This window comes from Cellulosimicrobium protaetiae (assembly GCF_009708005.2).
In the GTDB taxonomy this organism is placed as follows: Bacteria; Actinomycetota; Actinomycetes; order Actinomycetales; family Cellulomonadaceae; genus Cellulosimicrobium; species Cellulosimicrobium protaetiae.
On sequence record NZ_CP052757.1, the window covers coordinates 1,089,553 to 1,202,841 of the forward strand.

A 113,289-nucleotide genomic window follows, 5' to 3' on the forward strand; every position below is an offset into this window, starting at 1 on the left:
CCGCTTCTCGGACTGCTCGTCGACCCACGTGCGCACGCGGCGCGCGTCCCACGGGTCCTCGCCGTACTCGACTCCACCGATCGGCGGGTCGGTGCTCATGCGGGTGAACAGCACGGCCACCTGGTCGTGCCAGACGTCGGGGACCTCGTCGGTCCAGGTGTGCACCCGGTAGTCGACCCCGGCGTGCTCGCGGGCGTCGTCGCGGTGCGCGCCGAGGGTCTCGGGAGCCACCGGGAGGTCGAGCACCGAGTGGCGCTCGACCTGCTCCAGGGCGTACCCGCGCGCGCCGAGGAAGCGCGGGCCGGGGGCATCGGCGGGGACGCGGCCGGCGCCGGTGGTGGCGACGAGAGCGCCCGGGCCCGGCGGAGGCTCCTCGCCGTGCGACGTGGAGGAGAGGGCCACGGTGCGCCCGGCCTCCGCGCCGAGACGCTCGGCGAGCGCGAGCAGCGCGGTCCCGATGCCGCGCCCGCGCTCGGACGGGCGGACGAGCACGAACGACTCGCCGAGGCGCTCGTTGCTCGTGGTGGGGTGGAGCACGAACAGGTGCGCGACGACGTCGGGCACCGAGGGCGGGCCACCCTCGGCGATCAGGGTGCGGGCAGCCGCGGACCGCACCACGACGAACCGGCGCTTGGTCGCGTACTCCTGGTGGTCCATGCCCGAGAGCACGTCTCGGGCACGGAGCGCGAGGTCGTCGTAGCCGTGGACCTCGAGCTCGTGCTCGCGCTCGAGGTCCGCGACGGCGTGGTACGCCCACGCGCCGGGGTCGTCGAGCGACGCGGGGTGCGGGGCCTCGACGAGCGTGTACCCCAGCGGGAGGGGCACCTCGAGGGCGGCGTGGGCGGCGGTGCTCATGCGTCCAGCGTGATCGCGGTGCGTCCGCGGTGTCCACGCCTTTTGGCCGGGCGGGCGCGGGCGATCGTCCGGCGGCGGACGACGACGGCCCGGACCCCGCAGGGTCCGGGCCGGGTGCGCCGTCGGTGCGGGACGGCGTCCGCTGCCTACTTCTTCGCCGAGCGTCCCGCGATCGCGCCCCAGACGAGCAGCACGAGCAGGGAGCCGACGAAGGCCCAGAACCAGGTGGTGAGCGAGAAGAACTCGTCGTTGGCGTTCGCCCCGAACAGCGCGCCTCCGATCCAGCCGCCGAGGAGAGCTCCCAGCACACCCACGATCAGCGTGACGACCCAGCCTCCCGCTGCCTTGCCCGGCAGGACGGCGCGCGCGATCGCGCCCATGATGAGGCCGATGAGGATCCACCCGATGAAGCCCATGCCTGTCTCCGATCCGTAGGGGACGACAGAGGCGATACGCGGCCAAGTGCCCCGTATGCCTCTTCTTCACGGTGGCACGGGTGCGAGGCGCTCGCACCCCGGGCCGGCGTCGACGCTCGTTAGGCTCGGGGGGTGGCGACGACCGAGGCGACGAGCGCGCGCGTGGACAGCTGGCTGTGGGCCGTCCGCGTGTTCAAGAGCCGCTCCCAGGCGACGGCCGCGGTCAAGGCCGGGCACGTGCGCGTGAACGGCGAGCGCGCGAAGCCCGCGACGAACGTCAAGGTCGGAGACCGGGTCGTCGTGCGCGGCGGGCCGGCCGAACGGATCCTCGTCGTCGAGAAGGTCATCGTGAAGCGGGTCTCGGCGACCCTCGCCGCGCAGGCCGTCGTCGACCAGAGCCCGCCCCCGCCGCCCCGGGAACTCACGGTGCGCGTCGCGGTCCGTGACCGTGGCGCCGGTCGGCCGACCAAGCGCGAGCGCCGCGACCTCGACCGTCTCCGGGGTCGCGGCTGACCCTGGCCCGGCGCGCCCGTGCCTGCCTCTCGTGCGACGCGCGAACGGCCGGGAGGCACCCGCAGGTGCGCTCCCGGCCGTACGGACAGGGTCGGTCGTGGTCAGGTCAGCAGTTTCCGAGGTCCTTCCAGACGCCCCACTGACCGCTCTGCGACGGGTTCTCGCCCGTCGTCCACCACTTGGCCTCGTACGTCTTGCCGCCCTGGGAGACGCGCGCGCCGCCCGTGTAGACGCCGCTCGCGGACCAGGCCGGTGCGGTGCAGACGCCAGGGTCCGGGTCCGGGTCCGGGTTGCCCGGGTCGGTCCCGCCGTTGCCGATCGTCAGGTCGACGCAGTTGTAGAACGCCATGGGCGTGTTCGACACGTTCCAGCGCGCGAGGATCGTGTGGTTGCCCTGGGGCAGGCCCGTCAGCGTGTGGGAGATGTTGCTCGGCGGCTGCGCGCCGTTCTGGTTGAACGTCTTGAACAGCACGCCGTCGACGAAGTACTCCCACGTGCTCGTGTTGTGCGCTGCGGTGAGCTTCCACTGGAACGTGACCGAGGTGCCGGTCTGCGTCCGCGGCCACGGCTTGCTCGAGTCGTCGAGGATGCTGAACCCGCTGCCGCCCGAACACTGCATCGAGCCCTTGGGCGCCTCGACGGACTGCGGCTCGTACTTGATCGAGCCGCAGTCGAAGGACGTGGTGCCCTTCGCGCAGTGGTCCTGCCGGCTCGGTGGTGACGTGATCCAGCCGTGGGCGCTCGCGCTGGGCGCGACCGCCACGGGGGCGATGATCGCGACCGCCCCGACGACGGCCGCCAGGAGTACCGCTCTCAGTCTTCGCATGAGATGTCTCGCTCTCCATCCGGTGGTGCTGGGTCCTGCGGCGCGCGTCGTCGCGGGCCGCTCTTCGGATCGGGCACTTTCGACGCTACGAAACGTGAGGAGTGCGGACAATTGGGCAAAGCCCGTACGTGCTTCCGCGTACCCGCTCCGCGCTCCCACCGGAGCGCCTACGCGAACGCACGACGGCGGGTGGCCGCGCCCGTCCGGACGCGACCACCCGCCGTCGCGGGGTTCAGCAGGTCAGCAGGCGCCGATCAGCTTCCAGGGGCCCCACTGCTCGGCGCCGGGGACGTTGTTCTGCGTCCACCACTTCGCCTCGAAGATGTTCCCGTTGTGCGAGACCTTCGCGCCACCCGTGTAGGTCGCGGTCGAGGACCACGCCGCGTCGGTGCACTCGCCCGGCGTGCCGCCGCCGTTGTCGCCGCCGCCGTTGTCGCCGCCACCGTTGTCGCCGCCACCCGGGTTGGTGCCGTCCGCGGTGACCGTGAGGTCGACGCAGTTGTAGAACGCGTTCACCGTGTCCGCGACGCTCCAGCGCGCGAGGATCGTGTGGTTGCCGAGCGGCAGGCCCTTCAGGGTGTGCGAGATGTCCTTGGGGGGCTGCACGCCGCCGCCGTCGAACGACGCGAAGAGCTGGCCGTCGACGAAGTACTCCCACACGCTCGTGGCGTGGTTCGCGGTGAGCTTCCACTGGAAGGTCACGTCACGACCGGTGGTCGTGCGGGGCCACGGCTTCGACTCGTCGTCGAGGATCGTGTAACCGCTGCCGCCGGAGCACTGCATCGAGCCCTTGACGGCCTCGACGGACTGCGGCTCGTACTTGAGCCCGCCGCAGTCGAAGGACGTGGCGCCCGTGGCGCACTGGTCCTGCCGGCTCGGGGGGGACGTGATCCAGCCGTGCGCCGAGGCGCTGGGGGCGATCGCGATCGGGGCGATGATCGCGGTCGCGCCCACGACGGCGGCGAGGAGCGCCGCGCGAAGTCGCTTCATGGGGGACTCGCTTCCTGTGTCGGGGAGGGCCGACGCCGTGCGGAGCCCGCACCGTCGGCCGTGACGGGGTGGACCGTAGGCAGCCGGGCGACGTCCGCTCAACGACTACGCACGGGCGCCGAGAGGTACGGGATCTCCCGTACCCGGCCGTGTCGATTCGCCGGGATCATGCGAGTTCTCCGGTGTCCCGAACAGCCCCGACGGGCCTGGGAAGGGCGAGGCGAGCGGGTGAAACGTGTGGGGATCACGTAGGTGCGCGCGGCGGGCCGGGCCGCGAGGCTCGGAGCGACGCAGGACTGCGTGCGGCTGCCGGGTCAGGCGGCCGCGTCCTCCTCGCGCAGCCGCGGCTCGGTGCGCAGCTCCGGGCGGACGCCGGACTTGTCGGCGTAGAACGCGCGCACGACGTCCATGTCGGCGCGGACGTCGCCCGTGAGCTCGATCGTCGGGCCGAGGCCCGCCGCCATGGTCGTGCGGTCGACGTAGCCGAGCGTCACGGGCAGGTGGGCCTCGCGCGCGATGCGGTAGAAGCCCGACTTCCAGTACGACCCCGCGCCGCGCGTGCCCTCGGGTGTCACGACGAGCGAGAACACCTCGCCGGCCTGGATGCGCGCGACGACGTCGGCCACGACCCGGCCGGGGTCGCGACGGTCGACGGGGATGCCTCCGAGCGCCCGCATGAGCGGCCCGGCGGGCCCGGCGAACAGTGTGTGCTTGCCGAGCCAGCGCACGTGGATGCCCGTGCTCCACGCGATCGCGAGCATGAGCACGAAGTCCCAGTTCGACGTGTGCGGGGCGCCGACGAGGAGCGTCGGGCGGCGCGTGTCGTACGGCTCGGAGCGCAGCGACCACCGGCTGGTCGCCCAGTAGGCGCGGGCGAGGGCTCGGCGGATCACGACGCCACGGTACAGGCCGTCCACGGGGAGACCGGTTGCCGTCGACAACCACAGGGACCCCGGATAGTCTCCGAGCGGGTAGGGAACTTCCCGCCCTACCCGCACCGCCCGGACTTTTCTGCTCGACCCACCCACTGTTCGACGGAGACCAGATGGACACCACTCCCGCCGGTACGCCCGCCCTCCTGCGCACGCTCAACGCCCGAGCCGTGCTCGACGTGCTCGGCACGGGTGCCCAGGTCGCACGACCCGACGTGGTCGCTGCGACCGGGCTCTCCAAGACGACGGTCGCGCAGACGCTGCGCGCGCTCGAGGCGACGGGCGTCGTCACGGAGGCGGGTCTCGACCGCGACCGCCGGGGACCGGCCGCGACGCTGTACCGCGTCGACCCGGACTACGCGTTCGGGCTCGGCCTCGACGTCGCGCGGGACCGGGTGCGTGTCGCGCTCGTCGACGTCACGGGCGCGATCCGGGCCCGGGCGGAGCGTCGTGACGTCAAGCCGACGACGACGGCGCGCGCCCGGGTCGCCGCCGACCTCGCCCGCGCGTGCGTGAGCGACGTCCTGGCGCGACGCCCGGAGGGGTCGACGATCGAGGTGACGCGCGCCGTCGCGGCGGTCCCGCTGATCGTCGGCTCGGACCTGCGGACCATCCGCCGCGTCCCGGGCTTCGAGAAGGGCGGGACCGACCTGACGGAGGCGCTCGAGGACGCCCTCGGGTGCTCGGTGACGCTGGAGAACGACCTCAACCTCGCGGCGCTCGCCGAGCAGCGCGACGGTGTCGCCGCCGGGGTGCGCTCGTTCGTCGTGCTCGGGCTCGGCGACGGGTTCGGGGCCGGGCTGGTGCTCGACGGGAAGCTCCACCGCGGCTTCGCGGGCGGTGCGGGCGAGGTCTCGTTCCTGCCGCACCCGGGACGCGCGCTGGGGTCCGAGGCGCTGGGCGCGTCCTCGCTCTCGGCCCTCGCGAAGGAGCACGGGCTGCCCGACGACGTGACCGTCAAGGACGTCGTGGACCGGGCCGAGCACGGCGACGGTGCCTCGAACGACGTGCTCGACGAGGTCGCCGAGCGCATCGGGGTCGTCGCGGCGTCGGTCGCTCTCGTGGTCGAGCCGGAGCTCTTCGTCCTCACCAACCAGGCGGCGCGCGCGCCGATCGCCGACCGCGTGACGCGCTTCCTGGCGGAGAAGATCGCGGTGCTCCCCGTCCGGGTCGTCTCCTCCGACCTCACGTGCGACGCCGTCGTCGTCGGCGCCGCGCGCTCGGCGAGCGACGCCCTGCGCGACGAGGTGTTCCGCTCCGCCGCCGCCCACCCCGCACCGGGTGACGGCGACGCCGCGGACGAGCGTGAGGAGGCGGCGTCGTGACCGCAGCCGCGCCCGGCGCGGGAGCTCCGCCGTCGGACCTGGTGTCCCGGCTGGGCCTCGCCGCCGACGCGCGCGCGATCATCCTCAACGCCGACGACTTCGGGATGTGCCGGGCCGCGAACCGCGCGATCACCGACCTGCTCCTCGCGGGTCACCTCGACTCCGCGACCGTCATGGTCCCGTGCGGGTGGGCGCCGGACGGGCTCGCGTTCGCGGCCACGCACCCCGTCGACGTCGGCGTGCACCTCGTCCTGACGAGCGAGTGGACGCGCTACCGGTGGCGCCCGCTCACGGGGACGGGCACGTCCCTGGTCGACGACGCGGGCTACTTCCCGCGCGACGTCCTCACGGTCGAGCGGCAGGCCCGCGTCGAGGACGTCGCCGCCGAGCTCGCGGCCCAGCTCGACGCGGCGCTCGCCGCCGGGGTCGACGTCTCGCACCTCGATAACCACATGGGCTCGGTCTACGGGCTCGAGACGGGGCGCTCGTTCCTCCCGCAGGTCTTCGAGCTCGCCGCCCGGCACCGCCTGCCCTTCCGGCTGCCGCGGACCACGGACGGGATGGACCTGCCCCCGGGCGACTTCCAGCCCCTCCTCGACGAGGCGACCGCCGCCGCGGACGCGCTCGGCGTCGTCCTGGTCGACCGGCTCTGGACCCACCCCTTCGAGCTCGACGGTGCCGGCACGGTCGAGGAGGACGGCTACGAGGACGTCCGCGCGGACTTCCTCGACCTGCTGCGTCGCGTCCCCGCCGGGGTGACCGAGATCTACCTGCACCCCATGCTCGACGACGACGAGCTCGGCGACGTCGCCGACTACGGCGTCCCCAAGCGCGGGTTCGAGCACCGCCTGCTCGCCGACCCCGCCGTGGCCGCCGTGATCGCCGAGGAAGGTCTCGTCCGCGTCGGCTGGCGCGACCTGCGCGCGGTGCAGCGGGGCGAGCGGTGAGCGCCGGGCACCCGGCGCCGTCGGGCAGCGGGCCGACGGCGGGCGGCGGGCTGCTCGCCCGCGTCCGGGACCGGCGGCTCGTCGGCACGCCCTCGCGCGCACGGACGATCGCCTACGGCGCGTCCGCGTTCCCCTCGAACCTGCTGATGCAGACGTTCTCCGCGTTCGTCGTCTACTTCTACGTCGACCACCTCGGGGTCCGCGCCGGCTGGGTCGCCGGCGCGATGGTCGCGCACGGCATCCTCAACGCCCTGCTCAACCCGCTCGTCGGCGCGGCCTCCGACCGTCGCCGGACTCGCTGGGGCCGGCGCGTCCCCTGGATCGTGCTCGGGATCGTCCCGCTCGTCGTCGCGTTCGCGCTCGTGTGGATGCCGCCCGCCGTCGGCCCGACCGGGCTCGTCGTGTGGTTCCTCGTCGTCGTCGCGCTGTTCGACGTCGCGTACGTCGTGGTCGCGCTCAACGTCTCGGCGCTCTTCCCCGAGATCTTCCGCACGACGGCCGAGCGCGCTCGCGGCAACACGCCGCGCCAGATCTTCGGCCTCGTCGGGATGATCCTCGGCACCGCGGGCGCGCCGCTGCTGTACGGCACGCTCGGCTGGACCTGGATGGCGCTGCTGCTCGCGGTCGTGAGCCTCGCGTTCTTCGTGTGGTCGCTCGCCGGGATGGTCGAGCGCCCCGTCGACGTCGAGGCGGTGCGCTCGCGCGAGGCCGCCGTCGGGCTGGGAGACCAGCTCCGCTACACCTTCGCCAACCGCGCGTTCGTCACCTACGTGCTCGGGTCGCTGCTGCTGCAGAGCACGACGGCGATCGTGCTCGCCGCCATCCCGTTCTACGTGCGGTACACCGTCGGAGGGGCGGAGGCCGACGCGACGTTCCTCCTCGCGCCGATCTTCGTCGCCGCGATCCCGTCGATCGTCGGGTGGTCGTGGGTCGTGCGGAAGATCGGCCCGCGCTCCGCGATGCTGTGGGTCGTCACGGTGTACGGGCTCGCGACGTGTCTCTACCTGATCCCGTCCACCGTGCTCGGCGCCGCGCTCGCGGGCCTCGCCGTGGGCGTGGGTGTCGCCGGCCTCATGCAGGTGCTCGAGGTCGCGCTCGCGCAGGTCATCGACGACGACGAGCGTCGCACCGGCCTGCGCCGCGAGGGCATGTACTTCGGCGCCAACGGGTTCGTCGTGCGCGGGTCCGTCATCGTGCAGGCCGTGCTCGTCGCGGGCGTGCTGTCGGCGAGCGGGTACGTCGAGGGCGCGGGCGACGTCGCGCAGCCGGACACCGTCGCGACCGGCGTGCGCCTCCTCCTCGGCGGCGTCCCCGTGGTCCTCGCCGCGCTCGCGTTCGTCTGCTTCTGGTTCTACCCCCTCCGCGGTCGCGACCCCGACGACACCGACGCCGCCCTCGCCGAGGCCGACGCCTCCCCGACGGCGGCAGACCCCCTCCCGAGGTAGAACCCCGGTCGCGCGAGAGAGAACCCTGGTAGCCCGAGGTAGAACCGTGGTCGCGCGATATAGAACCGTGGTCGGCCGAGTGAGAACCGTGGTCGGTCGAAGTAGAACCCTGGTCTTTGAGCCCGACGGCGTGTGGCTGGGTTGGGTGGTCGGGGTGGGTGGTGGTGCCGCGTCTACCATCCGCCGCTCGTTCCTCGCGGCTCCCGCCGGGCCCGCCACGACGCGGCACCACCACCCATCCCGCCCGGCTTCGCCCCGCCCTGGTCTGTGCGCACCCGGACCACCTGCCCGCGCGGTTCCGTCTCGTACGCGCCGCGCCGTCGCGCCGCGTCTTCGTGTCGAGCAGGTGGTCCGGGCGCGTCCTGGTCGCCTGACGCGCCCGGATCTCCTGCTCGGCCAACCAGGATCGCCTGCTCGACCTGCCGGGTCACGTGATCGGCCGAGAACCGGCGATGGCGGCAGCCCCGAGCACCGAGACCACCCCTACCGCGGACCCGACCCCGCGGGCCTGAGACCTGACCACGGTTCTACCTCGCGCGACCACGGTTCTACCTCGACCGACCGCGGTTCTACCTCGGCGGAGTGGGGTTCACTCTCGGCGAGGTGGTGTCCCGGAGGGCGTGCTCGACGACGGTGCAGGGGTCGGTGGTGGCGTCGACGTCGCGGAGGTCGCACGCGACACGGCGCATGAGCGTGCGGAAGGCGCTGCGCTCGTCGGGCGAGAGCATGGCGAGGAGCTGCTCCTCGGCGTCGTGCACGGCCGTGGCCCACCCGGCGAGCCGACGGCGGCCCTCGGGCGTCGCGACGACGCGGCGTGCGCGGCGGTCGGCGGGGTTCTGCTGCCGCTCCCCGAGGCCCGCGGCGACGAGGTCGTCGACGAGGTACGTCATGACGGTCCGGTCGATGCCGTGGTGCTCGGCGAGGGCGAGCTGGGTGGGGTGGTCGCCCTGCGCGACGGTGACGAGGACCTGGTAGCCACGGGTGCCGTGCGGGACGTCGTCGAGCGCCTGCTCGACCGTCGCACGGTAGGCGCGCAGCAGCACGCCGAGGTGCCAGCCGAGGTCCTCGAGGCGGCCGGGGAGCTCGGCGGGGCCGGTCGTGGGAGCGGTCGTCGTGCTCGTGCTCATCCGCCCACCCTACCGCCGGGAATGTGGTTGCACCACCTTTCTGTTGAAGATATGTTCTGTACAGCAACGTATCTTGAGATCGCGAGGAGCCATGCCCGACTACGGCCACGACCTGCGCTTCGGGTCCTTCGTCACACCCACCGCCGCGGCACCGCAGCAGGCGGTCGCGCTCGCGCAGCTCTCGGAGGAGGTGGGCCTCGACCTCGTGACGTTCCAGGACCATCCGTACCAGGCGGCCTTCCTCGACACGTGGACGCTGATGTCCTGGGTCGCCGCGCGCACCGAGCGCATCCGGATCGCGGGCAACGTGCTCAACCTGCCGCTGCGCCCACCGGCCGTGCTCGCGCGCGCCGTGGCGAGCCTCGACCGGCTCTCGGGCGGTCGCGTCGAGCTGGGGCTCGGCGCGGGCGGGTTCTGGGACCCGATCGTCGCGATGGGCGGCGAGCGACTGACGCCGGGGGAGTCGGTCGACGCGCTCTCCGAGGGCATCGACGTCGTCCGCGGGCTGTGGGACACGTCGACCCGTGACCGCCTCGTCGCGGGCGGGGCGCACCACCACGTCGACGGTGCCAAGCGCGGGCCCGCACCCGCGCACGACGTCGAGATCTGGGTCGGCGCGCTCAAGCCCCGCATGCTGCGCCTCGTCGGGGCGAAGGCCGACGGCTGGCTCCCGTCGCTCGCGTACCTCCAGAGCTTCGAGGCGCTCGCGAAGGGCAACGCGACGATCGACGCCGCCGCCGAGGACGCGGGCCGCGACCCGCGCGCCGTCCGGCGCCTGCTCAACGTCGGTGGCCGGTTCACGGCGGACGGTGGCGCCGGGTTCCTCCAGGGCTCGCCCAGCCAGTGGGCCGAGCAGGTCGCGGAGGTGACGCTCGAGCACGGCGTCTCCACGTGGATCGTCGCGGGCGACGACCCGACGACCCTGGCCGTCGTCGGGCAGGAGGTCGCCCCCGCCGCGCGCGAGCTCGTCACGGCGGAGCGCGGCACGGCCGACGTCCAAGCGACGGGAGCCGTCACGGACGGCGAGGCCCGCGCATGACCGACTACGGCCACCCGCTCCGGTTCGGCACGTTCGTCACGCCGTCGGCGCAGGACCCCGAGACGACGGTCGGGCTCGCCCGCCTCGCCGAGGACCTCGGCTACGACCTCGTGACGTTCCAGGACCACCCGTACCAGCCGCGCTTCCTCGACACGTGGACGCTGCTGTCGTACGTCGCGTCCGCGACGGAGCGCATCCACGTCGCGCCCGACGTCGTCAACGTCCCCATGCGCCAGCCCGCCGTGCTCGCGCGCGCGGCGGCGAGCCTCGACCTGCTGTCCGACGGGCGCGTCGACCTCGCGCTCGGCGCCGGCGCGTTCTGGGACGCCATGGTCTCGATGGGCGTCGAGCGCCTCACCCCGGGCGAGTCCGTCGACGCGCTCGCCGAGGCGGTCGACGTGATCCGGGCGATCTGGGGCGAGGACGGCGACGGCGAGCTGTTCGTCCCCGGCCGCCACCACCGGCTCGACGGCGCGACCGCCGGACCGGCGACCACGCGCCGCATCCCGCTGTGGCTGGGCGCGCTCGGCCCGCGCATGCTGCGTCTCGTCGGCGAGAAGGCCGACGGCTGGCTCCCGTCCCTGGGCCGCGTCGGCCTGGACGGGCTGCGCGCGGGGAACGCGCGCATCGACGAGGCCGCGACCGCCGTCGGGCGCGACGCGCGCGAGGTCACGCGCCTGCTCAACGTGTCGGGTACGTTCGATGCCGCCCCCGCGGCGTCCGGCCTCGGGGGCGCCCCGGATCTCGTCGGCCCGCCCGAGGCCTGGGTCGAGCGGCTCCTGCCGCTCGTCCTGGAGGAGGGCGTCTCGACGCTCATCCTCGCGACAGACGACGAGCGCACCACCCGCCGGTTCGCGGAGGACGTCGCGCCCGCGCTGCGGGACGCCGTCGCCGCGGGACGTGCGGCGAGCGGGACGGACACGTCCCGCGTCGTGCCCCTCGCGGTCCGGGCCGCGCGCCGCGACGGCATCGCCTACGGCGACGTCCCCGCCTCCCTCGCGGAGCGAGCGGTCGAGCCGGGCGACGCCGCGTACGGGGGCGTGCGCTCGAACTACCTGCGCGGCGGCTCGCCGGGGCTCGTGCTCCGCCCGCGCGACACCGCGGAGGTCGTCGAGGCGCTCGCGTTCGCGCGCGCCCAGCCGATCACGCGGACCGTGCCGCTGTCCGTCCGCTCGGGCGGCCACGGCATCAGCGGGCGCTCGACGAACGACGGCGGGATCGTCCTCGACCTGGGCGCGCTCGACGCGATCGAGGTGCTCGACGACGACGCGCGCCTCGTGCGCGTCGGCCCGGGTGCGCGCTGGGGCGGGGTCGCGGCGGCGCTCGCTCCCCGGGGCTGGGCGATCACGTCGGGCGACTCCGGCGGCGTCGGGGTGGGCGGTCTCGCGACGGCGGGCGGCATCGGCTTCCTCGGCCGGGCGCACGGTCTGACGATCGACCACGTGCACGCGGTCGAGGTCGTCCTCGCGGACGGCTCGGTCGTGCGCGCGAGCGCGGACGAGAACCCGGACCTGTTCTGGGCGGTGCGCGGCGCGGGGTCGCAGGTCGGCATCGTGACGTCGTTCGAGCTCGTCGCGGACGAGGTGTCGGCGGTCGGGTTCGCGCAGATGGTGCATGATGCGTCCGACCTCGCCGGGTTCCTCGAGCGCTGGGGCGCGACCGTCGAGACGTCGCCGCGAGACACGACGAGCTTCCTCATCGTGGGTCGCCCGCGGCCGGGCCAGCCGGTCGTCGCGCAGTCCATGACGATGGTCGACTCCGCCGACCCGGACACCGTCCTTGCGCGGCTCCAGCCGTTCGCGGCGATCTCGCCGCTGCTCGCGCAGGCGACGGCGCAGATCGTGCCGTACGACGCCGTCGTCTCCGCCCCCGCCCCGGGCCCGCACGGAGGCCAGGGCGAGCCCGTCTCGCGGTCCGGCCTGCTGGAGCACCTCACGCCCGAGGCGTCCGCCCGGCTCGCGGGGCTCGTCGCGAGCGGCGACACGTACTTCTTCCAGATCCGCTCGACGGGGGGAGCGGCGTCGGACGTCCCGGTCGAGGCCACGGCGTACGCGCACCGCTCGGCGAACTTCTCCGTCGTGGCGATGGGGGCGAGCCGCTCACGGCTCGACGCGCGCTGGGACGCGCTGGCGGACGTGTTCGAGGGCATGTACCTGAGCTTCGACACGGACCGCCGCCCCGAGCGCGTGTCGGACGCGTTCCCGCCCGCGACCTTGGAGCGGCTGCGGGAGGTCAAGCGCCGGGTCGACCCGACGAACGTCTTCCGTGACAACCTGCCGATCCTCGGGCCGGACCCGGTGGACGAGCCCGTGGAGGCCGTCCCCGCGAGGTAGAGCCCTGCCGAGGTAGACCCCTGGTAGCGCGAGGTAGAACCCTGGTCAGGACCACGGTTCTACCTCGCGCTACCGGACCTCTACCTCGCGGGGCGGGGTGCCCGTCGGCGTCCCGGTCTCGCTCGCCGGGTCGGGTGCCCGACGGCGCACGGTGAGGACCGCGTGGACGGTCAGCCCGGCGAGGATCGCCCAGAACGCGGCGGCGATGCCGGCCACGACGACGCCGCTCGCGGCGACGAGGAACGTCACGACGGCTGCCTCGCGCCCGCGCGGCTCGGCGACCGCACCGGCGACGGCGGCGCCGAGCGTGCCGACGAGCGCGAGCCCGGCGGCCGCCTCGACGAGGCCCGCGGGCGCGGCGGCGACGAGCGCGGCGAGCCCGGCCGACCCGACGGCGAGCACGAGGTATGCCCACCCGGCGGTGTGCGCGGCGAGCCAGCGGCGCCGGGCGTCGGGGTGGGCCTCGGGCCCCGCGGCGAGCGCGGCGGAGATCGCCGCGAGGTTGATCGCGTGGCCGCCCGCGGTCGCGCCGGCGAGCGTCGCGAGCCCGGTGACGGTCATGGTCTCGCGCCATGGCACGCGGTACCCGAACGACGCCATGACGGCGACGCCGGGCACGTTCTGCGACGCCATCGTCACGACGTAGAGCGGGACGGCGAGCCCGACCACGGCCTGCCACGAGAGCGTGGGGGCGGTGAGGTCGAGGCGGGGGACGGCGTCGGACCACGCGAGCGTGCCGCCGTGCACGGCCTCGTACCCGACGATCGCGAGCGTCACCGCGAGCGCCGCGGGCGCCGCCCAGCGCGGCGCGACGCGCAGGAGCACGAGCCACACGAGAACCACCGGCGCGACGAGCAGCGGCGTCGCGACGACCGCGCGCACCGGTGCGAGGCACAGCGTGAGGAGCACGCCGGCGAGCATCGCCTGCGCGATCGGGGTCGGGATCGCGGCGACGAGGTCGCCGAGTCGCGGCCAGAGCGCGGTGAGCAGCACGAGGCCGCCGACGACGCAGAACGCCCCGACCGCCGCGGGCCACCCGCCCGCGACGGCGCCCGTGCTCACGAGCAGCGCGGCGCCGGGCGTGGACCACGCGAGCGTGAGCGGGGTGCGGTGGCGGGTGGTGAGCCAGAAGATGCCGACGGCCTGCGTGACGCAGAGCGCGAGGAGCCCGGACGCGGCCTGGTCGGGCGTGGCGCCGACGGCGCGCAGCCCGGCGAGCACGACGGCGAACGAGCTCGTGAAGCCGACGAGGGCGGTCACGAGCCCGGCGAGGACGGGGCGCAGGCGGTCCGAGGCGGGGTCCATGCTGCTCCTGGCGAGCTATGAGGGGAGAGCGTTCTGTTTGTGGAACGCTACCAGAGGCTCCGCAGCAGCCGCGCCGGTAGGCTGCGGCGCGTGAGCGACGGGGCAGGGCGCGCGAGGACTCGACCGGACGACGAGCCCGGGGGAGCGCCCGGACGCCCGTCGGGACGAGCAGAGGACGGGACGCTCGCGGCGGTCGCCGCGCAGCTCCGGGCGCTGCGCGCCGACCGTGGGCTCTCCCTGTCGGCCCTCGCCGCCGCGGCGGGCATCGGCAAGGGTTCGCTCTCCGAGATCGAGCACGGCGCGCGCAACCCCACGCTCGCGACCCTCTACGCCCTGGCCGGCGCCCTCGGCGTCCCGCTCGCGACGCTGCTCGCCGAGCGGGCGGGGACGGAGGTCTCGTCCGAGGGTGTCACCGCGCGGCTGCTCGATGCGCACCACCTGCCCGGCGGCACGGCCGTCGAGGTCTACCACCTGCACCTCGAGCCCCACGCGGACCGGACGTCACCGCCGCACGGACCGGGCGTCGTCGAGCACCTGCTCATCACGCGCGGCCGCCTGCGGGCCGGACGCCACGGGGCGGAGGCCGTCGTGACCGTGGGGGACGAGCTGCGGTGGGTGTCCGACGCCGACCACTCCTATCGCGCGCTCGACGGCGCCCCGGTCGACGCCGTGCTCGTCATCCGGACGCCGCCCCGGGGCGGACTCGGACAGGTGACCGGCTAGGGGGTGTCTCCTATATGCGGGTCCAGACGATGCAGGCGGACAGGATCACCGCTGAGCGGTAGGTGATGGCGAGCTTGTCATAGCGGGTCGCCAGGCCTCGCCACTGCTTGGTCAGTGAGAAGGAGCGTTCGACGACGTTGCGCTTCTTGTAGAGCTCGGTGTCCAGGGCGGGTGGTCTGCCGCCGGTCGAGCCCTTGCGTTTGCGCGCTGCGGCGGAGTCCTTCTTCTCGGGGATGACGGTCTTGATCCCCCGGCCGCGCAGGAGCGTGCGTGCCGGCCCGGTGGAGTACGCCCGGTCCGCCAGGACCGCGTCCGGGGTGGTGCGTGGGCGGCCCGGACCGAGCCGTGGTACGCGGATGTCGGCGAGGACCTCGGCCAGCATCGCCCCGTCGTTGCGCTGCCCGCCGGTGATGACCGCGGCCAGCGGCCGACCGTTGCCGTCCACGGCGTGGTGGATCTTGGTGCTCAGCCCGCCCCGTGAGCGCCCGATGCCGTGGCCTGCGGGTTCACGCTCTCCGCCGAGCGGGCTGTGGACGAACCCGTCAGGCAGCTTCGTGTGATTCGCCCGTGCCCCCTGTGTCCTGCTCGGGTCGCGTGGTGTTCGTACCGTGCTGGTGAGCACGGTTGATCGTGGCGTCCACCGACACGGTCCACTCGATCTTGCCCCGTGCGTCCGCGTACGCGAGCAACCCGGCCAGCACCTTGTCCCACGTGCCGTCCTCGGCGTATCGGCGATGGCGTTTCCACACCGTCTTCCACGACCCGTACACGTCCCTGGGCAGATCTCGTCACGCGATCCCGGTTCGATACCGGTAGATGATCCCCTCGACCACCCTGCGGTCGTCCCAGAACGGATGACCACGCTTGCCCACGTTCGACGGCAGAAACGGAGCGATCTGCCCCCACTGGGCATCAGACAACGACTGGAACCGGGACGACGTCACCCGCAGATCATGCCGCGCACCCGCCCACGGTAGGAGACACTCCCTAGGCGCAATGCCCGCATGGGACGAGCGCACGCAGAAGGACACGGTCGTCTTCGCGGACAGTGTCGGGTCGTGTCGTGCGTTCTGCGCGTCGATGTGTCGTATGTGCGACCGTAGGCTTGGGTCCAACCCTCGCGGCGGTGCCAGGGTCGAGACCCGTCACGCCCACGGCACGGGCGGGGAGCGGACTCTCGCCGGCCGTGGACGAACGGGCGAGGAAGGTGCTCATGGCCGGCACGACGACGACGCCTGGTGACGGGCCCCGCGCCGCGGCAGAGGCGAGCGCATGCGTCGCCTAGGACGCCGCCCGACCCACCGCATGCTGCGTGCCCGGCGCAGGCTCAGAGCGGGCCTTGCGCAGCTGATCTGTGCGGCAGCCGGGGCGGCGGCTGGTCTCCTGCTGCCACGGGTCGACGCCGGTCCGACGGTGGACGGCAGCAGGTTGGTGGAACCGATGTTCACGCTCGGCGTCGGCGTCATCGGGGTCGTCAGCATCGTCTTCTCGCTGCTCTTCGGTGTGGTCCAGTGGTCGGCGAGCAGCTTCACACCCCGGCTGGGACTGTTCCGCGCGGACCCGCTCGTCTGGCGCACCTTCGCGTTCGCGATCGGTGTGTTCGTGTACTGCGCGGTCGCGGCGCTGGCCAGCGCGGACCATCTGAGGGTGTCGGTCGTCGTCCCCGGCGCAGCGATTGTGGGCGTGCTCGCGGCGGTCGTCCTCTTGCGACGCCTGCAGACCAAGGCCTTCTTGTCGCTTCAGCTCGCCCACGTCCTGGAGGCGATCGTCGCCCGTGGCCGCGAGGTCGTCGCCGACCTGTACCCGCCGCTCGACTCGGCTCTGGAGCAACCGCGCGACGCTCAGCACGCGCAGCTGCCACCACGACGTCGATCGGTCGCCTGGACGGGTCGCTCGGGTGTGGTGCAACAGCTCGAGCTGCGGCGGCTCGTCAGCGCCGCCACCGACTCCGACGTGGTGGTGGTGTTCCGGATCGGAGTCGGCGACACCCTCCACGAGGGTGCGACTCTCGCTGACCTGCACGGCGGTGACCTGCAGGACGACGTCGTGCGGCGCGCCGTCGTGCGCGGCTCGGAGCGCTCCTTCGACCAGGACCCGCTGCTCGCGTTCCGGCTGCTCGCCGACATCGGGCTGCGGGCCCTGTCGCCCGCGATCAACGACCCGGCCACTGCGGTGGACACGATCGACGCCGTTGAAGGACTGCTCCTCGCCGTCGCGCGCCGTGACGTAGAGGTCGGGGACGTCCGCGACGAGGCCGGAGCGCTCAGGGCTCGGCTCGTGCTGCCGAGCTGGGAGGACTACCTGGAGACGAGCGTGAGCGACCTGGTGCCGGCGGCGAGCCCTTTCACGATGGTGCTCTCCCGGCTCCTGCGCCTGCTTGATGAACTGCTCCGGGTGGTGGCACCCGACCAGCGTCCGGCGCTCGAAAGGTTGGCCGCGGACGTGCGCGCGAGGCTCGCCGCCGGCCGCTAGAGGTGAGCGAGCCGGGTGCGTTGTCGAGGGCCGAGGAACGGCGACCACGAGTCCTCAGGTCCCTGACGTCCGCTGGAATCGTGCAGTCACCCATTCTGGGTGATGCGATGCTGACGGGTGGGCGCCAGCCTCGAGAGAGGATGCGGCGTGTCACGTCGTAGGCGCACCGAGGGTGGGGTCGTGATGGCGGAGACGGGACCGAACGTCTTGATCATCTTGGCCGATGATGTCGGGTGGTCCGACGCTAGCTGCTACCACGACGGGTTGATGGGGACCACGACGCCGAACATCGACCGGATCGCTGACGAAGGCGCCCGTCTGACGGACTGCTACGCCCAGGCCAGCTGCACCGCGGGACGCGCCGCGCTGATCACCGGTCAGCTTCCCATGCGCACGGGCTTGACGACGGTCGGCCTGCCCGGAGCGGAGCAGGGCCTGCAGCCCGAGGACCCGACCCTGGCCGAGCTCGTCAAGCCGCTGGGTTACGCGACCGCACAGATCGGGAAGAACCATCTCGGGGACCGCAACGAGTTCTTGCCGACCGTCCACGGCTTCGACGAGTTCTACGGCAACCTGTACCACCTCAACGCCGAGGAGGAGCCGGAGCAGCCGGACTACCCGAGGGACCACCCCGCGTTCCAGCGGTTCTTCGCTCCTCGGGGCGTCCTGGACTGCCGGGCGAGCGAGGTCGACGACGACTCGGTCGACGAGCGCTTCGGCCGGGTCGGCAAGCAGACCATCCACGACAGCGGACCGCTGACCCGGGAACGGATGGAGACCATCGAGGACGACCTCCTGAACCACTCGATCGACTTCATCCGCCGTTCTCACGAGGCCGGAGAGCCATTCCTGGTGTGGCACAACACCACCCGCATGCATGTTTGGACCCGTTTGTCGGAACGGTGGCGGGACAAGACAGGATTCGGCGTCTACGCCGACGGCATGCAGGAGCTGGACTGGGTCGTGGGCGAGCTCCTCGGCACACTCGACGAGCTCGGCATCGCCGACGACACGATCGTGATCTTCACCTCGGACAACGGCGCCGAGAAGTTCACCTGGCCCGACGGCGGGACCTCCCCGTTCCGCGGGGAGAAGGGTCTGGGCTGGGAAGGAGGCTTCCGCGCACCGTTCCTGATCCGCTGGCCAGGACACATCCCGGCAGCACAGGTGCTCAACGGGATCTTCTCGCTCGAGGACGTCGTCCCCACCATCCTGGCCGCGGCCGGGGTCGGCGACATCAAGGAACGACTGCTCGCGGGCCACCAGGCAGGCGACAAGCACTTCCGCGTCCACCTGGACGGGTACAACCAGCTGCCCTACCTGACAGGACAGAGCCCCGAGTCCGCCCGCGACGAGTTCTTCTACTACGGCGAGCACGACCTGTTCGCCATCCGCTACCGCAACTGGAAGATCCACTTCCAGACCAAGGACGACTGGTTCGGAGGGCAGCTCGAGCGCCCGACCGTGCCGCTGCCCGTCAATCTGCGGGCCGACCCCTTCGAGCAGCACATGAGCGCACCGTCGTACCCGATCTACGTCGGCGAGAAGCTCTGGACCGTCATGCCGGCGGGATACATCCTGCAACAGCACGCCCAGACGTTCGCACAGTTCCCGCCCCGGCAGGCCCCACCGGACTTCAACCCCAGCCAGATGCTCGCCGCAGTGCTCAGCACGGTCGCGAACGGGCTGGAATGACACACCCGACAGGACCCGCCGAGACACACCGCCTCCAGCGCGAGGAACGACACACGAGCACCGCGCCGTCCTCGCCAACAGCACCCGCGGGAATGGTCTGGATCCCGGGCGGGGAGTTCGCCATGGGATCCGAGGAGTTCTACCCCGAAGAGCGCCCCGTCCGACGGGTCGCGGTCGACGGGTTCTGGATGGACGAGCACCCCGTGACCGTCCAGGAGTTCTCACGGTTCGTCCGAGCCACCGGGTACGTCACGGTCGCCGAACGCCCGCTCGACCCCACCCAGTACCCCGGCGCGGACCCCGACCTGCTCGCCCCCGGCTCGCTCGTGTTCCGCAAGACGACCGGCCCGGTCGACCTGCGCGACAACCGGCTGTGGTGGCAGTACGTCCTCGGAGCGTCCTGGCGGCACCCCGAAGGCACCGACGCCGACGCACTGCAGCGCGCCGACCATCCCGTCGTGCACGTGGCGTGGGAGGACGTGAACGCCTACGCCCGCTGGGCCGGTAAGGAGATCGCGACCGAAGCCGAGTGGGAGTTCGCCGCGCGTGGCGGCCTGGACGGCGCGAGGTTCGCCTGGGGCGACGAGCACTTCCCGGCCGGGCGTGCGATGGCGAACACCTGGCAAGGGCAGTTCCCCTGGCAGAACCTCGTGCTCGACGGATACGAGGGGACCTCGCCCGTCGGTCGTTTCCCTCCCAACGGCTTCGGCCTCGCGGACGTCACCGGGAACGTCTGGGAATGGACCAGCGACTACTACAGGACCTCCCACGACGCCGTGGCTCATCACGCGTGCTGCGTGCCACGAAACCCACACGTACTCACACCCGAGCAGTCCTTCGGCGCACCCGACGAACCGGGCTCGCAGATCCCCCGCAGGGTCATCAAGGGCGGCTCCCACCTGTGCGCGCCGAACTACTGCCTGCGCTACCGACCAGCCGCTCGGCAAGCACAGATGATCGACACCGGAACGGCCCACCTCGGCTTCCGGTGCATCACACGACCGCACCCGCACCAGATCCCCTCGACAGCCTGACGCGACGAACCAGCCCAAGCCCTGCGCCCAACCTCGGCAACGCGGCGGACGACCGGGACACGACGAAGTTCCGCTCAGTCCGGAGAAGCCGTTGTCGCGGCGCCGGGCCGAATGGGACGATCCCGAGGCTCCCGACCGACCCACCGCCGAGCACAACGTCCGGCTGCGAGACCTCGCCCACCGTGCCGTCCACGAAGGCACCTCATCCGAGCCGAACGGCGCGCGGCCAGAATCGCAGCACTGCTCCGAAAGCCCGCACCCCGGAAGTACCAGGACGGCCCGGGGTGCCGGACCTGCTTCCAGCAGCCTCACGGCAGAGGCGGGAGACACGCCCTAGTACGCGCCCTGCCCGGGAGCCCACGCGTCGGACGTGAAGCCGGACGGCGCGCCCGGCGACCACGGTGCGGGCGGCGGCTGCGGCGTCCGGACGAGGAACGCCTGGCGTGCGGTCAGCATGAGCTGCAGCAGCGCGCGGCGCTGCCCCTCGACCCGCCACGCCTCGACCGCGCCTCGCGCGACGCGGTCGTGGAGCAGCGCGAGCTCGGTCGCCGCCTGCTGGTAGTCGCGCATCGCGTGCGCAGCGCCGGTGCCACCCGTGCGGCGGGCCCAGTCGCGCGCCTGGCGCCGGGCCTTGAGCGTCGAGAGCATCGTGAGGTCGGCGGGCGTGACCAGCCCCGTGGGGACGTACGGGACGAGCTGGCGCTGGATCGTCGCGACCGTGCGGCGACGGTCCCGGACGAGCAGCACGATCAGCGTGACGAGGACGCCGAGCCCCGCGAGGTACGCGACCCCGAGCGCGAGCGTGCCGAAGCCGGTCGAGGCGTTCCACAGCATGTGGAGCGCGATGGCGGCGGCGAGGCCGCCGAGGGGGGCGAGGACGCGCCGCGGTCCGGGCGGGCTCGTGGCCGCGCTCGCGACGCCCAGCCCCGTGAGCGCGGTGCACAGCGGGTGCAGCAGCGGCGTGACGAGCGCGCGCAGGACGAACGTCGGCCCGAGCGTGCCGTCCTGCGCCGCCATGATGAAGTACGTGACGTTCTCGACCGCCGCGAAACCGAGCGCGACCATCGCCGCGTAGATGACGCCGTCGGTCCAGCCGTCGATCTCGTGCCGGCGGAACCACAGCATGCCGAACAGCACCGCACCCTTGAGGATCTCCTCGACGAACGGCGCCCCGAACGACGCGACGACGTACCAGCCGACCTCCTCGCCGAACAGCGGCGCGGTGAGCAGCTCGAGCCCGAGCGTGTTGAGGATCCCCGCGACGAGCGTCGCGATCCCGGCCCCCCACAGGAACGCCACGACGAGCGCGCTCGGCGGCTCCGGCTCCAGCCGGTCGAGCGCGAGGACCACCGGCAGCCAGATGCCGAGCGGCACGAGCGCGAGGAGGAGTCCGACGGTGAACGTCCCGACGCCCGACAGCGCCGCGAGCACGAGACCCACGAGCAGGCACAGGCTCGCGACGGCGATGGTCACGATGACGCCGACGCGCGCCCGGCCCGGGGGGCGACCCTCCAGGACCGCGCGCGGGTCGAGCGGCACCGCGATGCCCGCAGGACCCTGCGGGTGCGGGGGCACCGGCGTCGGCTGCGGGTGCGGCGGAGGGACGGCAGGGCCGTGCGGCGGGTACGTCACGGGCGGTAAGGCTACGCACCCGGGCGCCGCGGGGGAAAGGTGTCCGCCGGTGGTGGCGCCGACCCCGGGGTTGCGGGCGAGGCGGTCGCCGAACCCGGGATGCCGCCGGGCTCGGCGCGAGACGTGCCGACGACCCCGGGGTCGTCGGCCGTGAGCGGGGTCTGAAGGCTGTGGTGGTTCCTAGGCGGCGACGTCGTAGCCGGACCGGACGCCGCCCCGGCGGCGCACGGTGGCGTCGTCGGGCACGATCTCGTCCGGCGGGACGACGGCGCCCGGCTCCACGAGGACGCGGCGCCCGACGCGCGCGCCGCTGCCCACGCGGGCGCGGTCGCCGACCCGGGTCTCGGGGGAGAGGCGCACGTTGTCGCCGACGCGGACGTCACGCCCGAGGACGACGTCCCGGTCGATCCAGCTCCCTTCGCCGAGCTCGCAGCCGTGCCCGATGACGGCCCCCTTCTCGACGTACGTGCCCGACCCGACGGGGACGGACTCGGGGACGCGCGCGTGCGGCGACACGAGGCCGCCGCCGGTGTGGCGCTCGTAGTGCATGATCTCGCCGTAGTCGTTCTCGACCTGGACACGGCGTGCGAGGCGGGCCATCTGACCTCCTCAGGGTCTGTCGGCGGTGTTCTGCTGACATAACGTCGGAGCGCTGCCCAGGATTCCACCGCGGTCGGGTGGTAGCGCAGAACCCGGTCCGCCGAGGTAGAACCTTGGTCTCAACCGGTCATCGCAACATCGGGTTGGTCAGGTTGGTGAGAGTAGCGCGGCGAGCTTCTCGGCGGGGGTGGCCCAGCCGAGGGTTTGGCGGGGTCGGGTGTTGAGGGCGTCTGCGACGTCTTCGAGGTCGGATGCGGGGTGCACGGACAGGTCGGTGCCTTTGGGGTAGTACTGGCGTAGGAGCCCGTTGGTGTTCTCGTTGCTGCCGCGCTGCCAGGGTGCGTGCGGGTCGCAGAAGAACAGGTCGATGGGATCGGTGAATCCGATGTCGATGCCGACGTTCGGTGTCATCTCTCGGCCCCGGTCCCAGGTGAGGGTGCGTCGTAGGTGCTCGGGCAGGGCCCGGATCTTGGTCCGCATCGCTTCTGCGACCTGCTCGGCGGCGTAGCCGTGCGGCAGGTGCAGCAGCATCACGAACCGGGTGCTGCGCTCGACCAGGGTCCCGATCGCGGACTTGTTGCCGGCACCGATGATCAGATCGCCCTCCCAGTGGCCCGGCACGGCGCGGTCGGCGATCTCGGCCGGGCGTTCGCTGATCAGGACATCGGGCGGTAGCAGGCGTTGCCCCTGACGCTTGGTGCGGGCCTGGGCCCGAGGGCGGCGGCGGGCGCGTCCGGTCCGCAGCGCGGTGTGCAGCTCGGCGCGCAGCCCGCCACGGCCCTGGACATACAACGCCTGATAGATCGCCTCGTGACTGATCCGCATCGACTCATCATCGGGGAAGTCGACCGGGAGGCGGTTCGCGATCTGCTGCGGGCTCCACACCCGTGCGCGGCGGCTGTCCGGTCGCACGGTGCCGTCCAGCCGGTCGCAGACATAGCCCGCCAGGCGCGGGTCGAGCGCGAGCTTGCGCCGATCCTGTTTGGGACGCGCGGCCTGCCGGTCGCGGTGGGCCTGCGCGACCGAGGGCACATACCGACCATCGCTCGCCCGCCGGCCCGGGTTGGTCAACTCACGCCAGATCGTCGAGCGTGGACGGCCCAGCCGCCGCCCGATCGCCGCGTACGAATGACCCTCGGCACGCAGCAACGCCATCCGCTCGCGTTCTTCGAACGACACGAACCGGCCCGTGGGCGCGGCGAGATCGATATCAGGCACCCCGCCAGACTCAGCGATCCAGGCCTGCACCGTGCGGGTCGACACGCCCACCCCCGCGGCCGCCGCGACCACAGGCACGCCATCGACGAACGCCCGCCAGAACTCCCGCCGCCACTGCCGCGGCACCGACACCCCACCACGCACCATCCGAAAACACCCCTCGAATCAGGATGTTGCGATGACCAGTTGAGACCGCCAACCCTGGTCTGCCGAGATAGAACCGTGGTCGCGCGAGGTAGAACCGTGGTTGGCCGAGGTAGAGCCCTGGTTCTCGTGCCCGACGGCGGTCTGGTCGCCTTGGGTGGGCGGGGTGGGTGGTGGTGCCGCGTCTACCATCCGCCGCTCGTTCCTCGCGGCTCCCGCCAGGCCCGCCACGACGCGGCACCACCACCCACCCCGCCCGGTATCGCCTCACCCTGGTCGCCGCTCACCTCAGGCGACCGCCCGCGCGCCGGGCCCCCGCCGTCGAGCAGGTGGTCTGGGCGCGTCGTGCTCTTCTGACGCACCCGGATCGCCTGCTCGACCTGCCAGGACCGCCTGGTCGACCATGTCAGGTGACTCGGTCGCGGTGAGCGGCCGACCGTCGTCGGACACGACGCGCCCATGGTGGGTGGCCCACCGGCGCCCGTACGAGCAAGACGGGCCCAGGCCCGACCCGCACTCCCGAGACCGAACGACCGCTCTACCTGGCGTGACCACGGGTCTATCTCGCGTGACCACGGGTCTCTCTCGCGGGACCGCGGTTCTCTCTCGCGCGACCGGTGATCGGGTGATCGGGGGGGGTCAGAGGGGGCGGGTGGTGCCGCGGGTGACGAGGGTCGTGGGGAGGCGGACGTGGGGTTCGCGGGGGTTGCCCTCGACGAGGTCGACGATGAGGCGCAGGGCTTCGGCGCCCATGCGGTGGATCGGCTGGTCGACCGTCGTCAGGGGCGGGGTGGTGAGCGCCGACTCGGGGACGTTGTCGAACCCGACGACGGAGACGTCGTCGGGCACGCGCAGACCGAGCTCCGCGGCGACCTCCATGGTGCGGATCGCGGAGAGGTCGTTGGCGGCGAAGATCGCGGTGGGGCGCTCGGGGAGCGAGAGCAGCTCGTGCGCGGGGGAGTCGGCGAGGTCGGGGCGGTAGCCGCCGACGCGGACGAGATCGGGGTCGAACGGGACGCCGGCGTCGGCGAGCGCCTCGCGGTAGCCCTGCTCGCGCAGGCGCGCGGACTCCAGGTCGGGGCGGCCGGCGAGGAACCCGATGCGCCGGTGGCCCAGCGACAGCAGGTGCTCGGTCGCGGCACGGGCGCCGGCGAGGTTGTCGGAGTCGACGGTCGGGGGGCCGGACGGGCCGCGGTGCGGGTCGACGGCGACGACGGGGACGGAGCTGCCCGGCGCGACGACGGTCGGTGTGACGAGGATGGCGCCGTCGATGAGCGTGCCGCCGAGCCGGGAGAGGTAGCGCTGCTCCCAGCCGACGCGGTCGTCGCGGCGCTGGCCGCCGGAGTAGGCGAGCAGCTCGTAGCCGGTGCCGTCGACGGCCTCGGAGATGCCCTTGAGCAGCTCGGTGGAGAACGGCTCGAACTCGGCGACGAGGATGCCGATGACGTTGGTGCGGCTGCTGCGCAGGCTGCGCGCGACGATCGACGACTCGTACCCGAGGCGGTCGATGACCTCCTGGACGTGGCGCGAGGTCTCGACGGCGACCCCGTACCGGCCGTTGATGACCTTGGAGACGGTCGCCACGGAGACGCCGGCGTCGCGTGCGACGTCACCGATCGTGACTCTTCCCGTGGGGCGCATGGGGACGACAGTAGCCCGTGCCCCGGGGTGCGGGGCTCGTCGCCCGCCTCGTCCCACCCGTCGTGTGTAAAACGTTATCGATAACGATTGACACGACGACCCTCCGCCTGCGAGAGTCGCCGTGGCGGCCCCGACGCGGAGGCGGCCCGGCGCGCTCGAGGCAGCGTGCGCCCTGTGCGACTCGACGAAGAGGACGGAACGATGAAGTCTCGAAAGCTCCTGGCGGCGACCGCCGTCGCGATGGCGAGCACGCTCGCGCTCTCGGCCTGCGGAGGCGGGGGCGACTCCGGCTCGGAGGACGGCTCGGTCTCGATGACCTTCTGGCACAACTCCACGACCGGTGACGGCAAGGCGTACTGGGAGGACACGGTCGCGGCGTTCGAGGAGGCGAACCCCGGCGTCACGATCGAGATCCAGGCCATCCAGAACGAGGACATGGACGGCAAGCTCCAGACGGCCCTCAACTCGGGCGACGCGCCCGACATCTTCATGGCTCGCGGCGGCGGCAAGCTCGCCGACGTCGTCGAGGCCGGCCAGGCCAAGGACCTCACCGACCTGATCGACCCGGCGGTGAAGGAGGCGGTCGGCGGCTCGCTGAGCGCCATGACCGTCGACGACAAGGTCTACGGCGTGCCCGTGTCGATCCTGCCGGGCGGCCTGTTCTACAGCGCGGACCTGTTCGAGGCGGCGGGCGTCACCGAGAACCCGGCGACGATCCCCGACCTGGAGGCCGCGAACGAGAAGCTGCGCGCGAGCGGCGTCGCGCCCATCGCCCTCGGCGCCAAGGACGCGTGGCCGGCCGCGCACTGGTACTACTTCTTCGCCCTGCGCTACTGCTCTCAGGACACCATGAACGAGGCCGCCTCCACGCGGACGTTCGACGCCCCGTGCTGGACCGAGGCCGGCGAGGCGCTCGCGGACTTCGCCGCGACGGAGCCGTTCAACGAGGGCTTCCTCACGACCTCCGCGCAGCAGGGCGCCGGCTCGTCGGCCGGCCTGCTGGCGAACCACCAGGCCGCGATGGAGCTCATGGGCGCCTGGGACCCGGGCGTCATCGCCTCGCTCACGCCCGACGGCCAGCCGCTGCCCGACCTCCAGTGGTTCCCGTTCCCCGAGGTCGAGGACGGTGAGGGCGAGCCCGGCGCGATGATGGGCGGCGTCGACGGCTACTCGTGCTCCGCGGACGCCCCGGACGAGTGCGCCGACTTCCTCAACTTCGCGCTGTCGAAGGAGTCGCAGGAGGCCTACGCCGACGCGTTCCAGACGCTCCCCGCGAGCTCCGAGGCGCAGGGCGTCGTCACCGACCCGGCTCTCGTCTCGATCCTCGAGGCGTACAACGAGGCGCCGTACGTCTCCGTCTGGCTCGACACGCTCTACGGCCAGAACATCGGCAACGCCCTGAACACGGCCGTCGTCAACCTGCTGGCCGGCCAGGGCAGCCCCGAGGACATCGTCCAGGCCGTCAACGACGCAGCGGCCAAGGAGTAGCACCAGCCATGAGCGTGTCCCAGGGCGAGACCTCGCCGAGCACGACGACGCCCGAGGACCGGGCCGGGGGCGGCGCCGGCGCCGTGCAGCCGCCCCCGGCCGCCGCGGCGCGGGCCCACCGCCCGCGCCGCGGGCGCTGGGGGCAGCGGGCCGAGATCGCGGTGCTCGCCGGGCCCGCGCTCGTCGTCTTCCTGACCTTCGTCATCGTCCCCGTCGTGATGGCGGCGTACTACGGGTTCTTCAAGTGGAAGGGCTTCGGCCCGCCGACGGAGTTCGTCGGGTTCGACAACTACCTCATCATCTTCCGCGACCCCGAGTTCCTCGCGGCGCTGGGGCACAACGCGTTCATCGTCATCATGTCGCTCGTGCTCCAGGGCCCGGTCGCCGTGGTCGTGGCGCTCATGCTCAACCGGCGCATCCGCGGCCGCTCGGTGATCCGCGTGCTCGTGTTCGTGCCGTACGTGGTGTCCGAGGTGATCGTCGGGACGGGCTTCAGCCTCATGCTCGCGACCACGGGCGCCGTGAACGACCTGCTCGACAAGATCGGTCTCGGGTTCCTCTCGGTCGACTGGCTCGCCGACCCCGACGTCGCGATCTGGACCCTGCTGCTCATCATCACGTGGAAGTACATCGGCTTCGCCGTGATCCTCTTCCTCGCGGGCCTGCAGGGCATCCCCGACGAGCTGGGGGAGGCCGCGGCGATCGACGGCGCGTCGTACTGGACGACGCAGCGCTACGTCACGCTCCCGCTGCTCGGCCCGACCGTCCGCATCTGGGCGTTCCTGTCGATCATCGGCTCGCTCCAGCTCTTCGACCTCGTCTACATCATCTGGGGCCAGTACGTGGCCTCGACGGCGGGGACGTCGACCATGGCGACCTACATGGTGGCGAACGGCCGCAACGCGGGGAACTACGGGTACGGCAGCGCGGTCGCCGTGGTGCTGTTCCTCATCTCGCTCGCGGTGGCGCTCGTCTACCAGCGGTACGTCCTGCGCCGTGACACCGAGGGCGCGATCACGGAAGGGAAGAAGTGATGGCCACCGTCACCGCGGCGCCCGCGCCCGAGCGTGCCCCCGGCGCCAAGCTCCCGAAGGAGCCGCGCGGCTCCGGCATCGGGCGGGGCGGCCCCCTGACCTACGTCGTCGCGTGGTTGCTCGTCGGCGTGTGCCTGGCCCCGATCGCGTACATCGTGGTCGGTGGGTTCCGCACGAACGCGCAGATCACGGCCGACCCGTCGGGCCTGCCCGACCCGTGGCAGCTCGACAACTACGTCGGGGTCCTGACGAGCTCGCTGTTCTGGCAGCAGCTCGGGAACTCGCTCGTCGCCGCGCTGCTCACGACCCTCGGCGTCGTCGTCCTCGGCCTCATGGCGAGCTACGTCATCGCGCGCTACTCGTTCGCCGGGCGCGGGGCGCTGTACGCGCTGTTCGCCGCGGGCCTCATGTTCCCCATGACCGTCGCGATCACCCCGCTGTACATCATGATCCGCTCGCTCGGCCTGATGAACTCCGTGGGCGGGCTCGTGCTGCCGCAGATCGCTTTCGCCCTCCCGACGACCGTCATCATCCTCGTCCCGTTCCTGCGCGCGATCCCGCGCGAGATCGAGGAGGCGGCGTCGATCGACGGGGCCAGCCGGCTCGGGTTCTTCTTCCGCATGGTCGTGCCGCTGTCCCTGCCGGGCGTCATCACCGTGGGGATCCTCGCGTTCGTCGCGAGCTGGAACAGCTACATGCTCCCGCTCTTCATCCTCAACGACGAGACGTCGTACACGCTCCCGCTGGGCGTGCAGGCGTTCGCGTCGCAGTACTCCGTGGACACCGCCCGCGTGCTCGCCTTCACGTCCCTGTCGATGATCCCCGCGCTCGTCTTCTTCTCGCTGTTCGAGCGGCGCATCGTCGGCGGGCTCTCCGGAGCCGTGAAGGGCTGACCGCCCGCTCGTCCGCGCACCCGTCCCCGCCCGCGCGCCCTGCGCGGGCGGGGCCACCATCGAAGGAGAACGGTCCCGTGACCGACGTCGTACCCGCCGTCCCGACGGCCCCCACCGGCAGCCCGGAGCCGGGTGCCGCCATCGCGCCTGCCCCGCACCCCGGGCCGCCGCAGATGCCCACGGTCTCCGAGCGCGTGCGCGCGCTCCACGCCCGCATGACCCTCGACGAGAAGCTCGCCCAGCTCGTGGGCTACTGGCTCGACCAGAACGGCACGGTCGCGCCGATGCAGTCGGAGATGACGGCGGGCCAGGCCGACGGCGGCCGGCTCGCCGAGATCACGCGGCACGGCATGGGGCACTACACGCGCGTCTACGGCACGCGACCCGTCGAGCCCGCGGAGCGCGCCGCGTGGCTGTGGGCGGAGCAGCGCCGGCTGAAGGAGGAGACCCGCCTGGGGATCCCCGCGATCGTGCACGAGGAGTGCCTCACGGGCCTCGCCGCGTGGAAGGCTGCGACGTACCCGACGCCGCTCGCGTGGGGCGCGTCGTTCGACCCGGCGCTGGTCGAGGAGATGGCGCGCGAGGTCGGGGAGTCGATGCGCGCGCTCGGCGTGCACCAGGGCCTCGCGCCCGTTCTCGACGTCGTGCGGGACCCGCGCTGGGGCCGGGTGGACGAGTGCGTGGGCGAGGACCCGTACCTCGTGGGCACGGTGGGCACGGCGTACGTGCGCGGCCTCCAGGACGCGGGCGTGCACGCGACCCTCAAGCACTTCGTCGGGTACTCGGGCTCGCGCGCCGGCCGCAACCACGCGCCGGTGAGCGCGGGGCCGCGCGAGCTCGCGGACGTCTACCTCCCGCCGTTCGAGATGGCCGTGCGCGACGGCGGCGCCCGGTCGGTCATGGCGTCGTACGTCGACGTCGACGGGGTGCCGCTGCACGCCAGCGAGGAGTACCTCACGGGTGTCCTGCGCGAGCGGTGGGGGTTCGACGGCGTCGTCGTCGCCGACTACTTCGGCGTCGCGTTCCTCGAGGTCATGCACCGCGTCGCGGCCGACCGCGGGGAGGCCGCCGCGCAGGCGCTCCAGGCCGGCCTCGACGTCGAGCTCCCGACGGGCGACGCCTACCTCGCGCCGCTCGCGGAGCGCGTGCGGTCGGGCGCGCTCGACGAGGCATGGGTCGACCGCGCGGTCCTGCGCCTCCTCGACCAGAAGGAGGAGCTCGGCCTGCTCGACCCGGCCGCCTACGCCGACGAGCCGCCCACGTCGATCGACCTCGACACCCCCCAGCAGCGCGCCACCGCGCGCCGCCTCGCGCAGGAGTCGCTCGTGCTGCTCGCGAACGACGGCGTGCTGCCGCTCGTGCGGCCCGTGGTCCCCGACAGCGGAACCGCCGCGGACGGCGGGACGACCGCTCCCCGGCGGGTCGCCGTCGTCGGGCCCGACGCGGACTCGTCCGAGGCGCTCATGGGCTGCTACTCGTTCGTCAACCACGTGCTCGCGCACCACCCCGGCACGCCGGCGGGCATCGCCCTGCCGACGGTCCTGGAGTCGCTGCGCGAGGCGCTCCCGGGCACCGACGTGACCTACGCGCTCGGCTGCGCGGTCGACGGCGACGACGTCTCGGGGATCCCCGAGGCGGTGGACGTCGCGCGCGCCGCGGACGTCGCGGTCGTCGTCGTGGGCGACGAGGCGGGTCTGTTCGGGCGGGGCACGGTCGGCGAGGGCAACGACGCCGAGTCGCTCGAGCTCCCGGGCGTGCAGCGCCGGCTCGTCGAGGAGGTCGTCGCGACCGGCACGCCCGTCGTGCTCGTGCTGCTCACGGGCCGTCCGTACGCGATCGGCTGGGCGTTCGGGGACGACGCGGGCGCGGACGGCGCGACCCCCGGCCGCCCGGCCGCCGTCGTGCAGGGCTTCTTCCCCGGCGAGGAGGGCGGGCGCGCGGTGGCCGACGTGCTCGTGGGTGCCGTCAACCCGTCGGGCCGCCTGCCCGTGTCGCTCCCGCGCGCGGGCGGGGCGGAGCCCTTCTCCTACCTGCACCCCGTGCTCGGCGGGCCGTCGGACGTGACGTCCGCGGACCCGACGCCCGTGCGGCCGTTCGGGTTCGGGCTGTCGTACACGCGGTTCGCGTACGCGGACCTGGAGGTCGACGCGAGCGTCGCCGCGGGCGGGACGTTCGCCGCGTCCGTGACGGTGACGAACACGGGCGACGTCGCGGGAACGGACGTCGTGCAGCTCTACGCGCGCGACGTCGTGGGGTCGGTGCCGCGACCCGTCGCGCAGCTCCTCGGGTACGCGCGCGTCGACCTCGCCGCGGGCGAGTCCCGGCGCGTGGACTTCCGCGTCCCGACGACGCGCCTCGCGTTCTCCGACCGCCGCCTCGTGCGCGTGGTCGAGCCGGGCGACGTCGAGGTGTGGGTCGGCGCGCACGCGGGCGCGGTCGACGCCGCCCCCGGGGTCGGCGACCTCGGGTCGACGACCGGCGGCGCGATCGTCAACGAGTCCGCCGCCGCGGAGCGCCGGGTCGTGCCCGGCGCGGCGACCGCGCGCGCGACGCTCGCCGTGACCGGGCCGGTGCACGAGGTGACGGCCGCGGACGAGCGCCTCGTCGCGGTCGAGGTCTCGGAGCGGGTCGAGGCGGGGGAGCGCGCATGACGCTCGTCCGGAACCCGGTCCTGCCCGGCTGCTTCCCCGACCCGTCGGTCTGCCGCGTCGGCGACGACTTCTACCTCGTCACGTCCACGTTCGAGTACCTGCCCGGCCTGCCCGTGCTGCGCAGCCGCGACCTCGCGACGTGGGAGCACGTCGGGGGCGTCGTCGACCGGTCGGGTCAGCTCGACTACGACGGCATCCGCCCGTCAGGCGGCCTGTACGCGCCGACGCTGCGTCACCACGACGGCACGTTCTGGGTCGTGTGCACGCTCGTGGACCCGGACGACGACTCCCGGGGCGGCAACTTCGTCATGACCGCGACCGACCCGGCCGGGCCGTGGTCCGACCCGGTGTGGCTGCGCGACGAGGACGGCGAGCGGGTCGCCGGGATCGACCCGTCGATCTTCTTCGACGACGACGGCCGCGCGTGGCTGCACGGGACCCGGCTCGCGGCCGAGCCCGAGTGGTTCCACCAGACCGAGGTCTGGGTGCGCGAGCTCGACCTCGCGACGCTCACGCTCGTCGGCCCGGAGCACGTCGTGTGGACGGGGGCCGTGCGGGGCGCGGTGTGGGCCGAGGGCCCGCACCTCTACAAGGTCGACGGGACGTACTACCTGCTCGCGGCCGAGGGCGGCACGGACTTCCACCACGCGGTGTCCGTCGCGCGCGCGTCGTCCGTGACCGGCCCGTACGAGGGGAACAAGGCCAACCCCGTGCTGACCCACCGCCACCTGGGGCGCGGCACGGACGTCGTCGGCGTCGGGCACGCGGACCTCGTCGAGGCGCCCGACGGGTCGTGGTGGGCCGTGCTCCTCGCGATGCGCCCGTACGGCGGCTACCACTACCCGCTCGGGCGCGAGACGTTCCTCGTCCCCGTCGTGTGGGAGGACGGCTGGCCCGTCCTCGCGCCTGGTGAGGGCCGCGTGCCCGACGTCGTGGAGGTCCCGTTCGCGGGCGTGGCGCCCCGGCCGGCGATCCAGGGCGGGGTGAGCGGCGTCGTCGGCCCGGACGACCCGCGCTGGTGCGCGGTACGGGCCGTGCCGCGGGACGTCGCGACCCCGGGCGGCGAGGGCTGGGACCTGCCCGTGCGGCCGACGACGCTCGCCGAGCCGGGCGCGCCCGCGTTCGTCGGCGTGCGCCAGCAGCACCGCGACGTCGACGTGACCGTCACGCTGCGGGCCCCTGCCGTCGCGGGGGAGCGTGCGGGCGTCGTCGTGCGGCAGTCGGAGCAGGACCACGTGCGGCTCCTGGTCGACGGCGGCCCGGGGGCCGAGCGCCGCGTCGTCGCCGTGCACCGCCGCGGCGGCACGGACGAGACGGTGGGGGAGACCACGGTGGGCGTCGCGCCCATGGAGCCTGTCGTCGTCGGGCTGCGCGTGCGCGGTCAGGACTACGGGCTCGTCGCCGGTCCGGCGGGCGACGACGACGGCGCGCCGCTCGAGCTGCTCGCGACCGTGGACGGTCGCACGCTCGACAGCGTCGCCGCGGGCGGGTTCCTCGGGTTGTGGCTCGGCGTCCACGCGACGAGCGAGGGCCGCCCGACGGCGTCGGTCGTGCGGGTGGACCGGTTCGAGTACGTGCCGCGCGACTGAGGGCCACCGCTCGACCGCGCGCCCGGCCGCCCTCGCCGGGTCGCGGCCCGCCGCGAGCGCTACGGTCGGGGCATGGTGGCGAGCGGTGCGACCCGGGTCGAGGCGGACCTGCTCGGGACGAGGGAGGTCCCGGCGGACGCGTACTGGGGCATCCACACCCTGCGTGCCACGGAGAACTTCCAGATCTCCGGCACGGTGATCAGCGACATCCCCGAGCTCGTGCGCGGCATGGTCATGGTGAAGAAGGCGGCGGCGCTCGCGAACCGGGAGCTGCGGGCGATCCAGACGGACGTCGCCGACGCCATCGTCGCCGCGTGCGACGAGATCCTCGACCACGGCCGCTGCCTCGACCAGTTCCCCGTCGACGTCTTCCAGGGCGGGGCGGGCACGAGCGTCAACATGAACACCAACGAGGTCGTCGCGAACCTCGCGCTGGAGCTCGCCGGGTTCCCCAAGGGCCGCTACGACGTCATCAACCCGAACGACCACGTGAACAGGTCGCAGTCCACCAACGACGCCTACCCGACCGGGTTCCGCCTCGCGGCGTTCGCGCTCGTCGACGGGCTCGTGCACGAGGTCGCGCTCCTCGCGCGGGCGTTCGACACGAAGGCCGACGAGTTCGCCGACGTGCTGAAGATGGGCCGCACCCAGCTCCAGGACGCCGTCCCGATGAGCCTGGGCCAGGAGTTCGCCGGGTTCTCCGTGAACGTCCACGAGGAGATCCGCCGCCTCCACGTCGCCGCCGAGCTCCTGCTCGAGGTGAACCTCGGCGCGACCGCGATCGGCACCGGCCTGAACACCCCGCCGGGGTACCCCGAGGTCGCGACGCGGCACCTCGCCGCCGTGACGGGGCTGCCTGCCGTGCCCGCCGTGAACCTGGTCGAGGCCACCTACGACAACGGGGCGTACCTCGCCGTGCACTCCGCGGTGAAGCGGCTCGCGGCCAAGCTGTCGAAGATCTGCAACGACCTGCGGCTCCTGTCCTCCGGGCCACGTGCCGGGCTGCACGAGATCAACCTCCCCCAGCTGCAGGCCGGGTCGTCGATCATGCCCGCGAAGGTCAACCCCGTGATCCCCGAGGTCGTCAACCAGGTGTGCTTCAAGGTCATGGGCAACGACGTCACGATCACGCACGCCGCCGAGGCGGGGCAGCTCCAGCTCAACGTCATGGAGCCCGTCCTCGCCCAGTCGTTGTTCGAGTCGTTGCAGCTCATGACCCGGGCGTGCGAGACCCTGCGCACGCGCTGCGTCGACGGCGTCACGGCCAACGCGGAGGTGATGCGCGCCCACGTGCTGCGGTCCATCGGGGTCGTGACGTTCCTCAACGAGATCATCGGGCACCGGGAGGGCGACCTCGTCGGGGCGGAGGCCGCCGCGACCGGGCGGTCCGTGCGCGACGTCGTCGTGGCACGGGGCCTCATGACCCCCGAGCAGGTCGACGAGGTCCTCTCGGCGGAGAACTTCCTGCGCCCGCGCTACACCGGCCGGACGTACGGCCCCGACGAGCGAGGCATCCCCGACCCGGGCGACGAGGGCGGGTCGTCCCGCGTCGTGGAGTCCGACGACGCCGTGGGAGCCCCGTCGGACCCCGAACCTGAGACCTGACGTCGAGATCGACTCGCACGTCCCAGATCGACCACCTGTGGGCCGATCTCGACCGCTCGGGTCGATCCCCGGTGGAGCGGTCTCATCCCCTGACGAGGCGCGCGATCTCCGTGCCGTCCTGGCCGACGAGCACCAGCCGACCGCCGTCCAGACCGACACGGGCGGCCGAGCCGACGTAGCCGGGGACCCCCTCTCCGTCGCACGCGATCAACGTCTGCAGGCCCGAGGTGGCGAGCAGGCGGCCGCCGTCGTCCAGGGCCCACGCGCCCGCGCCGCCGTTGCACCCGTCGGAGCCGGACCAGGTCCCGTCCTCGTGGAAGACGACGTGCGGGTCGGTGGAGTGGCGCGCGTCCGGCTCCCACCGCCCGACGACGTCCCGTACGGCGGCGGGCTCGATGCCGTCCGGGAGCGGGGCGGGCGGGTCGAACGCCGCGCGCACGTCGTCGGTCACGTCGGGGGCCTGCGCGAAGTGTTCCGCGGCGTCGGGGATCGGGGCCGGGGCGCCGTCGACCTGCAGCCCGGCGACGACGTCGCCGTCCGTGTCGAGGAGGCGCCAGCCCTCCCCGTCGGGCTCGTAGGCGACCACCGCGCGCAGCCAGGGGACCTCGGGGATCCCGGCCGCGCCGCACGCCGCGGCGGCGCCGTACGGGTCCGAGGCGACGAAGGCCCGGCCCGCCGCCTCCCACCCGCCCTCTACGTACCCGCCGCAGTCGCCCCAGAGCATGTACTGCCCCGCGTCGAGCCGTAGTCACGTCTCGAGGCCTTCGCCGTCCGCGCCGGAGACCCGCCACATCCCGACGAGCCCGACCGGGTCCGACCCGGGACCGTCGCGACCCGGGCTGCCGACCGCCCCGCCGTCGGGGGCGGTGCAGGCGGTGGTGAGACCGGCGGCCAGGAGGGTCGCGGCGGCGACCAGGGGTGCCGTCGTGCGCGTGGGCTCGTGTCCGGTCATGACTCGATCGTGTTCCCGGTCCCCCTCTTCTTGCAGCCGGGCTGCGGGCGCAGGCGGGTCGGCGGGGTCACGACGCCGCGAGGGCACGGACCGCGCGCTCGATCGCGGGGCGTAGGTCGAGGCCGGGGTCGACGGTGAGGCGGTGCAGGAGCAGCCCGTCGCAGAGCCCCATGAGCGCCCGGGTCGCCGGGACGGGGTCGGGGATGCCGACGGCGACGACGATGCGCTCGGTCCACCGCTCGAACGCGTGCCGCTGCTGCCGGAGGGGGCCACCGAGCTCGGGGTCGTCCGCGAGCTCGAGGAAGAGCACGTAGCGGGCGCGGGTGCGCGCGGAGAACCGGCCCGTCTGCACCTCGGTCATGGCGCACAGTCCGTCGACCAGCTCGTCGACGCTCGTGATCTCCGGCATCGTGGCCCCGTCGAAGTCGGTTCGCTCCTGCTCGGCGATCCGGTCGACGACGCCGGCGAGCAGTGCCCGGCGGGTGCGGAACCAGTTCGAGGTCGACCCGGGCGGGAGGCCTGCGCGTCGGTCGACGCGCGCATGGCTCAGCGCGCGCACGCCGTCCGCACCGAGCACCTCCACGGCCGCGTCGAGCGCTCGCTCTCGGGTGGCTGCAGCCATCGACTCCCTCTCTCGACCGTTCTACTATGAACATAGTAGTCCGGTCGCACGAAGGAGTCGCCATGGCTACGCAGCAGCCCCGCACCACCCGTCCGGCCGACGCCCGGGCCTGGTCCCCGCCGCTCCCCGAGGCACCCGGCTTCGACCACCTCGTCGTCGAGACCCCGGGCCTGCGCACGCACGTCGCGACGCTCGGCACGGGCGAGCCGGTCGTGCTGCTGCACGGGTTCCCCGAGCACTGGTGGCAGTGGCACGAGGTCGCGCCCGTCCTCGCCGCCGCGGGGTACCGCGTCCTGTGCCCCGACCTGCGTGGGGCGGGATGGACGACGGCCGACGACCCCCGGATCGAGCGCGAGACCCGGCTTCGCGACCTCCTGGCCCTCCTCGACGCGTTCGACGTCGAGCGCGCCCACCTCGTCTCGCACGACATGGGCGTCATCACGGCGATGCAGCTCACCTACGACCACCCCGAACGTGTACGCACCGCCGTGCAGCTCTCCGTCCCGCCGGGCTTCTTCACCTTCAGCCCGAGGCTGCTGCCGGCCTTCCAGCACCTGCCGAAGTTCATCTGGCACCGGCCGGGCGCCTCGCTGCGCGGGACGTTCTCCCCGCGGTACGCCGCCCGGCCGATGTCCGAGGCGACGGTCGACGCGCACCTCGCGCCGTTGCAGCGCCCCGAGATCGACGGGGCGGTGCGCACCCTCACCCGCCGCATGATCCTGCCCGAGGTGCTGCGCATCATGAGAGGCGTGTACCGCCGCCGACGTCTCACCGTACCGACGCTCGTCGTCTACGGACGGCTCGACCACCCCACCACGGAGGAGCTCATGGGCCGCATCTGCCGCCGCCCGGAGCGCTACGCCGACCGCGTCGAGTTCGCCTGGGTCCCGGACGCCGCACACTTCATCACCGACGACGCCCCCGAGGACGTTGCGGAGCTCGCGCTCGACTGGTTCGACCGCGCCGCGTGACGGCCTGATCCTCCGAGCCACCAGATCGACCCGTACGCCCGAGGTCGACCCTCGGGAGGTCGATCTGGTGACGGGCAGGCCGATCTCGCGTCACGACCGCACGCGCAGTGCCCGGAGCGCGACGCCGACCGCCAGCACCGCCGCTCCCGCCGCGACGCTCGCGAGCGGGAGCGTCACGACGAGCACGACGCAGCCGAGCGCGCCGAGCACCTGCAGCGCGCGCGGGTACAGGCGGTGCGGGGCGGTCTGCCGCAGCGCGGACAGGTTCGCCACGAGGTAGTACACGAGCACGCCGAACGACGAGAACCCGATCGCCCCCCGCAGGTCCGTCGTGAGCACGAGCACCACGACGACGGCCCCGACCGCGAGCTCGGCCCGGTGCGGCACCCGGTGGACGGGGTGCACCGCCGCGAACCACCCGGGCAGGTCGCCCGTGCGCGCCATCGCGAGGCCCGTGCGGCTCACGCCCGCCAGCAGGGCGAGGAGGGCGCCGGCGCTCGCGGCAACGGCACCGACGCTCACGACCGCGCCGGCCCACGCCCACGACCCGGCCGCGACCGCGTCGGCGAGCGGCGCCGCGGACGCCGCGAGCCTGTCCGGCCCCAGCACCGCGAGCAGGACCGCCGCGACGACCGCGTAGAGCACGACGACGACCCCCAGGGACACGAGGACGGCGCGCGGGATCGTGCGGCGCGGGTCGCGCACCTCCTCGCCGAGCGTCGCCACGCGCGCGTACCCCGCGAACGCGAAGAACAGCAGCCCCGCGGACTGGAGGACGCCGTACCAGCCGCCGTGCGCTCCGTCGGGGTCGAGCACCCCGGACCACGCGGGCGCCGTGCCCGCGAGGCTCGCGGCGACGGCCGTCGCGATCGCGAGGAGCGCCACCGCGACGATCGCGCGCGCGAGCCGCGCCGTGCGCGTCACGCCCCGGTAGCCCACCGCGGTGAGCAGGGCGACGGCGGCGACGGCAACGGGTCGCTCCCACCCGGGCGGGGCGGCGTAGGCCGCGAGGACGAGCGCCATGGCCGCGCAGCTCGCCGTCTTGCCGACGACGAACCCCCACCCGGCGACGTACCCCCACCAGGGCCCGAGGTGCTCGCGCCCGTACACGTACGTGCCGCCCGACGTGGGGTGCTGCGCCGCGAGCTGGGCCGACGACGTCGCGTTCGCGTACGCGACGATCGCGGCGAGCAGCATCCCGACGAGCAGCCCGGTCCCCGCGGCGGCGGCCGCCGGGGCGAACGCCGAGAACACGCCCGCGCCGACCATCGACGCGAGCCCGACGACGACGGCGTCCGTCGTGCCGAGGCGGCGCGCGAGCGAAGGCTGGTCCGGAGCGGCGGTCACGCGCACAGCGTGCCAGGGAGAGGTTGCCAGGGGGTGTCGTCGCGCACCCGGGTCGTGTCCTCCTGCCGGACGCCGGGTCGAGACGTGAGAAGTGGCCCCTGCGGACCGGTCCGCAGCGGCCACTTCTCCCGTCTCGTCCGAGGACGGTGCGGGGCTACGGCATGCCCGCCAGGTGGGCGTCGACCGACCTCGCGAACGCGTACCCGTTGCTCGCGTCCCAGTTGATCGACCAGGTCATCGCCCCGCGGATGTCGGGCCACCGGGCCGGGGGCACGAAGCTCCCGCACCGCGTGCCCGCGGCGAGGCAGCTCAGCGCGTCGTTCACGACCGTCGGGTTCACGTACCCTCCGCCCGCCGCCTGGGTGGTGGCGGGCAGGCCGAGCGCGACCTGGTCGGGTCGCAGCTCGCTCTGGAGCTGGATGCACGACAGCGCGGTGAGGAAGTTGACCGTGCCCTGCCCGTAGGCCTGCATCTGGTCGCACCCGAGCATCGTGCCCGAGTTGTAGTACTGCGTGTGGACGATCGTGAGGATGTCCTTGACGGCGAGCGCGAGCCGGAAGTAGGACGCGCCCGTCGACTGCATGTCGATGGTCTGCGGCGCCATCGTGATGATGAGGTCGGGCCCGACCGCGGCACGGATCTGGCGCAGCGCCTGCTCCATGTACGTCGGGTTGACCCCGTTCTCGAGGTCGATGTCGACGCCGTCGAACCCGTAGGTGTCGATGAGCCCGATCATGCTGGTCGCGAAGGCCGACGCCGCCGACGCGCTCCCGACCGAGATCGTGCCCTTCTCGCCGCCCACGGACAGGATCACGTGCTGCCCGCGGGAGTGCAGCGTCGCGACGTCGGCCCGGAGCTGGTCGTTCGTGTAGCCGCCCAGCGCGGCGGACAGTCCGGGGTCGACGCCGAACGTGACGGCGCCCGGCGTGCTCGGGACGGCGTCCGCGAACGCGACCGCGACGAGGTCGTAGGACGTCGGGACGGCCGACAGCCGCAGCGGCGTGGCCCCGTTGACGAAGTTCTGCCAGTAGCCCGTGAGCAGGTGCTTCGGCAGGGCCCCGGTCTGGCAGCCGCTCGTCGAGCCGGTCACCGTGGCGGGCGGGGACTCGCCCGTCGCGTTGTAGGCGCGCACCGTGTAGGTGTGGCTGGAGCAGGCCGCGAGCCCGGTCAGGGTCGCGCTCGTCCCGGCGACGGTCGTCCGCAGGGTCGTGCCCTCGTAGACGCGGTACCCCGTGACGGTCCCGGTGGACGCGGTCCAGGCGAGGCCGAGCGAGGTGTCGGCGGTCGTCGCGACGCGCAGGTTGCCCGGCGCCCCGGGGACCCCGGTCCCGCAGCCGGTGGTCGTGACCGAGACGCTCCCGGAGCGGGGCGACTCGCCCGCCGTGTTGTAGGCCGCGACCGTGTAGGTGTGCGGGGTGCAGGCGGCGAGCCCGGTGACGGTCGCCGACGAGCCCGTGGCCGTCGCCACGACCGTGCTGCCCTCGTAGACGCGGTAGCCCGTCACCGTGCCCGACGACGCGCCCCACGAGAGGGCGACCGACGTCGGGGTGACCGTGCCCGTGGCGGGAGTGCCCGGCGTGCCCGGGACGACGGGCGGCGGGCCGCCCGCGCCCTGGAGGGAGACGTCGTCCGCCTGGTAGGCGCCGGTGCCGTACCAGCCGTGGAGGTACACCTGGGTCGTGCTGCTCGCGGCGGTGAACGTGACCGTGAGCCGGGTCCAGTCGGTCGCGCTCGGGGTCCAGGTCGAGGCGCCGCCCGCGACCCCGAGGTAGACGTAGCTGCCCCGCACCCAGGCGGAGAGCGTGTAGGAGTTGCCGGCGACGGTCGGCACGGTCTGGGTGCAGCGTGCGTTGTCGAGACCCGCCGGGGTGGCCTGGAGCGCCTTGGTGCCCGTCCGCACGGGGGTGGAGACGACGGCGCCCGAGGAACCCGAGCACGTCCAGGGGCTGAGCGTGCCCGTCTCGAAGCCCCCGTTCGCCAGCACCTCCTCGGCGGAGGCGGGTGCGGCTGCCAGGGAGAGGGTGGAGACGAGGGCCACGGCCAGTGCCGCGGCGGCGGTGCGAAGTCTGTTCATGTCTGCTCCGTTGCAGGTCGAATCAAACTCTCAGGGAACTTAACGATGCACTCCTTATGAACCCGCACAGGACCCCGTTCGTCAAGTGGTGCTCGACGCGGGAGCCGACGCCGTGGGAGGTATCGACCTGTGACCAGGGGGTTCGGTCCGTCGGCGTCGCCCGGGTGTCGGCCGGGGCCCGGGCGCGGTCGGGCCGGGGGACAATGGACGACAGCACCCCTGCCGAGACGAGGAGTCCCCCCGTGCCCCAAGGAACTGTCCGCTGGTTCGACGCCGACCGAGGCTTCGGCTTCATCGACCTCGGGAACGACGCGGAGGACCTGTTCGTCCACGCGTCCGAGATCGTCGGTGACGACGGGCCGAAGGTGCTCCGCGAGGGGCAGGCCGTCGAGTTCGAGGTGGGCGAGGGCGACCGCGGTCCGCAGGCGCGCCGCGTCCGCGTCACGGGCGACCGGGCCGCCGACGCGACCCTGGGCGTCCTCGGTACCGTCGCCTGGTACGAGCCGACCAAGGGGTACGGCTTCGTCACGCCCGACGGCGGTCGCGACCAGATCTTCCTGCACAGCTCGGCCATCGTCGGGGGCGGCGTGGTCGCGGAGGGGCAGCGGGTCGCGTTCCTCGTCGTCGAGGGCGAGAGGGGCCCGCAGGCGGACCACCTGCTCCCGCTCGGGGCACAGGCCGCGCAGCCCGCGACCGACGGCGCGGACGGCACCGTCTCCTGGTACGACGACGTCAAGGGCTTCGGGTTCGTCGTCCCCGACGGGGGCGGCGACGACGTCTTCGTGCACGTCAGCGCCCTGGGTCGAGGGCTGACCGAGCTCGCTGAGGGCGCGCGCGTGACGTACGACGTCGTCGCGGGCGACAAGGGGCCGAACGCCCGCAACGTGCAGCTCGTGCGCGGCTCCGGGGGCGGGCGTTCGTCGGCAGACCGTGGTCGCCCCGACCGTCAGGGCCGCTCGGACCGCTCTGGCCGTCCGGGCGGGTCCGGCAGGCCGGTGCGCGGCGGCGAGGGCACCGTCGCGCGCTACGACGCGGACCGCGGCTTCGGCTTCATCACGCCCGACGCCGGGGGCGAGGACCTGTTCGTGCACGTGTCGGTCGTGCGGGACGACGAGGTCCTGGAGGAGGGTGACCGGGTCCGGTTCGGGATCCGCCAGAGCGACCGCGGGCCGCAGGCCGACGACGTCGAGCTGCTGTAAGGCCGGTGAGGCCCTCCGCGGCGGTGTATTGCCCTGGAAGGCGTCGGACGCGGTCCCTAGGGTCGATGGGATGAACGCCCAGGAGATCCGCTCGGCCTACCTCGAGTTCTTCGCCTCACGAGGGCACGCCGTGATCGAGCGAGCGCCCCTGGTGCTGCGCGAGGATCCGACGACGCTGTTCACGGGTGCCGGGATGCAGCCGCTGATGCCCTACCTGCTGGGTGTCCGGGAGCACGACGCCGGCCCCCTCCTGGTCGACTCGCAGCCGTGCGTGCGGGCCCAGGACATCGACGAGGTCGGGGACCGGCGGCACACGACGTTCTTCGAGATGCTGGGCAACTGGAGCCTGGGGTCCGCCGACGTGGAGCAGCAGGTCCGCTGGTTCGTCGAGTTCCTCGCGCACGTCGGCGTCGACCTCGAGCGCCTGTACGTCACGTGCTTCCGCGGGGCGCCCGAGCACGGGATCCCTCGTGACGACGACGCGGCGCGCGCCTGGGTCACGGTGCTCGCCGAGCACGGGATCGCGGCACCGCTCGTGGACGTGGGGTCCCGTGCCGACGGCGACCGTGACGGGATGCGCGGCGGTCGCGTCCTCCTCTACGACGCCGAGGAGAACTGGTGGAGCCGGGGAGGGGGCCTGGACGGCACGCCGGTCGGCGACCCCTGCGGGCCGGACTCGGAGGTCTTCTACGACCTCGGCCCCGAGCACCACGACCCGTCGACCGGTGCGCCCCATCCCGCGAGCGAGGGCGGACAGTTCGTCGAGATCGGCAACCAGGTGTTCATGCGCTACCGCCGCACGAGCGAAGGTTTCGTCCTCCTCGACGAGCCGAGCATCGACTTCGGGGGCGGGCTCGAGCGCATCGCCGCGGCCGCCCTGGCGACGCCAGACGTGTTCGACGTGAGCCTCCTGCGCCCGCTGGTCGACCGGCTCGAGACGCTCAGCGGTCGCGTGTACGAGGACGACCCGCGCCCGTTCCGCGTGATCGCGGACCACGTCCGCGCCGCGACGTTCCTCGCTGCCGACGGGGTCCGCCCGGGCAACAAGGCGCACGGGTACGTCCTGCGGCGGCTCGTCCGCCGGGCCGTGGTGCACGCCCTCCACCTCGGCCTGGACGACCGCTTCGCCGACGAGCTCGTCTCCGTCGTGGCCGAGGCGTACGGGGACACCTACCCGGGCCTGATCGCGCAACGCGAGGAGCTGGGCACGGTCCTCCGTGACGAGGAGTCGCGGTTCCGTCGCACGGTGCACCGCGGTCTCCGGGAGCTCGAGAAGCTCCAGGGCGCGACGGTCACGGGGGGCGACCTGTTCGTGCTCGCGGACACCTGGGGATTCCCCGTCGAGCTGTCGGTCGACGAGGTCCGTCGCCGCGACATGGCTCTCGCCACGGACTGGCAGGAGGAGTATGCGCTCCACCGCGAGCGCCAGCGGGCACGGTCACGGGCGGCCGCCACGAGCAGGGAATAGTTCGCCCTGAGTGAAGGTTGAGCCTGGTGGACTCAAGTTCTGGCGAGCGGGCTTGCGCGCGAGCGCACCGCGTGCCTACCTTGAGTGAAGCAGACTCAACCCGGTGTGCCCGGGCGCGCGTGCGCCGTCGGGCACCCCATCCACAACGGAGGCAGCACACATGGCACGAGCAGTCGGGATCGACCTCGGCACCACCAACTCGGTGGTCGCCGTCCTCGAGGGCGGAGAGCCCACCGTCATCGCGAACGCCGAGGGGTCGCGCACGACGCCGTCGGTGGTCGCCTTCTCCAAGACCGGCGAGGTCCTCGTCGGCGAGGTCGCCAAGCGCCAGGCGGTCACGAACGTCGACCGCACCATCAGCTCGGTGAAGCGCCACATGGGCACCGACTGGTCGGTGGAGATCGACGACAAGAAGTACACCGCGCAGGAGATCTCCGCGCGCATCCTGGGCAAGCTCAAGCGCGACGCCGAGGAGTACCTGGGCGAGCCGGTCACCGACGCGGTCGTCACCGTCCCGGCGTACTTCAACGACGCCGAGCGCCAGGCGACCAAGGACGCCGGGCAGATCGCGGGCCTCAACGTGACCCGCATCGTCAACGAGCCCACCGCTGCAGCGCTCGCGTACGGCCTGGAGAAGGGCAAGGAGGACGAGCTCATCCTCGTCTTCGACCTGGGCGGCGGCACGTTCGACGTCTCGCTCCTCGAGGTCGGCAAGGACGAGGACGACTTCTCCACGATCCAGGTCCGCGCGACGTCGGGCGACAACCGCCTGGGTGGCGACGACTGGGACCAGCGGATCGTCGAGCACCTCATCAAGCAGGTGAAGAACAGCTCGGGCGTCGACCTGTCGAAGGACAAGATCGCGCTCCAGCGTCTGCGCGAGGCCGCCGAGCAGGCGAAGAAGGAGCTCTCGTCCGCGACGAGCACCACCATCTCGATGCAGTACCTCTCGATGAGCGAGAACGGCCCGATCCACCTGGACGAGAAGCTCACGCGCGCCCAGTTCCAGCAGATGACGCAGGACCTGCTCGACCGGACGAAGGCCCCGTTCCACAAGGTCATCTCCGACGCGGGCGTCTCCGTCTCCGACATCGACCACGTCGTGCTCGTGGGTGGCTCCACCCGCATGCCGGCCGTGACCGACGTCGTCAAGGAGCTCACGGGCGGCAAGGAGCCCAACAAGGGCGTCAACCCGGACGAGGTCGTCGCCGTGGGCGCGGCCCTGCAGGCCGGCGTCATCTCGGGCGACCGCAAGGACGTCCTGCTCATCGACGTGACCCCGCTGTCCCTCGGCATCGAGACCAAGGGCGGCGTGATGACCAAGCTCATCGAGCGCAACACGGCCATCCCGACCAAGCGCAGCGAGATCTTCTCGACGGCCGAGGACAACCAGCCGTCGGTGCTCATCCAGGTGTTCCAGGGCGAGCGCGAGTTCGCGCGCGACAACAAGCCGCTCGGCACGTTCGAGCTCACCGGCATCGCGCCGGCCCCGCGCGGCGTGCCGCAGATCGAGGTCACCTTCGACATCGACGCGAACGGCATCGTCCACGTCGGCGCCAAGGACCGCGGCACCGGCAAGGAGCAGAAGATGACGATCACGGGCGGCTCGGCGCTGCCCAAGGACGACATCGACCGCATGGTCAAGGAGGCCGAGGAGCACGCGGCCGAGGACAAGAAGCGTCGCGAGGAGGCGGAGACCCGCAACCAGGCCGAGGCGTTCGTGTACTCGACCGAGAAGCTCGTCTCCGAGAACAAGGAGAAGCTCCCGGCCGACGTCGTCACCGAGGTCGAGGCCGACATCGCGTCGGTGAAGTCCGCGCTCGAGGGCGAGGACGCCGACGCCGTGAAGACCGCGCACGAGAAGCTCGTCGCGTCCGCGCAGAAGATCGGCCAGGCGCTCTACGCCTCGGCCGAGCAGGAGCAGGCCGCCGGCAACCCCGGCGCCGCGCAGGACGACGCGACCGCCGCCGCGGGTGCCTCGAGCGCTCCGGACGAGGACGTCGTCGACGCCGAGATCGTGGACGACGAGGACGACAAGAAGTGACGTCCCCCGAGGACCGGGGCCCCGAGGAGCAGGCCGGGCGCGAGCCCGGCCAGGGCCCCGAGGACAAGCCGTTCCACTTCACCGACAAGCGCAAGGTCGACCCGGAGGCCGCGGCCTCCGGGGCGGCCGGCGGCTCGGCCGGTGACGACGCGGAGACGGACCCGCTCGCGGGCCTCGACTTCGAGCCGTCCGACGAGGCCGAGGTCGACGCTGCCGTCCTGGCCGCGAAGGCCGAGGCCGCCGAGCACCTCGACGCGCTCCAGCGCGAGCGGGCGAGCTTCACGAACTACCGCAACCGCTCGCTGCGCGACCAGGAGGCCGCGCGGGCGAAGGGCGTGGAGGACGTGCTCACCGCGCTCCTGCCGGTGCTCGACGATGTCGACCGTGCACGCCAGCACGGCGAGCTCACGGGCCCGTTCGCCGCGATCGCGGAGAAGCTCGACGCGAGCCTGGAGAGGTTCGGCATCGAGCGCTACGGCAAGGTCGGGGAGGAGTTCGACCCGACCGTCCACGAGGCGCTCATGCACCAGCCCGACCCCGAGGCCACCACCACCACGGTGAACCTCGTCATCGAGCCGGGCTACCGGATCGGGGACCGCGTCGTGCGCGCCGCGCGGGTCTCGGTCGTCGGCCCGGAGTAGGCGGCCCGGCGCGGGCAGCGCCGCGCCACCACCACCGCCTGCCCGACGGCGCGGGCGCACCTTCCGCGCGAAGGTGCGCCCCGCCGTCGGGCACGCGAGGATCACAGCGGGGAGCCCGCGGGGACCTCCGCGACGAGCACAGCACACGCATCACCGACCACCCCACGACGCGAAGGACCAGGACCACGACCACCGACAGGAGGGAGGCGCCGTGACCGGACAGGACTGGATGGAGAAGGACTTCTACGCCGCGCTCGGCGTCCCCAAGGACGCCGACGACGCCACGATCAAGAAGGCCTACCGCAAGCTCGCGCGCCAGTACCACCCCGACCAGAACCAGGGTGACGAGACGGCCGAGGCGAAGTTCAAGGAGATCGGCGAGGCCTACGCCGTGCTGTCCGACGCCAAGGAGCGCGAGCAGTACGACGCGATCCGCGCGATGGCCGGCGGCGGCGCGCGCTTCTCCGCGGGCCCCGGCGGTCCCGGGGGCGCGGGCTTCGAGGACGTGTTCGGCGGCATGTTCGGCGGCGGCGGCCCGGGCGGCACCCGGGTCCGCTACTCGACCGGTGGTCAGGGCGCGGGCGGGTTCGAGGACATCCTCGGCTCGATGTTCGGCGGCGCGGGCGCGCAGCAGTTCGGCGGCGGCCCCCGCCCGCGGGCCGGGGCGGACGTCGCCGCGGCCACGACCCTCCCGTTCCGCCAGGCGGTCGAGGGCTCGACCGTCACCTTCACGGTCGACGGCCGCAACGTCACCACGCGCATCCCGCCGGGCGTGCGCGACGGCCAGAAGATCCGGCTGCGCGGCAAGGGACGCCCCGGCATGGCCGGCGGGCCCGACGGCGACCTCGTCGTCACCGTCCACGTCACCCCGCACCCGGTGTTCTCGCTCGACGGGAACAACCTGCGCGCGACCGTCCCCGTGACGTTCGCCGAGGCCGCTCTCGGGGCGACGATCAGCGTGCCGACGCTCGACGGCGCGTCCGTGAAGGTCAAGGTCCCCGCCGGCACCCCGTCGGGCCGCACGCTGCGCGTCAAGGGCCGCGGCGTGCAGACCGCGAAGGCGACCGGCGACCTGCTCGTCACCGTCCAGGTCGCGGTGCCGCAGAAGCTCTCGAAGGCCGCGCGCGAGGCGGTCGAGACGTTCGCCGCCGAGACGGACGGCCAGGACGTGCGCGCCGACCTGGTCCGTCAGGCCGCGGAGTAAGGGGGTCGTGATGGCCCACCGGAAGACTCATGACTTCTCGGTCGGCGAGGACGCACGTGGCTCCGGACGGGCTCCGGCGAGCGACGTCGACCAGGACGCCCCCGTCCTCGTCATCTCCCAGGCCGCGGCGCTCGCGGGCATGCACCCGCAGACGCTGCGTCAGTACGACCGCCTCGGCCTCGTCGTCCCCCGGCGCACGTCGGGGCGGGGGCGGCGCTACTCCCTGCGCGACGTCGCGAAGCTGCTCGAGGTGCAGCGCCTCAGCCACGACGAGGGCATCAACCTCGCGGGTATCCAGCGCATCCTCGCGCTCGAGTCGCAGGTCGAACGCCTGGAGCGGCGCATCGAGGCGCTCTCCGCGCGGGTCGAGCCGGGCGGTCGCGTGTTCGCCGCCGCGGCGAGCGGCGACGTCGTCGTGGTGCCGCGCGGGCGCAGCGTGCGCCGCGGGGTCGAGGAGGCGCTGCGCGAGACGCTCGTCGAGCACGGCGAGGCGCGCGCGCTGGTCATCTGGCGGCCGCGGTCCGACGACGCGCGCTCCTGACGCCGGTCGGTGCGGCGTCAGCCGTGCGCCCGGGGCCGGGTGCGGCACGCGGGCACGACGAGGCGGCAAAACCCGCCGGCACGCATTTTCGCAAGAATGTCGTGCGCTAATTACCCTGCATTCTTGCGTTTCTTAGCCAGGCCTTCCTTGCTATACATCGCGCAATTCCAGGAATACCGTGGACGACGGAAGCCCAGCCCCCACGGGTCCTCGCAGACAGGAGAGATCGCGATGAGCAGCCTCATGGAGATGCCGCAGGTCGTCGAGTGTTCGATCGACGGCTGCGGGTACAACCACGACCACGGGTGCCACGCGGGCGCCGTCACCATCGCGGGCCACGCCGGCGACGCCGAGTGCGCGACGTTCATCCCGCTCGGCACCAAGGGCGGCCTGGAGAAGGTCCTCGCGCACGTCGGTGCCTGCCAGCGCACCGAGTGCGTCCACAACGCCTCGCTCGAGTGCTCGGCCCCGTCGATCCGTGTCGGCGCCGGGGCGTCCGGCGAGGACAAGGCCGACTGCCTCACCTTCACGCCGCGCTGACGCGGCGACCGCAGACCTCTCCCTGAAGGCGGGCCGGCCACCACCGGCCCGCGGGACGCCCCCTGACACGCCCCGACCCCACGCTCGCCCGTGCGGTCGGGGCGTCGTCGTGCCGGTGCGGGCCGTCGTCGTGCAGGGTCCGCCCGTGCGTCAGCGCTGCAGCACGTTCAGGAGCTCGACGGCGGCCGCGTGGGTCTGTGGCAGCGGTTCGAGCCAGACGCGCGGCGGACGGCGCAGGATCGCCGTGACACCCAGCGTCAGGCCGGTGCGCTCGATGTTGTGCCGCAGCACCGTGCGCAGCTCGCCCTCGTCGGCGCCGCGCTCGCCGAGGACGACGAAGATCCCGCTCCCGAGGGACGCCATCGGGTGCCCGTCCCCGAAGGTCTGCGTGAGCGCGCGCCCCATCGCGGCCGACCGCGCGAAGCGTTGCCAGCCGGTGAGGTCGTCGAGCGCGACGTCGACGACGAGCAGACCGTGCGTCCGCGTGGCGTCGCTGCCCGCGCGTCGTGCGACGCCGTACGTCTCGCGGAGCCGGTGGACCAGGTACTGGGCGGTCGCGAGGCCCGACTCGGGATCCAGGACCTCGGGCGTGACCGGGGTCGCCTCGTACCCCTCCGACCAGCCGACGGCGACCGCGCGCAGCAGCCGGACCTCCGGTTCACGGTCGTGCACCCCGTACAGGCACGCGACGTCGTCGAGGGTCTCGCCGATCCCGACCCCGGCCTCGGCCCTCGCGCGGCCGAGCCGTTCGGCGGCGGGCGCGCCGTCCCGTTCCTCGCACATCGCCTCGACGAGCGCGTCGACGGCAGGGTGGTACCAGTCGCCCGGTCGCAGCCAGACGCTGTCCGCGCTCGTCCTGCGCCAGCGTTCGCGCACGGTGTCGTGCGCGGGCGCGGCGTACCCCTGGAGGTGGTCCATGTAGATGAGACGGGCGACCGGCCGATCCATGACGCGAGTCCGCGAAGAAGTTTCCGAGACTCGGCGTCCGGGGTGAAAAGGGGCGAAAGCGGAGGAGTCTGGCCGATACCGTTCCGTCGCCGGAAGGCCGCTGACCCGGAGTTGGACGTCCGTCTACTATGGCCACCGTAGCCTCGGTTCGGGGCGGTCTCCGGGGCGGTGACATGACACAGGCGCAAGAACGGGTGTGGAGCGAGGCGTTCAGCGACGCCGAGCTCATCACCGCCGTACGCGAGGGCGACACGAGCGCCTACGGCGCCCTCTACGAACGGCACGCCGCAGCGGCCCGGACGGTCGCCCGCCAGTACGTCCGGTCCACGGCCGACGCCGACGACGTCGTCTCCGACGCGTTCGCGCGCACCCTGTCCGTGCTCCAGGGCGGCGGGGGGCCCGACGTCACCTTCCGGGCCTACCTCTTCACCGTCGTCCGGCGGCTCTCCTACGACCTCGTCAACGGCGCGCGCCGCACGCAGCCGACCGACGACGAGCGCACGTTCGAGACCGCGTTCGGGCCGATGGCGTCCACCGAGGACCCGACGCTCGAGGGCTTCGAGCGCTCCACGGTCACGCGCGCCTACCAGGAGCTGCCGGAGCGGTGGCGGGCCGTGCTCTGGTACACCGAGGTCGAGAGCCTCTCCCCGGCCGAGATCGCGCCCATCCTCGGCCTCACCGCGAACGGCGTCTCGGCGCTCGCCTACCGCGCGCGCGAGGGACTGCGACAGGCGTACCTCCAGCAGCACCTCACGTCCGTCCCCGCCGAGGAGTGCCGCGCCGTCAACGCGCTCCTCGGGTCGTACGTGCGCGGCGGCCTCGCCAAGCGTGAGACCGCCCGCGTCGAGTCGCACCTCGACGGCTGCGGCGAGTGCCGCGGGCTGGTGCTCGAGCTCGGGGACGTCTCGCACGGCATGCGGGCGGTCATCGCGCCCCTGGTCTTCGGCGTCGGCGCGCTCGGCCTCGTCGGGACGGCGCTGCCGACCTTCGGCGGCGCGGCCGTGGCCGGTGGCGTCGGCGCGGCGCTGCAGGGTTCGTCGAACGCCGGAGCGGGGTCCGCGGGTGGCAGCGGTGCCGCAGGCGGCTCGGGTGGCACGGCCGCCGGGGCCGGCGGCGGTGGCGCGGCCGGGACGAGCGTCGCGGGAACCGGCGCCGTGGGCGGTGCGGGTGCCGCTGCGGGCGCGACCGGAGGCTCCGGCGGAGCGGTCGGGGCAGGGGCGGCGGTCGGTGGTGCGGCCGCCGCCGGAGGCGCGACCGCCGGGGGAGGCGCGCTCGCCGCGGCCGGAGGGCTCGTCGCGCTGGTCTCGTCGGCGCCGCTCGCCGCGGCAGCGGTCACGGTCGGGGTCCTCGCTGTTGCGGGCCTCTCGGTCGCTGGCGCGATGGGCGTGTTCTCGCCGGATCCCGAGCCCGCGCCGACCGCGCAGTCCTCGCCGTCGCCGACCGAGTCGCCGACCACGGGGACCACTGCGACGCCGGACCCCACCACCGACCCGACGTCGCCCACGAACATCCCGCCGGCCCCGACCGACGAGACCACCGCCGGCACCGGGGACACGACGGGGACCGGCGACGGGACGACGGGCGACGGCGCACCGATCGGCTCCGAGCCCGGGTCGTCGTCCCCCGGCGGGGCGGCACCCGACCCCGGAACCGGCGCACCGGGGCCGACCGACCCCGGGACGTCTGACCCCGGGCCCGTCGACCCCGGACCCACCGACCCCGGCACTCCCGAGCCGGCCCCGGCAGCGCTCGAGCTCTCGCTCGCGCCGGTGACGCTCGCGGCGCGGCAGCCCGCCGACCTCGTCATGACGGCGTCGAACACGGGTGGCCGGTCCGCGGAGGAGGTCTTCGTCGACCTCACGCTCCCGGCCGGGGTGTCGACCCAGAGCGCCTCCCTCGTCGCGCGCGGGGCGGCGGCCGCAGGCCCGGTCCGGGCTGCCGCGCTCCCGTGCGGCAGCGCGGTGCCCCAGAGCGACGGGTCGAGCCGTGTCACGTGCTCGGTCGGCGTGCTCGCGCCGCGCGCGACGCAGGACCTGGCCGTCCAGGTGCAGGCCGACTCGGGCGGGGAGTACGCCTTCACCGCGTCGTTGCGGGCCAAGGGCATCGAGCCGTCGCACCGGTCGTTCCCCCCGACGCAGGTCAGCTACTGGGGTCCCGAGCTGCGCGTCACCGCGGAGCCGGTCCTCGCGTTCGACAACCCCGGCGACGCGACGCTGCGGGTCGCCCTGCGCAACAGCGGCGACCGGCCCGCAGTGGAGCCCCGCGTGACGGTCGACCTCCCGGACGGGCTGAGCCTCGTCGGCGGCGGCCCGGCAGGCTGGACCTGTGACGCGACCGAGGACGGGACGGTGACCTGTGCGTCGCCGAACGGCACGACCCTCGCACCGCGGGCCACCGTGGACGTCGCGGTGCGTCTCCTCGCCGACCTGGCGGACGTCCCGGACGACGTGGCCGACCTCCAGGTGGAGGCGACCGCGGACGGTGCGCACACGGGCAGGGCGTCGGTCGACCCCGAGGTCGATGCTCCCTGGGCGGCGGCCGGGGACGGCCTGCTCGACCCGGACGGCGAGCGCCGCGCTGTCGTGCCGCAGTGCGCCGCGACCGACGGCGGCCTCGCCTCGGTCCTCGCGACCTACACGAACACCACGGCCTACGACGACCTCACCGTGACCGCGCACGCCGCCGGGTCGACCGCGACGGCGGTCCTCGCGGCGCGGGAGACGGCGACGCTCCGGGTCGACGACGGCGTGCGCTTCCCGGCTGGGCGCGCGAGCCTCGTGCTGTCGACGACGGTCGCGGGCGAGACGTTCACGATCCCGCTCGACGCGGGCGCGTTCGCCGCGCTCGACTGCTGGACCCCGCCGCCGTGGCTCACCGCCGCCGACGTGGACGTCGTGGCCGACAACGACGGCGGCACCGTCCGCTACACGGCGACCGTCACCAACGGCACGGGCGCGGGGCTCGACGCACGGCTCCTCGCGCCGGACGCCGGCACGTGGTCCGGCGTGGCCGACTCCGCGGCGATCGCCCCTCTCGCGGACGGCCGCTCGGGCGACCTCGTCCTCGACACGGGTCTGCGCGACACCACGCGCGCGAACGCCGTCCTGCGGCAGTACCGCTGGCACACCGACGCGGACGGTGACGGCAAGGGTTACCAGTCGCTGCTCCCCGTGCTCCTCGAGGGGCACCGGATCGCTCCCGCGGCCCCCGCGCCGACGGTGGGTCAGTGCGCGTTCGACCCGGCGACCGACACGTCGAGCGCCCCCGTGACGCTGCACCTCGACAACACCGCGTCGACGCTGCCCGTGACCTTCTCCGTCCCGGGCGTGAGCGGGCCGGTCTCGGTCAGGGCGGGAGCCACGCAGACGGTGACGACGACCGTCGGTGGGGAGAGCGCGACGTTCGCCGTGCAAGCCGACGGCGCGCCGCTCGCCTCCCACCCGGTCCGGGGTGTCGACTGCTTCGACTGGAACGTGTCCGGCGCCGCGTCCGCGTCGTGGGTCCCGTCCGACGCGGGCGGCTCGGTCGTGCTCACCGGCACGTTCCGCAACGGCCACGCGGCGGCGCGCCTGAGCGTCGTGCTGGAGGCGGGGGGTTGGGGGACCTCGGGGCCCGTCGAGGTCGGGCCGGGCGAGGAGGTCTCGCTCGCCGTGGACACCGGCTCGCGGGACGTCGCGGCGGGGGAGGTCGTGCTCCGCGCGACCCGGGCCGACGGCTCGCCGGGGACGCACGAGGTCGCCGCGGCCTTCGCCGCCGTCCGGTACGCCCCGTCGGTGGGCGAGCCTGTCGTCGGCACGTGCGCGTTCGACGCGGCGACGGAGACATCCTCCGCCCCGGTCGCGCTGCGCTACGACAACTCCCGATCGACCGTGCCCGTCGTCTTCAGCGTCGCGGGCCGCGACGACCTGACGCAGACCGTCGCGGGCGGCCGTGCCGAGGAGGTCTCGGTCCCGGGTGGCGTCGGGTCGCAGGGCCTGACGCTCGCGGTGCTCGCCGACGGCGCGGCGTCGGTCTCCCACGAGCTCGCCGGGGTCGACTGCTTCGACTGGGGCCGCGTCGCGGGCGCCGCCGCCGCGACGGCGGCCTGGACCGTCCCGCCGGGCGCGGGCGTCGGCTCGGCGTTCGTGACCGGCACGTTCCACAACCCGTACACGTCGACGCCGCTCCGGGTCGCGATGTCGACCCCGCACGGCGACGCGGCGCCGGTCGAGGTCGCGCCGGGCGCGGACGCGACGTTCACCGTGGACGCGAAGGCCCTCTCGGTCCCCGCCGGGACCGCGACGTTCACCGTCGAGCGGGCCGGGGGCGCTCCGCAGACCGTCGAGGCCCGCTACGGCGGTGTCACGTACTCACCGCAGTGGGCGCGCACGGCGACGGTCGAAGCGCGCTGGCAGGACGGGTCGGTCAAGCTCGTCGGATCGCTGACCAACGACTCGCCGGAGACGATCGACGCGCGGATGCTGGGCGGTGCCCACGGCGACTCGGCACCCGTGCAGAAGATCGCCCCCGGGCAGACCGCCACGTTCACGATCGACACCAGGTCGCTCGACGCGAAGCCCGGGGCGGTGTCGTTCCGGCAGTACCGGTCGGTGCTCGGCCAGGGCTTCGTGGACGTCTCGCTCACCGCCACGCACCGGGGTGCGACGTACGTCCCGGACTGGTCCGCGACCCTCACGGCGGTGACGCAGTGCGCGGCCGGGCCGGACGGCGTCGTGCTCACGGTGGGGTTGCGCAACGACTCGGGTGAACCCACCCATGTCGTCGCGAGCACGCCGTTCGGCGTGCGCGACCTCGGCGACGTCCCACCGGGAGGCGGCACGAGCGTCGACGTCGCGACCGGCGCGCTCGCCGTGAAGGGCGGCACCGTCACGTTCGAGCTCTCGCGCACGGTCCTCGGGACGGTGTTCACGCAGAAGGTGACCGCCCACTTCGCCGCCCGCGACTGCGCCGTCGTCCGTCCGACGGCGAGCCTCGTGCTCGGCGACCCCGTGTACGACGGCGACCGCGACCACTCGTACCGGGCGGTGTCCGTGCTCCTCGACAACGCGGCGTCGAACGTGCCGGTCACGTTCCGGGTGACCGGCCAGGCGAAGGGCTCGTGGGACCTCGCCGCGGGCGAGCGGCGCACGGTCGAGCTGGGCGAGGCCCCGTGGTCCGGCGCGACGTACGTCGTGCACGCGGGCTCGTGGTCGCAGCCGCTCAAGGTCGACCCGTTCACCGCGGCGCGGCAGTGCCCCGAGCCGTGGCAGTCCTGGACGGCGTACGACCACTCCGCCGAGGTCTCGTACCGCGGCTGGACCTACGCGGCCCGCAACAGCCACTTCGGGGTACGGCCCGACGACCCGGTGCTCGGATGGCTCTTCTGGGAGCGGCAGTCCCGCTGCGGCGAGGGCTGACGGGGCGAGGCTGCTACGGCAGGACGTCCGCCAGCGCGTCGTCGACGGGCCGGTCGCCGCCCACGAGGTCGAGGACGAGGCCGGACGACCCCGGCTCGTGGAGGACGGCCGCGAGCACGAGCGCGACGTCGTCGCGCGTCACGTCGGACCGCTCGCCGACGGCGGCCCCGGGCTTGCGGCGCTTGCCGCGCGGCTTGCCCTCGTCCCCGACGGGCGCGAGCGCGACGAGGCCGACACCGGGGTCGTCGGTGAGGTGACCCGGCCGGACGATGGTCCACTGCAGGGCGTCCCGCGCGCGCAGGTCGTCCTCGGCCGCGGCCTTCGCCTGGAGGTAGGCCCAGAACACGTCGTCGACGTCGTCCGGCCGCTCGTCGGCGCGCGCCGCCTCGACGCCGCGGGACGAGAGCATGACGTAGCGTCCGACCCCGGCGCGCTCGGCGGCGTCGGCGAGGAGAGCGGCCCCGGCCCGGTCGACGGCGTCCTTGCGTGGTGCTCCGCTCCCGGGACCGGCGCCGGCGGCGAACACGACGGCGTCCGCGCCCTCGAGCTCGAACGACACCGCCACGGCGTCGTCCTTCTCGAGGTCGACGAGCGCGACGTGGGCGCCGAGCTCCGTGAGATCGGTGATCTGCGCGGCGGACCGTACGAAGGCGACGACGTCGTCGCCTCGCTCCACCAGGGCCCTGGCGAGGCGACGGCCGACCTGGCCGTGACCTCCCGCGATGACTGTGCGCATGGGCCGAACGTATCGCCGTGACGGCGTCCGCGCCCGGCGAGCGTCCTCACCCTGGGCGGGGTGCGCTGCCGGGCGCGTGGTCCCCCACGTGCCCCCACGTCGACCGCGGCCCGGCAGCGCGGGTCCTCAGGCGGCGTCCCCCGTGCCGCCGAGGACGACGGGGGTCTGCGGGTCGAACCGGTAGCCGAGCCCGCGGACCGTGGTGATGACGTGCTCCAGCCCGAGCTTCTCGCGCAGGCGGCGCACGTGGACGTCGATGGTGCGGCTGCCCGCGGCGACCTCGTGGTCGGCCCAGACGGTCTCGAGCAGCTCGGCCCGCGTCACGACGCGGTGCGCCGTCCGGGCGAGGTAGGACAGGAGCTCGATCTCCCGGAACGTCAGGCGCGCGGACCGTCCCTCGACCGTGACGGTGCGGCCCGCGGGGTCGATGACGACGCGCGGCACGGGCGAGAGGGTCGCGAGCCGCTCGCGGAACGCCGCGATGTCCTGGACGGGTGACGTCGTGGCGGTGGTGGGCTCGGCCAGGGCGAGGGCCGTGTACGTCTCGGCGCTCGGCAGCCAGTCGCGGGCGAGCTCGCCCAGGGCCTCGGCGAGCTCGACGAGCTGTGCCTGCGGTTGCTCGCCGGGCGCGGCGTCGACGCCGACGTAGAGCACGAAGCCGGGGTTGCGGCGCGGTGCGGCGGGGGCCGGGACCGCCGGGCGCGCTGGTCCGGCGGGCGTCCCGACGGCGGCGCGGGAGTCGGGGGTGCGAGGTGCGGCGGTGTGCGGTGCGAGGGGCCGCGGCGCGGTGCCGTGGACGCCCGACGAGCGGCGGGCAGGGCGGGTGGCGGTGAGCGTCATGGGTGGCTCCGGGTGCGTCGGGCCGACGGCAGCGCCGGGGAGACCGGCGGGTCGGCAGGGGTCAGGGCTGAACCGAGGTGCGGGAGAGGGTTCAGGCCTGACAACAGACGCACATGACCGCGCCCGGGAGCGCGCCGGACGGCGCGCTGGCGGGACGGGTCGACGTGCTCACGGGAGCGAGCATGGCAGCGCACCGCGCGGTACGCCAAGAGGGGCCACGGAACTTCTCAGCATGCGGACGTCGGCGGTCTCGCTTTCCGGGCGGCATCCTGCGCGCGACCCCGGGCGGGACACCCGAGCCCGGGGCCGTCCGTGCAGGTGAGAGCGTCAGACGACGCCGTACAGGCGGTCCCCGGCGTCGCCGAGACCGGGCACGATGTACGCCTTCTCGTTGAGGCGCTCGTCGACCGCGGCGACCACGAGCTGGACGTCGACGCGGTCGCCGACGGCGTTCTCCAGCACCTGGATGCCCTCGGGCGCCGCGAGGAGGCAGACCGCCGTGACGTCGCGCGCCCCGCGCGCGAAGACGTAGTCGATCGCGGCGACGAGCGTGCCGCCCGTCGCGAGCATCGGGTCCAGGAGGAAGACGTGCCGACCGGTCAGGTCGTCGGGGAGGCGGTTCGCGTACGTGACCGCCTCCAGCGTCTCCTCGTCGCGCTGCATGCCGAGGAACCCGACCTCCGCCGTCGGCAGCAGGCGGGTCATGCCCTCGAGCATCCCCAGGCCCGCGCGCAGGATCGGCACGACCAGGGGACGCGGCTCGGCGAGGCGGACGCCGACCGTCGTCGTCACGGGCGTCTCGATCTCGTGCGGCTCGACGCGCACGTCGCGCGTGGCCTCGTAGGCGAGGAGCGTGACCAGCTCGTCGACGAGGAGCCGGAACGTCGGGGACGCCGTCTCCTTGTTCCGCAGGACGGTCAGCTTGTGGGCCACGAGCGGGTGGTCGGCGACGTGCAGGCGCATGACGACAACGGTATCCGACCGTGAGCCCTCCCGTACCGCCCGGTAACCGGTCCGGCGCCGGGAGTTGTCAGCCCTCTGTCGGTCTATAGCCTGGTGAGGCGCTGGCAGCTCGTCGCACGACCGAGCCGTCAGCTCCGCGTCGCGGGTCCGCGCGACGTGCCCCCTGACAGCTCGTCGCACCCTCCGGAGGTCTCGTGCCCGACGACGTCGCCCACCCCCGCGATCCCGCCCGCCCGGGCGAGGGTCCGGCGTCGAGCACCGACGGCCCGGCGCCCGGCGCGACGACGACCTCGGGTACCGACGGCCCGGCGTCCGGCGCGACGACGACCGGCGGCTCGCCGGGAGGGCGCGGGCTCGACCTGCCGTGGGCGGACGGGACGTTCCCGCCGGACACGGTCGCGGGGCGCCGCCAGGTCTGGGACGCGCTCATGGGGCTCGCGCTGCACGAGGCGACGCACGCGCTCGCGAGCGACGACGTGCCGGTGGGGGCGCTCGTCGTCGGGCCGGACGGACGCCTGCTGGGCGTCGGTCGCAACCGGCGCGAGGAGACCGGCGACCCGACCGCGCACGCCGAGGTGCTGGCCCTGCGCCAGGCGGCCGCGACGCTCGGGGAGTGGCGGCTCGAGGGGTGCACGCTCGTCGTCACGCTCGAGCCGTGCGTCATGTGCGCCGGGGCGCTCGTGCTCGCGCGCGTCGAGCGGCTCGTGCTCGGCGCGTGGGACCCCAAGGCGGGCGCGACCGGCTCCGTGTGGGACCTCGTCCGTGACCAGCGCGCGAACCACGCGGTCGAGGTGGTGGGTGGCGTGCGCGAGGACGAGTGCGCACGGCTGCTCCGCGACTTCTTCGGCGCGCAGCGCTGAGCGCACCGCCCCCGTCGTCGCGGTCGCGGTGGGGAGGAAGGACGGCGCCGGGTCTACCATCCGGCGCCTCGTTCCTCGGCGCCTCCCGCCAGGCCCGCCACGACCCGGCGCCGTCCTTCCTCCCCACCGCTCGTGGGGTCGGTCGCCTCAGCGCGTGAGCGCCTCGGCGAGGGCGGTGAGGGTCTCCGTGGTGCCCGCGTCGACCTTGAGCGTCGCGAGCGGGTCGCCACGCGTCCACCCGCGGTTGACGATGACGACCGGCTTGCCGGCCTTCGCCGCGTGCCGCACGAACCGCAGCCCGCTCATCACCGTCAGCGACGACCCGGCCACGAGCAGCGCGTCGGCCGCGTCGACCATCGCGTACGCCCGGTCGACCCGCTCGCGCGGCACGTTCTCCCCGAAGTACACGATCTCCGGCTTGAGCACCCCGCCGCAGAACTCGCACGGCGCGGGCCGGAAGTGCGACGTCTGCTCGATCACCGCGTCTGCGTCCGGGGCGATCTCCACGTCCGCGACGTCGCCGATGCTCTCGATGAAGCCCGGGTTGAGCGCCGTCAGCCGGTCCGCGAGGTGCTCGCGCGAGATGACGCGCCCGCACCGCAGGCAGATGACGCGGTCGTAGCGGCCGTGCAGGTCGATGACGTTCCTGCTGCCCGCGTCCTCGTGCAGCAGGTCCACGTTCTGCGTGATCAGCCCCACGAGCACGCCCGCGTCCTCCAGCCGAGCCAGCGCGCGGTGGCCCGCGTTCGGCTGCGTGCGGTGCACGTGCTGCCAGCCGACGTGGTTGCGCGCCCAGTAGTGACGCCGGAACGCCTCGTCCTGGACGAACTGCTGGTACGTCATCGGGTTGCGCGGGGGCGAGTCCGGGCCGCGGTAGTCCGGGATACCGGAGTCCGTCGAGAGCCCCGCGCCCGTCAGCGCCGTGACCCGCAGGCCGCGCAGCAGCTTCACGGCGTCCTCGGCCGTCCCCAGAGGCGGCGCCGGCTCCGTGCCCGACGGCGGTGGCTGGCTCGGGCGCCACGCGAGCCGCGAGGTCAGGGTCGGGACGGTCGACGGCGGAAGGTCGGCGGAGGACGTCGCCACGTGCGCGGGGGACGCCGCCGACGGACCGGACGAGCTGGGGGAGGTCGGGTCGATGGGCACGCCTCCCACCGTACGACGCGACCCGTGGGAGAACCGTGGTCGCGCGGAGAGAGAACCCTGGTCGGCCGAGGTAGAACCGCAGTCCGCCGAAGTAGAACCCTGGTTCTTGTGCCCGACGGCGCGTGGTCGGGTTGGGGTGGTCGGGGTGGGTGGTGGTGCCGCGTCTACCATCCGCCGCTCGTTCCTCGCGGCTCCCGCCAGGCCCGCCACGACGCGGCACCACCACCCACCCCGCCCGGCTTCGTCTCACCCTGGTCGTCGCTCGCCTCGGGCGACTGCCCGCGGTGTCGGATCCGCTTGCGTCGCATCGCGCCGAGCAGGTGGTTCTGGCTGGTCCTGGGTGGTGGACGAGCCATGATCACCTGTTCGGCCTGCCGGGACCGCCTGGTCGGCCAGGCGTCGGGGCAGGGCGGGTCGAGAGGTGAGCGGTGGGGGTGGGCTCGGATGCGAAGGGGCGTCAGAGCGGCGCTCCTCGAACCCAGGCCGACCGGCCGGGGTGACGGCGCCGCAGCCCCGAGCAACCGAGGCCACCCCCACCGCGGACCCGACCCCGCGGGTTGAGGGCGAGCCCCCACCGCGGACCCGACCCCGCGGGTTGAGGGCGAGCCCCCACCGCGGACCCGACCCGCGGGCTTGAGGGCGAGCGCTCGCCGCGGGCCGGTCTCCGCGGGCCTGCGGTGCGACGATCGTTCTGCGTCGTCGGGCAGCGTTCTGACCGACGGCCTGTGGTGACCGTCGGGCAGAGCGTCGGGGGCGGGACGGGTCAGGACTCGGTGGTGCCGTCCTGGGTCGTGTTGCCGTCCTGGGAGCCCGGGCGGCCGCCGCCGGTCGGGCCGCCCATGCCGCCGCCGGACCACTCGCCCGCGACGGCGGTCGCCGAGCCGGCGGGGGTCGTCACGGTGTAGGTCTCGCCTGTCGTGACGTCGGCCGAGGAGAAGACGACGTTCGCGGTGTCCTTGGTGACGGTGTACTCGGTGAGGACGGTGCCGTCGGCGTCCGTGATCGTCACGGTGTCGCCGGCGCTCGCGGAGACGTTCGCCGAGAGCCAGCCCTGCGAGGAGTCGGTCGACGGCGCGACGACCATGCCCGCGCTGCCCGCCGCGAGGAGCGACCCGCCGCTGACGGTGAACGCCCCGTTGACGTCGAGCGCGCCGTTGCCGTCGTTCGTCGGGCCCTGGACGACGATCTCGCCTCCCGTGACGGTGAGCGAGCCGTTCGAGTCGATGCCGTCGCCGCCGGCGTCGACGGTGAGGGTGCCGCCGGAGATCGTCAGCGTCGAGCCGTCGTCGGTGTCCATGCCGCCGCCTGCGCCTCCGGGGCCGCCCTGGGGCATCTCGGTGCCGTCGGGGAGCTCGCCGCCCTGCGGGGGCTCCGGCATCTGACCGTCGGCCGGCATCTCCGGCGGGGTGCCGTCGGCTGCGGCGCCGTCAGGAGGCTCGGGCATCGTGCCGTCCGCGGACGTGTCGGGTGCGGAACCGTCGGGCGCCGCCCCGGCCGCGGTGTCACCGCCGGTCGAGCCGTCACCGCCCGCCGAGCCCTCGGTGCCGGTCGCCGTGTCGTCGGTGGTCGAGCCGACGGTGGCGTTGAGGCCGTCGTCGGTCGCCGTGACGTCGAGGTCGCCGCCGGAGATCGTGATGGCCGCGCCCTCGATGCCCTCGACGGACGTCGTGACGGTGAGGTCGCCGCCGGAGACGGTGACGTCGCCGTCGGCGTGCACGCCGTCGTCGCCGGACGACAGCTCGACGCTCCCGCCCGAGACGGAGACGGCGCCGTTGGAGTGCAGCGCGTCGTCGGCGGCGTCGACGGCGACGGTCGCGTCGTCGCCGACCACGACGCCGATGTCGCCCTTGAGACCCTTCGCCGAGGCGTCCTCGGCGACGGTCGCGCCGGCTCCGCCCGCGGCGGTCACGGACAGCGTCCCGCCGGAGACGATGACGTCGGTGACGGCCTGCACGCCGTCGTCGCCCGACGCGACGGTGACCGTCCCGCCGCGCACGTCGACGAACCCCAGGGCCTCGTCGCCGTCCTCGGTCGACTTCAGCCCGTCCTTCGCGGCGGTGACGTCGAGCGTCCCACCCGTGACGACGAGGTAGTCCTTGCCGCGGAGGCCGTCGTCGCCCGCGTCGACCGTGAGGTCACCGCCCGCGACGACGAGGCCGTCCTTCGACACGATGCCGTCGTTCGCGTGCGACGTCACGGTGAGCGCCCCGTCGCCGCCGATCACGAGGTCGGCGGTCGAGAACAGCGCGCCGTCCGGCTCGCCGTCGGCGTCCTGGGCGGAGTACGTCTCGGCGTCGGTGAGGCTGTTGGTCGACCCGTCGGCCAGGACGACGGCGACCTTCTCCGCGTCCTGCACGTTCACGGCGGCGTTGGTCGTCGAGGTGATGTCGGCGCCGTCGAGCACGAGCTGGACGAGCCCGTCCTCCGCGGTGTCGACGACGACCTGCCCCTCCAGAGTGCCGCTCAGCACGTAGGTGCCCGGTGCGGTGACGGTGACGGTCGAGCCGTCGACGGTCACGCCGTCGCCGTCCGCCGTGGCGGTGTCGTCGTTCAGCGTGACGGCCACGGCCGAGGACTCGTCGTACTCGAGGTCGGCGTCGTCCACCGTCACCTCGGTGTTGTCCGCGCGAGCCTCGTCGGGGGTGAGCCCGGCGACGGCGTCGGCCGCGACGCTCGTGGTCGTGGTCTCGGTGGTGCCCGACGAGGTGGTGTCCGTCGTCGCATCGCTCCCCAGCACGGAGCAGCCCGCGAGGACGGCTGCCGCGGCGGCGGCAGTGAGATAGGTCAGGGGTCGGCGGATGCGCATCAGAGGCTCCTGTCGTCGTGCCCGGGGGTGCGGGCGGGTGTGGTCGTGGTCCCCGCGGGTGCGGTCGCGCCGGGGGAGGGGGTGAGGTGGCGCCGGATCACGCGCCGCCACGGGCCGTCGGGCAGGTCGGGGCGCAGGAGCGCCAGCCCGGTGCCGTACTTGGAGATCCGCTCGGGCCGGTGGCCGTGCCGCCACAGCAGCCGGTCGAGGTCCGACGGCGTGGAGTCGCCCTTGGTCTCGACGACCACCAGGTGCGGGACCGACCAGGTGAGCGGCACGTCACCGTCCGGCTGGTCGAGCTCCCACGCGAGGCCGGTGTCGATCGTGGCGCGCGCGGCGCCGTCGGCCTCGGGGAGCAGGAGTGTCGTGCGGCGGTACCGCGACACGAGCCCCGGCGAGAGCGCGAGGTGCGACCCGCCGTCGATCCCCTCGGCCTCCAGCGTGCGGCCGACGAACGTGCGGCCGTCGCCGAGCGCGGTCGGGCACTCGTCGTGCGCGACGCGCTGCTTGAGCGTCGTGCCGCGCGCGGCGCGGGTCTTGACCTCGAGGAAGCTCGCGCCCGAGTCCAGGTAGGTCCGGGTGCGGACCTTGAACCGCCGACGGCGGCGGGTCGCCGTGAGGTGGAACGACGCGAGGTCGGGGGTGTCGAAGTACACCGACTCGTACGCCGCGCTGCGGGCGCCGTCGATCTCGAGGACGCGGGCTGCGGTCACGCGGGCGAGGTCGTCGAGGACGGCCACGGCGTCGTCGACCGGGAGGACGTACTTGCGGTCGACCCGGGTGAGGAGCGCGGCCGCATCGACGAGCTCGTCGAGGCCGACGCCGTCGAGCGGGCAGAGGACGGCGCGCACCCGGTCGTCGGCCGTCACGGTCCGAGGGCTCATGCGCGCACCTCGGTCCGCTCGGGCCGGGCCGGCGTCGTGGTCGCCGGGGTGAGAGGTGCGAAGGGCGCGGCCTCGCGCGGGGCCGGGAGCGCGGCGTCGGGCACGGGGAGGGGTGCGGCGGCCGCCCGGGTGGGCACCGCCGTCGCCCGACGGCGGGCACGCGGCTCGGTGTAGCGGACGTCCACCCACGTGGTGTCGTTGACGAGGTCGAGGCGCTGGACGCTCACGCCGCGGACCTCGGCGCCGAGGAGCTCCTCGAGGTAGCGGGTGAGCTCGGCGCGGTCGGTGAGGGCGCGGTCGACGACGACGCTCTGGCTCTGCGCGCGGCGCAGGACCCGCGGGTGGTCGACGACGGCCATCACGCCGACGACGAGCGCCATGCCGGCGAGGGAGAGCCAGCCGGTCGTCGCGCCGAGGCCGCCGAGGAGGCCGAGCGCGAGGGCCGCGAAGTAGTAGGCGACCTCCGTCTGCGACAGCTCCGTCGAGCGGAGCCGGATGATCGAGAGGACCCCGAAGAGCCCGAGCCCCAGACCGGCGCCCACGCTGCTCGTCGCGAGCGTCGCCGCGACCGCGAGCACCCCCACGTTGACGCCGAGGTACGCGACCACGAGGTCGCGGCGCCGGTGCCGGGGGAAGTAGAGGCCGAACGCGAGGACGGTGACAGCGACGAGGTCGACGAGGTACAGGACGGGCTGGGACACGAGGCCTCCGGGTGCCGGGGCGCTGGGCGCCGTGGTCGAGGACGTTCCCATTCCGCCGGGGGAGTCTGTGCGGTCGCTGTGGAGGGCACAGGGTGCGTGTATGAGTCCCTTTCGGCCAGACCTCGCCCGGAGTTCACGCGGGACGCCGCGGCGCTCGCGGCTCCGTGACCGGGGTCACGGCCGCGCACCCAGGCGGTGATGTTAGCCTCACCTAAGTCACCGACGAGAGGTTGTCATGTCGACCACCACCGCGCCCGCGCCGCGGCGCGCCCGCCCCCAGACGGTCCTCGAGGTCCTCGAGACCGCGTGGCTCTCCCCGCACCTCGTGCGGGTCGTGGCCGGGGGCGACGGGTTCGCCGCGTTCACGACGAACGAGCACACCGACAAGTACGTCAAGATCATCTTCGCCAAGCCGGAGCTCGGGCTGGAACCGCCCTACGACGTCCAGGCGCTGCGCGAGACGCTCGCGCCCGAGGACCTGCCCGTCACCCGCACGTACACCGTGCGGTGGGTCGACGAGGCCGCCCAGCGGCTCGCGATCGACTTCGTCGTGCACGGCGACGAGGGCCTCGCCGGGCCGTGGGCAGCGCGCACGAAGCCCGGCGACCGGATCGTCTTCTCCGGCCCCGGCGGCGGCTACGCGCCCGACCCGGCCGCCGACTGGCACCTGCTCGCCGGCGACGACTCCGCGCTCCCCGCGATCGCCGCCGCGCTCGAGGCCATGCCGCGCGACGCCGTCGGGCACACCGTCCTGGAGGTCGGTACCGAGGCGGACCGGCTCCCGCTCGAGGCGCCCGCGGGCGTCCAGGTCACCTGGCTGCTGCGCGGCGACGCGCCCGCAGGGACCACGACGCTCCTGCCCGACGCCGTCGCCGACCTCGCGTGGCGCGAGGGCCGGGTCCACGTCTTCGCGCACGGCGAGCGCGAGGCCATGAAGGCACTGCGCCGCGTGTTCGCGGAGCGCGGTGTCCCGCGCGCCGACCTGTCGCTCTCCGGCTACTGGGCCCACGGCCGCGCCGAGGACCGCTTCCAGGCGGAGAAGCGCGAGCCTGTCGGCCAGATCTTCGAGGACTGAGGAGTCCCATGCACCGCACCAGCACCACCCGTCCCCGCCGCGCGCTCGCGGCCGTGTCCGCGCTCGCCGTCCTCGCGCTCGCCGCGTGCTCGTCGGGAGACGGCTCGGGCGACGACGCCGACCAGGGCGACCCTTCGGCGTCGGGCACCGAGGGCGCCGAGGCGTTCCCCGTCACGATCCCCACCGCGTTCGGCGACGTCGAGATCCCGGAGGAGCCGACGCGCGTCGTCGCGCTCGGGTGGGGCGACGCCGAGACCGCCCTCGCGCTCGGCGTCCAGCCCGTCGGGGCGAGCGACTGGCTCGCGTTCGGCGGCGACGGCGTCGGGCCGTGGCTCGCCGACGCCTACACCGAGTCGCCCGAGATCATCGGCACGCTCGAGCCGTCGTACGAGCAGATCGCCGTGCTCGACCCCGACGTCATCCTCGACACGAAGTCTTCGGGCGACCCGGAGCGCTACGAGCGGCTGTCCGAGATCGCCCCGACCATCGGGATCCCCGAGGGCGGCGAGGCCTACCTCACGCCCATGGAGGACCAGGTGGGGATGATCGCCGCAGCCCTCGGGCGCAGCGACGCCGGCGAGCAGCTGCTCGCCGAGGTCGACGACGCTTTCGCCGCCGCGCGCGACGAGCACCCGGAGTTCGACGGCAAGACCGCCGTCATCGGGTCCTACTGGGCCGAAGGCTTCGGGGCGTACGTCTCGACGTCCGCCCGCGGCGAGTTCATCCAGGGCCTCGGCTTCAGCACCAAGCCCGAGATCGACGAAGCCGCCGGCGAGGAGTTCTCCGCCAACCTCGGCACCGAGAACGTCGACCTGCTCGACGCCGACCTCACCGTCATCCAGCCCATCGGCTTCACCGCCGCCGACGTCGAGGCGCTCCCGATCTTCCAGACCGTGCCCTCCGTCGCCGACGGCCGCTACGTCGTGTTCGACGACGAGGACCTGTCCAGCGCCTTCTCGCTCGGCACGCCCACGGCCGTGATCTACGCGATCGACAACGTCGTGCCGCTGTTCGCCGAGGCGCTCGCCGGGAAGTGACGCGTGCCCGACGGCGCGGGGCAGGCCGCGTGGTCTGCCCCGCGCGGGCGTCGGTCGGGTCGTGCGCGACCCGGCGCAGGACCGGCTGACCGGCCGATTCGGTGTCCGGGGGTGTGACCAGGTATCCTTCCTGGGCCGGGTATCCCGGCGAGGTAGCGTGTCCGAGCGGCCTAAGGAGCACGCCTCGAAAGCGTGTGTGGGTGAAAGTCCACCGTGGGTTCAAATCCCACCGCTACCGCCACCCGAAGGGCCCCACCCGCAGAACCCTGCGGTTGTGGGGCCCTTCGTCGTACCCGGCCCTCCGTTGTGCACTGCGGGCTGTCGACCAAGGCATGCTGGACGCGCTGGTCGAGGACGACCCGCAGCTCCGGAGCCACGTGGGTGCGCTTCACGTGGTGCCGGACGGCCGTGTCCTCGAACCCCACTCGTCCAGCCGCACACATGGCGATGGCGGTCTCGTGTGATCGCGAGAACGACCTATGAGCCGTTGACCGTGCGTCACCGCCAGTACCGCTGATCCCGCCACCAGAAGGCGTCGGCCGCGCCGACGATCCGGGTGTCCGCGACGCGCACGAGTTCGCGCAGCTCGCGGCCCGCACGCGCCGGCGTCACCCGAATCAGCTCCTCGAGGGCGTCGCGCATCTCGACATCGGGCCTGAGGCCACCGCAGCACGCGAAGTCGCACCCCGACGGCCAGAACATCGCGGACGCCTGCGTCCAGGATTGCAGCGCGAGGAGAAGCGATCCGCGGGCGAGCCGCGTCAGACGCTCGTAGCGGAGCACGGCGGCACGGGCCGATCCCGAGAGCTTCGGTCCGCCAACCTCCGGTCTGGGAAGCGGCGCTACTCGCCGCGTGAGCAGCTGCGCATCTCGCAGCTGGGAGGGCCGCCTACGCGGCATGTCCCTTCGTGGTGATGTGCACGGAGAGATCTTAGGTGCGTGGTCACCAGCGCGCCTACCTGTCGCCGTCCGGCCCCGCACCGCGTACCGGGCGAAGCTCCACCAGCTCTCGCTGACGTCGGGCTGGATCGACGCCGGGACCTGAGCTGAACCTCTTGGGGCTCCCGCGGGACCCGCCGGTCAGGATGCTCCCGCCGGACCCGCCGGTCAGGGTCCTCCGGCGAAGAGGCGGTCCAGGTGCTGGTCGATGGCTGCCAGCGCGGCCTGCGGCTCGATCACCTCGAGCTCGAGCAGCGGCGTGAACCCGGTCAGCGCGAGGAGGAGGTCTGTCTCGACGTCCGGGTCGCGGTCCGGTGCGATCCGTCCCTGCGCGATCGCTTCGCGGACGAGCTGCGCGACCATCGCGCGGCCGTCGCGGAGCCCGAGGCTCGCCTGCTCGCGCAGGGCCGGGTCGTGCAGCGCCTCCAGGACGTACGCGGCACTCATGCGGCTCGATGCCCGCGCGTCCGGACCCAGGGGGAGCATCTCGACGAGGACCAGCCGGAGCACGTCCCGCGGGTGCGGGGGCTGGTCGAGCGCGGCCAACCCTCGTGCGACGCGGTCGGCGGTCTGCCCGGCGGCGAACTCCATCGCGAAGGTGAGCAGCCCGGCGCGCGATGCGAAGTAGTGCTGCACGTGCCCGAGCGAGACCCCGGCCTCGCTCGCGACCTCGCGCATCGTGGCCTTGGTCCAACCGTGCTGGTCGACGACCCGCCACAGCGCACGTGCGATCACCTCACGACGTTCCTGGTGGTCCACCACCTTCGGCACTCCGGGCTCCTTCTCCTTGGCGATACGCATGACACAATACAGTCGTATGGTGAACCTCGGAAGGAGTGACGATGGCCGACCCGTACCCACCCTCAGCGTTCTTCAACCCGTACGCGGTCGCCGTCGACGACGAGGTGGCGATCGCGCTGCTGGCCGACCTGCACGTCCGCAGGGCGATCGAGCGCGGCGAGTTCGATGACCTGCCAGGCAGCGGCAAGCCGCTCCCCATGCCGGACCGCTACGACCCGGACTGGTGGCTCAAGAACCTCGTCAAGCGCGAGAGGCTCGTGGTGCTGCCGCCGTCGATCGAGCTGCGCAGGGAGGACGCCGCGCTGGACGAACGCCTCGACGAGATCTGGGTCGAGGACGACGTGCGTCACGAGGTCGAGGAGTTCAACCGGCGCGTGCTCCGCGGCCGCTACCAAGTACCCGCCGGCCCACCCCTGGTCACCATGCCGCGCGACGTCGACCAGACCGTCGCCGCGTGGGCAGACCGGCGGGCGGCGCGAGCCGCGGAGGCGCGAGCGAGAGCGCACGAGGACGCACCCGACGAGGGTCGACGTCGCCGTCGACGCTTCTCTCGACGGTCCCGCTAGCCGGGTCGTCCGCTAGAGCCCGACCTGTCCCGCCGCCGCGCGCAGCGTCTCGGCCGAGTGACGCAGGGACGTGAGCTCGCCCTCCGACATGGGCGTCGGCAGCAGGGTCCCGGCGCCGGCGTGGCTGACCATGGTCGGGACGGAGAGGCAGACGTCGTCGATGCCTCGGTAGTCGGTCACCAGCGAGGAGACCGGCATGACGCGGTGCTCGTCGTTGGTCACCGCCTCGACGATCCGGGAGGCAGCGAGGCCGATCGCGTAGGCGGTGGCGCCCTTGCCGGCGATGATGTCGTAGGCCGAGTGCACGACGTCGTGCGTGATCGCGTCGCGGACGTCCTGGGTCAGCGGCTGCCGCCCGTCGAACGGCTCGAGGTCCAGGAGCGGCACTCCGCCGATCGTCGCGGACGACCACAGCGGGACGGCGGTGTCGCCGTGCTCGCCGGCGACGTAGGCGTGCACGTTCTGCACGGCGACGCCGACGTGGTCCGCGATGAGGTACCGGAACGTGACGAGTCGAGCACCGCGCCGGAGCCGAACACCTGCGTGCGCGGCAGGCCGGAGTACCGCAGGGCGGCGTAGGTGACGACGTCCACGGGGTTGGTGACCATGAGGTACACGGCGTGGGGTGCGACCTTGACGAGCCGGGGCATGAGCGTGCGTGCCAGGCCGACGGTCCGGGCGGCGAGGTCGATGCGCGTCTGCCCGGGCTGCTGCTTGGCGCCCGCCGTGACGGCGACGATGTCCGCGCCCGCGCACGCCGCGACGTCGTCGGATCCCTCGACGCGCGCCATGGGCATGAACTGGATGCCGTGGGCAAGGTCGAGGGCCTGCGCACGGACCTTGGCCCTGTCGACGTCGTACAGGACCACCTCGCGCGCCGCCCCGCGGATCAGGACCGCGTAGGCCAGGGTCGCGCCGACAGAGCCGGCGCCGACCACCGCGACCTTCGCGGTCGGGCGTGTCGAGGGTCCGCCGCTGCCCGCGGGCGTCCCGCCTTCCTGGAGGTGACCGATCGGCTCCTGCATCACCGCACTGCCTCCCTTGTCGTGTGCGTCTCACGAGAAGTACGGGCCGGTTCCAGGCTAGGTCGTCTCGACCGACCATGACGGTCGGAAGGGCTCGGTCGAGCGCGAGCCGGGTACTGGACGGGTGTCCATCGCGCCAGAGAATCAACCGTCGGACACAAGACAGAGCACACGGGCAATTTTCGTTCGGACCCTGGCGTAAACGCCTCCGGTCCAGGTAGGTTGCAGGAGACCGAACAAATCCCGGGACGCACCGTCGCGACCCGTGCGAAGAGCAACGAGGCCTTCATGACCGATCGACCCGCACCCAGCACCCCAGGACGTGATTCCGTGAACCATGCCCGCACCCTCGGCGCCGCCGTGGCGCTCGCTGCATCGACCGCTCTCGTGGCCACCCTGGTCGCCGCTCCCGCGACTGCGGCCCCTGCGCCGGCCGCCAAGCCGGCATCCGTGGCCGGTCCCTCCGACATCAACGGGTTCCGCAGCGTCGGCTACGTCATGGCCGACTCGCGCGTGACCCGCGACTTCCACGTGGTCGACCTCGTCCGCACCGGAGCGATCGAGGACCTCACCCACATCAACTACGCGTTCGGGAACGTCACGACCGACCTCGTGTGCGACATCGCCGACGTCCCGGGCGAGGGCGACCCGCTCAACGACTTCGTCGCGGAGGTCGCCGCCGCGGACTCCGTCGACGGCAAGGCCGACAAGCCGGGTCAGGCACTCGCCGGCAACTTCAACCAGCTCAAGAAGCTCAAGGCCGTCAGCCCCGAGACGAAGATCCTCGTCTCGCTCGGTGGCTGGACCTGGTCCGACAACTTCTCCGAGGCGGCGTCCACGGCCGAGGGCCGCACGGCGCTCGTCGACTCCTGCCTGGACATCTACATCGACGGCGACCTGCCGGTCGTCGACGGCAAAGGTGGCCCGGGTGTCGCGGCCGGCATCTTCGACGGCATCGACATCGACTGGGAGTGGCCGGTCACGGGCGGCGAGACGGCGAATGCCCGCCCCGAGGACAAGGAGAACTTCCTGCTCCTCATGGAGGAGTTCCGCACCGAGCTCGACGCGCGCGGTGCGGCGAACGGCGAGGAGTACCTGCTGACGGGCTTCGCGCCCGCGGGCGGCTGGAACGCCGGGCAGGGCGGCTGGCTCGACCCGCGCCTGTTCGCGGTCGTGGACTTCCTCAACGTCCAGGGCTACGACTTCCACGGCGGCTGGGTGCCGAACAAGACCGGTCACCAGGGCAACCTGCACCCGGACGGTGCGGAGAACTGGGGCCTCGGTCTCGACGGCGCGCTCGGCATGTACGTCAACGCAGGCGCGGACCCGAGCCAGATCAACGCGGGTCTCGCGGCCTACGGTCACGGGTGGTACGGCGTCGAGGACGGCTCGCAGGGCTGGCAGCCCGCCGCGGGCTACGTCGGCACCAAGACGTACGCGGAGCTGCGCTCGTTCGGGGGCGACTCCTACTTCGACCCGGAGATCGGCGCGAGCTGGCTCTACGACGGCGACCAGTGGTGGAGCTACGACGACCCGGCGTCGGTCACGGCCAAGGCCGAGTTCGTCGCGACGCAGGGCTACGGCGGCGCGATGTGGTGGGACCTCTCGGGCGACTACCGCAACGAGCTCGGTGACGCGCTGGGCTCGACGCTGCGCGCGGCGACCCCCGGCCCGGGTGTGCCCGCCGAGTGCGCCGTGCCCTGGTATGGCACGGGCGTCTACACCGGTGGCGAGGTCGTCTCGCACGAGGGCACCGAGTACAAGGCCCAGTGGTGGACCCGCAACCAGGAGCCGGGCTCGTCGTCCGCCTGGAAGAAGATCGGTCCGTGCGGCACGGCGCCCGAGGTCGTGGTCGCGGACTGCGCCGCGGCCTGGTCGCGCGAAGCCGTGTACACGGGCGGGCAGACCGTGTCCCGCGCCGGGGTGAACTACAAGGCCCAGTGGTGGACCAAGGGCGAGCTGCCCGGGTCCGTGACGTGGGGCTCGTGGGACCCGGTCGGGCTGTGCGCGTGATCTGACGGGTCGTCCGGGCGCCGCGCATCGCCCGGACGACCACCGCACGACGGCGGGCCCGGTCTCAGGACCGGGCCCGCCGTCGTCGTCAGGAAAGCGGGCGCGCAGACCCGGGTCCTCCCTCGTGCGACCAGGGTTCTACCTCGCCCGACCACGGTTCTACCTCGCCAGACCACGGTTCTACCTCGCCAGACCACGGTTCTACTTCGCGCGAGCGGGGTCTTCTCTCGTGGGAGGGGCGTCTTCCCTCAGCGCTGAGTGCGGACGTCGCGGCGCAGGTAGTTCCAGGCGAGGGCGCAGCAGACGATGCCGTTGATCAGGCCCATCACGACGTCGGCCGGGCCGTGGGCGCCGCGGTAGAGCCGGGACATCCCGACGGCGAGCGGCACGAGGCAGCACAGGACCGTGACGACGGCGCGCAGGACGGGGTGCGTGATGCGCTGCGCGAGCAGGGCGAGGGTCAGGTAGAACGCCGTGGACGCGCCGGTGTGGCCCGAGGGGAAGCTCGACGTGGGCGGCGCCTCGTCGAGGCGCGAGACGTCGGGGCGCTCGCGGCCGACGACGATCGACGACGTGAGGAAGATCAGCGCCTGCAGCGCGACGGCGAGCGCGGGCACGACGGCGAACCACCACTGCCGCGTGCGCCACCAGACGAGCAGGATCGTCAGCACCGTCCCGCCGATGATGAACTCGGTGGTCCCGACGAGCGAGAACACGTCGGTCACGGCGTCCCAGAAGGGGGTGCGCCGCTCCTCCAGCCAGCGGTTCACCCCGACCTCGCCGGGCAGGTCGCCCAGCGGGCCGGTCACGAGGAACCCGGTCGCGACGATGAGCACCCACAGGACCGCACCGGGGAGGAATGCCCGGAGCCCGACGTCGCGCAGCACCTCCTTCGCGGTGGGCCGCGTCGTGTCGAGCTCGTAGCGGTGCACGAAGGGATGCATCAGACCTCGTTCCTGGGAGCGGCACCGTCGGTGCCGGGGGAGAGGGTGGTCGTCCACCCGAGGTAGCCGACGGCGGACGCACCAGCGACCGCGCCGCCGAAGAGGACCCCGCCGACGACGTCGGACGGGTAGTGCGCGCCGAGCAGCACGCGGTCGGCCGCGGTGACGAGGGCGAGCACGGCCGCACCGCTCACGACGGCGACGCGGCCGCGGCGCCCGAGCAGCGGCCACACCAGCACCGTGAGGCTCACCCCGACGGCGGCGGCGTTCATCGCGTGCCCGGAGGGGAAGCTGGACCCGGGCACGACGGTCACCGCGTCCTCGACGACGGGACGCGCGCGGTCGACGACCTCCTTCGCTCCGAGGCCGAGTGCCCACGCGCCCCAGATGGTCCCTGCCGCCCAGGCCGCGCGCGTCCCGATGCCGTGGCGCCGCCATGCCCAGAGGCAGACGCCCATCGCGGCGAGGTTCATCCACCGCGCGGCGAGCACCTCCTGGCCGACGAGCAGCGTGCGCTCGACCGCGGGTCGCTCGCCGGTGATCCGGGTCGCCGCGGCGACGGCGGCCCGGTCGGCGTCGACCACCAACCCGGACTCCGCGCGCACGAGCCACGCGAGCACGAGGACGGGGACGGACGCCGCGACCCCGTACGCGGCGGCCCTCCCCAGGGCACGCCTCCGGGCGCGCCCGAGCGAGCGGCGCGGGGCAGGGTCGGCGGGCACCCCCGGACGGTAGCCGGGGGCGCGGTCGCACGCCCGTGGAAAGAGGTCAGCCGCGACGGCTCATGCGGGCAGCGCGGCGACCGCCTCGATCTCGACGAGCGCGTCCGGTCGGCCGATCCCGACGCGCAGCACCGTCACCGCTGCCGGGTGCGGTCCCCAGACCTCGCCGACGGCGGCGAACCCCTCCATGAGGTCGGCCTCGGGGTCGAGGTAGACGGCGAGCCGCGCGACGTCCTGCGGCCCCGCGCCCGCCTCTGTCAGCACGGCGAGGACGTTGCGCAGCGCCTGCGCGGTCTGGGCCGCGATGCCGCCCTCGACGATCGCGCCGTCCGCGTCGGTCCCGTTCTGGCCGCCGACGTAGAGCGTGCGACCGGTCTCGACGATCGTGCCCTGGGAGAAGGCGGGGTTGCGGTGCAGCCCGGCCGGGTTGAGGTGAGTGACGCTCTGCGTGGTCATGGTGTCCCCTCCTGCGAACTGGCCCTGAGGAGGCCGACGCTACGCCGTGCCACCCACAGCACCCGCGCGGGAGGACTCCGGCTCTTCGCGCGATCCCCGGCTCGGTCCCACCGCGGGCCGCGCCCACCGGCCGCGGCGTCGAACCTGGGGTGACGGGGACGGCGGTCGCCGAAACCGGGGATGTCGCCGGGACCGCCGTCGGCCCGACGGGCCGTCCGGCGCTCGGCTGTGTAGGAAGGAGGGGTGAAGCAGTCAGCAGGGCTCGTGCTCTACCGGTTCCGTGACGACGTGGTCGAGGTGCTCCTCGGGCACATGGGCGGCCCGCTGTGGGCGCGCAAGGACGCGGGCGGCTGGACGATCCCCAAGGGCGAGGTGGAGCCGGGTGAGGACGCGCGATCCGCGGCGCTGCGCGAGTTCGCGGAGGAGCTCGGCGTCCCGGCACCCGCTGCCGAGGCGCCCGACCTCGACCTCGGGACGGTGCGTCAGCGCGCCGGCAAGCTCGTCGCGGCGTGGGCGCGCGAGGCGGACCTCGACGTCACCGCGATCTCCAGCAACACGTTCGCGCTGGAGTGGCCGCCGCGCTCGGGTCGGATGCAGGAGTTCCCCGAGCTGGACCGGGCCGGGTGGTTCCCCCTCGCGCGCGCCCGCGGGCTCGTCGTCGCGGGGCAGGTTCCCCTGCTCGACCGGCTCGAAGAACGGATAGCCGCAGGCGCGGCGGGCGGGGTGGGCGCGGCACCGCCTGGTGCCGTGCCGCCGGGCACCGTACGAGGTGAGGCACGAGACGACACCCGGGATGACGCACCCGGGACATGACGAAGGCCCGGGACCGCGAGGTCCCGGGCCCGTGGCGTCGTGGGCGTCAGCCGATCAGGTACGGCGCCGCGGCGAACCCGGCGGCCAGCCCGACGAGCACGACGGCGGCGGCGGACAGGTGCGAGTGGCGCGCGCGGCTCGCGGTGCGGCGGGCTGCTTCGGTCACGGTGGTCATGACGGTCCTCTCGTCGGGGGCTTTCCAGGGAGAGAGACCGCGCCCGACGCGATCCATGACGCGATTCCGGCCGACCACGGCGCGATCTGCGTCACACCGTGGCGACCAAAGCGCGCCGACCCTGGTGCAGCATCGTGCACCAAGGCCGGGTGGTTCGCTCGGTCAAGCGCGTCAGCGGTTCACCAGGCGACAGCGCCGGTCGCGCTGAGGAACGACCCCGAGGCGGCGTCGTCGGGCAGCCGCGCGGCGCGGACCACGACCCGCGCCGCCTCGGCCGGTGGCGTCGGGGCCTGCTCGTGGTTCCCTGGTGCGAGATCGGTCTGGACCCATCCCGGGCACACGGACGTCACCTTCACGCGCGTCCCCGCGAGCTGCTTCGCGAGCGAGACCGTCACCGCGTTGAGCGCGGCCTTCGAGGCCTGGTAGGCGGGGACGACCAGGCCGAAGTACGGCGAGGCGGGATCCTGCTGGTCGGCGAGAGAGCCCATCGTCGACGAGACGTTGACGACCCGACCCGCCCGTGAGCGTTCGAGCAGGGGGAGGAACTCCTCGATCACGGCGACCGCGCCGAACACGTTCGTCCGGAACGTCCGCTCGAACACCGTGGGGTCGGCGAAGCGCGGTGCCTCGTCACCCGGCTCGGGCGATGCCTCCGGGAGGATCCCGGCGTTGTTGACGAGGACGTCGAGGTGGTCGTGGCGCGCGGACACCTCGGCGGCCGCCGAGCGCACGCTCGCCGGGTCGTCGACGTCGAGCGTCACGCCGGAGACGTCGAGGCCGCGTGCGCGGAGGGACGCGACCACGTCGCGGACGGCGTCCGGGCGGCGGCCGGCGAGGACGACCGTCGCGCCGTCGGTCGCCAGCGCCTCGACGACGGCGAGCCCGAGCCCGCGCGAGCCGCCGGTGACCAGGGCGCATGGGTGCTCCTTCGGGGGTGGTGGCGCCGGCGTTCGACCGGCACCACCACTCTCGTCGGGCCCGCAGGAGGAGTCCGGCGGCGATCGGACGTCGCATCGCGACGCCGCCCGCCGGGTCGTCAGGCGCGCAATGAGGCGCGCGGTGAGGGGGCTGTCAGGCGCGCAGGATCAGCGCGTCGCCCTGCCCGCCGCCGCCGCACAGCGCCGCGGCGCCGACGCCGCCCCCGCGACGCTTCAGCGCGAGCGCGAGGTGCAGCGCGAGGCGCGCGCCGGACGCACCGACGGGGTGGCCGAGCGCGATCGCGCCGCCGTCGGTGTTCACGACGTCCGCGTCGATCCCGAGGTCGGCGATCGACTGCAGCGCGACCGCGGCGAACGCCTCGTTGATCTCGACGAGGTCGAGGTCCGCGGCGGCGATCCCCTCGCGCTTCACGGCGGCCTCGATCGCCCGTGCGGGCTGGGAGTGCAGCGAGTTGTCCGGACCCGCGACCTGGCCGGCCGCACCGATCTCGGCGAGCCACGACAGCCCGTTGCGCTTCGCGAAGGCGCGGCTCGCGACGACGACCGCCGCGGCGCCGTCGGACAGCGGCGAGCTGGACCCGGCGGTGATGGTCCCGTCCTTCACGAAGGCGGGGCGCAGGCGCTCCAGGGCCTCGAGGGTGGTGTCGGCGCGCACGCCCTCGTCGTGCTCGACGACGACCGGCTCGCCCCGGCGCTGCGGCACCTCGACGGGCGCGATCTCCTCGGCGAGGTGCCCGGCGTCGCGCGCCGCGGCGGCGCGCTGGTGCGAGCGCAGCGCGAACGCGTCCTGCTCGGGGCGGCCGATGCCGCGCGTCGCGCAGCTGCGGTCGGTGAGCTCGCCCATGACCTCGCCGCTGAACGGGTCGTTCAGGCCGTCGTGCGTGAGCGAGTCCGCCATCGTCACGTCCCCGAACGCGAACCCGGAGCGCGACCCGACCACGAGGTGCGGCGCGTTCGTCATGGACTCCTGCCCGCCCGCGACGACGACGCTCGCCTCGCCGGTGCGGACCAGCCGGGCCGCGTCGATGATCGCGGTGAGCCCCGAGAGGCACAGCTTGTTGATCGTCACGGTGGGGACGTCCCAGCCGATCCCCGCGAGGATCGCGGCCTGGCGCGCGGGGCCCTGCTTGGCGCCCGCCTGGACGACCTGCCCGACGATCACGGTGTCGACCTGCTCGGGCGTGACGCTCGACGCCGCGAGCGCGCCGCGGATCGCGTGCGCACCGAGCTCGGCGGCGGACAGCGAGGCGAGCCCGCCCCGGAAGCGCGCGAACGGGGTGCGCGCGCCGTGCAGGAGGACCGGGGTGACCTCGTCCTCGGGGGTGACGGCTGCGCCGTCGGGCAGGGGGGTGGCGTCGGTGCTCATGGGGTCCGTCCGGGGAGAAGGGCAGGAGAGAAGGGGAAGCCCCGGCGCCGCGAGGAGGGGCGAGCGGCGCCGGGGAGCGGGGGGAGGGCGTCCGCCCTCGGCGCCGTCAGACGAACGCGGAGACGCCCGTGATGTCGCGCCCGACGATGAGCGCCTGCACGGACTCGGTGCCCTCGTAGGTGTGCAGCGCCTCGACGTCCGCGAAGTGCCGCGCGACGCGGTTCTGGAGCAGGATCCCGTTGCCGCCGAGCAGGTCGCGCGCGCTCGCCGCGACCTCGCGCGCCCCGCGCGTGCACGTGTACTTGGCGAGCGACGCCTGCGGACCGGTGAGCGTCCCGGCCTCGTCGAGGCGCGTCATCTGCGCGACGAGGAGCTGGAGCTGCGTGATCGTCGAGAGCATCTTCGTGAGGCGCTCCTGGACCATCTGGTTCGCGGCGAGCGGGCGGCCGAACTGGACGCGCTGCTTCGCGTACGCGACCGCGGTCTCGTAGCAGGCCACGGCGTGCCCGACGGCGGCCCACGCCACCCCGAGTCGCGTCGCGAAGAGCACGCGCGAGGTGTCTTTGAACGACCGTGCGCCGGGAAGCGCGTTCTCCGCGGGGACGAACACGTCGTCGAGCACGACGTGCGCCTGCCAGATCGCGCGCAGCGACACCTTGCCGGTGATGGTCGTGCCCGTGTAGCCGGGGGTGTCCTGCGGCACGACGAACCCGTGCACCTGGTTGTCACCGTCCGCCGAGTCGCTGCCGACCAGCCGCGCCCACACGACCGTGATGTGGCCCGACGACCCGTTGCCGATCCACTTCTTCTCGCCGTTCAGCACGTAGCCCTCGACGCCGTCGCGCGTCTCCTTGCGCGCCGTCGTCTCGAGCGAGACGGAGTCCGAGCCGTGGGTGGGCTCGGTGAGCGCGAACGCGCCGAGGATCTCCCCGCGCGCCATGGGCTCGGCGTACCTCGCCCGCTGCTCGTCGGAGCCGAGCATCTGGATGCTGCGCAGCGCGAGGCCGCCCTGGACGCCGCAGATCGTCGCCACGGAGCCGTCGCCGCGCGACATCTCCATCGCGGCGAGACCTGCGCCGAGCAGGCTCACGTGCGGACGACCGTCGACGTCGACGCCGTCGCGCAGCAGGTCGAGCTCGCCCATACGCTTGACGAGGCCGGCGGGTACCTCGGCACGCTCCCAGTAGTCGTCGATGACCGGGAGCACCTCGTCCTGGACGAACTGCCGGACGCGCTGCTGGTGGGCGCGGTCCTCCTCGGTCGCGTCGGCGAACGCGCCGGCGTAGTCGAGGTCGAGCGGGGTCGCGAGGTCGTAGGTGGGCTCGGTGACGCCGGGCATGATCGGGGTGGTGGGCATCGGTGCTCCCCTGGGAGGGCGGCTGCGGTCGGTCGTGCGCGACCGGCTCCGGCGCGGGTTCCCGGGTGCGGGCCCGACGTCGGCGGCGGTCTCTCCCCATAGTGCAGCGATACGCGGTCTCAGTCAATCTGAGACGGCGTATCGCTCGAGGGTGCGCGATCCCGCGCGGTCCCGCAGCCCCCGGCCTACCGTCGAGGGATGGCCCTCGACCTGTTCGTCACGATGCACGTGCGCGACCACGACGCGGCGCGCGACTGGTACGCACGCCTGCTCGGGGCGGACCCGACGTTCGTCGCGACGCCCACCGAGTCCGTGTGGGAGCTCGCCGAGCACCGGTGGCTCGTCGTCGAGCAGGTGCCCGAGCACGCCGGGCACGGCGTCGTCACGGTGTTCCGCGAGGATGTCGACACCTTCCTCGCCACCGCTGCGGACCGCGGGATCGGACCGGACCGCCGCGAGGAGTACGACGGCGGGGTCGTGAGGATCGTGTTCCGCGACCCCGACGGCAACGAGGTCGGGCTCAGCGGCGCGCTGCCGTCCTAGCGACGGGTCCCGCGCCGGCGCGCCCGGAGCAGGGGAACGCCGCCAGACCGGTGCCGGGACCGGCGCGCGGGGTCAGAGCGCGGGACGGAGCGCCGGGGCGCCGAGGAACGCCCGGACGTCCGTCGCGACGTCGTCCGGCCGTTCCAGCGCCGGGAAGTGCCCGCCGCGCGGTCGCTCCCGCCAGTAGGGCAGCGCCTCGTCGGGATCGAGGATGCGGCGCATGAGCGGTTCCTCCCCGAACGCCGTCATGCCCTGGGGGCGGTCGTGCGACCCGCCCCACGCCTGCTGCGCGTGCGCCGCCTCGTACAGGAGGTTCGCGGCGCCGTCGCCCGCGCGCCCGAACCAGCTCACGCTCACCAGCGTGAGCAGGTCGTCACCGTCGACGGCGTCCTCGGGCAGCTCGTGCAGCGGGTCGGTCCACTCGTGGAACTTCTCGGCGATCCACGTGAGCTGCATCGCCGGGGAGTCGGTGAGGCCGTACGCGACGCTCAGCGGCCGCGTGGTCTGCACCTGGAGGTAGCCGAAGTCCTCCGACCGTGCCGCGACGAGGCTCGCGTGCCGTTCGCGCTCAGCGTCCGTGAGGTGGTCGGTCGGGGGCGTGTACGCCGTCGCGATGGCGCCGGGGTCCGTCGACACGAGCGAGGCGAGCACCCGCTCGCCGGCCTCCAGGCAGAGCTGCTCGGCGACGCCCGCGCCGACGTCGCCCCCGAACACCGCGTAGCGGTCGTAGCCGAGCGCGCGCACGACGCGGTCGAACGCGTCCGCCGTGCGGGCGATGTCCCAGCCGTACGACGCGAGCGGCGTCGACAGCCCGTAGCCGGGCATCGACGGGGCGACGACGTGGAACGCCGGTCCGTCGTCCGGCTCGGCGAGGAGCGGGGCGAGGCGCGCGAACTCGGCGAACGACGTCGGGTAGCCGTGGCACAGCAGCAGGGGTGTCGCGTCCGGGCGCGACGAGCGCACGTGCAGCCCGTGGATCCGCTGGCCGTCGACGAGCGCGACGAACTGCGGCATCCGGTTGAGCCGCGCCTCCTGCGCGCGCCAGTCGAAGCTCGTGCGCCACCGCTCCGCGAGCCCGCGCGCGTAGCCCACCGGGGTCCCGCGCTCCCACGTGCCGGTGAGCTCGGCGGGCCAGCGCGTGCGCTCCAGCCGGTCGCGGAGGTCGGCGACCTCCGCGTCGCTCACGGCGATCTCGTACGGTCGGACGTCCAGGTCGGTGTCCATGGCCGGTCCTCCTCGGCGGCGGTCGTGACCCCACCAACCAACCGCGCACCGCAGCGGGCTGTCTTGAACGAGCGCGACACTCAGACGGGCTCGCCGCGGTCGCGCGTGCGTCCCGGCGTCATGCCCGTGAGCCGCTTGAGGTCGCGCGTGAGGTGGGCCTGGTCGGCGTAGCCCAGCCGGAACGCGACGTCCGCGATGGGGCGGCCGTCCTGGAGCCGGGCCACGGCCTCGCGTGCCCGCTCGATCCGGCGGACCCGCTGCGGGCTGATCCCGACGGCGTGCGCGAAGTGCCGTTCGACCGTGCGCGACGACCAGCGCCCGGCGCCGCCGTCGAGCGCCGCCTCGACCACCGCGTCCTGGCGCACGACCCCGGACTCCACGAGCGCGGCGACGAGCACGTCGACGTCCGGCGCGTCGAGGTCGAGGGACGGGAAGGGCCAGGCGCGCCCCGCGAGGACGAACGCGCCCCGGCCGAGCAGCGGGAGGCGGTCGGTGCGGTCGCACCAGGCGGTGACGGGCTCGTGCGCGAAGTAGGCGCCCGCGGCGAACCGGACCCCGAGGTTGTGGCTGCCGGACGTGTACGGGACGGGCGTCGGCCGGGACGACGGCCCGGACAGCAGGACCCGGCGCTCGCCGTCCCGGAGGGTGAAGACGAGGTCCCAGCGGGCGTCGGCGGACGCGACGTAGGTCCCGTCGGTGAGGTCCACGGTGGCCCACACGACGTCCACGGCGGGGGAGGGGGCGGCGCGCTCCCGGTACAGGAAGCCCACGCGCCCCAGTCTAGGGCCTGTTTCGGAAGTGGTGTCTGACCTGCGGGTTCGGCATGCTGCGGGGTCGTGGCTGAGGTTGCGGGGCGGCATGATTTGAGTGATGCGGCGTGGGCGGTGATCGAGTCTTTGCTGCCTGTCGCGTCGTTGGGGCGTCCGGCGCGGAATCTGCGTCGTCAGGTCGATGGGATCCGTCACCGGACCCGGGCGGGGTGCCCGTGGCGGGATGTCCCGGACCGGTATGGGCCGTGGTCCAGCCTGTATCGGGTGTTCCGTCGCTATCAGCGCGACGGGGTGTGGGACCGGGTGCTGGACGCGTTGCGGTCTTTGGCTGACGGCGGTGGACAGATCTGCTGGGAGGTTTCGGTCGACTCCACGATCGCCCGCGCGCACCAGCACGCTGCGGGCGCCCGCCGGGACCCGGCCGGGCAGAAGGAGCCGCCCGGGGTCGAGCCCGCAGATCATGGGCTGGGCAGGTCACGGGGCGGGTGGACCACGAAGATCCACGCAGCGTGCGAGCAGGGGCAAAAGCTCATGGGCATGGTCGTGACCGCCGGCCACCGGGGCGACAGCCCACAGTTCGGGCCGGTCCTGGACCAGATCCGGGTGAAGCGGCCCGGCGGGCGCGGCGGTCGGCCCAGGACGCGCCCGGACCGGGTGCGGGCGGACAAGGGCTACGCCTCGGCCGCGAACCGCAAGCGGCTGCGTGGGCGGGGCATCGCGGCGACGATCCCGGACAAGAAGGACCACCGCGCGAACCGCCTCGCGAAGGGCTCCAAAGGTGGTCGCCCACCGAAGGTCGACTACGAGGACTACAAGGCCCGCCACGCGGTGGAGTGCATGTTCAACCGCCTCAAACGCCACCGGGCCGTCGCGACCCGGTATGACAAGCTCCAGCTCCGCTACGAGGCGACCGTCAAGGTCGCCGCGCTCGACGACTGGATCACCGCCGTCGTCCGGGCGGGCCAGGCGCTGGCATCCTGAGCGGTGTGAACGACTCGCTGCCGTCCTGGCTGTCCACGCGGCCGCCGTGCTACGCCGACACCGAGGACGGCGACTACGTCCAGGACCCCGGCCACGTCGAGATCCTGGGCATGCTCGCGGACCTGAACGCCACGACCAACACGTTCTTCGTGATCTACCCCGACGACGAGGACATCGACTGGTCGATCTCGGTCCATACCCGCCCCGGAGCACTCGGCGGCTACGAGATCGAGCACCACGACGCCGCCACCAGCGAGCTCACCACGACCACCGAGGCAGACCACACCACCATCACGAGCCACCTCCTGGACTGGATCAGCCACCGCTGACCACTTCCGAAACAGGCCCTAGGACGCCCCTCGGCCGGGCTCCCCGTAGGGTCGGGGCATGGTGGCCTGGGACGACGACGCCTCCGCGGGCGCGTGGATCGCGGAGCGGCTGGGGGAGTTCGGCCCGCGCGTCGACGGCACGGTCCCGCGCGGGTACGCGGCGTACGCGTGCGTCCCGCACCCCGACTGGGACGACGACGTCACGCTCGCGGCGCAGACCGACACCCTGGTCGCCGCGCTCCGACGCTTCACCGGGGACCAGCCCGTGCACCTCGCCCTGTGGACGGGGCACGCGTTCCTCTACGACCACGGGACCGACCCGCGGACCAGCTCGGGGGTCGCGCCGTTCGTCTCGTGGTCCGAGGACGAGCCGCGACCGACCCCCGAGGAGATCGAGCGAGCGGTCGCCGAGGCGTGGGCGGAGATCGTGCCGACGCTCGTCGAGCGGCCTGCAGCGCCGATGCTCCTGCTCCCGCACCGCGAGTACCACCTGTGGACGGGGTCGCTCGCCGACGCCGGTGCGTTCCGCGGCCACGAGCAGCCGCCCAACCTGTGGTGGCCCGAGGACCGGTCGTGGTTCGTCGGGACGGAGATCGACGCCGCCGCGACCTACGTGGGCGGGAGCGACGCGCTCGTCGAGGCGCTGTGCGCGGACCCGACGCTGCGCGCGAGCCGCGCCGCGCCGTCGGACACGATGCTGTTCGACGAGTGACCGCCTGCCGCAGCGGGGCCCCGCAGGTCAGGCGGGCGAGCCCGCCGCCGCGGCCTCCGACTCCGCCGTCGCGCGACGGTTGACGCGCCACCACACGAAGAACCCGACGAGCGTGAACACGCCGTAGAACACGTACATGAACGCGGACGCGTAGAAGCCGGCCGAGATCAGCAACGGGACGCCGACGATGTCGACCGCGACCCAGACCAGCCAGAACTCGACCCAGCCCTTCGCCATGCCGTACGTCGCGAGCAGCGAGCCCATGAAGATCCACGCGTCGGCCCAGACGGGCTCGTACGACTCGAGCGCGCGGAACACGGGGGTGAGCAGCGCCGTCCCGCCGACGAGCGCGACGACGAGGAACGCGCGCTGGCGCCACGACGCCCAGCGCGGCACGACGGCGACGCCGTGGCTGTCCGCGTCGGTCTCGCCCAACCGGGCCTGGGTCCGGCGCCACTGCACCCACCCGTACACCGACACGATCACGAACATGACCTGACGCCCGGCCTGGCCGAGCAGGTTCACGGGGTTGGGGGTCGCGAAGACCGCGCCGAGGAACACGGTGAGCAGCAGCAGGTTGCCGACGATGCCCACCGGCCACGCCCACACCTTGCGCCGCATGCCGCCCAGCGCCGACGCCAGGCCGAACCCGTTGCCCACGATCTCGCGCCACAGCAGGTGCTGGTCGCCGATCGTCAGCTGCGCGTCGAACAGCGCGTGGATCAGGTCCATCGGATGTCCTCGTCCTCCCGGGCACGAGCGCTCCGGGGTGAGGGCGGGCGGCGGGGCCGGGCGCTCAGGGCGGCCGACGCCGTCGCTCACGACGGCGAGACCGCGCCCCGTCGCGCGGGCTCGCGAGAGCCCGGCCGAGGACGGCCGCGCCGCACGTGCTTCCTCCCATCCGGACTGTCACCGTCGGTCCTGGAGTTCCACCAGGTCAACCGCGCGTGGGCGCGGGTCGCGGACTGTCACCGCCGGCTCGGAATTGCACCGACCCCGGAGCACGTTCGTGCGTACTGCGTGTGCAACCGCCGATGCTACCGGCGCATTCCCCGCGTAGAGGGGTGCGGTCGCGCGTCGAGAGGTCGGCAGATCCTGCCGAGATCGGCGGTCGCAGCGACCGATCTCGGCACAGGTTGCCGATCTCGGCACAGGCTGCCGACATCGGGGATCAGCCCAGGGCGTCGCGGACGGCACGCGCGACGTCGTCCGCGACCCCCCGGGCGTCGGCGTCCGCGTCGACCACGGTGACGACGACGCGCCGCGGGCGAGGGCCGGCACCGGCGCTTCCCGCGCGGTGCGCGGCGTCGTCCGGCGCGGCGAGACGTCCCACGGCCGAGCGGCGCAGGTCGGCGAACGCCTCCTCGAGCTGCGGGCGCAGGTCCTGACCGGGCGAGCGCAGCCAGCGCCGGAGCATCGCGTTGTGGACCGCGACGACGGACGCCGCGAACGCGATCGACGCGGTGGTGCGGTGCGCGTCGGGGGGGAGCGCGTCGCGCAGGTACGCCGTGAACGCGCGCTCGTAACGGTGGGTCGTGACGAGCTCGCGGTCGCGCAGCGCCGACACCTGCTGGAGGAGCTGCCACCGCGCGAGCGACGTCTCCCGCTGCCCGACGTGATGGTCGAACACGAGCCGCGCCGCGCGGCAGACCTCGAGGTACGGATCGACCGCGGGGTCCGGCGTGAGCCGACCCTCGGAGTCGGGCACGGGCCGGGTCGCCGCGAGCATGACGACGACCTCGTCGAGCAGGAGCTCGTGGTCCGCGAAGATCACGTCCTCCTTCGACCCGTAGCGGCGGAAGAAGGTGGCACGGCTGACCTGGGCGGCGTCGGCGATCTCCTCGACGGTCGTCTGCTCGTACCCCTGCCGGGTGAAGAGGGCGATCGCTGCGTCGACGGCCTGGGCATGGGTGCGGCTGCGGACGTCGGTCATGCACCGGACGGTACACCGGTACCGGTCGCCTGCCGCGTCCGGGGGTCAGGGCACGAGGCGGTAGAACCGGAAGAACGAGAAGTCGTCCACGGGCAGCACCTCGACGTCCGCGAACCCGGCCTCGCGGGCGTAGCGCCGCAGCGTCGCGGGACGCATGACGGTCCCGGTGCCGACCGACGGCGGTGACGACAGGCCGTCGGGCAGGCACACGAAGAGGCTGTACCCGTACATGACCCGGTCGACGTCGTCGGCGGGAGCCGTGAACTCCTCGCCGACGGCCTCGTCCATGACCACGACGACGCCGTCGGGCCGGACCGCGCGGCGGACGGCGTCGAGCACCGCGGCGGGCCGCGGCATGTCGTGGACGCACTCGAACGCGAACGCGGCGTCGAACGGGAGACCGGCCGGCTCGACGAGGCCGAGCTCGGCGGCGTCGGCGAGGTGGAACGTCGCACGGTCCGCGAGACCGGCCTCCTCGGCCGCCGCGCGGGCCGCGGCGACGGACGGGCGGTCGACGTCGACGCCGTGCAGCACCGCGTCCGGGTAGGCGCGCGCGAGGGCGAGCGTCGACCACCCGAAGCCGCACCCGACGTCGACCACCCGGGCTCCGGGCCGGCTCAGCACGTCGTGGACCGCGGGGACCCGCGCGAGCGTCGGCGCGAGCTCGCGCTCGAACCACGGCCGGTTGACCTCCGCCTGGGCCTCGCGCGCGTCGTCGCCGAGCTGGTCCCACGACACGCCGCCGCCCGTGCGGTACGCGTCGAGCAGGTGCGGGAGCTGCGGCCCGATCGCCCCGACGAAGCGCGCGAGCGGTGCGACGTAGGCGAGCGAGGACGTGTCCGTGAGCACCTCCGCGTGCGCGGCGGGCAACGCGTAGAGGCGCTCGCGCGCCGCCGCAGCAGGGTCGGCCGCGAGCGCGGGGCCGGCGCCCGGGTCCTCGGCGACGAGGATCCCGCTGGCCGCCTGCTGCTCCAGCCACTCGCGCGCGTACCGCTCGTGGGTGCCGGTGCGCTCGGCGAGCCCGGTCGAGGTGAGGGGCCCGGTGTCGACGAGCGCGTGGTACCACCCGAGCCGGTCGCCGACGTGGACGGACAGGACGTCGATCGCGCCGAGCGTCGCGGCGAACAAGCGCTCGGCGAACGCGTCGGCGTCCCCCGGGCCCGAGGGCTCGTTCTCGGTCGTGGCGACCATGCGCGGCCTCCGGCTGGACGTTGGCCGGGCGCGTGCCGTGGGCAGCGGCGCCCGTGGTTCGACGGTAGACCTCCGGAGCGCCCACGTCGATGGGCGGAGGGGCTGAAACTCGTCCGGCACGGTTCGGCAACGGCCTCTGCTCCTTCCAGGGTCTCGTCACGCGGCTTAGGTTCGCCTATCCTGAGCCGCGTGATCGCGGACGAGACGTCGAACGGCACCCCGGAGCCGCTGCTCGCAGTGCGCGGCGTGAGCGTCCGGTACCACGAGCACGACCCCGCGGGACCCGGCGGGGACCCCGGCCCGCGCGCGGCCGGGCGCCAGACGCCCGACGGCGTCACGTTCGACGTGCGCCCCGGCGAGGCGGTGCTCCTGCTCGGCCCGTCGGGCTGCGGCAAGTCGACGCTCGCGCTCGCGACGAACGGGCTCGTCCCGCACGTCGTCGGGGCGGACCTCGAGGGCACCGTCCGCGTGCGGGGGCGGTCGACGGCCGAGACGACGCCGCCCGAGCTGTCGCGCGACGTCGCGATGGTCTTCCAGGACCCCGACGCCCAGGTCGTCACGGGCACGCTGCTCGACGAGGTGTGCTTCGGCCCCGAGAACCTGCGCCTGCCGGTGGACGACGTCCTCGCCCGCGCCGAGGACGCGCTGCGCCGGGTCGGCCTGTGGGAGCGTCGCGACGACGACCCGGCCGTGCTCTCGGGAGGTGGGCGCCAGCGGCTCGCGATCGCGTGCGCGCTCGCCCTCGGGTCGCCGCTCCTCGTCCTCGACGAACCCACGGCCAACCTCGACCCGCAGGGCACCGACGAGGTCTACGCGGTGCTGCGCGACGTGGTCGCCTGCGGCGACCGCGCGGTGCTGCTCGTCGAGCACGACCTCGACACGGCGGTGTCCCTCGTCGACCGGGTCGTCGTGCTCGACGGCGCGGGCCGCCTCGTGCACGACGGCCCGGTCCGCGACGTGCTCGGCGAGCGGGCCGAGGAGCTGGCGGCGCTCGGCGTCTGGCTGCCCACGGCGACGCTCGCCGCGCTGCGCCTGCGCGCCGCGGGTGTGCGCCTCGATCCCGCGCCGCTCACGCCCGACGAGCTGGGGGCGGCACTGGACTCCGTGGCGAACCTCCCCGACGTGCCCCCGGACGCGCGCGAGCCCGCACGGGTCGCGCCCGAGCCGGTGCTCGTCGTCGACCGCGTGACGCTGCGGCTCGGGGGTGGGCGGAGGCACGGGCGTGCAGCGGCACCCGTCCTGCGCGACGTGTCCCTCGCCGTCGCGCCGGGCGAGCTCGTCGCCGTGGTCGGCGCGAACGGGGCGGGCAAGACGACGCTCGCCCAGCTCGCCGCGGGCGTGCTGCGGCCGCGCCGCGGGACGCTCGACGGCCGCGTGAGCGTCTCGGGACTCGACCCGACCCGCGCCGACCCGCGCGAGGTCGCGCGCCGTGTCGGCTTCGTCTTCCAGAACCCGGAGCACCAGCTCGTCACGTCGCGCGTCGACGACGAGCTCGCGCTCGGCCTGCGCGTGCGCGGCGTGCCCGAGGACGAGGTCGCGGCGCGCGTCGAGGACGTGCTGCGCCGGTTCGGGCTCGCCGACCTGCGCGACCGGCACCCGTTCCTCCTGTCCGGCGGGCAGAAGCGTCGCCTCTCGGTGGGGACCGCGATCGTGTGCCGCCCCGAGGTCCTCGTGCTCGACGAACCGACGTACGGACAGGACCGCGAGCGCGCCGCCGAGCTGCTCGACCTGCTCACCGACCTGCACCGCGACGGGACGGCGGTCGTCGTCGTGAGCCACGACATGCAGCTCGTCGCGGAGCACGCGACGCGCGTCGTCGCGCTCGCGGACGGGAGCGTCGTCGCCGACGGCGCCTCGGGCGACGTCCTGGCCGACGAGGACGTCCTGCGCCTCGCCGGCCTGCGCACGCCCCCGCTCGCGCGCGCGACCCGGCACCTGGCCGACCCCGCGTGGCGGCGCGTCGCGCGCCTCGCGGACCTGCCCGTCGCGCCCGTCCCCGCGGGGGTCGGGGCATGAGCGCGGGCACGCTCGCCGCCCCGCCCCGCCCCGCGCGCGCGACGCCGGGCGACGCGCGCCTCGGCCGGTTCGCCGGTCCGGCGTGGGACCTGCGCACCTACGACCCGCTCGTCACGGCGTTCGGCCCGCTGCCCGTGGTCGTCTGGGTGTTCACGACCCGTGACCTGCTGACGCCCGCGCTCGTCGGGCTCGCGGCGCTCCTCGTCATCCTCGTCATGGTCCGGCCGCCGCGGCGCGTCGTCGCGGTCCTGCTGCTCGGCCTGCCCGCGCTCGCCGCCGTCATGACGGTGTCGTTCGGCGTGCTCACCGACCCCCGCGACGTCGACGGTACGACGCTGCTCGCGACCGTCGGCCCGTTCCACCTGTGGTCCGGGGCGCTCGAGACCGGGCTCGCGACGAGCCTGCGCACGTGCGCGCTCCTGCTGCTCGTGCTCGTCGGCGGGCTGTCGACGACCGGGCAGGACGTCGTCCGCGCGATGGTGCAGCAGCTGCGCGTGCCGTACCGCGTGGGGTACGCGGCGCTGGCCGCGCTGCGGTTCGTGCCGCGCTTCGGCCACGAGCTCGAGGTGATCCGCGCGGCGCACCGCGTGCGCGGCGTCGACCACGGGCGTGGGCCCGTCGCGGCGGGACGGCGCCATCTCGGCTACGCCGTCCCGCTCCTCGCGGGCGGCATCCGCCACGGCGAGCGCGTGTCGCTCGCCATGGAGGCGCGCGGGTTCGGCGCGCACGCGACCCGCACCGAGCGGGTCCTCGTGCCGTTCCGCGTGCGCGACGTCGTCTTCCTCCTGGCGACGTGGGGTGTCGCGGCGGGCATCGCGCTCGTCGTGGTGCCCGCGCTGACCGGCTGACCGCGGCCTGCCGCCCGACCCCTCGCGCCCTGGCTCGACCGCTTCCATCCACCCGCCCAGACCCTCGACGTCCCGGAGCCCACGATGCCCAGCACCACCCGCCGTCAGTCCCTCACGACGCGCTACCTCATGACCTGTGCCGCCATCGGTGCCGCGACGGGCGTGCTGCTGGTTCCCGCGAACTTCGTCGCGGCGGCGCTCGCGTCGACCGTGCCGGTGCTCTACTCCGCGATGCTCGGCCTGTGGATCGTCGGGCCGGTGCTCGCGCTCGCGCTCGTGCGCCGCCCCGGTGCGGCGGTGCTCACCATGCTCGTCGCGGGCGTCATCAGCTCCGCCTCGCCGCTCGGGGCGTCGTCGATCCTCACGTGCCTCATGGTCGGCGCCGCGCTCGAGGTCGCGTTCCTCGTCACGCTCTACCGCGTGTGGGCGCCGTGGCTGTTCTACGTCGCGACGTTCGTCTTCTCGGCGTTGTACACGTGGTCGGCGTTCGTCGCCTTCGACGCCGCGTCCATGGCGCCGGTCGTGCAGGTCCTCATCGTGGCCCTCATGATGGCGAGCTCGCTCGTGGGGACGTGGGCGGGGCTGCTGCTCGCCCGGCGGCTCGAGCGGGCGGGCGTCGCGCGCGGTCTCGCACCTGCGCGGCGCGTGCCGACCGACGTGGAGGCGGGCGACTCGACGGCGGCGCGGGCCTGATCCGGCCTCAGGCCCCCAGGAACGCGTTCATCGCGAGGAACGAGAACAGGATCGCTCCGCCGACGACCGCCACGGCGACGAGCCAGCCGTTCGCGCGCTCGACGGGTGGCACCGCGGGCCGCCGCGTCGAGGCGGGGTCCCGTCGTCGGGCGCCGCGCCCTGGGCGCGCGGTGAAGCGTGCGCCGCGCGCGGCCGCGCGGGCGGGGGGCTGCTCGGGGGACTGCTCAGGGTACGCAGCCTCCCGGGCGGGGGTCGGGGTCGTCACGGGTGCGCCTCCGGAGGTCTCCGGCGCCGCTGCCCGACGCCGTGGCTCCAGTCTTCCCGGCAGGCCGCCTCGGGCGCGTCGCCCGTCCGGTGGATCCTGCGGTCCACCGGGGTGCGACCTCCGGATGACACACCGCGACTGCGCGTGCACTCCGTGTCGGTGCACCCTCCCCGCTCGTCGCCCGGGTCAGCGCGGCGCGTTCTCGTGGTAGCGGGGTCGCCCGCCCCGCGCGGCACGCTGGAGGTAGCGGACCTCGCGGAGCGCGACGGCGGCGGCGACGACGAGCGGGAACCACGCCCAGACACGGCCCCGGAGCACGAGGACGAGGCACACGAGGGCCACGGCGATCCCGCCGCAGACCGTCCCGACGCTCGCCCAGCGCACTCCTGAGCGGGCGTCGTCGGCCCGCTGCCACCAGCGCCGCAGCCGGGCGCCGAGGCCAGGTCGGGGCGCCGGGCCCGGGGCGGTGCTCACGGGCGGGCCTCCCGCGCGAGCGCGACGCCCTCGATGCTGCGCACGGCCATGCGGAGCGCGTCCGCGCGCGTCGCCTCACCCTCGTCGTGCATCGCCCAGGCGTTGAAGAGCGTCCACCACAGGGTGCGGACGATCCACGTGACGGTGAGCTGGTCGTCGAACACACCGTCGGCCTGACCCCGGCGCAGGAGCTCGCGCACGGGTTCCTCCGCGACGTCGGAGTCGGCCCAGAAGTCGGACTCCTCACCGGAGAGCTCGTTGAACAGCACCAGGTACCAGGGGCCGAGGTCGAAGTACTCGAACGCGAGCCGACGCAACGCCGCCGTCGGTGCGCCGTCGTCGAGCCGGGCCGCGGTGATCGCGCTGTGCGTGCGTTCGACCGCCTCCGCGCCGATCGCCTCGACGAGGTCGGCGCGCTCGGGGAAGTAACGGTGCAGGGTCGTGCGTCCGACCTGGGCGGCCTGGGCGACGTCTCCGAGCGATGCCGACTTGTCTGCTCGGAGCGCCGCGACGGCAGCCTCGAGGATCGCGCGCCGGGTCCGGGCGCGCGCGCCGCTCTCCGGCGGCTGGTCTGCGGCGCGAGCGGCTGCGGGCTCGGTGCGGGGTTCTGCCGGGGAGGCGTCGCGCGCGCTGGTTCGTGCCGTCACGCGGCCCACGATATCCCTCCTCGCCGTGGAGCACCTCTTGTCACTAGTGGAACATCTATGTTCCACTATCGGCAAGAGGTGCTCCACTTCCGGATCGATCTGCCGCGTCAACTACAGTTGACACGAGAGAGGATGTCAACCATGGTTGACGCCATGTCCACGACCGACACCCCCGGCCCGCCGACCACGACGTCCGCCACGCCCGACGCCCCGAAGGGCCCGTTCCTCCCGCGGCTCAAGGTGCTCTGGGAGTTCGTCCGACCGCACCGCCGCACGCTCCTGCTCGGGCTCGTCCTGGGACTGGGCACCACCGCCGCGACGCTCGCAACCCCGATGGTCACCAAGTGGGTCCTCGACACCCTGGGGACGGGGGAGTCGCTCACCCCGGCCGTGCTCACGCTCGTCGGGCTGCTCGTCGTCGGCCTCGTGCTCGGGCTGTGGCAGTGGATCCTGCTCGGCACGCTCGCCGAGCGGGTCGTGCTCGACGCCCGCTCGTCCATGGTCCGGCGCTACTTCCGCGCACGGATCGGCGCGCTCACCGGGCGCCCGACGGGCGAGCTCGTCACGCGCGTCACCTCCGACACCGTGCTGCTGCGCGAGGCGGCGTCGTCGAGCATCGTCAACCTCGTCAACCTCGCCGTGTCGCTCGTCGGGACGATCATCCTCATGGGGGTGCTGGACATCGTGCTGCTCGGCACGACGCTCGGGGCGATCGTCGTCATCGCCGTGCTCGTGGGCGGGCTCATGCCGCGCATCGCCAAGGCGCAGGAGAAGGCGCAGGAGTCGCTCGGCAGCCTGGGCGGGACGCTGGAGGGCGGGCTCCGCGCGATCCGCACCATCAAGGCCAGCCGCGCCGAGGGGCGCCAGATCGACCGCGTGCTCGACGACGCGCAGGCCTCCGCGCGCCACAGCGTCCGGGCCGTACGGACCGAGGCGGTCGCGTGGACCATCGCGGGCGGCGGGATCCAGGCCGCGATCATCGTCATCCTCGCGCTCGGCGCGTGGCGCGTGGACCAGGGGCTGCTCGCCGTGTCGAGCCTCGTGGCGTTCCTGCTCTACGCGTTCCAGATCGTCGAGCCCGTCACGGGCCTGACCATGAACGTCACCCAGCTCCAGGCCGGCATCGCCGCCGCGGGGCGCATCAGCGAGGTCCAGGCGATCGAGCCCGAGGAGGACGACGAGGCGGCCCGGCCCAGGCAGGCGGGCCCGGCGTCGCTCGACCCGACCCGCGCGGAGGTGGGCCGACCGACGGAGGCGGGGGCGGCGTCGGGCACCGGCAGGGCCGTGGCCGGGTCGCCGCGGCTCTCCCTGCGCGGCGTCACCGCGCGCTACCTGCCCGGCGGCGAGCCCGTGGTGCGTGACCTCGACCTCGACGTGCCGCACCGCGGCCAGGTCGCGATCGTCGGGCCGTCGGGCGCGGGCAAGACCACGACGTTCTCGCTGCTGCTGCGGTTCCTCCAGCCCGAGTCCGGGCAGATCCTCCTCGACGGCGTCCCCTACGACGACCTGACGTTCGACGACGTCCGGCGCCGGTTCGCGTACGTCGAGCAGGAGACGCCCGTCGTGCCGGGCACGATCCGCGAGAACCTGCACCTCTCCGACCCGGGCGCGACCGACGAGGCCATGTGGGCGGCGCTCGCGAAGGTCCGGCTCGAGACGAAGGTGCGTTCCCTCGCCGACGGGCTCGACACGTCCCTCGTCGGGACGACCGTCTCGGGTGGCGAGCGGCAGCGCGTCGCCCTCGCGCGCGCCGTCCTGCACGCGCCTGACGTCCTGCTCCTCGACGAGGCGACCGCCCAGGTCGACGGGCTCACCGAGGCCGCGGTGCACGCCGTCATCGAGGACCTCGCGCGCGACCGCGCCGTCGTGACGATCGCCCACCGACTGTCCACGGTGATCGACGCCGACCTCATCCTCGTCATGGAGGACGGCCGCGTCCGCGCCCGCGGCACGCACGCCGAGCTGCTCGCGACCGACGAGCTCTACCGCGAGCTCGTCGCCGCCCTGCGCATCGCGACCGAGGAGGCCGCGACCCCGCGGTAGAACCGTGGTCGCGCGAGGTAGAACCGTGGTCGCGCGAGGTAGAACCGTGGTCGCGCGAGGTAGAACCGTGGTCGGCCCGCTGCCGGCGATGAGTTCCGGGTGCGCGTGCGGTCGGAGGTGGCGTCAGGTGTGGACGACGGCGGTCCCGGCTCGCGCGGACCGCGGAGGGTGAGGGTGGCATGGGGAACGTGACGTGCGACGTGGCGGTGTCGGTGGACGGGTTCTCGTCCCGGCCCGACCAGACGCTGGAGCACCCGTTCGGCGAGGGTGTGGACCTGCACCGGTGGATGTTCGAGACGGCCGACGAGAACCGCGCGGAGCTCGACGCGATCCTCGCTGCCGGCGCGTACGTCATGGGTCGCCACATGTTCAGCCCCGGTCGCGGCGAGTGGGACCTCGACTGGCGCGGGTGGTGGGGGCCGGAGCCGCCGTACCACGGGCCGGTGTTCGTGCTCACGCACCACCCGCGCGATCCGCTCGTCATGGAGGGCGGGACGACGTTCTTCTTCGTCACCGACGGCATCGAGTCCGCCGTCGCGCAGGCGCGAGAGGCGGCGGGGGAGCGCGACGTCTCGATCGCCGGGGGAGCCGCGACCATCAACCAGGCGCTCGCGGCGGGCCTCCTCGACGAGCTGCGGCTGCACGTCGTGCCGCAGGTCCTCGGGTACGGGGACCGCGTGCTCGACGGCGTCCCACCCCTCGCGCTGGAGACGGTCTCCGTCCGCGCGGCGTCGCTCGTCACGCACGTCACGTACCGGGTGCTCGGGCCGCTCGGCTGACGGGACTCGTCGCGGGGGAACTGTCAGCCGAGCACGGCGAGCAGGAGCGGCGCGGCGACGACGAGCACGACGACGACCCCGACGACGAGGACCGTGCGCCACGGCCCGGTGTCCTCCGACGCGCGGCGCGCGCGGGTGCGGTCGGTCCACTCCGCGCCGTCGTACCAGCGTTCGCTCCCCGAACCGGGTGCGTCCGCGTACCAGCCCGCCGCTGCCTTGCGCACGTCGCTCCTCGCGTCACGGTCCCGTGAGCCTCTTCGTACGGACATGTGTCACGGGACCCCCACCCCTTACACGCAGCGGGGCGTCGCGAGGTTCCCCCGGCCGCGGACGCTCGGGGGACGGCGGGTCCGGTTCGGTCTCGACGTCCTCTAGAGCTCCGCGACCTGAGCGGCGCCGTCCGTCGAGATCCGCTCGAAGACGCGCTGGTCGGCGGCGAACTGCGTGCCCGGGATGGGCCGGTGGACGACGATCTCCGTGATCCCGGCCTCCGCGTACCCGTGCGCGGTGTCGACGAACGCGTCGACCGACTCCAGCGCGGGGTCGGGCGTGAAGCCGGTGAGCAGGATCCGCTCGACCGACGCGGGGTCCCGCCCGGCGTCGGCGCACGCCCCCTCGAGCCGCGCGACCTGGTCGCGGACCGCCGCCCGCGACTCCGCCGGGGTCGCGTCGTCGCCGAGGCGCCCGTCGCCCGTCGTCACCCACGCCTGGCCGTACCGCGCGGCGAGCCGCAGCCCGCGCGGGCCCGTGGCGGCGATGGCGAACGGCACGCGGGGGGACTGGACCGGGCCCGGGATCGTCCGCGCCTCGTGCGCGCGGTAGTGGCCCTCGTCGTGCGTCACCGCGGGCTCGGTGAGCAGCCGGTCCAGGAGGACCGTGAAGTCGCGCAGGCGGTCGGCACGCTCCCGTGCGGACCACGTCTCGCCACCGAGGACCGTCGCGTCGAAGCCCGTCGTGCCGGCGCCGAGGCCGACGGTGACACGCCCGCCGGACAGGTCGTCGAGCGTCATGACGTCCTTCGCGAACGTCACCGGCTCCCGGAAGTTCGGCGACGTCACGAGCGTGCCCAGACGCACCCGCTCCGTCACGCCCGCCGCGGCGGCGAGCGTCGGGACGGCGCCGAACCACGGCCCGTCGCGGAAGGTCCGCCACGACAGGTGGTCGTACGTGTAGGCGGCGTGGAACCCGAGGTCGTCGGCGGCCCGCCACACGTCCCGGCCCTCGCGCCACGGATAGATCGGCAGGATCACGGTGCTCACGCGCATGGTCGCCAGCCTAGGGTGGGGGAGTGATCCAGCACACCGTCGCCTTCCGCCTCGTCCACCCCGCCGACAGTGCCGAGGAGGCCGAGTTCCTCGGCACCGCGCGCCGCACGCTCACCGCGATCCCGGGCGTCCGGGACTTCACCGTCTCGCGCCAGGTGAGCGCCAAGAGCCCGCTGACGTTCCAGTTCTCCATGGTGTTCGACGACGACGCCGCGTACGCCGCGTACGACGCGCACCCGGACCACCGCGGCTTCGTCGCCGACCGGTGGGTGCCGGAGGTCGCGGAGTTCCAGGAGCTCGACCTCGTGCCGCTCCCGGGCTGATCCCCGTGACCGCCCAGCGCCACGACGTCGCGATCGTCGGCGGCGGGCACAACGCCCTCGTCGCGGCGGCGCTGCTCGCACGCGAGGGGCTCGACGTCGTCGTGCTCGAACGTCTCCCGCACGTGGGCGGAGCGGCGGTGAGCGAGCGGCCGTGGCCGGGCGTCGACGCGCGGCTCTCGCGCTACGCGTACCTCGTGAGCCTCTTCCCCGAGGCGCTCGCGGCGGACCTCGGTCTCGACCTCGAGCTGCGTTCGCGCGCGACGGCGTCGTTCACGCCGTACGACGGTCCCCGGGGCCCCGCGGGGCTGCTCGTCGAGACGGAGCCTGGCGCCGCGACGCGCGCGTCGTTCCGCGCGCTCACCGGCGGCGACGACGAGTACGCCGCGTGGCAGGAGCTGTACGCCGAGCTCGAGGGGCTCGCGCAGGTCGTCGCGCCCACGCTGCTCGAGCCGCTCCCGCGCGAGGGCGACGTGCATGCCCGGGTGCGGGCCGCCGTCGGGCAGCGGGTGTGGACGGACGTGGTGGAGCGGCCGATCGGCGAGGCGATCGAGCGACGCTTCCGGAACGACCTCGTGCGCGGCGTCGTCGCGACCGACGCGCTCATCGGGACGTTCACGTCGCTCTTCGACCCGGCGCGACCGGCCAACCGGTGCTTCCTCTACCACGTCGTGGGCAACGGGACGGGGGAGTGGCGCGTGCCGGTCGGCGGGATGGGCGCGGTCACGGCCGCGCTCGAGCGTGCGGCGAGGGCCGCGGGCGCGGACGTGCGCACGGGCCACGAGGTCACGCGCGTCGTGCCCGACGGCGCGGGCGTCGGCCTCGAGGGCCGGCTCGCCTCGGGCGAGGGGTTCGCCGTCGAGGCCGACCACGTGCTGTGCGGGGCGGCGCCCGCGGTCCTCGCGCGGCTGCTCGGAGAGGAGCCTGCCGGCCCCGTGCCGCACGGCGCGCAGCTGAAGATCAACCTCCTCGTGTCCCGGCTGCCGCGGCTGCGCTCCGGGGTCGACCCGCGCGTCGCGTTCGCCGGGACGTTCCACGTCGGCGAGGAGATGTCGCGGCTCGAGGCGCTGCACCGCGACCCGGCGACAGGGCTCGGCACCGCGGGCGAGCTCTACTGCCACACGCTCACCGACCGCTCGATCCTCGGGCCGGACCTCGCGGCGTCGGACGCCCAGACCCTCACGTGGTTCGGCATCCACACGCCCGACGACGCGCTGCGCGCCCCCGGCGCCAAGGACGCCGCGTTCCGCGCGGCCGTCGCGGCGCTCGACGCGCACCTCGCCGAGCCGCTCGCCGACGTCCTCCTGCACGCCGAGGTGCGCACACCCGCCGAGATCGAGGCCGACCTCGCCATGCCGGGCGGGCACATCTTCCACGGCGACCTCGCCTGGCCGTGGCTGCCCGACGACGTGCCCGCCCACACACCCGCCGCACGCTGGGGCGTGGCGACCGACCACGAGCGCGTGCTGCTGTGCGGCAGCGGCGCACGCCGCGGCGGCGCCGTGAGCGGCCTCGGCGGCCACAGCGCCGCGCGAGCCCTCCTGGAGACCCTCTCGCCGAGGTAGAACCGTGGCGCCGCGAGATAGAACTCCAGTCCGCCGAAGTAGAACCCTGGTCATGACCACGGTTCTACTTCGGCGGACCACGGTTCTACTTCGCGTGACCGGGGTTCACCCTCGGGAGATCGGGCATCGTCCTCGCGGGCGGGCGGGCGGGCGGGCGGGCGGGCGGGCGGGCGGGCGGGCGGGCGGGCGGAGGCAAGCGGACCCGTGTGGCAGGGTGACGGCATGACCCAGATCGACCTGCGCATCTTCACCGAGCCCCAGCAGGGCGCCTCCTACGACGACCTCCTCGCGGTCGCGAAGGCCACCGAGGACCTCGGTTTCGACGCCTTCTTCCGCTCCGACCACTACCTCGTCATGGGCGACGGCGACGGCCTGCCCGGCCCGACCGACGCCTGGACGACGCTCGCGGGCCTCGCCCGCGAGACGAGCCGGATCCGGCTCGGCACGCTCGTGTCGTCGGCGACGTTCCGCCACCCCGGGGTGCTGGCGATCCAGGTCGCGCAGGTCGACCAGATGTCGGGAGGTCGCGTCGAGCTCGGGCTCGGCGCGGGCTGGTTCGCGCGCGAGCACGAGGCGTACGGCATCCCGTTCCCCGAGAAGCGGTTCGGGATCCTCGAGGAGCAGCTCGCGGTCATCACCGGGCTGTGGGAGACGCCGGTCGGCGAGACGTTCTCCTTCCGCGGCGAGCACTACACGCTCACCGACTCCCCGGCCCTGCCGAAGCCGGCGCAGGAGCGCGTCCCCGTGATCGTCGGCGGTCACGGGCCGCGGCGCACGCCGGCGCTCGCGGCCCGCTACGCGAGCGAGTTCAACGCCGCGTTCCCCGACCCGGGCGTGCTGCCCGAGCGGTTCGAGAACGTCCGCGCCGCGTGCCTCGACGCCGACCGCGACCCCGACTCGCTCGTGTACTCGGCGGCGTTCGTCGTCGCGGTCGGCAAGGACGAGGCGGAGTTCCGCCGTCGGGCCGACGCGATCGGCCGCGAGCCCGACGAGGTGCGCCGCAACGGCCTCGCCGGCACGGTGAGCGAGGTCGCGGACAAGATCGCGGCCGCCGCCGAGCAGGGCGCGACCCGGTTCTACCTCCAGGTGCTCGACCTGCACGACCTCGACCACCTCGACCTCATCGCGAGCGAGGTCGTGCCGCAGCTCCCCTGACCACCTGCCCGCGTCACGCCGACGACCCGCCGCGACGCGGGCACCGGCGGTCGAGGGAGCTCGACAGCCCGCCTCCGTGTCCACCCGTCGGACGCCGGGCGCGCCGACGTCGTGAATTCTCCGTTTCCGCGCGTGAACGCCTCGTTTCCGGCCCGTGCGCCTCTCCGCCGCGGGGAGCGCTCACCCGGCGGGGTGCGACGACGTCCGACCGGGCCGGGAACGGCACCGCACCAACGATCCGGGTCGCCACGACGGCGCAGCGCCGCGCCCCGCCCCGGACGTTCACATCCGGCAGGGCGCAGCATCGACCTCGTGACGCGCCCCTCGCGTGACCCGTGACAAGGCCGCCGCGCACCGCTACGTTCGGCGCAGACGACGAGGTGGCCCGCTGGTGCGGGCCGCCTCGACCCGTCTCGGCCCACGTTCGACCTCGGCCCGCGTTCGACCTCGGCCCGCGTTCGACCGCCCCGGTCGTACCGCACGAGTCGCTCGGCACCGCCGCACGGCAGCACCACGTCACGACACGCACCACGTCACGACGCCGACGACGTCGCCGCACCCGGGCTCTCGACGACCCCGGCGGGCCCGCCCGCCGTCGTCCGCCGTCGGCCCGCCCGCGACCCCCGGGAGCCTGTGGATCCCGTCGAGAGCCGGAGGACACGCGATGGCCGTCTCCGAGTTCGACCGCCTGGTCGTCACGCCCCGCCGCACTCAGCACGCGCGGCCCGCGCCGATCGGCCCGAGGGCCGACGCCGACCGCCCCGCCGGCCCGCCGCGCGACGAGAACTCCGCCGCGCGCTCGCCGTCGCTCGTCATGATCATGCTGCTCGCGACGCTCGGCGTCGTCGCGTACGCGGTGTTCCTGCTCAACCCCGCCAACCGCGGGGACGCCCTGCCGTACGTCATGGTCATCACGGCCGAGTCGGTGCTCGTCGCCCAGGCCCTGCTGGCGATGTGGACGGTGCTGTCGAGCGGCCACGACCCGCGCGGGTTCTCCTTCCACCACGCGAAGGACCGCCTGTTCGACGTCCCCGAGATCATCCGCGACGGCGCCGAGGACGACCCGACGCGCTGGAACCTCTACCTGCACGACCGCCCCGTCACGGTCGACGTCCTCATCACCACGTACGGCGAGGACCTCGACACCATCGCGCGCACGGTGCGGGCCGCCGTCGCGATCCGCGGCACGCACCGCACCTGGGTGCTCGACGACGGGCGCTCCGACGACGTCCGCGACCTCGCCGCGCAGCTCGGCGCCCGGTACGTGCGGCGCCTGTCGAGCAACGGCGCGAAGGCCGGCAACGTCAACCACGCGCTCGCGATCGCGAAGGGCGACTACTTCGTCATCCTCGACGCCGACTTCGTCGCCAAGCCCGACTTCCTCGTCGAGACCGTGCCCTTCTTCGTCAAGGACGACGTCGCGTTCGTCCAGACCCCGCAGACGTACGGCAACCTCGACAACCTCATCTCGCGCGGCGCCGGGTACATGCAGGCCGTGTTCTACCGGTTCGTGCAGCCGGGCCGGAACCGCTTCAACGCCGCGTTCTGCGTCGGCACCAACGTGATCTTCCGCCGGGCCGCGATCGACGACATCGGCGGCATGCACACCGACTCCAAGTCCGAGGACGTGTGGACGTCGCTCATGCTCCACGAGCGCGGCTGGAAGACCGTCTACATCCCCACGACGCTCGCGGTGGGCGACACCCCCGAGACCGTCGAGGCCTACACCAAGCAGCAGCTGCGCTGGGCCACCGGCGGGTTCGAGATCCTCCTCCAGCACAACCCGCTCAGCCCGCGCCGCACCCTCACGCTCGACCAGCGGCTCCAGTACACCGTCACCGCGACGCACTACCTCGCGGGCATCGCACCGCTCGTGCTGCTGCTCGTCCCGCCGCTGCAGATCTACCTCGACCTCACGCCCATGAACCTCACCATCTCGTGGGGCACGTGGCTGCTCTACTACGCCGGGTTCTACGTCCTGCAGATCGCCATCGCGTTCTTCACGCTCGGGTCGTTCCGGTGGGAGGTGCTCATGCTCGCGTCCGTGTCGTTCCCCATCTACACCAAGGCCCTGTGGAACGCGCTGACCGGCAAGGAGCAGGCCTGGCACGTGACCGGGAGCAAGGGCAGGGTCACGTCGCCGTTCAACTACATGATCCCGCAGGTGCTGTTCTTCGCGTTCCTGCTCGTGACGTCGGTGGTGGGGGTCTGGAAGGAGTGGGGCGACCCGATGCCGAGCCTCGCGCTCGCGTGGAACGTCACGAACACGGTGATCCTCGGGGCGTTCGTCGTGACGGCTCTCCGGGAGTCGCGGGCGGCTCGGCTGGTCGTCCAGGAGGGTGGGCGTTCCGTCCGGCCACCCCACCTCGCCACCTCGCGGTCGGCTCACCCGGAGTCGTCTCCGGCCTCGTGGTCGGCCCGACCGGCGTCGTCGGTCGTCGACGGGGCGTTGTCGGCGCAGCTCGGCGTCGAGGTGACGGTCGGCGCCCCGACGCGGGCCGGGCGGCGGAGGGCGCGCCGTGACGAGAGCTCGTCGACGTCTGGACCTACCGGAGGTGTCGCATGACCTGGTCGAACCGGATCCGACTCGTGGGCGGGCTGCTCGTGGTCGTGCTCGTGTGCGCGGCGCTCACGCTCGTCATGAACCGGCGCCTCGGGCAGGCGACGAGCACGACCGCGACGATCCGCGCGGAGGTGCTCGACGTCGGCAGCGACTACGCGGGGACCGTCACCGCGGCGGAGGTCGCCGAGGGGGACGAGGTCGCCGCGGGCGACCCGCTGTTCACCGTGAGCAGCCTGACGCTCCAGCACGACATCGCGCTCGGCCTCGTCAGCGCCGACACCTCCGCGTACCAGGTGGCACCCGACGGGACCATCACGCTCGTCGCGCCCTACGACGCCGTGGTCACCCACGTCGCGGCCCGCGAGGGAGGGTTCGTCCAGGCGGGCGAGGTCGTCGCGTCGCTCGAGCGGGAGGGGTCGCTGTTCGTCGACGCCCGCCTCACTCTCGACCCGAGCGACTTCGCGCGCGTGCGTCAGGGCGCGGAGGTCACGGTCGTCCTGCCGAACCAGGCGGAGGTCGTGGGCGAGGTCGCGTCGGTCGCGGTGCAGAACACCGCCAACCAGGCGGAGGCCACGGTCGAGGTCACGAGCGACGCGCTCGTGCGCGGCGCGGAGCACGGTCTCGTCGCCTCGGGCACGCCCGTCACGGCGAGCATCGAGCTGCATGACGACGGCCCGCTCGCCGGGGTCGACGAGTCGTTCGGCGCGTTCCTCCGCAAGGTGGGGCTGTGACGCCCCGCCGGGGTCGACCCGTGCGTCGCGAGGTCGACCTCCCGAAGGTCCATCTCGGTCGTACGGGCCGATCTCGCGGCTGGACAGCCGTGGCGGTGCTCGCGACGGCGACCCTCGTCGCCGGGTGCGGGTTGTTCGAGTCGGATGCGGCGCCCGGGCCGACCGGTGCACCCGGGGCGGGCTCCTCCGTCGGGCACCCCGCCGCGGACCTGACGGGCGCGGCGCCCGACGTGGACCCGTCGATCCTGCCGCAGGAGTCGGTCGCGCCGATGCCCGCGGCGCGGCTCGCCGACGGGCTCGTCCCGCCGACCAACCGGTGGTTCTCGGGGCTCGTGTTCGGCGACGAGCCGCTGCCCGTGTTCCCCGTGCCGCTCGCGTTCGGCGTGACCGACGGGGGGTTCGCGTTCGGCCTGCCCGACGTCGAGATCACCGAGCAGTCGATCCTCGGCCCGTTCGTGCCGCAGGTCGGCGTGGACGTCGGGGCGGCGACGGTCGTCGTCACCGCCTACGACACGACGTCCGTCACGCTCGACCTGCTCGACGGCGGGGGCACCGCCCTCGGCACGGTGACCCTCGTGGAGGGGTCGCCCGTGCTGCGGTACACCGCGGCGACCGACCAGTCGGCGGCGCTCGCCGTCGCGTTCGACGCGGTGGACGGGCTCCTCGCGGCCGAGGCGGGCGGGCGCGAGTACGTGCTGGTCGGGGCCGAGGACGCGCTGTCCGACGACGGCCGGTCGCTCGACCTCTCCGCGGGCGACTCCGTCGCGTGGTTCCCCGTGCCCGACGACGCCCCGGACGGCGCCGTCGCGACGCTCGCCGAGGCGGCCGCGCACCCCGTGACGGGCACGACGCTCGCCTACGGCGTGGCCGACGACGCCGTGACCACGGCCATCACCTACGAGACCGGCGGCGACGCGCCGGGGTCGGGGACCGTCGTCGTGCGCCTGCCGCACCAGGGGGAGAGCGACGGCGCGACGTGCGACCTGGGGACCTACGCGACCGTGCGCGGGACCGTCGACGTCTGCACGGCGAGCACTCTCGCGTGGACGAGCCCCGCCGTCGAACCCGCCGGGGCGCTCGACGTCACCGGGCTGGGCGAGGAGGAGAAGACCGAGCTCGCCGACCAGGTGCGGGCCGACGCGTCCGCGCTCGAGCCGCGGCCGTCGGACACGTACTTCGGCGGCAAGGCGCTCGCGCGCGACGCGAACCTGCTCTCGCTGGCCGAGCAGCTCGGGCTCGACGACGTCGCGACGCCGCTGCGCGAGGACCTCGCCGCCGCGCTGCGCGAGTGGGCCGGGCCCGCGGGGTGCGAGGAGAGCGACGCGCGGTGCTTCGTCTACGACCCCGAGGTGCGCAGCGTCGTCGGCAGGACGCCGTCGTTCGGCTCGGACGAGCTCAACGACCACCACTTCCACTACGGGTACTTCCTCTACGCCGCGGGCGCGGTGGCGGCCGGCGACCCGGCGCTCGCGGCCGACCTCGCGCCCGTGCTCGACCTGCTCGCGGCGGACGTCGCGGCGGGCGCGAGCAGCGGCGACTTCCCGGCCCTGCGCGTGTTCGACGCGTACGCGGGCCACTCGTGGGCGTCCGGGTACGCACCGTTCGCGGACGGCAACAACCAGGAGTCCGCGTCCGAGGCGGTGTCCGCGTGGAACGGGCTCGCGCTGTGGGCGCAGGCGTCGGGGGACGCGACGCTCGAGACGCAGGCGCGCTGGCTGCTGTCCGCCGAGGCGGCGTCGGCGCGCGCGTACTGGACCGACTTCGACCGCGACGACCCCGCCCTCGACGGGTTCGGGCACACCGTGACGTCGCTCGTGTGGGGCGGCAAGCGCGACTGGGCCACGTGGTTCAGCGCCGAGCCGAGCGCGATGCTCGGCATCCTCGTCCTGCCGATGCAGCCCGTCGCCGGGTACCTCGCGGGCGACCCGGAGCGCGTCCGGGCCAACCTCGACGAGGCGCTCGGCGGCCCGCGCGACGACCCCGCGTCGTGGGACGTGATGTTCGGCGACCAGCTCCTCATGTACGCGGCGCTCGCCGGCCCGGACGACGCCGCGGCAGCACTGGACGTCGCCCGGGCCCTGCCGGACGAACGCGTCGACGACGGCAACACCCGCAGCTACCTCCTCGCATGGCTCCTGGTGCACGCGACGGCGTAGCACCGCCTCCCGCCGAACCCGGGTCGTCGCCGGGCTCGTCGATCTGGGTGCGACAACCCCTGGTTCGGCGGGGCACTACCCTGCTCCGGGGGTCTTCACACGAACTTCACGGACGGGAGAGACATGAGCGCCATCGGGTGGCGGTTGCACGGGAACGGGAAGACGGTGGCGCCGGGGGACGTCGTCGACCCGGACGAGCGGCTGACCTGGCCGCGGACCATCGGGATCGGCATGCAGCACGTCGTCGCCATGTTCGGCGCGACGTTCCTCGTGCCGCTCCTCACCGGGTTCTCGCCCGCGACCACGCTGTTCTTCTCCGCGATCGGCACCGTCGGGTTCCTGCTCATCACGCGCAACCGGCTCCCCAGCTACCTCGGGTCGAGCTTCGCGTTCATCGCGCCGATCGGGGCCGCGACGGCGTCGCAGGGCCAGTCCGTCGCCGTCGGCGGCATCCTCGTCACCGGGCTCGTGCTCGCCGCGGTCGGCCTGCTCGTGCACGTCGCGGGCGCGCGGTGGATCGACGTCGTCATGCCGCCGATCGTCACGGGCACGATCGTCGCGCTCATCGGTCTCAACCTCGCCCCGGCGGCGTGGGGGAACTTCCAGCAGGCGCCGGTCACGGCCGTCGTGACGCTGACCGCGATCATCCTCGTGAGCGTCCTGTTCAAGGGCATCATCGGGCGCCTGTCGATCCTCGTCGGCGTGATCGTCGGGTATGTCGTCGCGGTCCTCCAGGGGGAGGTGACGTTCGACGAGGTCCGCCGCGCCGACTGGATCGGGTTCCCCGAGTTCGTCACCCCGACGTTCGACGTCGCCGTGCTCGGCCTGTTCGTCCCGGTCGTGCTCGTGCTCATCGCGGAGAACGTGGGGCACGTGAAGTCGGTCGCCGCGATGACCGGCAAGAACCTCGACGACCTCACCGGTCGCGCGCTCTTCGCGGACGGCCTCGCGACGACGCTCGCGGGCGTCGGCGGAGGGTCCGGCACGACGACGTACGCCGAGAACATCGGCGTCATGGCCGCGACCCGTGTCTACTCGACCGCGGCGTACTGGGTCGCGGCGGCCACCGCCCTCGTGCTCTCGCTCTCGCCGAAGTTCGGCGCGCTCATCGCGACGATCCCCGCCGGGGTCCTCGGCGGCGCGGCGACGATGCTCTACGGCATGATCGGCATCCTCGGCGCTCGCATCTGGGTGCAGAACAAGGTCGACTTCTCCGACCCGGTGAACCTCACGACCGCGGCCGTGCCGCTCGTCATCGGCATCGCGAACTTCACCTGGGCGGTCGGCGACCTCACGTTCGAGGGCATCGCGCTCGGCACCGCCGCGGCGCTCGTGATCTACCACCTCATGCGGAACATCGCGCGGTGGCGCGGCACGACCCAGGAGCCCGCCAGCCCGGCGTCGGCCCCCGGCGGCGACGAGCCGATCGTCCCCGACGCGACCGAGGACGCCCGCTGACGGAGCCCCCACCTGACGTCGAACCCGGGATCGCTCGCGCTGCCCGGGCCGAGGGCTCGGCGCCGGCCCGGGGTCTCTCCCCAGGACGAGGCGCACGTGAGGAACGAGCCCGGGTTCGGCGAGGGGCGGGGTGCCTAGAGGCGCCGGCCCAGCAGCAGGCCTTCGGGGACGTCGAGGCGGGTGAAGCCGAGGTGCTCGTAGAAGCCGATCGCGGAGACGTTGTCCTCCGAGACGCCCAGGTGGACGCCGGGGGAGCCGGCTGCGCGGAGGGCGTCGAACAGCGTGCCGAGCAGACGGCGGCCGTTGCCGCCGCCCTGGGCGGCGGGGAGCAGGTCGACGTGGAGGTGCGAGGGGTAGTCGCCGAGCACGGATCGCTCCGTGAGGTGCGGGCGGTGGATCTGCGCGACGAGCGCCTCGTCGCGCGACCCCTCCGGGAAGCTGCCGAGGGGGTACCTCTCGCGCAGCGGCGGCCACCACTCCCGCTCGGACCGGGCCTCGAACGCCGCCGTGTCCCGCGCGCCGAGCACGTAGCCCGCGGCCACGCCGTCGGCCTCCACGACGAACGCGAGGTCCGGTTCGAGGGCGAGGTACGCCCCGAGGTAGACCTCGCCGAGCAGCCGCGGGTCCGCGTACAGCGCGGTCGCGTCGCCGCCGGACGCACCGGTCCGCAGGCAGATCTCGTACAGGCGGTCGACCTCGGCGGGGTCGGTGGTCCGGGCGGGCCGGAGGGGCAGGGTGCTCATGGGTACCGTTCGGCGGTCGTGAGGCCCGGCGAGAGCCGGGCGCGGGACGTGCTCAGCCCTCGGCGGGCGGCACGGGCAGGGGGCGGGGCGTGATCTCCTCGATCGGGACGCATCCCGACCGGCTCTCCATCGGCACGTCACCCGTCAGGCCGACGAGCTCCTGGTCCACGACACCGTCGAAGTCCGCGCCCACGTACAGGTCGACGGTGGCGTCCTCGCGCGCGTCGAGCACGAGGCCTGCGTCCTCGTAGTGGGCGGCGAGGGTGTACGCCTGGGCGACGCCGGCCGCGCCGAAGTGGATCTGGGTGCGCGTCATGACGTCGGCGTCGCCGTCGCCGTCGAGGTCCGGCGCGTTGCCCGTGGAGAGCACCGCGAAACCCCGCGACGTGAGGATGTCCTGGTTGAGGCGGCCCAGGGGGTCGTCCTTGCCGGACGCGTTGTAGACGTTGACCTGGACCTCGCCCGTCGCCACGGGGAGCGTGCCCTCGGCGAGGCACGGGACCTCGACGTCGGCGAGGTCGTCCACGGCCTCGGGGGTCGACAGCGGGCGGTCGAACGGGGCGTCGATCGCGCCCGTGTACACGGCCAGCGCGCCGAGCCCGACGACGGCGAGCGCGGCGATGAGGAGCCCGAACACGACGGCCTGACGCTCGTGCATGCGTCGGCGACGTACGGCGCGCGCGGTGTCGGGGCGGGTGGTCACGCCAGAAACCTACCTGACCCGGTGCTCAGCGCACGGTCAGCACGCGCGCGTGCAGGATCGCGCGCTGCTGCAGGGCGGCACGGACCGCGCGGTGGAGGCCGTCCTCGAGGTAGAGGACGCCCTCGAACTCGACGACGTGCGCGAAGAGGTCGCCGAAGAACGTGGAGTCCTCGGCGAGCAGCGCGTCGAGGTCGAGCGTGCGCTTGGTCGTCACGAGCTCGTCGAGGCGCACCTGGCGCGGGGGCACCTCGGCCCAGTCCCGCGCCGTCACGCGGCCGTGGTCCGGGTAGGGGCGACCGTCGCCGACGGCCTTGAAGATCATGCGGCACATCCTAGGGGCACGACGGCGCCCCTCGCCGCCGAGGGCGGGGTGACGGTCACGTGGTCGTCACGATATCCCCACGGGGAGGACCCGTCTCGTCCGCGTCGTCATGCGCCCCGCGGCGCTGGGCGCTGCCGGTCCGGGGGCGTCCCGTCAAAGTTCCGGCAGAGGGCGTCAAGGTTCCGTCAGAGCCCCGTCCGGAGCACCCCGGCCGGGCGTAGAACGGCAGTGCGCCCGGGTTCCGGGCGCCGGCACGACGCCCGACCGGGCGCCCGGTCGACCGTCGTCGAGAAGGCGTTCCCACCATGGCCGACCTGGCCTTCCTCCTCCTCACCGTGGCGTTCTTCGCCACGGTCGCGCTCGTCGCGCGTCGTCACGGCTCGTCGGGGGGTACCCGATGATGGTGCTCGACTGGATCGCGCTCGGCGCCGTCGTCGCCGTGCTGGGCTACCTCTTCGTCGCGCTGCTCCGCAGCGACCGCACCCGGTGAGCGCCGCGATGCCGATGGCCGTCGCTCCGGTCGACGCCGCGGTCGTCTGGACGGCCGTCGGCCAGGTCGCGCTCCTCGTCGCGGCGCTCGTCGCCGTGCACGCTCCGCTCGGCGCCTACATGGCGCGGGTCTACTCCTCGCCGAGGCACCTGCGCGTGGAGCGCCTCGGGTACCGGGTCGCGCGCGTCGACCCCGACGCGGAGCAGACCTGGAGCACGTACCTCTTCTCCCTGCTCGGCTTCTCGATGGCGTCCCTGCTCGTGCTCTACGGGCTCGGGCGGCTCCAGGAGCACCTGCCGCTGAACCTCGGGTTCACGGGGCTGGACCCCGCCGGGGCCTGGAACTCCGCGGTGTCGTTCGTGACGAACACGAACTGGCAGTGGTACTCCGGCGAGGCCGCGGCCGGGCACCTGCTCCAGATGGCGGGCTTCGCGGTGCAGAGCTTCGTGTCGGCCGCGGTCGGCATGTCGGTCGCGATCGCGCTCGTGCGCGGGTTCACCCGTTCGGGGACCGACGCGCGGATCGGCAACTTCTGGTCCGACCTGACCCGTTCCGTGGTCCGCATCCTCCTGCCGATGGCCTTCGTCGCCGCGGTGGTCCTCGTGGCGAACGGCGTGATCCAGAGCTTCAGCCCGCACACCGCGGTCGAGACGCTCTCCGGCGGGACGCAGCACGTCCTCGGGGGTCCGGTCGCGTCCCAGGAGGCGATCAAGGAGCTCGGCACCAACGGCGGCGGGTTCTTCAACGCGAACTCGGCGCACCCGCTCGAGAACCCGAACCCGTTCACCAACCTGTTCGAGATCTTCCTCCTGCTCGTCGTCCCGTTCACGCTGCCGCGGACGTTCGGGCTGCTCGTCGGCGACCGTCGGCAGGGCTGGGCGATCCTCGGCGCGATGGCCGGGCTGTTCGCCGTCGCGCTGACGCTCGCGACGTGGTCCGAGCTCGCCGGGCCCGGGGCCGCGCCGCAGGCCGCGGGCGGGGCCATGGAGGGCAAGGAGACCCGGTTCGGGCTCGCCGCCAGCGCACTGTTCGCGACGGCGACGACCGGCACCTCCACCGGCGCGGTCAACGCGATGCACGACTCGCTCACCGCCCCGGCGGGCGGCGTCGTGATGTTCAACATGCTCCTCGGCGAGATCGCGCCGGGCGGCGTGGGCGCGGGCCTGTACGGGATGCTCGTGCTCGCGGTGGTCGCCGTCTTCGTGGCGGGCCTCATGGTCGGTCGTACGCCCGAGTACCTGGGCAAGAAGATCGGTCGTCAGGAGATCACGCTCGTCGCGCTGTACGTCCTGACCACCCCCGCGGTCGTGCTCGTCGGCACGGCGCTGTCGGTCGTCCTGCCGGACGGGCTCGCGGGCCAGCAGGAGAGCGGGCCGCACGGCCTCTCCGAGGTCCTGTACGCGTTCGCGTCCGCCGGCAACAACAACGGCTCGGCGTTCGCCGGCCTGAGCGTCGGGACGCCGTTCTACAACACCCTGCTCGGTCTCGCGATGCTCGTCGGCCGGTTCGTGCCGATCGCGCTCGTCCTCGCCCTCGCCGGCCGGCTCGCCTCCCAGCGCGCCGTCCCCGCGTCGGCCGGCACGCTGCCGACACACCAGCCGCTCTTCGTCGGCCTGCTGGCCACGGTCGCGCTGGTCGTCGTCGGCCTCACCTTCGTCCCCGTCCTCTCCCTCGGTCCTGTCGTGGAGTCCCTGTCATGAGCACACCGCTCGCCCCTGCCGCCCACCCGTCCACCGACCTCTCGCCGGGCACGCCCCCGGCGGAGCGGGAGAGCGCCGGCGGCCCCGGGCGCGACCGCCGCCCCCGCGCCCTGACCTGGGCGCAGGCGCGCTCGGCGCTCCCGTCCGCGCTGCGCAAGCTCGACCCGCGCGAGCTGTACCGCTCCCCGGTGCTGTTCGTCGTCGAGATCGGTGCCGTCGCGACGACCGTCCTCGCCGCGCTCGACGCGGACCTGTTCTCCGTCTCGATCGCCGCCTGGCTGTGGGCGACGGTGCTCTTCGCGACGCTCGCCGAGTCGATCGCGGAGGCCCGCGGCAAGGCCCAGGCGTCCAGCCTGCGCGACACGCAGAAGAGCACGACCGCGCGCCGGGTCGACGCCCCGGTGGACACCCTCGACAGCGGGACCGGGCTGCACCTGCTGCCCACCGTGGAGGTGCCGTCGTCGCAGCTGCGGGTGGGCGACGTCGTCGTGGTCGTCGCGGGGGAGACGATCCCGGGCGACGGCGACGTGATCGAGGGCGTCGCGTCCGTGGACGAGTCCGCGATCACGGGCGAGTCCGCCCCGGTGATCCGGGAGTCGGGCGGGGACCGGTCCGCCGTCACGGGCGGGACGGTCGTGCTCTCGGACCGGATCGTCGTGCGGATCACCGCGCCGGCCGGGCACACGTTCGTGGACCGGATGATCGCGCTCGTCGAGGGCAGCGAGCGCCAGCGCACGCCCAACGAGATCGCGCTCAACGTCCTGCTGACGTCGTTGACGATCGTGTTCGTCCTCGCCGTCGCGACGCTGCAGCCGTTCGCGGCGTACTCCGGGGCGAAGCAGCCGCTGATCGTCCTCGTCGCGCTCCTCGTGTGCCTCATCCCCACGACGATCGGGGCGCTGCTGTCCGCGATCGGCATCGCGGGCATGGACCGGCTCGTGCGGCGCAACGTGCTCGCGATGTCGGGCCGCGCGGTCGAGGCGGCGGGCGACGTCGACGTGCTCCTGCTCGACAAGACGGGGACCATCACGCACGGCAACCGGTTCGCGACCGAGGTGCTCCCCGTGGGGCACGTCGGCACCACCGAGCTCGCCGATGCCGCACGCCTGGCCTCGCTCGCGGACGAGACCCCCGAGGGGCGCAGCATCGTCGACCTGGTGAACGGCTTGGACGGTCGCACCCGGGACGAGCTCGACCGGGAGGTCGCCGGCGCGCAGGTCATCCCGTTCACGGCGCAGACGCGCATGTCCGGCGTCGACCTCCCGCTCGCCGACGGCGGGATGCGCCACCTGCGCAAGGGGGCGGGCTCGGCGGTGCAGCGCTGGGTCCACTCGACCGGGGGCTCCGTCACCGGTCGTGAGACCGACGAGCTCGCCGCGCACGTCGAGACGGTGAGCGCGCAGGGCGGGACGCCCCTCGTCGTCGCCGAGCAGGTGGGCGACGGCCCGGCCGGGGTGCTCGGCGTCGTCCGGCTCAAGGACGTCGTCAAGGACGGGTTGCGCGAGCGGTTCGACCAGCTTCGCGCGATGGGGATCCGGAGCGTCATGGTCACGGGCGACAACGCGATCACCGCGCGCGCCATCGCGGCCGAGGCGGGCGTGGACGACGTCCTCGCGGAGGCGACCCCGGAGGACAAGCTCGCCCTGATCCGGCGCGAGCAGGAGGGCGGGCGCCTCGTCGCGATGGCCGGCGACGGCACGAACGACGCGCCGGCGCTCGCCCAGTCCGACGTCGGTGTCGCGATGAACACGGGGACGACCGCCGCGAAGGAGGCGGGAAACATGGTCGACCTCGACTCGAACCCCACGAAGCTCCTGGAGATCGTCGAGATCGGCAAGCAGCTCCTCATCACGCGCGGCGCGCTCACCACGTTCTCCGTCGCGAACGACGTCGCGAAGTACTTCGCGATCCTGCCCGCGATGTTCCTGGGCGTGTTCCCCGCGCTGGAGGTGCTCAACGTCATGCGCCTGTCCAGCCCTGAGTCGGCGATCCTCTCCGCCGTGATCTTCAACGCGCTGGTCATCGTCGCGCTCGTCCCGCTCGCGCTGCGCGGCGTGGCGTACCGCCCGGCGTCCGCGTCGGCGCTCCTGCGCCGCAACCTGCTGGTCTACGGCGTGGGCGGGCTCGTCGCGCCGTTCGTCGGGATCAAGCTCATCGACCTCGTCGTCTCGCTCCTCCCGGGCCTGTGAGCCCGGTGTCGAAAGGAACCTCTGTGCCCAGCACCTCGCCCGTCTCGTCGGGCGCACGCCCCCCGGCAGCCGGCGGCGCCGTCTCCTTCGCCCGGCAGTCGTGGGCGGGCCTGCGGGTCCTGCTCCTCCTGACCGTCCTGCTCGGCGGGCTGTACCCGCTCGCGGTGACGGGTGTCGGCCAGGCCGTCTTCGGCTGGCAGGCGAACGGCTCGCTCGTCCGCGCGGACGGCACCCGCGCGTCGTCGGTCGACGACACGGGGGCCGACGGCGCCCCGGTCGTCGGGTCGGTCCTCGTCGGCCAGTCGTTCGGCGAGCCGGGGACGGCGCCCGAGTGGTTCCACGGCCGCCCCTCGGCGGCCGGGGAGGGCTACGACACCCTCGCCTCGGCGGGGTCGAACCTGGGCCCGAACAACCCCGACCTCGTCGCGGCGATCGAGGAGCGCCGCGCGGCCGTCGCGGCGGAGGACGGCGTCGACCCGGCGACCGTCCCGCCGGACGCCGTGACGGCGTCGGCCTCGGGTCTCGACCCGCACGTGTCGCCCGCGTACGCGTACCAGCAGGTCGACCGCGTCGCCGCGGTGCGCGGGCTCGACCCCGCAGCGGTTCGCACCCTGGTCGACGACGCGGTGGCGGGCCGGGTGCTCGGCGTCCTCGGCGACGAGCGCGTGAACGTGCTCGCGCTCAACCTCGCGCTCGACGACCTGGCGCCCGCCGGGACCGCGTCCGAGGGCTCGGGCGCGTCCTGACGTGCGACGTGATGGACTGCGCGCATGAGTGCGGACACGCCTGACGGGCGGCGCCGGGGGAGGCTGACGGTCTACCTCGGCGCCGCACCCGGCGTCGGCAAGACGTTCGCGATGCTCGACGAGGCCCTGCGACGCCGGTCCCGCGGGACCGACGTCGTGGTGGGTCTCGTCGAGACGCACGGCCGGGCCGCGACCGCGGCGAAGGTCGGCGACCTCGAGGTCGTGCCGCGTCGTGCGGTCGGGCACCGGGGCGTCGAGCTCACCGAGCTCGACGTCGACGCCGTGGTCGCGCGCGACCCGGACGTCGCGCTCGTCGACGAGCTCGCGCACACCAACGCGCCCGGCTCGCGCCACGCCAAGCGGTGGCAGGACGTGCACGACCTGCTGGACGCCGGGATCGATGTCGTGACCACGGTCAACGTGCAGCACCTGGAGTCGCTCACGGAGGACGTCGAGGCGATCACGGGCGTCCGCCAGCGTGAGACCGTCCCCGACCACGTGGTGCGCGAGGCCGACCAGATCCAGCTCGTCGACCTCTCGCCGCAGGCGCTGCGGCGGCGGCTCGCGCACGGGAACGTGTACCGGGCCGAGCAGATCGACGCGTCGCTGTCCTCGTACTTCCGCGAGGGCAACCTCACGGCGCTGCGCGAGCTCGCGCTCCTGTGGCTCGCGGACCGCGTGGACGACGCCCTCACCCGGTACCGCGCCGACCACGCGATCTCCGGGACGTGGCCGGCGCGCGAGCGCGTCGTCGTCGCGGTGACCGGCGGGCCCGAGAGCGCGACGCTGCTGCGCCGCGGCGCCCGCATCGCCGAGCGGGCCGCGGGGTCGGAGCTGCTCGCCGTGCACGTGCTCGCGACCGACGGGCTGCCCACCGCCTCGCCCGCGGCCATCGCGACGGACCGCGCGCTCGTCGAGTCCCTCGGTGGCACGTTCCACACCGTCGTCGGGGAGGACGTCGCGTCGGCCGTCGTCGACTTCGCGCACGGCGCCAACGCGACGATGGTCGTCGTCGGCGTGTCCCGGCGCTCGCGGTGGCGCGAGGCGTTCCTCGGCTCGACGAGCGCGGAGATCGCCCGGCTCTCGGGCTCGCTCGACGTGCACCTCGTGACCCACGAGCGGGCGCGCTCGGGTCGGGTCGCGCGGCGTGGCTGGAGCCCGTTGTCGGTCCGGCGCCGCGTCGTGGGGTTCGTCCTCGCCGTCGCGGCTCCGGTCGCCCTCACAGCACTGCTCGACGCCGCCCGGGAGAGCGTCGGGCTGTCGACCCAGGTCATGCTCTTCCTCGCGCTGTCGGTCGGCGTCGCGCTCGTCGGCGGCATGTGGCCCGCGCTGGCCTGCGCCGTCGTCTCGTTCCTGTGCCTCAACTGGTTCTTCACGCCGCCCACCGGGCTGCTCACCGTCGCCGACCCGGAGAACCTCCTCGCGCTGCTCGTGTTCGTGCTCGTCGCCGCCGCCGTCGCGTCCGTGGTCGACCTCTCGGCCCGGCGGACCGTGCAGGCCTCCCGCGCGCGGGCCGAGGCGTCGACGCTCGCCGCGCTGTCCCGGTCCGTGCTGTCCGGGGAGGACACCGCCGGAGCGGTCGTCGCCCGCCTCGCCGAGACCTTCCAGCTCCGGCGCGTCGCGCTCGAGGAGCGGGCGCGCACGGACGGTCGGGCGCGCGACTGGGCGACGATCGCCGTGGCCGACCGCGCCGTCGAGGTCGCCCCGGCACCCGCCGGGACCCGCGGTCGGCGCGGACCGGGGACCGGCGAGGAGACCCGGACCGTGGTCAGCGTCGACGACGACCGCCGTCTCGTCCTCGACGGCCGCCCCCTGCCGGCCGGGGACCGGCAGGTGCTGGAGGCGTTCGGCGCGCAGGCGGGCATCGTGCTCGAGTACCGCCGGCTCCGCGAGGAGGCGGCGCGCGCCGCCGTGCTCGCCGAGACCGACGCGACCCGCACGGCCCTGCTCGCCGCGGTCTCGCACGACCTGCGCACCCCGCTCGCCGCGATCCGTGCCGCCGTCGACGGGCTCCGCTCTCCCCAGGCGGTCCTGGAGCCGCAGGACCGCACGGCGCTCGTCGAGACCGCGGCCTCCGAGACGGAGCGGCTCGAACAGCTCATCGACAACCTGCTCGACCTCTCGCGCCTGCAGACCGGCTCCGTGGCGCCCGTGCT

100 protein-coding genes, 1 tRNA gene, 1 pseudogene and 1 riboswitch (2 of these 103 cut by a window edge) are annotated in these 113,289 nt (G+C 73.8%); of the genes and pseudogenes, 53 read left to right on the forward strand and 49 right to left on the reverse strand.

Translation table 11 applies throughout. From position 1 onward, the window contains the following. Nucleotides 1-855 carry the 5' portion of a GNAT family N-acetyltransferase gene (locus tag FIC82_RS04670; RefSeq protein WP_154797750.1) on the reverse strand. It extends 330 nt beyond the left edge of the window, so only the first 855 of its 1,185 coding nucleotides appear in the window; it begins with the start codon at nt 853-855; the stop codon falls past the left edge of the window. 146 nt (nt 856-1,001) lie between these two features. Further along, on the reverse strand, nt 1,002-1,271 hold the full coding sequence (locus FIC82_RS04675) for a GlsB/YeaQ/YmgE family stress response membrane protein (protein WP_154797751.1): 270 nt from the start codon (nt 1,269-1,271) through the stop codon (nt 1,002-1,004). A gap of 132 nt (nt 1,272-1,403) precedes the next feature. On the opposite strand from FIC82_RS04675, the gene FIC82_RS04680 reads away from it, so the two are divergent. Continuing rightward, complete coding sequence (locus FIC82_RS04680) at nt 1,404-1,784, forward strand: RNA-binding S4 domain-containing protein (protein ID WP_168731490.1); 381 nt, start codon at nt 1,404-1,406, stop codon at nt 1,782-1,784. A gap of 106 nt (nt 1,785-1,890) precedes the next feature. Here FIC82_RS04680 and FIC82_RS04685 read toward each other — a convergent pair whose 3' ends face one another. The 3 genes from FIC82_RS04685 to FIC82_RS04695 all read right to left on the reverse strand — a co-directional run bounded on the left by FIC82_RS04685 (nt 1,891) and on the right by FIC82_RS04695 (nt 4,493). Next, a complete protein-coding gene (locus FIC82_RS04685) occupies nt 1,891-2,610 on the reverse strand; it encodes a lytic polysaccharide monooxygenase (RefSeq protein ID WP_154797752.1) in 720 nt (239 codons plus the stop codon). 240 nt (nt 2,611-2,850) lie between these two features. Beyond that, nucleotides 2,851-3,600: a lytic polysaccharide monooxygenase gene (locus FIC82_RS04690; protein WP_154797753.1), complete on the reverse strand. Its 750-nt coding sequence runs from the start codon at nt 3,598-3,600 to the stop codon at nt 2,851-2,853. Nucleotides 3,601-3,914: 314 nt separating this feature from the next. Then, entirely contained in the window at nt 3,915-4,493 is a 579-nt protein-coding gene (locus tag FIC82_RS04695) for a 1-acyl-sn-glycerol-3-phosphate acyltransferase (protein WP_168731491.1), read from the reverse strand. Nucleotides 4,494-4,645: 152 nt separating this feature from the next. Here FIC82_RS04695 and FIC82_RS04700 point away from each other — a divergent pair, with 152 nt between their 5' ends. Genes FIC82_RS04700 through FIC82_RS04710 form a run of 3 tightly spaced genes read left to right on the forward strand, consistent with a single transcriptional unit; the run spans nt 4,646 to nt 8,249 of the window. Beyond that, nucleotides 4,646-5,857: an ROK family transcriptional regulator gene (locus FIC82_RS04700; protein WP_154797754.1), complete on the forward strand. Its 1,212-nt coding sequence runs from the start codon at nt 4,646-4,648 to the stop codon at nt 5,855-5,857. Further along, nucleotides 5,854-6,804, forward strand: a complete 951-nt coding sequence (locus FIC82_RS04705) for a polysaccharide deacetylase family protein (protein ID WP_253691455.1) — start codon at nt 5,854-5,856, stop codon at nt 6,802-6,804. The genes FIC82_RS04700 and FIC82_RS04705 overlap by 4 nt, the downstream gene beginning before the upstream one ends. Then, nucleotides 6,801-8,249 (forward strand): MFS transporter, encoded by a 1,449-nt coding sequence (locus FIC82_RS04710; RefSeq protein WP_253691458.1) that lies wholly within the window; start codon nt 6,801-6,803, stop codon nt 8,247-8,249. The genes FIC82_RS04705 and FIC82_RS04710 overlap by 4 nt, the downstream gene beginning before the upstream one ends. 569 nt (nt 8,250-8,818) lie before the next feature. Here FIC82_RS04710 and FIC82_RS04715 read toward each other — a convergent pair. Beyond that, nucleotides 8,819-9,376 (reverse strand): MarR family winged helix-turn-helix transcriptional regulator, encoded by a 558-nt coding sequence (locus FIC82_RS04715; RefSeq protein ID WP_154797755.1) that lies wholly within the window; start codon nt 9,374-9,376, stop codon nt 8,819-8,821. 91 nt (nt 9,377-9,467) lie between these two features. Between FIC82_RS04715 and FIC82_RS04720 the strand changes: the two genes are divergently transcribed. After that, the gene (locus FIC82_RS04720) at nt 9,468-10,415 is read left to right on the forward strand and encodes an LLM class flavin-dependent oxidoreductase (RefSeq protein ID WP_154797756.1); all 948 of its coding nucleotides are present in this window, start codon (nt 9,468-9,470) and stop codon (nt 10,413-10,415) included. Continuing rightward, on the forward strand, nt 10,412-12,748 hold the full coding sequence (locus FIC82_RS04725) for an LLM class flavin-dependent oxidoreductase (RefSeq protein WP_154797757.1): 2,337 nt from the start codon (nt 10,412-10,414) through the stop codon (nt 12,746-12,748). The genes FIC82_RS04720 and FIC82_RS04725 overlap by 4 nt, the downstream gene beginning before the upstream one ends. Before the next feature lie 69 nt (nt 12,749-12,817). Here the strand turns inward: FIC82_RS04725 and FIC82_RS04730 are convergent, their stop codons facing one another. Further along, nucleotides 12,818-14,053: a benzoate/H(+) symporter BenE family transporter gene (locus FIC82_RS04730; RefSeq protein ID WP_154797758.1), complete on the reverse strand. Its 1,236-nt coding sequence runs from the start codon at nt 14,051-14,053 to the stop codon at nt 12,818-12,820. 90 nt (nt 14,054-14,143) lie between these two features. On the opposite strand from FIC82_RS04730, the gene FIC82_RS04735 reads away from it, so the two are divergent. Then, nucleotides 14,144-14,776 (forward strand): helix-turn-helix domain-containing protein, encoded by a 633-nt coding sequence (locus FIC82_RS04735; RefSeq protein WP_168731492.1) that lies wholly within the window; start codon nt 14,144-14,146, stop codon nt 14,774-14,776. 10 nt (nt 14,777-14,786) lie between these two features. Here the strand turns inward: FIC82_RS04735 and FIC82_RS04740 are convergent. Further along, nucleotides 14,787-15,726 (reverse strand): annotated as a pseudogene (locus FIC82_RS04740) (IS5 family transposase). 355 nt (nt 15,727-16,081) lie between these two features. Here FIC82_RS04740 and FIC82_RS04745 point away from each other — a divergent pair. From FIC82_RS04745 to FIC82_RS04755, 3 genes are all read left to right on the forward strand, one after another. Further along, nucleotides 16,082-17,248, forward strand: coding sequence for a DUF2254 family protein (locus FIC82_RS04745; protein WP_253691742.1), 1,167 nt, complete (start codon nt 16,082-16,084; stop codon nt 17,246-17,248). A 183-nt stretch (nt 17,249-17,431) separates the two neighbouring features. Further along, nucleotides 17,432-18,943, forward strand: a complete 1,512-nt coding sequence (locus FIC82_RS04750) for an arylsulfatase (protein ID WP_154799834.1) — start codon at nt 17,432-17,434, stop codon at nt 18,941-18,943. Nucleotides 18,944-19,035: 92 nt separating this feature from the next. Further along, nucleotides 19,036-19,977, forward strand: a complete 942-nt coding sequence (locus FIC82_RS04755) for a formylglycine-generating enzyme family protein (RefSeq protein WP_154797760.1) — start codon at nt 19,036-19,038, stop codon at nt 19,975-19,977. Between the two features lie 333 nt (nt 19,978-20,310). On the opposite strand, the gene FIC82_RS04760 is transcribed toward FIC82_RS04755, so the two are convergent. The 4 genes from FIC82_RS04760 to FIC82_RS04775 form a co-directional block, all read right to left on the reverse strand. Beyond that, nucleotides 20,311-21,609: a PrsW family intramembrane metalloprotease gene (locus FIC82_RS04760; protein ID WP_253691462.1), complete on the reverse strand. Its 1,299-nt coding sequence runs from the start codon at nt 21,607-21,609 to the stop codon at nt 20,311-20,313. 180 nt (nt 21,610-21,789) lie between these two features. Then, entirely contained in the window at nt 21,790-22,209 is a 420-nt protein-coding gene (locus tag FIC82_RS04765; RefSeq protein ID WP_154797761.1) for a transferase, read from the reverse strand. A gap of 147 nt (nt 22,210-22,356) precedes the next feature. Then, nucleotides 22,357-23,574, reverse strand: coding sequence for an IS30 family transposase (locus FIC82_RS04770; protein ID WP_154797467.1), 1,218 nt, complete (start codon nt 23,572-23,574; stop codon nt 22,357-22,359). 636 nt (nt 23,575-24,210) lie between these two features. Further along, complete coding sequence (locus FIC82_RS04775; protein WP_154797762.1) at nt 24,211-25,212, reverse strand: LacI family DNA-binding transcriptional regulator; 1,002 nt, start codon at nt 25,210-25,212, stop codon at nt 24,211-24,213. Between the two features lie 201 nt (nt 25,213-25,413). Between FIC82_RS04775 and FIC82_RS04780 the strand changes: the two genes are divergently transcribed. The 6 genes from FIC82_RS04780 to aspA all read left to right on the forward strand — a co-directional run bounded on the left by FIC82_RS04780 (nt 25,414) and on the right by aspA (nt 34,472). After that, on the forward strand, nt 25,414-26,700 hold the full coding sequence (locus FIC82_RS04780) for an extracellular solute-binding protein (RefSeq protein ID WP_154797763.1): 1,287 nt from the start codon (nt 25,414-25,416) through the stop codon (nt 26,698-26,700). Nucleotides 26,701-26,708: 8 nt separating this feature from the next. After that, nucleotides 26,709-27,734: a carbohydrate ABC transporter permease gene (locus FIC82_RS04785; RefSeq protein ID WP_154797764.1), complete on the forward strand. Its 1,026-nt coding sequence runs from the start codon at nt 26,709-26,711 to the stop codon at nt 27,732-27,734. Continuing rightward, entirely contained in the window at nt 27,734-28,627 is an 894-nt protein-coding gene (locus FIC82_RS04790) for a carbohydrate ABC transporter permease (RefSeq protein WP_154797765.1), read from the forward strand. Before FIC82_RS04785 ends, FIC82_RS04790 begins: the two co-directional genes overlap by 1 nt. Before the next feature lie 173 nt (nt 28,628-28,800). Further along, nucleotides 28,801-31,278 (forward strand): beta-xylosidase/alpha-l-arabinosidase, encoded by a 2,478-nt coding sequence (locus FIC82_RS04795; protein WP_154799836.1) that lies wholly within the window; start codon nt 28,801-28,803, stop codon nt 31,276-31,278. Continuing rightward, on the forward strand, nt 31,275-32,867 hold the full coding sequence (locus FIC82_RS04800) for a glycoside hydrolase family 43 protein (protein WP_154797766.1): 1,593 nt from the start codon (nt 31,275-31,277) through the stop codon (nt 32,865-32,867). The genes FIC82_RS04795 and FIC82_RS04800 overlap by 4 nt, the downstream gene beginning before the upstream one ends. A 72-nt stretch (nt 32,868-32,939) precedes the next feature. Further along, a complete protein-coding gene (gene aspA, locus FIC82_RS04805; RefSeq protein ID WP_154797767.1) occupies nt 32,940-34,472 on the forward strand; it encodes an aspartate ammonia-lyase in 1,533 nt (510 codons plus the stop codon). Between the two features lie 82 nt (nt 34,473-34,554). Here the strand turns inward: aspA and FIC82_RS04810 are convergent, their stop codons facing one another. From FIC82_RS04810 to FIC82_RS04820, 3 genes are all read right to left on the reverse strand, one after another. Further along, nucleotides 34,555-35,196 (reverse strand): META domain-containing protein, encoded by a 642-nt coding sequence (locus tag FIC82_RS04810; RefSeq protein ID WP_154797768.1) that lies wholly within the window; start codon nt 35,194-35,196, stop codon nt 34,555-34,557. 24 nt (nt 35,197-35,220) lie between these two features. Then, nucleotides 35,221-35,424, reverse strand: a complete 204-nt coding sequence (locus FIC82_RS04815; RefSeq protein WP_154797769.1) for a hypothetical protein — start codon at nt 35,422-35,424, stop codon at nt 35,221-35,223. A 67-nt stretch (nt 35,425-35,491) separates the two neighbouring features. Then, complete coding sequence (locus tag FIC82_RS04820) at nt 35,492-36,046, reverse strand: TetR/AcrR family transcriptional regulator (RefSeq protein WP_154797770.1); 555 nt, start codon at nt 36,044-36,046, stop codon at nt 35,492-35,494. Between the two features lie 62 nt (nt 36,047-36,108). On the opposite strand from FIC82_RS04820, the gene FIC82_RS04825 reads away from it, so the two are divergent. Further along, the gene (locus tag FIC82_RS04825) at nt 36,109-37,017 is read left to right on the forward strand and encodes an alpha/beta fold hydrolase (RefSeq protein WP_154797771.1); all 909 of its coding nucleotides are present in this window, start codon (nt 36,109-36,111) and stop codon (nt 37,015-37,017) included. Nucleotides 37,018-37,107: 90 nt separating this feature from the next. Here FIC82_RS04825 and FIC82_RS04830 read toward each other — a convergent pair whose 3' ends face one another. Together FIC82_RS04830 and FIC82_RS04835 are read right to left on the reverse strand one after the other, a co-directional pair. After that, nucleotides 37,108-38,364, reverse strand: coding sequence for an APC family permease (locus tag FIC82_RS04830; protein WP_256390409.1), 1,257 nt, complete (start codon nt 38,362-38,364; stop codon nt 37,108-37,110). Nucleotides 38,365-38,518: 154 nt separating this feature from the next. Then, nucleotides 38,519-40,438: a glycoside hydrolase family 18 protein gene (locus FIC82_RS04835; protein WP_154797772.1), complete on the reverse strand. Its 1,920-nt coding sequence runs from the start codon at nt 40,436-40,438 to the stop codon at nt 38,519-38,521. Between the two features lie 242 nt (nt 40,439-40,680). Between FIC82_RS04835 and FIC82_RS21240 the strand changes: the two genes are divergently transcribed. The 7 genes from FIC82_RS21240 (at nt 40,681) to FIC82_RS04870 (ending at nt 48,075) form a co-directional block, all read left to right on the forward strand. Further along, nucleotides 40,681-41,637, forward strand: a complete 957-nt coding sequence (locus tag FIC82_RS21240) for a cold-shock protein (protein WP_168731493.1) — start codon at nt 40,681-40,683, stop codon at nt 41,635-41,637. A gap of 70 nt (nt 41,638-41,707) precedes the next feature. After that, entirely contained in the window at nt 41,708-43,105 is a 1,398-nt protein-coding gene (locus FIC82_RS04845; protein WP_154797774.1) for an alanine--tRNA ligase-related protein, read from the forward strand. Nucleotides 43,106-43,265: 160 nt separating this feature from the next. Continuing rightward, a complete protein-coding gene (gene dnaK, locus FIC82_RS04850; RefSeq protein WP_154797775.1) occupies nt 43,266-45,149 on the forward strand; it encodes a molecular chaperone DnaK in 1,884 nt (627 codons plus the stop codon). After that, on the forward strand, nt 45,146-45,790 hold the full coding sequence (grpE, locus tag FIC82_RS04855; RefSeq protein WP_168731494.1) for a nucleotide exchange factor GrpE: 645 nt from the start codon (nt 45,146-45,148) through the stop codon (nt 45,788-45,790). The genes dnaK and grpE overlap by 4 nt, the downstream gene beginning before the upstream one ends. A 211-nt stretch (nt 45,791-46,001) precedes the next feature. Next, a complete protein-coding gene (locus tag FIC82_RS04860; protein ID WP_168731495.1) occupies nt 46,002-46,994 on the forward strand; it encodes a DnaJ C-terminal domain-containing protein in 993 nt (330 codons plus the stop codon). A gap of 10 nt (nt 46,995-47,004) precedes the next feature. Next, nucleotides 47,005-47,535 carry a heat shock protein transcriptional repressor HspR gene (locus FIC82_RS04865; protein WP_154797776.1) on the forward strand — a complete coding sequence of 177 codons (531 nt, stop codon included), beginning with the start codon at nt 47,005-47,007 and terminating at the stop codon, nt 47,533-47,535. Nucleotides 47,536-47,766: 231 nt separating this feature from the next. Then, a complete protein-coding gene (locus tag FIC82_RS04870) occupies nt 47,767-48,075 on the forward strand; it encodes a DUF1540 domain-containing protein (protein WP_154797777.1) in 309 nt (102 codons plus the stop codon). Nucleotides 48,076-48,225: 150 nt separating this feature from the next. Here the strand turns inward: FIC82_RS04870 and FIC82_RS04875 are convergent, their stop codons facing one another. Continuing rightward, nucleotides 48,226-49,023 carry a hypothetical protein gene (locus tag FIC82_RS04875; RefSeq protein WP_253691464.1) on the reverse strand — a complete coding sequence of 266 codons (798 nt, stop codon included), beginning with the start codon at nt 49,021-49,023 and terminating at the stop codon, nt 48,226-48,228. A 173-nt stretch (nt 49,024-49,196) separates the two neighbouring features. Between FIC82_RS04875 and FIC82_RS04880 the strand changes: the two genes are divergently transcribed. Then, nucleotides 49,197-54,419 (forward strand): sigma-70 family RNA polymerase sigma factor, encoded by a 5,223-nt coding sequence (locus FIC82_RS04880; RefSeq protein ID WP_168731496.1) that lies wholly within the window; start codon nt 49,197-49,199, stop codon nt 54,417-54,419. A 13-nt stretch (nt 54,420-54,432) separates the two neighbouring features. On the opposite strand, the gene FIC82_RS04885 is transcribed toward FIC82_RS04880, so the two are convergent. The 3 genes from FIC82_RS04885 to upp form a co-directional block, all read right to left on the reverse strand. Next, nucleotides 54,433-55,155 (reverse strand): NAD(P)-binding oxidoreductase, encoded by a 723-nt coding sequence (locus FIC82_RS04885; protein ID WP_154797779.1) that lies wholly within the window; start codon nt 55,153-55,155, stop codon nt 54,433-54,435. Nucleotides 55,156-55,281: 126 nt separating this feature from the next. Beyond that, nucleotides 55,282-55,995, reverse strand: a complete 714-nt coding sequence (locus FIC82_RS04890) for a winged helix-turn-helix domain-containing protein (protein ID WP_154797780.1) — start codon at nt 55,993-55,995, stop codon at nt 55,282-55,284. Nucleotides 55,996-56,322: 327 nt separating this feature from the next. Beyond that, nucleotides 56,323-56,958, reverse strand: a complete 636-nt coding sequence (gene upp / locus FIC82_RS04895) for a uracil phosphoribosyltransferase (RefSeq protein WP_047232332.1) — start codon at nt 56,956-56,958, stop codon at nt 56,323-56,325. A 428-nt stretch (nt 56,959-57,386) separates the two neighbouring features. Here upp and FIC82_RS04900 point away from each other — a divergent pair, with 428 nt between their 5' ends. Then, nucleotides 57,387-57,818, forward strand: coding sequence for a nucleoside deaminase (locus FIC82_RS04900; protein WP_154799841.1), 432 nt, complete (start codon nt 57,387-57,389; stop codon nt 57,816-57,818). 147 nt (nt 57,819-57,965) lie between these two features. Here FIC82_RS04900 and FIC82_RS04905 read toward each other — a convergent pair whose 3' ends face one another. The 4 genes from FIC82_RS04905 to FIC82_RS04920 all read right to left on the reverse strand — a co-directional run bounded on the left by FIC82_RS04905 (nt 57,966) and on the right by FIC82_RS04920 (nt 63,352). Further along, entirely contained in the window at nt 57,966-58,790 is an 825-nt protein-coding gene (locus tag FIC82_RS04905; protein WP_154799842.1) for an NAD-dependent protein deacetylase, read from the reverse strand. A gap of 934 nt (nt 58,791-59,724) precedes the next feature. Next, a complete protein-coding gene (locus FIC82_RS04910) occupies nt 59,725-61,767 on the reverse strand; it encodes a carbohydrate-binding domain-containing protein (RefSeq protein WP_154797781.1) in 2,043 nt (680 codons plus the stop codon). Then, entirely contained in the window at nt 61,767-62,651 is an 885-nt protein-coding gene (locus FIC82_RS04915; protein ID WP_154797782.1) for a polyphosphate polymerase domain-containing protein, read from the reverse strand. Before FIC82_RS04915 ends, FIC82_RS04910 begins: the two co-directional genes overlap by 1 nt. Continuing rightward, nucleotides 62,648-63,352, reverse strand: a complete 705-nt coding sequence (locus FIC82_RS04920; protein WP_216609987.1) for a DUF4956 domain-containing protein — start codon at nt 63,350-63,352, stop codon at nt 62,648-62,650. The genes FIC82_RS04915 and FIC82_RS04920 overlap by 4 nt, the downstream gene beginning before the upstream one ends. 235 nt (nt 63,353-63,587) lie before the next feature. Here FIC82_RS04920 and FIC82_RS04925 point away from each other — a divergent pair, with 235 nt between their 5' ends. The 3 genes from FIC82_RS04925 to FIC82_RS04935 all read left to right on the forward strand — a co-directional run bounded on the left by FIC82_RS04925 (nt 63,588) and on the right by FIC82_RS04935 (nt 65,705). Further along, nucleotides 63,588-64,427 (forward strand): siderophore-interacting protein, encoded by an 840-nt coding sequence (locus FIC82_RS04925; protein WP_154797784.1) that lies wholly within the window; start codon nt 63,588-63,590, stop codon nt 64,425-64,427. 8 nt (nt 64,428-64,435) lie between these two features. After that, complete coding sequence (locus tag FIC82_RS04930) at nt 64,436-65,464, forward strand: iron-siderophore ABC transporter substrate-binding protein (RefSeq protein WP_154797785.1); 1,029 nt, start codon at nt 64,436-64,438, stop codon at nt 65,462-65,464. Nucleotides 65,465-65,615: 151 nt separating this feature from the next. After that, nucleotides 65,616-65,705: transfer RNA gene (locus FIC82_RS04935), tRNA-Ser, on the forward strand. A gap of 257 nt (nt 65,706-65,962) precedes the next feature. On the opposite strand, the gene FIC82_RS04940 is transcribed toward FIC82_RS04935, so the two are convergent. Both FIC82_RS04940 and FIC82_RS04945 read right to left on the reverse strand, forming a co-directional pair. Then, nucleotides 65,963-66,247, reverse strand: coding sequence for a hypothetical protein (locus tag FIC82_RS04940; RefSeq protein WP_154797786.1), 285 nt, complete (start codon nt 66,245-66,247; stop codon nt 65,963-65,965). A gap of 324 nt (nt 66,248-66,571) precedes the next feature. Then, nucleotides 66,572-67,204 (reverse strand): TetR/AcrR family transcriptional regulator, encoded by a 633-nt coding sequence (locus FIC82_RS04945; RefSeq protein ID WP_154797787.1) that lies wholly within the window; start codon nt 67,202-67,204, stop codon nt 66,572-66,574. Between the two features lie 41 nt (nt 67,205-67,245). Between FIC82_RS04945 and FIC82_RS04950 the strand changes: the two genes are divergently transcribed. Next, on the forward strand, nt 67,246-67,770 hold the full coding sequence (locus FIC82_RS04950; RefSeq protein ID WP_154797788.1) for a DnaJ family domain-containing protein: 525 nt from the start codon (nt 67,246-67,248) through the stop codon (nt 67,768-67,770). A 12-nt stretch (nt 67,771-67,782) separates the two neighbouring features. Here FIC82_RS04950 and FIC82_RS21285 read toward each other — a convergent pair whose 3' ends face one another. Both FIC82_RS21285 and FIC82_RS04955 read right to left on the reverse strand, forming a co-directional pair. Continuing rightward, nucleotides 67,783-68,229, reverse strand: coding sequence for a Rossmann-fold NAD(P)-binding domain-containing protein (locus FIC82_RS21285; protein WP_336240326.1), 447 nt, complete (start codon nt 68,227-68,229; stop codon nt 67,783-67,785). Next, complete coding sequence (locus tag FIC82_RS04955; protein ID WP_336240327.1) at nt 68,112-68,795, reverse strand: lactate/malate family dehydrogenase; 684 nt, start codon at nt 68,793-68,795, stop codon at nt 68,112-68,114. The genes FIC82_RS21285 and FIC82_RS04955 overlap by 118 nt, the downstream gene beginning before the upstream one ends. Before the next feature lie 450 nt (nt 68,796-69,245). Here FIC82_RS04955 and FIC82_RS04960 point away from each other — a divergent pair, with 450 nt between their 5' ends. Continuing rightward, nucleotides 69,246-70,808, forward strand: coding sequence for a glycosyl hydrolase family 18 protein (locus FIC82_RS04960; protein ID WP_168731497.1), 1,563 nt, complete (start codon nt 69,246-69,248; stop codon nt 70,806-70,808). A 248-nt stretch (nt 70,809-71,056) separates the two neighbouring features. Here the strand turns inward: FIC82_RS04960 and FIC82_RS04965 are convergent, their stop codons facing one another. From FIC82_RS04965 to FIC82_RS04975, 3 genes are read right to left on the reverse strand one after another with little or no spacing between them, the layout of a single operon-like run. Beyond that, a complete protein-coding gene (locus FIC82_RS04965; RefSeq protein WP_154797790.1) occupies nt 71,057-71,752 on the reverse strand; it encodes a phosphatase PAP2 family protein in 696 nt (231 codons plus the stop codon). Further along, the gene (locus FIC82_RS04970; protein WP_168731498.1) at nt 71,752-72,474 is read right to left on the reverse strand and encodes a phosphatase PAP2 family protein; all 723 of its coding nucleotides are present in this window, start codon (nt 72,472-72,474) and stop codon (nt 71,752-71,754) included. Before FIC82_RS04970 ends, FIC82_RS04965 begins: the two co-directional genes overlap by 1 nt. 60 nt (nt 72,475-72,534) lie before the next feature. Beyond that, nucleotides 72,535-72,930 (reverse strand): RidA family protein, encoded by a 396-nt coding sequence (locus FIC82_RS04975; protein ID WP_154797791.1) that lies wholly within the window; start codon nt 72,928-72,930, stop codon nt 72,535-72,537. 243 nt (nt 72,931-73,173) lie between these two features. Here FIC82_RS04975 and FIC82_RS04980 point away from each other — a divergent pair, with 243 nt between their 5' ends. Further along, entirely contained in the window at nt 73,174-73,743 is a 570-nt protein-coding gene (locus FIC82_RS04980; protein WP_168731499.1) for an NUDIX hydrolase, read from the forward strand. Between the two features lie 46 nt (nt 73,744-73,789). Here FIC82_RS04980 and FIC82_RS21165 read toward each other — a convergent pair whose 3' ends face one another. From FIC82_RS21165 to FIC82_RS04995, 4 genes are all read right to left on the reverse strand, one after another. After that, a complete protein-coding gene (locus FIC82_RS21165) occupies nt 73,790-73,918 on the reverse strand; it encodes a hypothetical protein (RefSeq protein WP_256390411.1) in 129 nt (42 codons plus the stop codon). Nucleotides 73,919-74,097: 179 nt separating this feature from the next. Next, nucleotides 74,098-74,829, reverse strand: coding sequence for an SDR family NAD(P)-dependent oxidoreductase (locus FIC82_RS04985; protein WP_154797792.1), 732 nt, complete (start codon nt 74,827-74,829; stop codon nt 74,098-74,100). Nucleotides 74,830-74,989: 160 nt separating this feature from the next. After that, nucleotides 74,990-76,222, reverse strand: coding sequence for an acetyl-CoA C-acyltransferase (locus FIC82_RS04990; RefSeq protein ID WP_154797793.1), 1,233 nt, complete (start codon nt 76,220-76,222; stop codon nt 74,990-74,992). Nucleotides 76,223-76,328: 106 nt separating this feature from the next. Further along, complete coding sequence (locus tag FIC82_RS04995) at nt 76,329-77,579, reverse strand: acyl-CoA dehydrogenase family protein (RefSeq protein ID WP_154797794.1); 1,251 nt, start codon at nt 77,577-77,579, stop codon at nt 76,329-76,331. 198 nt (nt 77,580-77,777) lie between these two features. On the opposite strand from FIC82_RS04995, the gene FIC82_RS05000 reads away from it, so the two are divergent. Beyond that, nucleotides 77,778-78,122 carry a VOC family protein gene (locus FIC82_RS05000; protein ID WP_154797795.1) on the forward strand — a complete coding sequence of 115 codons (345 nt, stop codon included), beginning with the start codon at nt 77,778-77,780 and terminating at the stop codon, nt 78,120-78,122. Nucleotides 78,123-78,194: 72 nt separating this feature from the next. Here the strand turns inward: FIC82_RS05000 and FIC82_RS05005 are convergent, their stop codons facing one another. Further along, complete coding sequence (locus FIC82_RS05005; RefSeq protein WP_154797796.1) at nt 78,195-79,346, reverse strand: epoxide hydrolase family protein; 1,152 nt, start codon at nt 79,344-79,346, stop codon at nt 78,195-78,197. Between the two features lie 80 nt (nt 79,347-79,426). After that, nucleotides 79,427-80,116, reverse strand: a complete 690-nt coding sequence (locus tag FIC82_RS05010) for an AraC family transcriptional regulator (protein ID WP_154797797.1) — start codon at nt 80,114-80,116, stop codon at nt 79,427-79,429. Between the two features lie 66 nt (nt 80,117-80,182). Between FIC82_RS05010 and FIC82_RS05015 the strand changes: the two genes are divergently transcribed. Genes FIC82_RS05015 through FIC82_RS05025 form a run of 3 tightly spaced genes read left to right on the forward strand, consistent with a single transcriptional unit; the run spans nt 80,183 to nt 82,138 of the window. After that, nucleotides 80,183-81,097, forward strand: a complete 915-nt coding sequence (locus tag FIC82_RS05015; protein WP_168731500.1) for an IS5 family transposase — start codon at nt 80,183-80,185, stop codon at nt 81,095-81,097. Nucleotides 81,098-81,102: 5 nt separating this feature from the next. Next, the gene (locus tag FIC82_RS05020) at nt 81,103-81,426 is read left to right on the forward strand and encodes a hypothetical protein (RefSeq protein ID WP_154797798.1); all 324 of its coding nucleotides are present in this window, start codon (nt 81,103-81,105) and stop codon (nt 81,424-81,426) included. Between the two features lie 58 nt (nt 81,427-81,484). Further along, a complete protein-coding gene (locus FIC82_RS05025; protein ID WP_154797799.1) occupies nt 81,485-82,138 on the forward strand; it encodes a hypothetical protein in 654 nt (217 codons plus the stop codon). Nucleotides 82,139-82,165: 27 nt separating this feature from the next. On the opposite strand, the gene pnuC is transcribed toward FIC82_RS05025, so the two are convergent. The 3 genes from pnuC to FIC82_RS05040 form a co-directional block, all read right to left on the reverse strand. Continuing rightward, on the reverse strand, nt 82,166-82,870 hold the full coding sequence (gene pnuC, locus FIC82_RS05030) for a nicotinamide riboside transporter PnuC (protein WP_154797800.1): 705 nt from the start codon (nt 82,868-82,870) through the stop codon (nt 82,166-82,168). A 152-nt stretch (nt 82,871-83,022) separates the two neighbouring features. Next, nucleotides 83,023-83,146, reverse strand: a riboswitch (FMN riboswitch). 163 nt (nt 83,147-83,309) lie between these two features. Next, the gene (locus FIC82_RS05035) at nt 83,310-84,071 is read right to left on the reverse strand and encodes a TetR/AcrR family transcriptional regulator (RefSeq protein WP_154797801.1); all 762 of its coding nucleotides are present in this window, start codon (nt 84,069-84,071) and stop codon (nt 83,310-83,312) included. A 45-nt stretch (nt 84,072-84,116) separates the two neighbouring features. Beyond that, nucleotides 84,117-85,262 (reverse strand): class I SAM-dependent methyltransferase, encoded by a 1,146-nt coding sequence (locus tag FIC82_RS05040; RefSeq protein WP_154797802.1) that lies wholly within the window; start codon nt 85,260-85,262, stop codon nt 84,117-84,119. A gap of 189 nt (nt 85,263-85,451) precedes the next feature. Here FIC82_RS05040 and FIC82_RS05045 point away from each other — a divergent pair, with 189 nt between their 5' ends. From FIC82_RS05045 to FIC82_RS05055, 3 genes are all read left to right on the forward strand, one after another. Next, nucleotides 85,452-87,278: an ABC transporter ATP-binding protein gene (locus FIC82_RS05045; RefSeq protein WP_253691467.1), complete on the forward strand. Its 1,827-nt coding sequence runs from the start codon at nt 85,452-85,454 to the stop codon at nt 87,276-87,278. Further along, the gene (locus FIC82_RS05050) at nt 87,275-88,126 is read left to right on the forward strand and encodes an energy-coupling factor transporter transmembrane component T (RefSeq protein ID WP_154797803.1); all 852 of its coding nucleotides are present in this window, start codon (nt 87,275-87,277) and stop codon (nt 88,124-88,126) included. The genes FIC82_RS05045 and FIC82_RS05050 overlap by 4 nt, the downstream gene beginning before the upstream one ends. Before the next feature lie 84 nt (nt 88,127-88,210). Beyond that, entirely contained in the window at nt 88,211-88,819 is a 609-nt protein-coding gene (locus FIC82_RS05055; protein ID WP_154797804.1) for an ECF transporter S component, read from the forward strand. Between the two features lie 7 nt (nt 88,820-88,826). Here the strand turns inward: FIC82_RS05055 and FIC82_RS05060 are convergent, their stop codons facing one another. The 3 genes from FIC82_RS05060 to FIC82_RS05070 all read right to left on the reverse strand — a co-directional run bounded on the left by FIC82_RS05060 (nt 88,827) and on the right by FIC82_RS05070 (nt 90,205). Then, nucleotides 88,827-89,084: a hypothetical protein gene (locus tag FIC82_RS05060; RefSeq protein ID WP_154797805.1), complete on the reverse strand. Its 258-nt coding sequence runs from the start codon at nt 89,082-89,084 to the stop codon at nt 88,827-88,829. A 186-nt stretch (nt 89,085-89,270) separates the two neighbouring features. Further along, nucleotides 89,271-89,558: a hypothetical protein gene (locus tag FIC82_RS05065; RefSeq protein WP_253691469.1), complete on the reverse strand. Its 288-nt coding sequence runs from the start codon at nt 89,556-89,558 to the stop codon at nt 89,271-89,273. After that, a complete protein-coding gene (locus FIC82_RS05070) occupies nt 89,555-90,205 on the reverse strand; it encodes a TetR/AcrR family transcriptional regulator (protein WP_168731501.1) in 651 nt (216 codons plus the stop codon). Before FIC82_RS05070 ends, FIC82_RS05065 begins: the two co-directional genes overlap by 4 nt. A gap of 153 nt (nt 90,206-90,358) precedes the next feature. Between FIC82_RS05070 and FIC82_RS05075 the strand changes: the two genes are divergently transcribed. Both FIC82_RS05075 and FIC82_RS05080 read left to right on the forward strand, forming a co-directional pair. Beyond that, nucleotides 90,359-92,248 (forward strand): ABC transporter ATP-binding protein, encoded by a 1,890-nt coding sequence (locus FIC82_RS05075; protein ID WP_154797807.1) that lies wholly within the window; start codon nt 90,359-90,361, stop codon nt 92,246-92,248. 179 nt (nt 92,249-92,427) lie between these two features. After that, nucleotides 92,428-93,027, forward strand: a complete 600-nt coding sequence (locus FIC82_RS05080) for a dihydrofolate reductase family protein (RefSeq protein ID WP_154797808.1) — start codon at nt 92,428-92,430, stop codon at nt 93,025-93,027. A 23-nt stretch (nt 93,028-93,050) separates the two neighbouring features. Here the strand turns inward: FIC82_RS05080 and FIC82_RS05085 are convergent, their stop codons facing one another. Then, nucleotides 93,051-93,251: a DUF2510 domain-containing protein gene (locus tag FIC82_RS05085; protein ID WP_168731502.1), complete on the reverse strand. Its 201-nt coding sequence runs from the start codon at nt 93,249-93,251 to the stop codon at nt 93,051-93,053. 147 nt (nt 93,252-93,398) lie between these two features. Then, the gene (locus FIC82_RS05090) at nt 93,399-94,292 is read right to left on the reverse strand and encodes an LLM class flavin-dependent oxidoreductase (RefSeq protein WP_154797810.1); all 894 of its coding nucleotides are present in this window, start codon (nt 94,290-94,292) and stop codon (nt 93,399-93,401) included. A gap of 23 nt (nt 94,293-94,315) precedes the next feature. On the opposite strand from FIC82_RS05090, the gene FIC82_RS05095 reads away from it, so the two are divergent. The 7 genes from FIC82_RS05095 (at nt 94,316) to FIC82_RS05125 (ending at nt 104,240) form a co-directional block, all read left to right on the forward strand. Beyond that, a complete protein-coding gene (locus FIC82_RS05095) occupies nt 94,316-94,615 on the forward strand; it encodes a Dabb family protein (protein WP_168731503.1) in 300 nt (99 codons plus the stop codon). Between the two features lie 5 nt (nt 94,616-94,620). Continuing rightward, entirely contained in the window at nt 94,621-96,177 is a 1,557-nt protein-coding gene (locus FIC82_RS05100) for a phytoene desaturase family protein (protein ID WP_216609989.1), read from the forward strand. Nucleotides 96,178-96,408: 231 nt separating this feature from the next. Next, nucleotides 96,409-97,332 (forward strand): LLM class F420-dependent oxidoreductase, encoded by a 924-nt coding sequence (locus FIC82_RS05105; protein ID WP_216610032.1) that lies wholly within the window; start codon nt 96,409-96,411, stop codon nt 97,330-97,332. A gap of 664 nt (nt 97,333-97,996) precedes the next feature. Next, complete coding sequence (locus FIC82_RS05110; protein WP_154797812.1) at nt 97,997-99,898, forward strand: glycosyltransferase; 1,902 nt, start codon at nt 97,997-97,999, stop codon at nt 99,896-99,898. Then, on the forward strand, nt 99,895-100,626 hold the full coding sequence (locus tag FIC82_RS05115) for an efflux RND transporter periplasmic adaptor subunit (RefSeq protein ID WP_154797813.1): 732 nt from the start codon (nt 99,895-99,897) through the stop codon (nt 100,624-100,626). The genes FIC82_RS05110 and FIC82_RS05115 overlap by 4 nt, the downstream gene beginning before the upstream one ends. 89 nt (nt 100,627-100,715) lie before the next feature. After that, nucleotides 100,716-102,782 carry a glycosyl hydrolase gene (locus FIC82_RS05120; protein ID WP_154797814.1) on the forward strand — a complete coding sequence of 689 codons (2,067 nt, stop codon included), beginning with the start codon at nt 100,716-100,718 and terminating at the stop codon, nt 102,780-102,782. Nucleotides 102,783-102,905: 123 nt separating this feature from the next. After that, nucleotides 102,906-104,240, forward strand: coding sequence for a uracil-xanthine permease family protein (locus tag FIC82_RS05125; protein WP_154797815.1), 1,335 nt, complete (start codon nt 102,906-102,908; stop codon nt 104,238-104,240). 134 nt (nt 104,241-104,374) lie between these two features. Here the strand turns inward: FIC82_RS05125 and FIC82_RS05130 are convergent, their stop codons facing one another. The 3 genes from FIC82_RS05130 to FIC82_RS05140 are packed head-to-tail and all read right to left on the reverse strand — an operon-like array spanning nt 104,375 to nt 106,008. Beyond that, a complete protein-coding gene (locus FIC82_RS05130) occupies nt 104,375-104,983 on the reverse strand; it encodes a GNAT family N-acetyltransferase (protein WP_154797816.1) in 609 nt (202 codons plus the stop codon). A 52-nt stretch (nt 104,984-105,035) separates the two neighbouring features. Then, nucleotides 105,036-105,686 (reverse strand): LytR C-terminal domain-containing protein, encoded by a 651-nt coding sequence (locus FIC82_RS05135; protein ID WP_253691471.1) that lies wholly within the window; start codon nt 105,684-105,686, stop codon nt 105,036-105,038. Nucleotides 105,687-105,711: 25 nt separating this feature from the next. Further along, nucleotides 105,712-106,008: a type II toxin-antitoxin system VapB family antitoxin gene (locus tag FIC82_RS05140; protein ID WP_154797817.1), complete on the reverse strand. Its 297-nt coding sequence runs from the start codon at nt 106,006-106,008 to the stop codon at nt 105,712-105,714. 397 nt (nt 106,009-106,405) lie between these two features. Between FIC82_RS05140 and FIC82_RS05145 the strand changes: the two genes are divergently transcribed. The 5 genes from FIC82_RS05145 to FIC82_RS05165 form a co-directional block, all read left to right on the forward strand. After that, nucleotides 106,406-106,498 (forward strand): potassium-transporting ATPase subunit F, encoded by a 93-nt coding sequence (locus tag FIC82_RS05145; RefSeq protein ID WP_154797818.1) that lies wholly within the window; start codon nt 106,406-106,408, stop codon nt 106,496-106,498. Between the two features lie 14 nt (nt 106,499-106,512). Continuing rightward, entirely contained in the window at nt 106,513-108,198 is a 1,686-nt protein-coding gene (gene kdpA / locus FIC82_RS05150; RefSeq protein WP_154797819.1) for a potassium-transporting ATPase subunit KdpA, read from the forward strand. After that, the gene (kdpB, locus tag FIC82_RS05155) at nt 108,195-110,387 is read left to right on the forward strand and encodes a potassium-transporting ATPase subunit KdpB (RefSeq protein WP_154797820.1); all 2,193 of its coding nucleotides are present in this window, start codon (nt 108,195-108,197) and stop codon (nt 110,385-110,387) included. Before kdpA ends, kdpB begins: the two co-directional genes overlap by 4 nt. A gap of 110 nt (nt 110,388-110,497) precedes the next feature. Then, complete coding sequence (kdpC, locus tag FIC82_RS05160; protein WP_154799849.1) at nt 110,498-111,133, forward strand: potassium-transporting ATPase subunit KdpC; 636 nt, start codon at nt 110,498-110,500, stop codon at nt 111,131-111,133. Nucleotides 111,134-111,157: 24 nt separating this feature from the next. After that, nucleotides 111,158-113,289, forward strand: the 5' portion of a protein-coding gene (locus tag FIC82_RS05165; protein WP_154797821.1) for a DUF4118 domain-containing protein. The gene runs 469 nt beyond the window's last position; only the first 2,132 of its 2,601 coding nucleotides appear in the window; it begins with the start codon at nt 111,158-111,160; the stop codon falls past the right edge of the window.

What these genes read in the sequence shown, in the direction of transcription:
- FIC82_RS04965 (WP_154797790.1), bottom strand. Translation starts at nt 71,752, where the DNA reads ATGCATCCCTTCGTGCACCGCTACGAGCTCGACACGACGCGGCCCACC.
- FIC82_RS04915 (WP_154797782.1), bottom strand. Translation starts at nt 62,651, where the DNA reads ATGAGCCCTCGGACCGTGACGGCCGACGACCGGGTGCGCGCCGTCCTC.
- FIC82_RS04795 (WP_154799836.1), top strand. Translation starts at nt 28,801, where the DNA reads ATGCCCACGGTCTCCGAGCGCGTGCGCGCGCTCCACGCCCGCATGACC.
- FIC82_RS04880 (WP_168731496.1), top strand. Translation starts at nt 49,197, where the DNA reads ATGACACAGGCGCAAGAACGGGTGTGGAGCGAGGCGTTCAGCGACGCC.
- FIC82_RS05025 (WP_154797799.1), top strand. Translation starts at nt 81,485, where the DNA reads ATGGTGGCCTGGGACGACGACGCCTCCGCGGGCGCGTGGATCGCGGAG.
- kdpB (WP_154797820.1), top strand. Translation starts at nt 108,195, where the DNA reads ATGAGCACACCGCTCGCCCCTGCCGCCCACCCGTCCACCGACCTCTCG.
- FIC82_RS04775 (WP_154797762.1), bottom strand. Translation starts at nt 25,212, where the DNA reads ATGCGCCCCACGGGAAGAGTCACGATCGGTGACGTCGCACGCGACGCC.
- FIC82_RS04785 (WP_154797764.1), top strand. Translation starts at nt 26,709, where the DNA reads ATGAGCGTGTCCCAGGGCGAGACCTCGCCGAGCACGACGACGCCCGAG.
- FIC82_RS04865 (WP_154797776.1), top strand. Translation starts at nt 47,005, where the DNA reads ATGGCCCACCGGAAGACTCATGACTTCTCGGTCGGCGAGGACGCACGT.
- FIC82_RS04910 (WP_154797781.1), bottom strand. Translation starts at nt 61,767, where the DNA reads ATGCGCATCCGCCGACCCCTGACCTATCTCACTGCCGCCGCCGCGGCA.
- dnaK (WP_154797775.1), top strand. Translation starts at nt 43,266, where the DNA reads ATGGCACGAGCAGTCGGGATCGACCTCGGCACCACCAACTCGGTGGTC.
- FIC82_RS05145 (WP_154797818.1), top strand. Translation starts at nt 106,406, where the DNA reads ATGATGGTGCTCGACTGGATCGCGCTCGGCGCCGTCGTCGCCGTGCTG.
- FIC82_RS05040 (WP_154797802.1), bottom strand. Translation starts at nt 85,262, where the DNA reads ATGGTCGCCACGACCGAGAACGAGCCCTCGGGCCCGGGGGACGCCGAC.
- FIC82_RS04975 (WP_154797791.1), bottom strand. Translation starts at nt 72,930, where the DNA reads ATGACCACGCAGAGCGTCACTCACCTCAACCCGGCCGGGCTGCACCGC.
- FIC82_RS04930 (WP_154797785.1), top strand. Translation starts at nt 64,436, where the DNA reads ATGCACCGCACCAGCACCACCCGTCCCCGCCGCGCGCTCGCGGCCGTG.
- FIC82_RS05140 (WP_154797817.1), bottom strand. Translation starts at nt 106,008, where the DNA reads ATGATCTTCAAGGCCGTCGGCGACGGTCGCCCCTACCCGGACCACGGC.
- FIC82_RS04770 (WP_154797467.1), bottom strand. Translation starts at nt 23,574, where the DNA reads ATGGTGCGTGGTGGGGTGTCGGTGCCGCGGCAGTGGCGGCGGGAGTTC.
- FIC82_RS05000 (WP_154797795.1), top strand. Translation starts at nt 77,778, where the DNA reads ATGGCCCTCGACCTGTTCGTCACGATGCACGTGCGCGACCACGACGCG.
- FIC82_RS04945 (WP_154797787.1), bottom strand. Translation starts at nt 67,204, where the DNA reads ATGCGTATCGCCAAGGAGAAGGAGCCCGGAGTGCCGAAGGTGGTGGAC.
- FIC82_RS21165 (WP_256390411.1), bottom strand. Translation starts at nt 73,918, where the DNA reads ATGACCACCGTGACCGAAGCAGCCCGCCGCACCGCGAGCCGCGCGCGC.
- FIC82_RS05080 (WP_154797808.1), top strand. Translation starts at nt 92,428, where the DNA reads ATGGGGAACGTGACGTGCGACGTGGCGGTGTCGGTGGACGGGTTCTCG.
- FIC82_RS04890 (WP_154797780.1), bottom strand. Translation starts at nt 55,995, where the DNA reads ATGACGCTCACCGCCACCCGCCCTGCCCGCCGCTCGTCGGGCGTCCAC.
- FIC82_RS04750 (WP_154799834.1), top strand. Translation starts at nt 17,432, where the DNA reads ATGGCGGAGACGGGACCGAACGTCTTGATCATCTTGGCCGATGATGTC.
- FIC82_RS04950 (WP_154797788.1), top strand. Translation starts at nt 67,246, where the DNA reads ATGGCCGACCCGTACCCACCCTCAGCGTTCTTCAACCCGTACGCGGTC.
- FIC82_RS04810 (WP_154797768.1), bottom strand. Translation starts at nt 35,196, where the DNA reads ATGCTCTGGGGCGACTGCGGCGGGTACGTAGAGGGCGGGTGGGAGGCG.
- FIC82_RS04685 (WP_154797752.1), bottom strand. Translation starts at nt 2,610, where the DNA reads ATGCGAAGACTGAGAGCGGTACTCCTGGCGGCCGTCGTCGGGGCGGTC.
- FIC82_RS04820 (WP_154797770.1), bottom strand. Translation starts at nt 36,046, where the DNA reads ATGGCTGCAGCCACCCGAGAGCGAGCGCTCGACGCGGCCGTGGAGGTG.
- FIC82_RS04720 (WP_154797756.1), top strand. Translation starts at nt 9,468, where the DNA reads ATGCCCGACTACGGCCACGACCTGCGCTTCGGGTCCTTCGTCACACCC.
- FIC82_RS05005 (WP_154797796.1), bottom strand. Translation starts at nt 79,346, where the DNA reads ATGGACACCGACCTGGACGTCCGACCGTACGAGATCGCCGTGAGCGAC.
- FIC82_RS05055 (WP_154797804.1), top strand. Translation starts at nt 88,211, where the DNA reads ATGCCCAGCACCACCCGCCGTCAGTCCCTCACGACGCGCTACCTCATG.
- FIC82_RS05050 (WP_154797803.1), top strand. Translation starts at nt 87,275, where the DNA reads ATGAGCGCGGGCACGCTCGCCGCCCCGCCCCGCCCCGCGCGCGCGACG.
- upp (WP_047232332.1), bottom strand. Translation starts at nt 56,958, where the DNA reads ATGCGCCTGCACGTCGCCGACCACCCGCTCGTGGCCCACAAGCTGACC.
- FIC82_RS04790 (WP_154797765.1), top strand. Translation starts at nt 27,734, where the DNA reads ATGGCCACCGTCACCGCGGCGCCCGCGCCCGAGCGTGCCCCCGGCGCC.
- FIC82_RS04800 (WP_154797766.1), top strand. Translation starts at nt 31,275, where the DNA reads ATGACGCTCGTCCGGAACCCGGTCCTGCCCGGCTGCTTCCCCGACCCG.
- FIC82_RS04885 (WP_154797779.1), bottom strand. Translation starts at nt 55,155, where the DNA reads ATGCGCACAGTCATCGCGGGAGGTCACGGCCAGGTCGGCCGTCGCCTC.
- FIC82_RS04780 (WP_154797763.1), top strand. Translation starts at nt 25,414, where the DNA reads ATGAAGTCTCGAAAGCTCCTGGCGGCGACCGCCGTCGCGATGGCGAGC.
- FIC82_RS04815 (WP_154797769.1), bottom strand. Translation starts at nt 35,424, where the DNA reads ATGACCGGACACGAGCCCACGCGCACGACGGCACCCCTGGTCGCCGCC.
- FIC82_RS05115 (WP_154797813.1), top strand. Translation starts at nt 99,895, where the DNA reads ATGACCTGGTCGAACCGGATCCGACTCGTGGGCGGGCTGCTCGTGGTC.
- FIC82_RS04725 (WP_154797757.1), top strand. Translation starts at nt 10,412, where the DNA reads ATGACCGACTACGGCCACCCGCTCCGGTTCGGCACGTTCGTCACGCCG.
- FIC82_RS05090 (WP_154797810.1), bottom strand. Translation starts at nt 94,292, where the DNA reads ATGCGCGTGAGCACCGTGATCCTGCCGATCTATCCGTGGCGCGAGGGC.
- FIC82_RS05035 (WP_154797801.1), bottom strand. Translation starts at nt 84,071, where the DNA reads ATGACCGACGTCCGCAGCCGCACCCATGCCCAGGCCGTCGACGCAGCG.
- FIC82_RS04875 (WP_253691464.1), bottom strand. Translation starts at nt 49,023, where the DNA reads ATGGATCGGCCGGTCGCCCGTCTCATCTACATGGACCACCTCCAGGGG.
- FIC82_RS05110 (WP_154797812.1), top strand. Translation starts at nt 97,997, where the DNA reads ATGGCCGTCTCCGAGTTCGACCGCCTGGTCGTCACGCCCCGCCGCACT.
- FIC82_RS05125 (WP_154797815.1), top strand. Translation starts at nt 102,906, where the DNA reads ATGAGCGCCATCGGGTGGCGGTTGCACGGGAACGGGAAGACGGTGGCG.
- FIC82_RS05075 (WP_154797807.1), top strand. Translation starts at nt 90,359, where the DNA reads ATGTCCACGACCGACACCCCCGGCCCGCCGACCACGACGTCCGCCACG.
- FIC82_RS04990 (WP_154797793.1), bottom strand. Translation starts at nt 76,222, where the DNA reads ATGAGCACCGACGCCACCCCCCTGCCCGACGGCGCAGCCGTCACCCCC.
- FIC82_RS04755 (WP_154797760.1), top strand. Translation starts at nt 19,036, where the DNA reads ATGGTCTGGATCCCGGGCGGGGAGTTCGCCATGGGATCCGAGGAGTTC.
- FIC82_RS04995 (WP_154797794.1), bottom strand. Translation starts at nt 77,579, where the DNA reads ATGCCCACCACCCCGATCATGCCCGGCGTCACCGAGCCCACCTACGAC.
- FIC82_RS04730 (WP_154797758.1), bottom strand. Translation starts at nt 14,053, where the DNA reads ATGGACCCCGCCTCGGACCGCCTGCGCCCCGTCCTCGCCGGGCTCGTG.
- FIC82_RS04690 (WP_154797753.1), bottom strand. Translation starts at nt 3,600, where the DNA reads ATGAAGCGACTTCGCGCGGCGCTCCTCGCCGCCGTCGTGGGCGCGACC.
- FIC82_RS04900 (WP_154799841.1), top strand. Translation starts at nt 57,387, where the DNA reads ATGGGGCTCGCGCTGCACGAGGCGACGCACGCGCTCGCGAGCGACGAC.
- FIC82_RS04955 (WP_336240327.1), bottom strand. Translation starts at nt 68,795, where the DNA reads ATGCAGGAGCCGATCGGTCACCTCCAGGAAGGCGGGACGCCCGCGGGC.
- FIC82_RS04825 (WP_154797771.1), top strand. Translation starts at nt 36,109, where the DNA reads ATGGCTACGCAGCAGCCCCGCACCACCCGTCCGGCCGACGCCCGGGCC.
- FIC82_RS05130 (WP_154797816.1), bottom strand. Translation starts at nt 104,983, where the DNA reads ATGAGCACCCTGCCCCTCCGGCCCGCCCGGACCACCGACCCCGCCGAG.
- FIC82_RS04845 (WP_154797774.1), top strand. Translation starts at nt 41,708, where the DNA reads ATGAACGCCCAGGAGATCCGCTCGGCCTACCTCGAGTTCTTCGCCTCA.
- FIC82_RS04715 (WP_154797755.1), bottom strand. Translation starts at nt 9,376, where the DNA reads ATGAGCACGAGCACGACGACCGCTCCCACGACCGGCCCCGCCGAGCTC.
- FIC82_RS04745 (WP_253691742.1), top strand. Translation starts at nt 16,082, where the DNA reads ATGCTGCGTGCCCGGCGCAGGCTCAGAGCGGGCCTTGCGCAGCTGATC.
- FIC82_RS04925 (WP_154797784.1), top strand. Translation starts at nt 63,588, where the DNA reads ATGTCGACCACCACCGCGCCCGCGCCGCGGCGCGCCCGCCCCCAGACG.
- FIC82_RS04765 (WP_154797761.1), bottom strand. Translation starts at nt 22,209, where the DNA reads ATGGCCCGCCTCGCACGCCGTGTCCAGGTCGAGAACGACTACGGCGAG.
- FIC82_RS04700 (WP_154797754.1), top strand. Translation starts at nt 4,646, where the DNA reads ATGGACACCACTCCCGCCGGTACGCCCGCCCTCCTGCGCACGCTCAAC.
- aspA (WP_154797767.1), top strand. Translation starts at nt 32,940, where the DNA reads ATGGTGGCGAGCGGTGCGACCCGGGTCGAGGCGGACCTGCTCGGGACG.
- FIC82_RS04675 (WP_154797751.1), bottom strand. Translation starts at nt 1,271, where the DNA reads ATGGGCTTCATCGGGTGGATCCTCATCGGCCTCATCATGGGCGCGATC.
- FIC82_RS04870 (WP_154797777.1), top strand. Translation starts at nt 47,767, where the DNA reads ATGAGCAGCCTCATGGAGATGCCGCAGGTCGTCGAGTGTTCGATCGAC.
- FIC82_RS04835 (WP_154797772.1), bottom strand. Translation starts at nt 40,438, where the DNA reads ATGAACAGACTTCGCACCGCCGCCGCGGCACTGGCCGTGGCCCTCGTC.
- kdpA (WP_154797819.1), top strand. Translation starts at nt 106,513, where the DNA reads ATGGCCGTCGCTCCGGTCGACGCCGCGGTCGTCTGGACGGCCGTCGGC.
- pnuC (WP_154797800.1), bottom strand. Translation starts at nt 82,870, where the DNA reads ATGGACCTGATCCACGCGCTGTTCGACGCGCAGCTGACGATCGGCGAC.